Here is a 115,343-nt window from a genome sequence, read left to right as displayed (position 1 = left end):
CGAAGCGGTTGCGCGTATCGAACTCGCGCAGCACCCGCACGCTGGTCGCGACGGGGATTTTGCCAAGCTTGAATGTATAGCCGGCCGAGCCGCCGAGCGCCGTCACCCGTCCCTTGAAGGGACCAACCCGGTCGCCAGGTGCACTATCGCCGGTGAGCTGATCGTAGAAATAGCCGACGAAGCCGACCGTCAGCTCCTTGGTCAGGTACTTCGATACAGACCACTCCAGGTGAAACTCCGTGCCGGTTCGGTACCGGGTGGCTGGGTTGATCCAGTTGAAGGTTATGCCTGGGATCACCGACAGCTCGTAGCCGAGGACCGGATCGAGGTAGGTCAGGGCTCCGGAGAGATCGAGCGCCGGACGGTTGAGCGAGATATTGGACAGCTGGCCGGTCTCGTAGGAGCGGGACGGGATCACGCCGGTGAGGGTCACGTTCCAGTGCAAGTTGCCAGAGTGCCAGCCGACGAAGGACGAGGCGTAAATGTCACCGATGTTGAAGACGGCATCACTCTCGCGGCCGGCAACGACGCGGTCGAGACCTGGCGAGAACAGGACGGCGCCAGCATTCACGGCTGGCGTACCGTAGGGGATTAGAAGCTGGAAGCCGAGCGAGCCGCCGAATAGTTCTGCCGGCGTGATCCAAATCGGATTGGCGACGCCAAGGTATGTCTCGAGCTTGACCTGAGACGCGACGACACCGCCGCTCTGGAAGGCACGCCCTCCTTTAAGGCTGCCCTGGTAGAAATAGGCATCGTTCTCGAAGTAGAAACCCGGCGGCGGGGCCACCCCTGCGAGGGGGCCGCGAAAACCGAGCAGGTAGACGCCCTGGGCCGACTCCGCTGCCCGAGCAGCCGATCCGGCATGGAGCCCGGCGACGCAGAAGAACGTCGTCGAGAGCATCTGGCGGATACGCGTCATATTCCAGCTCTAGGATAGACTAGAATGGCTGCATGCTTTCGCGCAGTTCGATACTGTTCAAGTGACAAATAAGCGCAATAATTTATCGATGTTGTATCGTCGCGATTCGGCAACATACGCTTGCTGGTGCGACTTCTGGCTGAGTCGATTGATCCCAACCTGGCTTTGTAAAATCTGTTCCTGCCTAAAAATCTGCTTTACATCACTGCGGCGGATGAGAGCCTCCCGTTGCTAGGATCTAGGATCACGGTTGGTGAGCGCCATCGCGCTACATTTCATGTCACTCAGATCACGAAAGAAGATTATCGGTGCAAACGATATTATATATTGATGCCAGCACAGGACTGCTTCCTGCATTTTTCTGTCGAAGATGTCCACTAGCAACTTACCTTCCGTGGCTGCGCCGCGGATGTGTAAGTCTTGGAATTAAGAAAGACTTCGTTCTGGCGGTAAGGGGCGTGCTTGGAGGGGGCGCGGGAAGATCAGGGCTCCTGGAGTACCAGCCCCGGAGTGACATAGCGTGTCAGCGGCGCTTCTCTCCGCCGAGGTCGAATTCGTCGACATGGTAGGCCATCGCGGGTGCCAGCCGCGCGATATGCGGCTGCCATTGTGCCCTCAGCGCGAGGTAAGTCTCCGCCGCTGCCTCGTTGGGCATCGTCTCCACGCCAACTGCCGAAAGGCGTCTGAGAGCCTCTGCGAAGCGATTGCGCCAAGCCTCGCTCTCAACGTTGTTCACGTCGGCTGGAGCGGGCAGATCTCCGTGTAAGAACGTCGTTTCAAGCGTGACGACGAGCAGCATGGCAACGCGCCAGATTGCATCGACAGCGGCGGTTTCCTTCAGCCATGCCGCCTGCCGGTCTGCGATTCCACAGCGGATCAGTGACACCGTGTCTAGTGCGATGAACGTCTGAGCAGAGATCGAGTAGAAAGGCTGCCGGAAGCGGAAGTAGAACAGCACAGGATAGAAGTGGTGCGTCTCCTTCATTTCGGCCATGGACGCTGCGGCGTCGGCCAAGTGGCTGTAACCTGAGCTGAACTGCCCCTGTGGCCCGAGCCGCGCCAGAAGTTCGGCGGCATCCGCCGTTTCGCCCGCCAACAGATACAGCTTCAGTCCGAGCGCGTTGCGCTGCCGAAGTGCGCTGTAGACCTGCATGACGTAGGTAAGAACCAACGACGTCGCCGACATCCCAACGAGCGAGTTCACGAGATAGAGGATGCGGTAGGCGTCCGTGACCGGCTTGAAGTCGCTGGCTCCTACGATCGCCATGCTGCTACCGCCGGCATAGAGGGCGGTCATGAAGTCGGCCGGTGTCTCTCCGGTGCTCGCTCGAACGGCCGTCCCGAGCGCGGGGTGGATGATCAGGCCTGCTCCGAGGGTCAGTCCCAGTGCCCAGAGCAGGACGTAGACGATGAGGATGCCCGGGCCGCAGAAGGAGAGCACGGCGTCCCGCCTCTGCCTGAACCTATCGGCGGCACGCCGGAAGATTGCCCAGGTGAGATGGGCAACCCTGTCCGCAATCAGGCCCGTCCCGATGCGCGCGTAGAGGACCGTCAGGAAAATGTCGGCGAGGACGAGGCCCATGACGAGCGCGCCCAGCGCCTGTTCGAGGACAGGCAGCATCAGGCTCGCCATCCTTCCAGCCTCAGGCGTTGGTCAGTGTCCAGGGACGCATCGCCTCCGGGCCGATGATGTCAGGTGGCGGCTTGAAGTCGCGTGCCGCACCTCGCATCGCCTTCGAGGGACGGCGGAAGCCGCTGCGACGGCGGTAATCCTGCCGGATCTTCTGGGACGGGTTGAGAGGTGCCCCCGAAAGGTTTTGTGCGCAGATCACATCTATGGCTGTTACGCCGACCAAAGCCACAAGGGCGATCAGCACGTTGTCCTTGCGCGGATTATGGCCCTCAAGTCCTGGCAGGACGGTGGCGATATCGAGCGCGTCTCCCGCGACGCGCGCCGAGATCCACGGTGTCGGATCGCGCGAGCCCAAAATCCCGGCACCCTGTATGAGTTCGCGCACCCCATAGGCCTGGATGACCGGGGCGGCGCGCGGCATTCCGAGCCAGCGGGCAATGGCACTGCCAAACGCTACTTCAGTCAAACCGAGGCCGATCGAGAACCAGCCGAGGCCGTGGGCGAGCTCCCTCGTCGCGGGATCCGGTCTTCGGCGTGGGTCCGAGGTCAGGTGACTGGGCAGGGAATAGGGCACAGGCGCGTGCGCGCGGTCGGGTTGAGACATGGCATCGGACATGCTGACTTCCTCGGTGCCGCAATGAGGGAAGAGGGGCAGGCCCGCCGCACCGCGACGAGCTACGGAGCCAATCACGGCCGAAGCACAACCTTGATGCAGTTATCCTTCTTGTCGCGGAAGGTCTTGTACATCTCGGGCCCTTGATCGAGCCTGACCCGATGGGTGATGACGAAGGAGGGGTCGATCTGCCCGTCATCGATGCGTTTTACGAGGTCATCCGTCCACCGGTTCACGTGGGTCTGTCCAGTGCGGATGGTCAGCCCCTTGTTCATTAGGGCTCCCATCGGCATCTTGTCGACAAGCCCGCCGTAGACACCTGGGATCGAAATGATGCCAGCGGGACGACAGACATAGATCATCTCGCGCAGCACTGCGGCGCGGTCGCTCTCCAGCATCACAGCCTGCTTCAGTCGGTCGTAGGCGTGTTCGAGCGCGCGCGGCGAATGCGCCTCCATGCCGACGGCATCGATGCACTTCTCCGGACCTTTGCCATCGGTCAACTCATTGAGGCGCTCGACCACGCTCTCTTGTGCGTTGTCGACAGTTATGGCCCCTCCCGCGCGTGCCATCTCAAGGCGCTCGGGCACGCTGTCGATGCAGACCACCTGCTTGGCTCCGAGAAGGAGCGCGGAGCGCAACGTCATCTGGCCGACGGGACCGGCACCCCAGATCGCAACCGTATCGGTCGGCTGAATGTCGGCTTGCACAGCCGCCTGCCAGCCGGTCGGGAAGATGTCACCGAGGAACAGCACCTGCTCGTCGCTCAGGTGCTCCGGCACCTTGATGTGGGTCTTGTCGGCAAACGGCACGCGGACGTACTCGGCTTGTCCACCTTGGTAGCCGCCGGTGAGGTGGGTGTAGCCGAACAGGCCCGCAGTGGTGTGTCCGAAGACCTTGTCGGCGATATGTTTGTTGCGGTTCGAGCGTTTGCAGACGGAGAAGTAGCCGCGCTTGCACTGGTCGCACTCGCCACAGATGATCGTGAACGGCACAACGATGCGCTCACCTTTCCTGAGAGCGCCGTTGACCCCTTTCCCCGTCTCAACGACTTCACCCATGAATTCGTGGCCCATCACGTCGCCCTTCTCCATTCCGGGCATGACGTGGTCATAGAGGTGCAGGTCCGAACCGCAGATCGCGCAGATGGTCACCTTGATGATCGCGTCGCGCTCATCCTCGATCTTGGGGTCGGGGACCGTATCGCAACGAATGTCCTCAGTGCCGTGCCAAACTAGGGCCCTCATAGGAATTCTCCGCAGTAAATAGGAATTATTGGGAGAAACTTGTAAATCTGACACTGATCCTAAATTATATTCATCTCTATAACATAAGCCTGAACAAGAATGACCTTTTGTTGCATGTGTCACCTTGGCAGCAATCAAGTCCCAAACCAGGGCCGAGCATTTTCGGTAAGCTCCTCAAAACTTTCGGCGTTATATGTAACGAAATAATGTAACGCAAATTAACGCTTAAGTACGGTGCTGCGACCCCAGGGCTGCGCCTGTGCTTCACAGCCAACGTCTGCTTCCGATAGCGATGTGGTGCCTTGCGGCTACTTGGTCGTGTGCCCGCTCTCCACCCGCTGCGGACATCGGCTCGACCACCGACTGGACGCGAATCTTACGTCGGCGACCGGTAGCGGACGGGCGAACTCGGACTTGGCGTGCCGGCGCCGATCTGACGCCGCTCCCCATCACCACTGACATCGAGCCCCGCCCGGCGAGCCGGAGCGGGGTTTTTCGTGCGCGGGTCTATTGTTTTACACACGCAATCCACATTCCCCTCATGTACCGGTCGCCTCGTGTGTATCAAATACATACCGGAACGGAACGGAGACATGGACTCGAAAGAATTCATCCGTAGATTGAAAGACTGGGTTTGGCACTCGACAACCGGAAGCCGTCGCCACTTCAAGCATCCGGATAAACTGGGGAAGATCATGGTTCCCCACCCAAAAAAGGACATGCATCCCAAAACCGTCGCGTCCATCAAGAATGCGGCGGGACTTTAAGCCCCACCTACCCGTGTCTTTCGTTCCGCTTCATCTGATCAGTATTCTGTGGTGGTTCTCATGGGCTCCTACTTCACAATCCTTCACCTCCCCGAGAGCGACAGCTCTTGGGGCGTTACCTTTCCCGACCTGCCCAGCTGCGTGTCGGCAGGTGACAGCTTCGAGGATGCGGCGCTCGCGGCTCGCGAAGCCCTTCCCGGTCACCTTGCCGCCCTGCGCGCCGATGGCGATCCGGTCCCCCTCCCCGCACCTGGGCGAAATCTCGGCCGATCTCGAGGCCATACCGAAAGGCTCGCTTGCACAACTCATCACCCCCAGACGCGTCCCGGACGAGCGACTGCGCATCAACATCACGATCGACAAGGGACTGCTGCGCGTCGCCGATGAGGCCGCGGAGGCGGCCGGCCTTACTCGGTCCGGCTTCATTGAGCGGGCGTTGGAGGCGGCGACGGGAGAGTCTAACGGCTAGGCTGATACAGGTGCAGCCTAGCCATCCCAAATCTTCAGCAGCTACGCCGATGCTGCTTCAGCCACTGCCCTCCGTCGACTCGCCTCGGCATGAAGACCAGTTGGATCCCGGCTGAAGTTCGATTACGACAAAAGAGTCATCTTCGTCGATATAGCCACTCAGTGCTTCGCGCAGTTCGCCCGCCCCTAGGGTGTGAACCGAACCAAGGCATTGTGTAGCCTATGGTTTTGTGACTCAGGGCCGCCGTTTGCAGCGTCGAGGCGGCGATGGCGGACCTGTTCTGGCTCTCGGATGAGCAGCGGGCGGTGATTGCCCCGTTCATGCCCAAGGATCGGCCCTGACCGGAGCGGAAGGACGACCGGCAGATCATCTCCGGCATCCTGCACGTGCTCACCTCGGGCTGCCGCCGGCGTGACTGCCCCTCCGCGTATGGGCCTCGCACGACCGTCTACAACCGCTTCAACAGATGGTCCCGGCGTGGTTTCTGGAAGGCGATGTTGGCGGCCCTGGCAAGGCCGGCTGGTCGGGCGAGGCGGCTGCCCTCGACAGCACATACGTGCGAGCGCATCGCTCGGCGCACGGCGGGAAAGGGGGGCGACGGCACAGGCCATTAGTCCGTCGCGCGGTGGCCAGACGACCGAGGTCCACGCGCTCACTGATGTCCTCGTCCGGCCCGGCGTCCTCCTGCTGACCCCCGGCAACGCCAGCGATGTCACTGCCGCTCCGGCCGTCATGGCCGAGGCGCCCGGCCGGATTCGCCCCCTAAGCGCCGACAAGGGCTACGACGCCGATTGGCTGCGCGCTGACCTACGCAAAAGCGGCATCACGCCGGTCATCCCAGGCAAGCGCGGCCGGAAAAGAAGGATCCGCCACAACAAGCGGCGCTACCGTGAACGCTGGCGCATCGAGGCGACCTTCAACCGCCTCAAGGACTTCCGCCGCATCGCCACCCGATACGACAAACTCGCCCGCAACTACGCCTCAGCCGCCGCTCTGACTGCCATCGTCGCCTTCTGGTGCTGATCGAGTCCAAGCCCTAGCGGGCTGCCAGCCCTGCCTCGACGAGTTTACGGACCTCCGCCCAGGATGGGGCGGACGGCGTGACCAGGTCGAAGTGCCCGGCATCCGGCACGTCGACAAGTCGAGGCGCGACACCGGACCTGCCTCGCAGGGCAAGGGCGTAGTCGTACGCGACCCACGGTGGAACGAGCCGGTCGAGCACGCCGCTGACCATGACGATCGATTCGGCCGACGGCGTGAGGGCTGCCGGTGATACCTCCAAGAGCCGGTCGTTCGGAGCCAGCCGCTCGACGATGCCGGGCCCGCACAGCACGGGAACGAACCGGCCGAACGTCGAGAGATCGCCCACGCCGCCCAGGCTGATCACGGCGCGAGGTTTGAACCGCAGCCTTCCTTGCAGCGGACTCTCCGGCGGGAGTGAGCCGCGGGAGGCCGCCCATAAGGCGAGATGCCCGCCGGCGGAGTGGCCGATGAGCACGACGCGCGTGAGGTCAAAACGGTAGGCCGGCGCATCCTCTGCCAGCTTGTCCAGGGCGGCTCCTACATCCTGATAGGTGCCGGGATAGCCACCGCCAGCCTCGTTCGCACGGCGGTATCCGATGCTCCACATGGCGATGCCGCGCCGCGTCAGCTCCGGTCCGAGGTGGCGCAGCTGCTCGCGCCCGGCGGTTGTGGCACTCCAGCAGCCGCCGTGGATGAAAACCGCGACCGGGTGCGGGCCGGGGCCGTCTGGCAGGAAGACGTCGACGCCCTGGGAGGACGATGCGCCATAAGCGACCTGCAGGGTGGGCTCAGGTCGTGGTATGTCGCGGAAGGCCGACAGGGCCACCGGGTCGGCCGAGGCCGGCTCTATCATCAACGCCGTCGCCAGCACGAGGGCCGCGCATCGCTTCATGCCAACCTCCCGCCGGCCGTCCTTGGCCGGCACCGACAGGTCGCGTTCGTCCCCAGTATAGCAGATCGGCGCTCGATCCGCCTCACCCGGCTCGTGCGGTCGCTGGCTCTTCCCGAGCCGTAACGCCGACATGGCATGCAACCCGACTCTCTCCGAGTCGAGCGACACCCATCTTGAGGCAGGAGCGGGCCCGGACGGCGTTACCCGGCTCCAGGAAGTTGTGGTCACCTGAGTGGCCAATCCGCACTGATGGCGACTGTCGGGTGACGAGCGGCCATTCCGCTGGCTCGAAGCGGAGGCGCGCTCGTGGCGCCGAGCCGACATCTACGAGGCCTTCTCGAAACTCGCTGCCAGCCTCAGCACCCTCAATCAGACCAGACGGTTCTGTTAGGCGTTCTAAGACTGCGTCAGAACGAGATGACCAAGCTCCTTTCTGAGGGCGGCGCCCCGACACCGGCCGAGGTCCCACCCTCCACAAGGAGCCTCACGCGCCCGGCGTCCTGAAGAACAAAACTAGACCTTCGGGTCAGCTTCGATCGCTACTTCGAGGCCCAGGCCGGCGGTCGCTACGTCCGTAAAGCCTCGAAAGGGCCCGGCTCCGCCCGACTATAATGCGACGCCGCTTCAGGCCGCTGCGCCCACGACGTCCCGGAACGAAGTGAACCGGTCCTGGGCGTCGAGCGGTACGTCGATCATGCAGCACAGCCCCGCCGGGGCGAATGCCAGCCGGACCATGCCACCGAGTTCGTGCGTGATGGCGCCGGAGATCAGGCGCGTACCGTAGCCGCGCTGGCGCGGCTCCTCGACCGGTGGACCGCCGCTCTCCTGCCATTCCATCGCGAGCCTGCGGTCCCCGTCCTCGCCGGCGACGCGCCAGGTGATATTCACACGCCCACCCTCGGCGGAGAGCGCACCGTACTTGGCCGCGTTCGTGGTAAGTTCGTGCACAGTCATGCCGAGCGCCAGGACGTAGCGCGGCGCCAGGTCGAGGTCGGGCCCGTCGAGCTGGAAGCGGTCGGCCTGCCCCTCGCGGAACGGGGCGAGCTCATTCTCCAGAACCGCCCCGAGCGAGGCCCCAGCCCAGTCGTCGCGCGAGAGCAGGTCGTGCGTCTTCGAGAGGGCAAGGATGCGTCCCTCAAGCTGTTCGCCCGTGGCGTCGCGACGCGACTGACGAGCCAGGGATTGCACGGTGGTAAGCGTGTTGCGGACGCGGTGGTTGAGCTCGTGCAGCATCATCGTCTGCCGCTCCTGCAGCAGGCGACTGCGGGCGAGCTCGGCGCGCAACTCGCCCTCGTGCTTCTGCAGGGACGCCGCCATGGCGTCGAACGCCTCACCGAGTTGGCCGAACTCGCTCGGCCCGGAGATCCCAGTTCGCGCCCCGAGTTCTCCGGTCCGCCAAGCCGTTGCGGCTCGCAGCAGGCGTCGCACCGGCCGGCGGATGAAGGCGCGTCCAGCCAGCAGGGCCGCCGCAACAGCCAGGGCGGCACCTAGGCCGATCAGCACGAGCCCGCGCCAAGTCGCCGCGTCGATGTCCGCGAAGGCCGCAGCCGGCGATAGGCCGACTGCAACCGTGATGCCATCGAGGTCATCCGGGGTGGCACCTGCGACCCCGGTGATGCGCATACGGCCGCGCAGGCCTGGCATGTCGACAACCTGGCCGCGGTTCGCCGTCAGCGCCGACCAGAGGGCGGGCGGCAGGGGCTTACCGACCCATTCCGCGTGGTCGGGTACCCGGATGAGGATCACGCCAGCCTTGTCGGCGACCGTCAGCGTCGCCTCGTGCGGCAAGCCCGATCGGGCCTGCTGTCCGGCGAGATAGTCGAGATCGATGCTCGCCACCACCACGCCGTCCAGACGCCCATCCGGCCCCGCCAGCGCCTGCGCGAGCTGGATGGTCGGCTTGTTGGTAATGCGACCTCTGACGTGTTCGCCGACCACGAATCCACCGGTGCTCATCGCGTCTTGGAAGTAGCGACGGCTCGCCAGCGAGTAGGCGCCGCGCGCCGAGCCGAGGGTGTTGCAGACGACACTGCCGTCCGCATCGACCACGGCGAAGAAGAAGGCGCCGGGCACCTTGTCGAGCAGCGTCTTGAGGTAGGGCGTGCAGACCTGCGGGTTCTTGCCTCGGATCTCGGGCACCTCCACGAGGATGCCGAGGGATTGGCGAACGCCACGTCCGAACTGTCCGAGGTCGGCTGCGATGCTCCGGGCCGTACGTATCGCCTCGCCGCGCACGGCCTCGGCGCGCGCGGTGCGCAGCGCGTACTCGTTGTAGCCCTGGATGGCCAGCGCCGGCATGAGCGCCAGGGCCACCAGCCCCACGATCCGTTTGGTGAGCGACATCGAGGGACCGGCCCTACTCCACGGTTCCCTCGGCACTAAGACAGAAGGATTTTAACGAGAACATAGGCGGCGCTGCTGAACGGGCCAGGACATGCGGCGTCAGAGTCGCGGCAAGGGCGAAGCACAAGGACATCCAGCCGGAAGTGATCGTCACCCCTCGATAATCGAGCGAATCTTGTTCGCCAGTCCGTCGACCGCGAAGGGCTTGGTGATCATCTGCATGCCCGGTTCGAGGTGGCCGGCCCCGAAGGCGGCGTTCTCCGCGTACCCGGTCATGAACAGCACCTTGAGGCCTGGTCTCGTGGCCCGGGCTTGGTCGGCAAGCTGGCGCCCGTTGAGGCCAGGAAGACCGACGTCCGTGACCAGGAGGTCAATCCGCGCGTCCGATTGCAGGATGCGCAGGCCGGCCAGTCCGTCCGGCGCCTCCCACGTCCCGTATCCGAGCTCCCCCAGCACTTCGACGACCAAGGCGCGCACGGTGTCGTCGTCTTCAACAACCAGGACCCTCTCGCCGTGCTCGGCGCGTGGCGTCTCGCCCCTGACCGTACCGGTCTCCTCGACCGTGCCGTGATATCGGGGAAGGTAAAGCTTCACCGAGGTGCCCTTGCCGGTCTCGGAGTAGATCTTGACGTTGCCCTCGGATTGCTTGGCGAACCCGTAGATCATGGACAGTCCGAGCCCGGTGCCCTGTCCGATGGGCTTCGTCGTGAAGAACGGGTCGAAGGCCTTGGCGATGACGTCGGGCGGCATGCCGGTCCCCGTGTCGGTGACGCATACGCAGACGTACTGGCCGGCGCGCACCCCGATCTCGCGCGCGATGTAGGCGTCATCCAGGTACGAATTCGCCGTTTCGACAGTGAGCCTGCCCCCGTCCGGCATCGCGTCGCGCGCGTTGATGGCCAGGTTCAGGATGGCGTTCTCCAGCTGATTCGGATCGCAGAGCGTCAGCCATAGCCCGCCCGCCACGACCACCTCCAAGCGAACGCGCTCGCCCAGCGTGCGGCGCAGGAGGTCGTCCATCGAGCCCACCAGCCGGTTCACGTCGACTGGCTTCGCCTCCAACGGCTGACGGCGCGAGAAGGCGAGCAGGCGGTGCGTGAGGGCTGCCGCGCGCTGGGCCGAGGCCATGGCGAGCCCGGCATAGCGCGTGAGATTCTCGGTCCGCCCTTCGTTGATGCGAGTCTGCATCAGGTCGAGGGAGCCGACGATGCCTGTGAGCAGGTTGTTGAAGTCATGGGCGATGCCGCCGGTGAGCTGCCCGACGGCCTCCATCTTCTGTGACTGGCGCAGCTGCTCCTCGGCCTGCTCCCGCTCGGCGATGGCCTCGCGCACGCGGGCCTCAAGCGTGTCATTCAACTCGCGCAGGGCGACCTCGGACGCCTTGGTGGCCGTGACGTCGTAGACCACGCCGACATGCCGCTGCTCGGCCGAGGTGTCCTCGTGCATCACCTCCCCGCGGCGGGCGAGCCAGCGCATCTCTACGGTGTCCGCCATCCGGACGAGCATCTCCGCGTAGGGCAGCTCGCCGGCCTCGCACACGTTTGGGTCGAGCAACGGGCCACCCTCAGAGATGAGAGCGTTGACCGAGCTAACCGAAAGGGTTTCGGCAGGCACGACGCCGAGGAGATTGCAGAATTGGGGAGAGACCTGGACGGTGCCGAAACCAGGAACGTACTCGAACGTCCCGATGCGTCCGGCAGTCTGGGCTATGCGCAGCCGCTCCTCGACCCGCTTCTGTTCGGTAATGTCGACCAAGGCACCGGTGAAGCGCACCGGGTTGCCATCTGCTCCGTACGCACAGCGTCCGCGGGCATGAACCCAATAGATCGCGCCATCCGGCGCCTGAAGGCGGTACTCTCTGTCGAACACCTCGGCGCCGTTGAGGATGCCGCTGACCGCCAAGCGCACCCGCGGCCGATCCTGAGGGTGAACGCGGTTGAAGAAGGCGCTGGTGGCGACACCGCCCGCGGCCCGCTCGATGCCGTTGAGGAGAGCGAAGCGGTCGTCGACGTGGAGGCTCTTGCCTGGAATGTCCCAATCCCAGGTGCCTGCGATGCCAGTGGAGTTAAGGGTGATCTTCAGCTGCCGCTGCGCGTCCGCTAGACGCCGCTCAATGTAGGCTAGGCGTTCTCGCGTGACCTCTCCCTGACGCGAGGGCGTCACGTCGACCTGCGAGCCGAAGAAATTCACGAGCTCGCCGGCCTCGTCGAAGACAGGGCTGAGATAGAGCTCATTCCAGAACGTGCCGCCGTCCTTGCGGTAGTTCAGGATCTGGACCTTCACATCTCTCCGTCCGGCAACCGCGTCTCGAACGGTGGCCACGGCGGCTAGATCCGTGTCGGGACCCTGGAGGAAGCGGCAGTTGCGCCCGAGCACCTCGTCGGCGCTGTATCCCGTCAGCGCGAGGAAGGCAGGGTTCGCGAACACAATGGGATTGTCGGGGAGCCGCGGGTCGGTGACGATCATCGGCTGCCGGGTGCGCTCCAGGGCAGCGACGAAGGGTCCGGCACGACGCCGCATCTCCGCGCTCGACTGAGCTAGGGCGGTTGGCCTTCCGCCGGACACTGGGTCCATTCCGGCATCGCCCATCGGGTTCGTCACGACTCCGTTTCGCCGATCGCGCGCTCGATGAAAGCGTCGATGAGCACCTTCAGGCTCTCCAAGGACGGCAGGTCCATCAACATGGCGATGTAGCCGCGGATATCACGCTCGCGCACAGAGAAGTTGATGTAGAGGAACAAGACCAGGGCGTCCGCTCCACCATCGCCAACGGCCTGGAAGATCCGGGGACCGTCTCCCCTGATGACCTCAGGCAAGGACATGCTGAGCGTGCGCTGAAGCAAGTTCGCCATCGTGGCGAGGCAGCCGTTCAGGATGACATTGCCCGTTTCCGTGAGCGCCTCGTCCTCAAGCTCGGCAACCTCCTCGGCGGACAGCTCCTCTCCCGCAACCGCCCGGACCAGCTCGCGCCCGTTCTCTTGCGGAAAGATCAGGAGGGCGCGCCCGGAGAAGGCGCCGGTGAAGTCCTGCTGGACGACCACGAGCTGGGACGCCTCGCGCTCGCCGATCATGCGAGCGGCTTGGGACTGGGACACGATCTCTACCGCCGGCACCGAAAGGAGGACCTGGACGCCGATCATCTTGCGCAGGCTTGCTGCGGCTTTGCTGACACCGATGTTGACGAGCTCGGTGAAAGCGTCGCGCCGAAGTTCTGTGAGGTCGACGGCGTCCCCCGTCACGACGCCGCCCTGCGCAGCCGGAGCGCGGCACCTGACAGGAACCCAGCAAGTCCCTCCTCGGTCAGCGGCTTCGGCAGGAAGGTGGCGTCAACGCTGCGGGCGCGCGCGATGATCTCGTCCTGGATGTTTGCCGAGACAACGGCGATAGGCATGCTGGGCCTAGCGGCTCGAAGGTCGGCAGCCAGTTCGAGGCCGTCCTTGCCGGGCATGTTGAAGTCGATGAGTGCCACATCGACCTGACGCTCGCCGATCAAGGCCATCGCAGCGTCGGCATTAGCCGCCTCGGCGACCTCCCATCCCGGCTTGAGCTGGCGCAGGAGCTTGGCGGCGACGAGGCGCGCGAGCTTGCTATCGTCGACGATGAGGGCGGTAGTCGTCATGAAGGGCGATGTTGGTTTGATTGCTGCGCGCGATAGGCCGGATGCGAGACGATGACGGCCTTTATGCGACGGTGCCGCTGCAGGGCATAGCCTTCAGCGCAGCAGATTGCATTATCTTCGCCCGAGCGGGATTAGCCAAGCGTCAACGAACGGGTCGCCGCACGGACCCAAGACCGTAGGCTGCAGCCGCAGCAGTACCTGGTACACTGCGGTGTGCATGCGCGTGCAAGAAGTCCAGTCCACCGGCGTGTTCGGATTTTCGAGGATGAGCGAAGCGAGGGTCTCGGCGTCCTCTACCGGACAGACCCCTTCCAGGCGTATGGGCGCTCCTGGCTCCGCATCGCTTCGGTGAAAGACGGCCATCATCGTCCCTCCCCGGGCTGCTCGTCGACGGTCGGCGCGCTCGCAAGCATAGTCGCAGGATCGAGCACGAGCAGCACGCGGCCGTCACCGAGCGGCGTCGTTCCTGCCACCCCCGGCATGAACCCCACGAGGCCGGAAGGCGGCCGGACAACCGCGTCGATGCGTTCTTCGAAGCGGTCGACCTCCAGCGCGACGGTTTCCCCAGCCGCCTGGACGATCAGGAGCAATGCGTCCTGGGCCGCGGTGAAGCTGTCCCCGTGGCCGAGGAGGTCAGCGAGCCTGACGACCGGAACCGTTCGGCGACGCAGCACCGCCGCGTTTCCGCCGACGACGGCATGGATGCTTGTCCGGGGCTTGCGTACGACTTCGACGATGGCATCCATCGCGACGCCGTAAGATTCCCCACCCGCCCCGACCACCATGACGCGAATGAGCGAGACGGTCCGAGGCAGGTTCAGGCGCACCACGGTGCCGAGACCGATCCGGCTCTCGACCGAGACGCGGCCGCCCAGGCGCTCGGCCGCGGCACGAACCGCGTCCATGCCGACGCCCCTGCCGGAAAGGGCGCCGACCGCCTCCGCCGTCGAGAAGCCCGGCGCAAAGATCAGGTCGGTGACGGCGTCGTCGTCCATGGCCGCGGCAGCCTCGGTCGAGCGGAGGCCGCGTTCGACCGCCCGTCGGCGGATGAAGGCCGGGTCGATGCCGCGCCCGTCGTCGGAGACCGTCACGACGATGCTGTCTCCGTCCTGGCCGGCCTCGATGCGGATGTGCCCCGCTTGAGGCTTGCCGCATTGCCGCCGCGTCTCCTCGTCTTCCAGCCCGTGGTCGAGGGCATTTCGCACGACGTGCAGGAGAGGCTCGAACAGGTTCTCAACTATGCTTCTGTCGGCCTCCGTATCCTCGCCATCGAAGTCGAGAACGACGTCCTTGCCGAGGGTGCGCGCAGCCTCGCGAACGGGGCGCACGAAGCGACGAAACACCTTCGAGAGACGCGTGAGCCGGAGAGACACGACATTCCGGTGCAAAGTGGCCGACAGACGGCCGAGGTTTGCGTCGGCGTCGCGGATCGCGCGGGCCAGAGTGGCCGCGCTTTCGCCAGCCTCGGCCCTGGTGGCAAGATGTCCGAGGGCGTTGCGCGCGACGACAAGCTCGCCGGCGAGGGCGAGCAGGGCGTCGACCCGGGTGGCATCAACCCGCAGCGTGCGGGTCACGTCCGCTCCGAACGGCTCCGATGGAACTGGCGGCTCTCCCGCCTCCGGCAGGGAAGGCTTGGTCGGGCCGCCGAAAAGGATGGATTCGATTGCTTCTCGGAGAGCATCGGAACCATGTTCAAGCGCCCGCTTACAGCTCTCGGCGTCGCCGTCGTGTCCGGCTGAGAGCAGGGCATTCGCTGCCGCCCTCGCGCAGGCTTCCAGGCGGCCTGCATCCGCGTCGGAACCGCCCGCGGCGGCCAGGACCCCAACCTGTTCCGCGAGAATAGCGGCGACGACGGCATCCAAGGAGGGCGTGACAGCCGCCCTTGCCGAGGCGGTCGGCCTGTCGCGCGGCACCTCTACGGCTGTGACTTGGTCGCCAACGAGCCGGAAGACTGCCTCCACCTCTTCGCGTGGAGCACCCGTCAGCAGGGTGATGTCGAGGTTGCAGGCGTAGGCGTCGAACTCCGCGCCCGGTGGCCAGGGAGCGGCCGGTATGACGAAAACGGCCAGCAGTCCTGGCACCTTCCGAACCAGGCCGAGCGGGTCGTCCCCGGCGAAGAAGCAATCCTCCCGCGGACGATAGCGCACTGCGGTCAATGCCATCCCGCCGCATTCGGCCGAGGCATCGATGAGGTTGGCCGCCCATCCGGGGAGTGCCGCTACGTTCGCAAGCTGGGCCTTCGGTCCGCTCGTCAGGAGGGAACGGTATCGTGCTGCGAGGGCGTTGGCCTCGGCGGCGGTGGCGTCGGGCAGCCGCTTCGTCGTCTCGATGGCCTCGGCCCAGCGTGCGGTCGCATCAAGGGTCTCAAGGGAGACGTCGATCAAGTTTGCGTCGACCGAGAGGGTTCCGGCTCGTGCTGCGGAGAGGCCATCCTCCGCGGCGTGCAGGAGCGCGAACCAAGACGGGTAATCGAACAGCCCAACAGAGCCCTTGAGCGTGTGGAAGGCGCGGAACACGCGGTTCACCGCCTCTGCGTCGCCCGGGGCCGCCTCCAGGGCGAGCAGATCCTCCGTGGCGGATTGGACGAGTTCGCGCGTCTCGATGAGGAACTGTTCGAGAAGCTCGTTCACGGACGCCGTCCCGCCAGCGCCCGGGCATGCACGACCAGCACGTCCTCGGGAAGAGGCTTTACTAGGTAAAAGTTCGCGCCCGCGGCCCGCGCGGTTTCCCGGTCGCCGTCACCGGCTTCGGTGCTGGTCATCAGGGCAGGTATCGAGCGGACCGCAGGCTCGCGGCCCCGCAGGGTGCGCAGGAAGCTGAAGCCGTCCATCTTCGGCATGTTCACGTCCACGACGAGAAGGTCGTAGGTCGTCGTCAGTACCCGCTCCAGCCCCTCGATGCCGTTGAGCGCCTCGTCCACGATGAAACCCGCCCGTTCCAGGGCGCCGCGATAGTACATCCGCACCAGGCTCGCGTCGTCGATGACGAGGACCCGCAGCGCGTCGATGGGCTCGGATGCGGTCTCAGACATGCTCGCCCTCGCGCGGCCGCCGGTAGACGATGGCGTCGTCGTAGCGGCAGACCCTGAACAACGAGGAAATCCGGCTCATGCTCTCCGTGTGGCCCAGACAGACGACGCCGCCCGGTACGAGGACATCGTAGATGTTGTCTGCTGCGAGCCGCCGGGACGCGTCATCGAAGTAGATCAGTACGTTGCGGCAGAACACGATGTCGAAGCGGCCATGCGCCGCCATGCCCGCCGCATCGGTCAGGTTGCAGGGTGTGAAGCGAACCGAGCTGCGCAAGTCCGCGAGAATGCGCCACGCCGGACCGAGGCGCGTCTCCTCGCGGACAAAGTAGCGCCCAACGAGGTCCGTGCTGAGGCGCATCAGCGCTCGTTCCCCGTACAGGCCCTCCTCGGCGGCGGCGAGGGCCCTGGTATCGATGTCAGAGCCGACGATCTCGATGTCGTAGCGGTCGACCTCCGGCCAGTTCTCCAAGAGCCACATCGCCACCGAGTAAGGCTCCTCGCCGGTCGAGCACGGCACCGACCAGATCCGCAGGGTCGACCCTGGCGGTTTGGGGCCGACGAGCTCCGGCAACAGCGAGGCCGTCAGGCAGCGGAGCTGGTGGTCCTCGCGATAGAAGTAGGTCTCGTTGATGGTGAAGGCGTTGATGAGCTTCTCGACCTCGCCGTCCGTGTCGGAGCGCAGGCGGGCGAGATAGACCGCGAACGAGCGGGATGCCGTGGCCTTCATGCGCTCGGACAGGCGCCGGTCGACGAAGTAGCGCTTGGCCGGCGTGAACAGCATGCCGGTACGGCGGTACAGGAATTCGCAGAAGCGCGCGAAGTCGGCGTCGGAGACCGGCGACGGGGGTTCGGACACGCGGTCAGCGCCCCGGAGCGAGGCGCGTAAGGACAGTATCGATGGCCAGGGGCAGGAACGCCTCCGAGGCGAACCGGGTCCGGACCGCTCGCAGCGCCGGTATCGCGTCCGCCGTCCCGACCTCTGCCAGCACTTCCACCGCGGCGCCGCAGACGTTCGGGTGGGTCTCGACGTCGAGCAGGGCCGCCAGCAACCTGTTCGCTGTCTCGGTCGGCTGTGCCCGCACGATCTCGGTCGCGAGCAGCCGCACGTCCGGGTCCTGGTCGCACAGCAGGCCCGGTAGCACCGAGGCTGCCGCGGCAGGCATCGCCTGGAGCGTTTCCATACAGGCGTTGCGCAGCCCTGCCTCCTCCGAGCGCAGATGCCGGGCCAGCTCGGCGGCGGCGGAAGCGTCAGAGAGGGCCAGTAGCTTGGCGAGAAGTGCCTCGCGGCGGCGAAGATCCTTCTCTCCTTCGAGGGCGAGGCCGAGGTCGTGCGAGGCTTCAGGACAATCAGGTTCGGAGACGGACGCGTCTTCTGCCCGGTGAGGTGGATCGCGGCGGACGAGTGGCATCAGTGCACCATTTCGAGGAGCGCGTCGGCGATGCCTTCGAGCGGAGCGACGACGGTGGCGCCGCCGGCCCTGACGAGTTCGCCCGGCATGCCCCAAACCACCGCCGTCTCCTCGCTCTCGGCGATCGTTCGGCCCCCCCGCGCCCGCATCCCGGCCATCGTCGCCGCGCCGTCACGGCCCATGCCCGTCATCAGAACCCCGACGAGGCGCACGGGTTCGACCAGGTCGAGGGCACTGGCGACGAGGCGGTCGACGCTTGGGTGCCAGGGATAGTCAGCGTGGGCGGGCACCGGCTGCACGACCAGCCCGGAGGGGCGGCGCGCGAGCGTCACGTCCGCGTCGCCCTTGCCGACGTAGACGTTGCCGGGAGCCAGCTGCATCGGTCGTGAGGCTTCTTGCACCCTCAGGGCGCACAGGCCGTCGAGGCGACGCGCGAGAGGACCGGTGAAGCTACCGGGCATGTGCTGAGCGACCACGACGGGCCAAGGGAAATCGGAAGGCAACCGCGACAGCAGGGCGTCGAGCGCTGGCGGCCCTCCTGTCGAGGTCCCAACAAGCACGATGCCTTCGGCCGGCCCCGACGTGGGCGGATGAGCAGATAGCAGTTTGGGTGAGGCCGGATGCGCCGGTATCAGCGGCCGCCGAGACGAGTTGCCGGCCGCACCCACGGTCCCGGCACGGATTCGCTCGGCGAGGCGCAGGGTCGGTCGTAAGCGGGCACGAGCAGCAGCACGCACCTTCTGCACGATCAGCGGACCGAGGCGGTCCATCTCCAACGAGACCGCCCCGCCGGGCTTGGCGACGAAGTCCACGGCTCCACGCTCCATCGCGTCGAGGGTGACCTCGGCACCGTCCGCGGTCAGGGACGACACCATCACCACCGGGGTGGGCCGGACCAGCATGATGCGATCGAGGCAGGCGAGGCCGTCGAGGCCCGGCATGTTGACGTCGAGTGTGATCACGTCCGGGCGAAAGCGGGCGTGCTCGGCCAACGCCTCTTCGCCGTCGCGGGCGAAGGCGACCTCGAAATCCCGTTCCTGCACGAACACGCCGCCGAGGAGCTTGCGCATCAACGCGGAGTCATCGACGACCAAAAGGCGGATCATCCTGTGGGATCCGCCTTGGTCGTTCGCCCGGCCGCCCGTTTCATGGCCGCGCGCACGCTCCGCTCCGTGCCGGCGAGCAGGGCCGACGCGTCCACGACCGGCAGGAGGCTGTCGTCATCCAGGGTCGCGACCCTGTCGACCCCGTTCACGGCGTCGCCGGAGAAGTCGGGCGCCGGTCGGATGGTATCGGCATCGAGGCGCAACATGCGCGAGACTCCGTCGACGAGCAGGCCCGCTGTGCCGCCGCCGGCTTCAAGCACGACGATGCGCTGCCGCGCGTTGGCCTCACCCGGCGGCAAGCCGAACCGGCGGCGCTGGTCGACGACGGCCAGCACGGTGCCTCGCACGTCGATGGCGCCGACGACCAGGTCCGGCGAACGGGGCAGCCGCGTCATGATCCCCGGGACGCGCAGCACCTCCCGAACCGCACCGACCGGCACGCCGTAGCTCTCGCCCGCGATTTCGAAGACCACGACCTGTTCCGTTGCACCTGCCGTCTGACCGTTCGCGGATTTGGTGCCGTGGGAACGTGCGGACGAAGCGGTCACGGTGGTTCCTTCGAGCAAGCGGTCGGCGGACAGCACGGAGACAAGTGCACCGGCTTCGTCGACACGGCAAATCGCATCGACGGCGGTCATGCCGCCGCGGCTCAACGATGACGGCACCGGATCGACGGCATCCGGTGCGAGCCGCAGGATCGGCCCCAAGGCATCGACGACAAGGCCGGTCTCCGCTCCCCCGAGGCGCGCGACCACGACGCGCGCGTCCCGGCCCGCTGGGGGCGCGGCGAGACCGAGCAGGGTCGGCAGGCTCAGGAGCGGCAATACCCCACCGCGCAACGCGGCGACGCCTAACGCCGCGTTACCTGCACGCGGCACCGGCACCACGTCCGGCGGGAGTACCAGCACCTCCGCGACCCGCTCTAGCGGCAGCGCGTAGCACCTCCCGGCAGCCGTGAACGAGACCAGCGCGACGCGTTCCGCCTCCGCCTCGTCGACGGCTTCGACCCGTGTGGATCGGACGCTTGCAGCAGGCGCCTTGGCCCGGCGCGGAAACGCCCCAGCGACGAGAGCCGGCAGATCCAGCACACGAGCGCTCCCGGACCCGTTCGCAACGGAGCGCCGACGAGATCTTCCGGGTCCGTCCGATTCGACGGACTCTGTGCCGACGGAGAACGCGACGATGCGGTCTACGATGAGGCCGACCGGCTCGCCGGCTTCCGCGACGACGACCCGCGTCGGCTCCGTCGCTGGCTCTATGTCGGGGTGCACGATGCGGCGTAGGTCGAGCACGGGCAGGGCCATACCGCGGAGGTTCGCCAGACCAGCCAAGGTAGGCGGTGCGCCGGGCACGCGCGTCAGCCTGGGCGGACGAATGAGTTCGCGGACGACGCCCGCGTCGAGGGCGAAGTCGTCCGGACCCAGTGTGAGGACGAGGTAGCGCCTGTCGCCCGTACCGTCAGCTTCAGGCATCCGCGGCCTGCAGCTCGTCCGCGAGCGCGGCGATCTCCTCGATGCTCGCTGCGAGGTCTTCGGCGCCGCGCGACTGTTGGCGCGCGGCGGATGCGGCTTCGCTGGACGAGCGGTCGGCCTGCTCCGCCGCGGCGGCGATTTGCTGCGAGCCCTTGAGGGCCTCGCGGGCCGCGCTGACGATGGCTTCCGCGCCTGACAGAACGTCGGCGTTACTGGCCTCCAGTCGGCCGACGTCCTTCTCCACCGACGTAAGGGTGGCGAGCAGCCCCTGATTGCGCTGCGCCTCGGCCTCGGACGCGGCGGCGACCTGCTCCAGCGACCGGCGGACTGCGGCGACGCCGTCCTGGATGTCGCGCACGGTGTCGAGGATGCGGTCGGCATTGTCAGCCGAGTCGCGGGCCAACGCGCGTATGTCGTTCGATACGACGGCGAAACCGCGCCCGCCCTCGCCAGCGCGCGCCGCCTCAATGGCGCCGCTGACCGCGAGCATGTTCACCTGCACGGCGACGAGGGCGATGGAGCCGACGATCTTCTCGATGCGGCGATTGTTGCCTTCCAGCTCGCTGATGCGGGCGAGGCAGGCGCGGGTTTCGCCGAGCGAGCGTCCCACGCCGTCGGCAAGGGAGCCGACAGCCGAGCGCACCTCCCTGAGGGCCGCTCCGATGCCGGCGACGCTCTCTCCGGCAGTCGTTGAGTTCGAACTGAAAACCGCGGCGCTACGCTCGACCTGGGCCATCGCGGCGCTGGATTGCTGCGCTGCGGCGCTCTGGATGCCGGTTCCGCGGCTGATTTGGTCGATGGCAGCGAGGATCTCGGCCGCCGCCCCGGACAACTCTTGGACCGTGGCGGACAGCTCCTCGGCGGCCGAGGAGACCTCTTCGGCCTGCTCCTGGACCGAGCCGCTGCCCGTCAGGTCGTCGGCGAGGCCAGCGAGCGCCTGCGCCGTCATCTGGGACTGATCGAGGGATTGTACCTGCTGCGCCACAGCCTGCTGGGCCTGTCCCGCCGCGGCGGCCTGCTCCTCCGCCGCGGCGGCGATCTGCTCCGCGCCGCGCTGCGCCTCCCGGATGGCCGTCTCGGCCTCGACTGCGGCGGCGAGGATGGCCTGCGAGCCTTCCGCCAGTTTGCCGAGCTCCGACCTTGCTTGCTCCAACCTCTCGGTCACGCGTCCGCCGACCTCGGCATCGGCCGCCGCGGTCCGGGCCGCGGCACGGATGATCTCGCCGACGCCCCGCACCTCCGTCCGGATCGCCTCGGCCAGCATCCTGACCTCGGCCGCACTTGCCTCGGAGGTTTCGGCGAGCGCCCGCACCTCGTCGGCGACGACCGCAAAGCCGCGTCCGTGCTCGCCGGCGCGAGCCGCCTCAATGGCGGCATTCAACGCCAGCAGATTGGTCTGGTCGGAGACATGCTCGACCGTTCCGGTGATCTCGCCGATGCTCGCGGCGGCGCGGTCGAGCTCCTCGATTAGAGTGACCGATGCGGACTGCCGCTGAGAGTTTGCCTGCACTGCGGCGACCGACAAGGTGATCTGGACACCAGTCTCGGCCAGTAGCGTCTGGAACGCCGTGGTCGACTGGCGCGAAGCGTCGGCCCGCTCGCGGGCCTCGGTCAGGCGGCCGAGGATGCCAGCGATGGCGGCAAGGGACTCTTGCGCGGCGCCTGCGGCTTCCTCGGCGCCGGAGGCGATCTGCTCCATCGACCGGCGCAGTTCCTCGGCGGCTGACGACGCCTGGGTCACACCTGCAGCGAGTTCCTCGGTGGCTGCGGCGAGCCGTTCCGCAGCTTTCTGCCGTCGGGTGCGGGAACGCTCGCGCGAGCGGCTAGCCGCAATCGGGATAGTCGGCATAGGGTTGGGGCCAGCCAAGGCAGTATCCCTGGGCTCGTCCTGCGACGCGAGCCGCGTCCTCTTAATCAGCGCCATGGACGGATCACCCGCGTTGCACCGTCCTTCCTGCCGGACACAGGGGTGAGGATGGTTTGGAAGTCGGACCCGTGGTTCTAAGCAGGCCCGCGGCTTGGTCAAGGACGAGCCACAATCGAGCCTTGACCGTTAGCGACTCGAATGTCCGATTGGGGTCAGGATTTCGCGTGCCGTTTGTTCGGCTGCGCGCCATAAGTCGACCAATCGATCTGGTTCTGCGAAAGTCCGCCGTTGTGGATGTCGCTGACCTTCGCAACCAACTCACAATGACGCAACCTTATCTCATACCGGTCGCGTTTCCAGCTCGACCGGAGCGCTCGGCGCTGCAGCCCCAGGTAGGGCCCGCTGTGGTACAACGACTCTATCGTTGGCGAACCCCGGATCAATCGGTCAACATTCCTGCCGACAGCGACGACGTGGCGACCCTAGCCACGGTACGCACGAACTTCGCGGGCAGCGGCCGATCCTCAGGAGCGGGGCGTGTCTTGCACGACATGGTGGCGGAAGGCGTGGCCTGCGGCCTGCACCGCATCGAGCGGATCATGCGCGAGAACGCCAATGTGGGCACGTCCGCGAAGGCGCGGCGAGCTACAGATGGACGATGGCCTGCGGTCCGCGGCTACCACCAACCTCCTTGAACCGCAAAGCGCAGCCGACGGCCCGAACCAGAAATGGATCGCCGACTTCACCTATCATGTGGCCGACGGAAGGCTGACTCTACGTGGTCGCCGTGAGCGACCTGTTCCGGCGGCGCGTGGACGGCTGGTCGATGCTGGCGAGCAAGACGCTCAACTCGTGGCGGACGTGCCTGTTATGGCGATCTGGCGCGGGGGAAAACCCGACACGCTGCTGCACCACGCCGATCAGCGCGGTCAGTATACCTGGAGTTACTCAGCACACGCCGAAAGGCTGCCGCCCGACGATCGAAACCGGCCGGCGACGGTGGGCATCCTTTTCGTGCCGTGCTTGGGCCTGCTCCGGGGCTGTTCTCGATATGCTCGAGGCAATCCCACTGAACGCTGATGCAGTCGAGCCACCGGTAGCAGCAACTGGCGGAATCAGGGTCGCTCAGCGTTCATCATCGGGGCGAGGACCGCAAGTTCCGCGCGGCGAGCATAGGCGAGCCCGATGAGCAGGATCAGCAGTGCGAGAGCAGGGACTGCCGTCACGACAGGATCGCCTACGTGCCAGTGGCTGCCGACAGCGCCGACCATCAAGATGGCGAGCAGTGCCGCTCCGATACTGATCAAGCCGCGAACCCAGAGCAATGCGGCGCCGAGCAGTTGCAGTGCGCCGATGGCGTACATGAACCACAGCGGATAGCCGAAGCGCTCGAAGCCGGCGACTTCGAATGGCGTCGCGGCGAACTTCATACCGGCCGCGACCGTGAATATGATGGCGAGAACTGCGCGCACAATACAGCTGCCGACTCGCTGTCGCTTCCACGTCTGATCCATCATTATCCCTTTTCCTGGCAACTATGCCTCGCTCAGTCGAGCGCCGAGTCATGCTTCAAATCGATTGCGACGCGATTGCGTCATGCATTTCAATCGACAAGCTCGGTCTTCGCCACGGGTTGAGTCCGGCGCGCCAGTACCGGCTCCGTCACCACCGGGAGTGGTTGCACGACGGGGATTGTCTCTCAGCCGCCGCCGAACGTGCAGCGGCGGCCGTTCTTCTGCCGAAGATCTGAAGATCCCGCGGCTGGATTTCGATCAGCCGCAGACGCGTTCGTAGCCGCCAAGCAGAGGGCTGAAGATTGCGCGGCAATCACCGTAATAGGAGGAGGGATAGTAATTTCCGGCAGGATAGTTCCAGCCGAGGCCCCCGAAGCGCTGGCGGAAGCCACGGTGATGGAAGCGCCGATGGTGGCCGAACCCGCCAAACCCAAAGTGCCCGTGACCGAACCTCCGGTGGCCGAAGCCTCCATGGTGATCGAAGCCGCCGTGGAAGCCCCGTGTCTGAAACCGCCATGGCCGAATCCGCGGGCATCGGCACTGGCAACACCGCCGGTCATTGCTGCGAGCGCGAGACCTGCCACCATCATCATCTTCGTCGACGTCGTCTTCATCGTGCCTCTCCGTGTTGGGGTGAAAGCACTCTGCGCCTGACGATGATCGGTCACTGTGACCCCGGTCACAGATAGACGGGGCGCTCGACTTGACTTGAATCCTATTGCGGCAGACCCGGATCGTGCTTCAGCCAAACCTCGATTGGTTGGGACCGTCCGCGTAGGGCCGCCATCCGTCGCTCGTCGAAGATGTCGCCCGGCTGATCGATGCCGGCGGCCGTCAGGAGATCGGCGCTGGCGGCGAGGCGCGACTTGGCCTCCGAAGCAACGGCGAGCAGGCGGCTCGCGACATTGACCGTATCGCCCGTCGCCGTGACGTGCTGATTGGTGTCGCTGCCCAGACGCGAGAGGATGGCCGGTCCGTAATGTGCGCCGATCCGCACGTCCAGCACGCGTCCGGCGCCGGCCAGCTCGGGGTCGCGCGTGATCCACTGGCGGGTGCGCGCGATGAGTTCTCCGGCTGCGCTCACGGCGTTTTCTGCCCGCGCAGGATCGGGATCAAGTGCGCCGAACACGACCATCGCGCCGTCGCCCATGAAGTTGACGACGAGACCTCCATGTGAAGAGGCGATCTCGTCCACGAGATCGTGGAACGTCTTGAGGATGGCGCGGGTGCGCACCGGGCCGAGGCGCTCGCTCTGGCCTGTGAAGCCGGTGAGATCGATGAAGAGCACCGGGATCTCGCGCGTGACGGGCGCAGCCAGATAGGTCGGATCCCAGGCGAGCCGATCCGCGAGCGCGGCGGGCTGAAGCTGGCGCAGGGCCTGCTCCGATCGCGCGAGCTTCACGCTCTGGCGGCGATCCAGCGTCTGGCGTGCCACCGCGCACAAGAGCGTCGGCAGTCCAGCGGCTGCGAGCGGCAGGGCGGCGCTCAACCAGATGCCTCGGCTGAAGGCGACGGCGCCCACGGCAAACCATGCCGTCAGGAAAAGGAGCACGAGGATGGTCGCCGGAACAGGGGGAGCCAGCGCGATCAGAAGCACGGCAGCGGCCGCGAGAACCATGGCCGCGAAGGCGTCGAGCCGCCGCACGCGCGCATCGCGCACGAGACCGTCACCTGTGGTCAGGTGGCCGATGCCGGTTGCCAGGAGCTCGACACCTGGCATCACGGGATCGAACGCCGTCGCAAAGGTGTCGCTGCCGCCGAGAGCAGTCGCGCCGATCACGACGACACGATCGGTCAGAGCTGCGAGAGATGCCGTCCCATCGAGAACTGTGGCGGCGCCGAACGTCTGGATCGTCCGCCGCGGCCCATAGGGACGCAGGGGAAGATGATAGCCGAGATCGAGCGGAATGACGGCAGACCCGATCCGTACCTGTCCCTCGCCTAGGACAGGATCGCTCCGGGCTGCCAGGGCCGCCGTGCGCAGGACGAAAGCCGCGGCCACACCCCCATCCGACTTGGCAACGAGAGGAAGGTGCCGCGGCACGCCGGTGGCGTCCTCGGACAGGTTGACCAGCCCGGACAGCGCGGCCGCGCCGATCAGCGGTATGGGGCGATGCACGGCGGCGGCGACCGGGATGCCGTCCTCGTTCGCGGCATCTTCGAAAACGGCTGCCGCCGCCAATACGGCAGGCACCTTGGTGAGGGCGGTGGCAAGGGCACGATCCGCCTCCGGCTGGCGCCCGTCTTCCAAGAACAGGACATCGACCGCGAGGGCGCGTGGGCGGGCAGTGGCGATCCTTTCGATCAGCTGCGCCATCGTCGCGCGCGAGACGGGGAAGCCTCCTTCTCGGCGGACGATCTCGTCGTCGATGGCGACGATCACGACATCATCGGGCGGATTGCGCGGACCGGCCAGCCGCATGCGCAGGTCCGTCATGGCCGCCTCGAGGTAATCGAGCGGCGTTGCCCGTCCGGCCATGTGCAGGTGGGAGAGCCAGCCGCTCCAACCAAGCGCGGCTACCAACACGAGGACGGCGAAGCGTTGATTGATCTGACGGGATTTCGAGATCGTCTCAAACCCCGGCATCAAACCTGCGGCTTTCACCGCCCGAAGCGTTCGAGCAGACCTCTGACGCGTTCCTGCGGCCAACGCCGCACTTCCAGGGGGCCCTGATCCGCATCGACATCAACGCCCTCACCCGGGCCGAGCGTGACGGACACAGCCGGGACGTTCCGGCGCGCCACGGCGACGCGACCGCGAGCTACGAACACCGCTGTTTTGGCGGCGGTCACATCGACGGCGTAGACCGTGCCGCGGACGGAGGCAATCGCGTGGGGCGTGAGGATCTGGAAGCCGCCCCTGCGGGGACGCGAGCGCGGCGGCAGGGTCACGAGAACGGCGCGGCCGCCGATCTCGGCTCCCTCCAGTTGCCCGTCGCCGTCCCGGTCGACGGGCCGCAGCGTAGCCGCTTGCTCCGTTTCGAGCGAGAGACCATCCGTGCAGTGCAGGACCCGCAGAGGCGGGTCGAAGCGTGTCGTTTCCGTGCAGCGCGTCTGAGCGAGGGCGGTGCCCGGGACGACGCCGGCCACGAACGCAGTCGCGACGCGCACCAGACGTTTCATGCGGTGGATCCTCCTGCTGCCTCAGATCCGTGAGGGCCCGCCGAGAGCCGCCAGACGCTGCGCGATCTTCACACGGACGCGTGAGCGCCCGAGATCGATGATGCCGGATCGGCGCCAATCCTGAAGGACGCGGTTCACGCTTTCCCGCGCCGCGCCAACGTAAGCGGCGAGTTCCTGCTGCGTCACCTGGATTTCTGCACCGTAATCCTCGGACAGCATAACCAGACGTCGCGCCAGTCGGGTATCGAGTGGAAGGAGCGTTGCCTCCTCCATGCGCTCGCTCATCCAGCGCAGTCGTCGGCACAGGAAGCCGATGATCCCCGACGCTAGGGTCGCGTCGTGCGCGAGGAGCCCAAGGAAATCCCGCCGCTCGATGACGAAGAGCTCCGTCGCCTCAAGCGCGATGGCCTCTGCGGTGCGGGCGTGACCATCGAGGAGTGCGATCTCGCCGAAGACATCGCCCGGCCCGAGGAGGTTGAGTGTCACCGACCGGCCATCCTCGGTGCCGGTGGCGATGCGGATCTGCCCGCGACGGATCGCGTAGAGGGCATCACCCGGATCGCCCTTCTGGAAGAGGATCTCGTGCCGCGAAACGCTTCGCGTCCTGCAAAGGCCGGCGATAGCCAGGATGGCTTCCTGACCCAGTTCGGCGAAAAACGCGTTGGCGGCCAGGAGCCGGGCCAGCCTGTTCGGGGTGCTCACGAGATCATCTTTCGATTCCGCCGACCCGGGCTCGTGTGCAAGACGCAAGTCCCTCGGCAAGCGACGCCTTGACGGTCAAAGGGCGTGCCTGATCCGAAGGGTATGATCGACACGCAGTGTTGGACACTGAGCGCAGAAGCGACGGCATTCGAAGCTCGTTCGAGCAAGATGGGCGCCACCCACAGCGCTGGACATTCCTTCGAGGACGAAGAGGACGTCACGATGTGCGTCCTCGGAGGGACCGTGAAGCGAGCAGTGATGCTGCGCATGTCTCGATGCGAGCGATCGCAGTGAAGACACGATCCCTCCAACCGCGACGGGAATGAACGCGACCCAATCGCCCCTCTGATTTGATAGCGACGGCAAGAGCACCCATCCGAAGGGCATCCATCTGTATGGATGCTATCATCTGCCTCTTCTTACAGCCTCGTGTCAGCACGGTGCCGCAACGTGTCGCTTCTGACCGGCCGACGTGTCCGTGATGAAGATCACAGGCTGGCGCGGCCAAGACGTCACGTCAGGCTCGGCTGGTAGACGGTTCGACGCGGAGCGACGTCTCAGAGCCTCAGCTTCGCCCAATGCGAGCACTCCTGTCACCTTCCGCGCCTCTTAGCGTTGCGCTCTCGAACCGAGTTAGAGCCGGATCCTGCAACCCGGCATGCGCGCTTTCCTCACATGGTCGGTATCGTGCCTCCATCGATGACGTACTCGGTTCCCCTAATCGAGGACGCATTCCGCGATACGAGGAACAAGATAAGGCTTGCAACATCCTGTGGCTTCGCGGGACGACCGACAGGTATGCCGCCGATTCTCTTCATGATGATCTGCTTTCCCCCTTCGTAATCCGTCCCCACTTCGGCCACGAGGCGTTCCGCCAACCGGATCGATGCGTCGGTCTCGGCCCACCCTGGGGAGACGCGAACGACCCGGACACGCTTGGACGTGACCTCCCTGGACAATGCCTTGCCGTAGGTTGCGAGTTCCCCCTTCGCTACGGCGTAGGCGGTCGTCGATTCCGGCAGCGGGAGTTGGCGCTGAATTGACGTGACATGTACGACCACTCCGTGCCCTCGAACCACCATGGCGGAGACGAGTGCCCAGTCGAGGCGGACCGCCGCCATCAGGTTCAGCCGAAGCTCTCTGTCCCAGGTTTCGTCGTTGAGCGCCGAGAAGCCGCCCGGGGCACTCGAGTCACCAAGCACATGGACGATGACGTCGACGCCACCGAGCGTCGCAGGCGCCGCTTGAGCCAAGTTGAGTCCAAAAGCTCGTTAGGAGGAGCCTGCTTCTGCTAGCGAGCCCACCCTCGAATGGCGGTTGGCTGTTGCAAGAGCTGACATTGCGCTGGCGCGGCCTGAACCGCTTCTCCCGACCCTTCTCGGGCCTTCGCAACGTCTGCTTACCGGCAGCCCATCCCGGCCGATGCAATCGAGCTTGGGCTGAAGCAGTGTGTCGGCTTTGGAGCAGGTTGCTTGGGGTGGCCGGCGTTGGTGCGTTAATCGTCATTTGTCGCTCAGATGGCCGGAGCGGCAACGATGCGCGAACAACAGCTGCATCGCGCCCGCACCTGACAGAACGTAGTACTTTGAAGCGTAAGAGGCGGACGATTGACGCACAGGCGGGGTCTGCTCCGCGCGTCGAGCCGACGGCATCTTGAATCATAGTCCGGCGGTGAGGTGCCTCCGGACTATGTCTGTCGATCAGGATCTATATGATGTCCCAACCACGCTGAGGTGACGGAGACACTCGGCGACGGCCTGCCGACCGGAAGCTGCCAGGCATCAGAAGCGCGCCTGCAACCGGACGCTTCCAGTATGGGAGAAGAAGTGATCTCCAACCTGCGACTGATACTCTCCCAATAGCTCGACACCGGCGCCGAATTTGACCTGCACACCGAGGCCGGCATCTCCCACGAGGTCCGGGATGCGTGAGGCCGTCGAGAACAGTCCGAGGCCGTTGCTGCCCTGGAAGCTGGCACGCCCAACAAACTTGTCGTCGGAGAGCATCGTGATGCCGAGCTTGCCGTAGGGACGGATCCAGCTCTCCGCGTCGATGTCGTAGCGGCCGCCGATCTCGACGTTGGGGCTGAACGCGAACAGCGACTTGTGCAGTTCGCGGACATCGAGGTTCAGGGCCTGCGCGCCGGTTTCCGAATAGCCGGGACTATGGGTGTAGAGCACGTCGACCTCAGCGTAGGGCCTGATGTACCAGCCATCGAACAGGAACTGGTAGCTCGCTCTCAGCCGGCCGGCTGCCGTCAGCACTTCCGACTTGCTGCGGGCAAGCCAGCTGCTGTTGCCGATGTTGATCGACCGACGGTTGTCCGACCAAGCGTAACCGACGTTCGTCGAGGCGGCGAACAGCCAGGGGCCCACCTGATGCTTGAGGGCGATGGCGATGTCGGCCGCATCGGCCATCGACCCGCTGACCTGATCGGCATCGCGCAAATAGGCCCGGGTGTAGGCGCCCGTCAGCCCAAAGAACCAATCCCGCGCGAACTCGGTCTGCATGCCGCTCTGGTAGCTCAGAGAACTCTGTCGGAAGCCGCCGTCGTCCGGCGTGCCGAACATTGCGGTCTGGCCCGCGGCCACTCGGCCCCACACGCAGTCGCCTTCCTGTTGCAGGGTGCCGGTCCCCGTGAAGGCGGGGCAGCTGTTCGCCCGCTGCAGCCCGGCGCGGGCGTCGGACGCGCGGCCATGCAGCACGTTCTGAACGGATTCGGGATTGAGGTCGTCGAGAGCGGCGGCGTAGCTCGACTTGCTTCGGACCGAGAGGAAGTCGGCGAACACGGTGGCCTGGGGGCGCGAGCCCACGTTCCACAGCTCCTGCAACGCCCCGGCTGCTGCGCGCTGGTCGCTGGTCAGGGTCATGCCGAGGGGGGAAACGAAGTTCGCGGTTGGCCGGAGGGCCACATTTTCTCCGGTCCGCACGATCGCCCAAGACACCGGCACGGAGTCGGACTGGATCGCCGTGTTCGGTGCATCGGCGCTCAGCGACTGGATCGTGCGGGCGGTCAGGAAGGTGTAGTCGCCCGGAAGAAGGCTTCCCATCACGTTCGGCCGCACCGTTCCTCGCAGATCGACCGAGCCGCTCACTTTTAGATGGTCATTTTGTAATGTTTTGTCGGATGCCAGGGCATCGATATCAATGAGCAGTTGGCCGCTCTGCGATTGGATGAAGTTTCCGATCACATTCAGATCAGTGACTTTGCCGGCACCGCCGACGTCGATGACACCATGGTTGGTCAGACGGCCGGCTGAGCCGAGATCGATAATTCCGTGCAATCCCGTGAGGAGGAGTGCTCCGCTCTGGCCAGGAGCGCCGTTCACGAAGATGTCGCCCGCGCCTGGACCTGCGCCTCTCAGATCGATGTCACCCACGATGATGCCGCGGTTGGTCAGCGTGTCCTGTGCCACCGAGCCGATGATCGCGCGTCCCGATAGGGCGCTGACGTTGCCGTCCTCGGAGACGGTGATCGTGTTGTTCGCGCCGCCGTCGAGTCGGATGCCAGCACCACTGCCGCTGCCGCCGCTGACGATGCCGTCGACTGTAATCTTGATTGTGCCACCCGTCCGGTCGGGATCGATCGAGCCATCAGTGCGCTGCACTCCACTTTGCGCAACGATCGCGTAGGCGTCCGCCCCCAGGCTCGCGATCGTTCCCTTCGAGGCGACATCGATCGCTCCCCCCTTTCCGGAGACTTCGGCGCGGCTCGTTCCCATCGCGGTGAAGTCGGTCCGATCGGACAAGTCGGTGACCCACCCACCGCCCGCGCCGAGGCTTTGCGCGAAGATGCCATGAGCCTTCCGGCCGTGCGTCAGCACGGAAGCTCCCCGGTCGAGGGTGATCTCAACTATGCCGCCGTCGCCGGTCGTCTTGCCGGCCGTTACGAAGGCCGGCGTGTTCTGCGTAGTGCCGCCGTATCCGCCGCCGCCGCCGATCGATTGCGCGAAGATGCCGTAGGCGGCGGTGCCGGCGGTCTCGACCCGGGTGCCCCCCTCGAGGGCGACGCTCACCTTGCCGCCGTCGCCCTTGGCGCCGCCTGTCCCGCCAATGCGCCCAGCCATCGTGGCGAGATCCGCCTGACCGTTCGTCGAGAGACCGCCGCCGCCGCCGATCGACTGTGCGAAGATGCCGAAGGCCGCGACGCCGCCGGTCTCGATCGAGCCGGTGCCGCGGACCGTGACCACGCCACCGTCCTCGGTCGCTCCGGTGCCGCCGACGCGGGCGTCGATGGTCGCCTTCTTGTTGTTGTCCTTGGTCTTGTCCTTTGCCTTCTCCGACGCTTCGAGGGCGGAAATCTCCTTGTCCACGTCAATCCCGGATGCGTCGAAGATGGCCTTCTTCTCTGCCGCCGTGAGTGCGCCCTTCAAGCTGATCAGGTTGTAGGGATCGTTGACGTTCAGGACGGAGACGCCGCCACCGCCGCCGATCGACTGGGCCAGGATGCCGTGGGCTTCGAGCCCATGCGTGGTGATCGATCCGGTGTTTCTGACCGTGACTTCACCCCCGCGGCCCCTCGCGCCGTTCTGGCCGCCCGTCACTGTCTGATAACCGGCAAACTCGCTGATGGACGTCACCGGATCCCAGCCGGATTTGTCGGCACCGGTGGTGGCCGTTCCGCCGCCACCGCCGACTGACTGAGCCAGGATGCCGAAGGACGAGGCTCCATTGGTGACGATCAATTTGCTGTTGTCGACCTCGACTTTGCCGCCCTCTCCGTTGGCGCCGCCGTCACCGCCGGTCGCGCTCTTCAGGTTGATGATCTTGCCGCCTGAAATGTTTGCGTTGCCTGCATTGCCGCCGCCGCCGCCGATCGACTGTGCGAAGATGGCCGATGCAGAATTGCCATAGGTCGTCAGGTTTCCGGCATTGGTGACAGTGACGTCGCCACCCTTGCCGCCTGCTCCGCCCGCTCCGCCGAGCGCGGTGTTGTACGAGACGGAGAACGGAATCTCGGGCTTGTAGTCCCGCTCGCTGAGAAACTTCGGCATGATGGCGCCCCCGCCGACGGAGGAAGACGAGCGGAAGAGGTCGTCGAGTAACTTCCAGCCTAGCATCATCCCGGTTCCGATAAACTTGCCGGTATCCTTTGCGAGTTCGCTCTTGAAGGAATCGCCGGCCGAACTGGAGGCCGAGCCGCCGCTGCCACCGCCGCCGCCGACGGATTGCACCTGGATCGCGTAGGCGCCGTCACGGAACGTGTCGACTGCGCCGGTGTTGCGCACGATCAGGTCACCGCCATTGCCGGCCGTACCGCCCTTGCCGCCGACGACCTGGCTCAACTGCACCTTGTTCGATGGTTCGGCCATGCCGATGGGGGCCGCGCCGCCGCCGCCGCCGATGCTCTGGGCGAAGATGCCGCGGGCATCCGCCCCCCAGGTCCGGATGCTTCCGGCATTCGTGAGGTCGAGGCTGCCCGCATCGCTGCCCTTTCCGCCACTGCCGCCGACGACGCCGTTGATGGACATCGTCTTCGGCTTCACCGGGAGCAGGCCGATCACCGTGTCGCCGCCGCCGATCCCGAGATCGGCCGCCTTGATGCCGGTGATCGTCTTGACCTCGCCGGATCCGCCCGCGCCGCCGCCGCCGCCGACGCTCATCGCGTGGATGCCGTTCGCCGCGTAGCCCTGGGTCTCGATCGCACCGGTGTTGGTGAGCTCGACACGTCCGCCCTTGTTGCCGCTGCCGCCGGTCCCGCCGAGAACCCCGTTGATCGCCATCGCGTAGCCCTTGCCGACGGCCCGCTGCATCACGTCGGCGCTGCCGCCCACACCGCCGCCGCCGCCGATGCTGTAGGCGGCAATGCCGGCGGCCTGCGACCCGGTGGTGACGATCTCGCCGGAATTGGTGACCTTCACCGTGTCCGCGGTGCCGCCGGCCCCGCCGCTGCCTCCGAGCGCGGTGTTGACCGAAATCGACAGGACGTCGTCCTTGCCCTTCTCGCTGCCCGTCACCGACAGGCTGAAGGTGTCGGCGAGGCCGCCGGAGCCGCCGCCGCCACCGACGCTCAAGGCCAGGATGCCGGCGGCGTCGCCGCCGCCGGTCCGCACCGAGCCGGAATTCGTGACCTCGACCCGACCACCGGTGGCGCCCTCTCCGCCGACGCCGCCCTGCGCCGAGGCGACGACGATGTTGATGGGGCCGAGTTTGGGAACGGAAGCGCCGATGGCGGTAGCGATCGAGGCCCCGCCGACACCGCCGCCGCCTCCGATGCTCAGCGCTTCGATGCCGTAGGAACGGGACCCCTGAGTGGTGATGTCGGCGGCGTTGTCGACGTCGACCTTGCCGGCACTGTTGCCCTTTCCGCCGGATCCGCCGTTCGACGTCGCGACGGTGATGACGAGGCCGGCTGCACGTGACACGGCATCACCGCCGATTCCGCCGCCGCCGCCGATCGACTGGGCCAGGATGGCGGCAGCCTCATCACCCTTCGTCTCAATCGTCACGGGATCGCCGTTGGTCGTCCTCGCCTTCGTCGTGACGCTGACGTCCTGCCCCTTGCCGCCGATGCCGCCGTCACCGCCGAGCGCGACGTCGAAAAAGAAGCCGAACGCCTGGGCTTTTCCACCGCCACCACCGCCGCCGCCGATGCTCTGGGCCAGAACACCGTAGGCCTTGTTGCCAGCCGTCAGAATAGATCCGTCGTTCATGACATCAACTTTGCCGCCGATGCCGCCTTGCCCGCCGGCGCCGCCTGATCCGAAGAACAAGCCGGCGCCGAAACCGCCGGCTCCGCCGCCGGAGCGCTCCTTCACCGGAACGACTTGGAGTGCGTCGAGGGGTTTGCCGCCTCCGATGCTCTGCGCGATCACGCCGATTGCGCCGAGACCGCCGGTCTCGATCGTTCCATGGTTCGTGACTTTGACGGCGCCGCCGTTGCCGGCATCACCGCCGTCGCCCCCACTGAAGCTCGCGCCGCCGCCCTGGCCGCCCTTGCCGCCGACGGATTGAGCGAGCACGCCGAAGGCGTACTGGCCGGATGTCTTGATGCTGCCGTCGTTGGTGGCAGTCACGGAGGCGGCATCCCCACCCTTCTCGCCGGGTCGACCGCCTCCGGTCGTGTTCTGCTCACCGCCAGTTCCGCCGACGCTCTGCACGAGTGCGCCGATGGCGTGGTCGCCCGTCGTCTCGATGCGTCCGCCATTGGTGAGGGTAGCCCTGCCGGCCGATCCGCCCTTCGTCACGAAGGGATTGCTGTAGAAGGTCCCGCTGCCGCGGACGGAGCCCGCCCCGCCGAGGGACTCGACAATGACGGCCGTCGCCCCTTTTCCGGTCGTGGACACGCCGCCGGACGGCAGGATCTCCAGGGTCACATCGCCGCTTGCGCCGCCCTTCTTGGCCTCCGTTTTCGATGCGTCGGTTCCACCATTGCCCGCGTTTCCACCGATCGAGCTGACGCGAACCCCGAGGAACGAGGCTCCCTCCGTCGAAACGGTGGACGACAGCGTCAGGCCGACCGATCCGGCCGACCCGCCACCCCCGACATCCTTCTGCGCTCCACCGCCGTTGCCACCCTGCGAATAGACCCGGATGCGAGGCGCGGCGGATTTCTGATCGCCCCGGCCTGACACTTGATCGGCGAGCGAGACGGTAACGTTGCCAGCGGGGCCACCATCAGCTCCGGGCACCGAGGCGGTGCCGCTGGCATCGCCCGAGCCGCCGTCGCCACCTTTCGATCCCATCTCGATGGTGCTTGCGGGATCCTTCTGGGCGGCACTGACGTCGACATCGGCGAGATTGACGTTGCCACCCGGCTTGCCAGCGATCGCATCCCTTGCCCAGAAGCCGAAGATGCCAGCGCTTCCATTCGGCCCCTTCTCCCCCCGAGACACGGATGGGGTCGGCCGATCTGCCGCAACCGCCGGCAAGACGACGGCCATCGCAAGGATGCTGACACCAGCGAGCAATGCCAGACGCTTCTCGTGGAGGACCGGCGCGGCCTGCGACGAGGACGTCGAAGCGAAAACGGATGACATCTTTGCGACTCTTGAGACCGGCGACCGCGCGATTGCAGATCAGCCGACGAGCTAAGGAGAGGCTCGTTCCCAGGACTGGGTAACGTACCGACCTTCAGCTCTGACAAAACTGGTTAATGAATGATTAATCTGAAACACACCTATCGAAGAAGGTGCATGTTCTGTGTCCGCAAAAGCATAGTTGAGCGAAGCCGGCGCCTTATTTCTTATATTTGCAATATTCAGAAAATCGAGTGCAATGCGTGGGATATGGCCAGTTCAGGCAGGCCGATAGGAAAAAATGGCCGCGGCCGCTCCAAGCAATCACTTTTACGGCCAGATATTCCAGTCGCACGTCATCTGTGTTTTCAGAATGCAAAGTGATTTTTTGCTCCTCATCGTAGTAATTTCGATACTCTTTGACTAATAATTCATTCTAATTGAGATTTCAATAGTTCGTCTTCGCGAGTTTAGCAATATTTGCTGTATTTTCCTGCTGAATTTTATTGATTTGTCTCTTGCGCGCTCATGCGGCCATCCGAGTGACCAGAAGGGGCGCAAAACCCAGCGTCCGCGATGTGGTCAGGATTCGGCGATGGCTCTCCACCCCAATCGGACCTTCAGCGGCAGCACCTTGAATATCCACTTGGGATCAGGGAATTGCACGCCGTTTGTTCATCTGTGCGCCACTTCCGGAGCTTTGGCGACGGCCGCCATATTGGCCGGTCGCCTCCACACAGCAGGCCTTCCGCAAACTCAATTCGCTGGTTGCCGTCAGCGAACATTTCGATGCGCCGCCACAAGGGTGGCCAAGGTGCGCTCGGCTCCCGCGCCCGCAGGGGCCCAGCCAGTCTGTGAGGACGCCAGTTAGACGCAGACCGATGCGCTCACCTATCCGTTCGAAGTCACGCCTCGAAACGACCGGCAGCGTCGAGGAGTCCGCGCATGATCCGAGATGGCAGGCGCGTCATTGATCTCGAACTCAGCTCGGTCGGTCGCATAAGCCTACCCTTGTATGGCAACACAAGCGTACCATCTCAGGACCATCCAACGAGATGGTCTGAGGAGGGTATGAGGATGGCAGGCGATGTTCCCGACCTCAGGCTTAGAGCGCCGGAGAGCGAAAAGCTGACGATCAACCTCGGCTTTGTCGATCTCGGCCGTATCGATCTCTTGGTCCGCGACGGCTTCTACGCCAATCGCGCCGACTTCATCCGAACGGCCGTGCGCAACCAGCTTGACCGTCAGGGTGATGCCGTTACTCAGTCTGTGGTCCGTAAGAAACTCAGCCTGGGCCTCTCTCATTACACCCGGCAGGATCTGGAAGCGGCAAGAGATGCGGGCACTCCGCTCCACATCCAGGTTCTCGGCCTCGCCAGCATCGCCCCCGATGTGACGCCGGAACTCGCCCGCGCCGCCATCGCCTCCGTGCAGGTGCTCGGCGCCTTTCACGCCAGACCGGCGGTCAAGGAAGCCCTGGCCGACCGTACGGCCTGATCTCTCGCCTCACCCCTTCGAAGTGAAACCGGACCCTCGCTCCGGTCCGTCGACCTCATTCAGGATTGTGATCATGAACGCGTTCTCCAGCATCGACATGGGTGAGGTGACACGCCTCACCCGCGCCGGCCAGCTTACTCAAGCCATGGCACTCCTTCAGGGACGCTCGGCGTCCGCCAAGCCGCAAGCGGACAAGCACGAGGAAACGCCGCGCACGGACGAGAGCACCGCACGACCCTGGTCGACCATCGACATGGTAGCGCCTCGGAACCCTGGTGGAGCGTGGACCGCACCGAGCTTCGGAAAGGAAACAGCCGGTGAGGCACCCCATGGCAGGACCGGTGCCTCAGAACGGCAGGGGCTTGCAGAGACCCTGCGATCCCTGCGCGGGCGCTTTCCTAAAATGGGCTCGATCTCCGGCCTCCAGGAAGGCCTTGGGTCGCCTCAGAGATCTCCGATCGCGATACCCGATGGGGCCCGATACGAGGAGCGGACATTCTCCAATGCGGCGGGCAGCCGGACGTACAAGGTCTATGTCCCGAGCGGCTATACAGGCCAAGCCCTTCCTCTCGTCGTCATGCTGCACGGCTGCACCCAGTCGCCCGATGACTTCGCTTCCGGGACGCGGATGAACGAGCTCGCCGAAGAGTGCACCTTCTTAGTAGCCTACCCCGGTCAGCCTCAGTCGGCCAACATGCAGAAGTGCTGGAACTGGTTCAACGCTGCCGATCAGCAGCGCGATTCGGGCGAGCCATCGCTGATCGCCGGTATTGCCCGAGACGTCATCCGCGAATTTTCCGTCGATCCGAGGCGGGTCTACGCCGCGGGGCTGTCGGCCGGTGGAGCGGCTGCGGCGATTATGGCGGCGACCTACCCCGATCTGTTCGCGGCGATCGGCGTCCACTCAGGGCTTCCCTACGGTGCAGCCAAGGATATGCCCTCCGCCTTTGCTGCCATGAGCGGCGGCGGGACGGCCCAGCCGCTGGGAACGCGCGCTTCGGTCCCAACCATCGTCTTCCACGGTGATGCAGACCGCACCGTCAACTCAGCCAACGGCGACCGCATCATCGCACAGGCCAGGCCGGAGGAAGCCTTGGATAAGGTCGTCACCCGCGGTGAGAGCCCAGGTGGCATGACCTACACTCGTATCGTTCAGTCCGATTGTTCTGGCCGCGAGGTGTTGGAGCAGTGGGTTCTGCATGGCGCGGGCCATGCCTGGTCCGGCGGCAGCCCGAATGGCACCTACACGGATCCGCGCGGTCCTGACGCGAGCCGCGAGATGGTGCGCTTCTTCATGGCTCACGCAAGCGGACGTGATACGACACAACACTAAGTTTGAGCTCACGATCTGCCTTGTTAGGCAACGACGGTCGCTCGGCTGCGAGCCCGAACGGGCTCGCAGCCGAGCGATGAAACGTCCGTGAGCGCTAACGGCGGACCCTTGCTCACGAGCGGCGGATGGTCTCTTCTCGATTCAGAAATCTGCATGCTGCAAGTCAGCTGACGTTCCCAGCCCGACTTGTCGTGGCAGCGGGTGCGAGAAGCAGAGTGTCGCCTGATCCGAACGCACGCGGAATGCGCACCATGTTGCTGTGCGCTGGCCATGAGGCCAATGCCATGTCATGTGCAGGCTGGTGACCGATCATCCCGACCTCCTCCCACCTGTGCCGCTCGCGAGCCTGGGTTGGCTCGCCTTCTTCGAAGAGCAGCGTGAACCACACGAGATCGATCTCGCACCCATGCGGATCGCTACGGTTCATCGCTCACGCCTGACTGCCCTATCGGAGACCGGAGCGGTCAAGCTGACGCTTCCGGTTCATACCAACACCGGGGATTTCGCTGTGGGCGATTGGGTGCTGGTTCATCCCCGGACCCACATGCTTCACCGCCGTCTGAACCGTAGGACGGTACTGGAACGACGCCTCGAAGGCAGCAGAACCCTTCAGCCCGCCGCGGCCAATGTCGATACGCTGTTCATCGTCACCTCCTGCAATGCCGATTTCAATCAGGCCCGACTGGAGCGCTATCTGGCTCTGGCCAATCAGGGCGGCACAAATCCGGTGATCTTGCTCACCAAAGCCGACATGGCAGCCGATATTGACGCCTACCGTGACCAGGCCGTCGCGTTGCAGCGCGGGCTCGACGTCGTAACCGTCAATCCCCGCCTTCCAGCGGCGGCAAGCACCCTGGCCGCGTGGTGCGGGGTGGGACAGACCGTGGCGCTGGTCGGCTCTTCCGGTGTCGGCAAATCAACCCTGGTCAACACCCTGGCCGGTCCAGGGCAGGTGCATCCTCAGGAGACCGGAGGCATTCGCGAGCACGACGCCAAGGGACGTCACACCACAACGTCGCGTTCGCTGCACGCCATTGCGGGGGGCGGCTGGGTGATCGACACGCCGGGGATGCGAACGCTGCACGTCAGCGACGCTGAGGAGGGAATCGCAACCCTGTTTGCCGAGATCACCGAACTCGCGCCCTCGTGCCGCTTCCGCGACTGTACACACGCGCACGAACCCGGCTGCGCCGTGCAGGCCGCTGTCGCCGACGGCAGGGTCGACCTTGAGCGGCTGATACGTTGGCGGAAGCTTCTCACCGAAAACCGTGACAACACGCCGACCTCCCCTAGACCACGCGGCCGACGGAGCGCTGGCGGGTAGTCACCCCGACCACTTCCATGAGACCTCGGACGATCGTGCAGACGATTTGCCTGCTGCATTGGTTCTGACCTCTGCTGCGCGTCTACTCAGGATTCAATACGATTGAAGACGCACGCTCAGCCTGTTCAGCTACGCGCCACGATACGACATTCGCCCTCAAATGCTCAGATACCCGTCCTTCCGGCGGCAGGCATTCATCTGCGATTTCAACTCGAACGGCGGCAACGACACGCTCGTCGGCACGCTGCATCCTCAGGATATGATCGAACTGCCGGATGGTGCGACATCGGCCGAGTACGAGATCCGAACCGATGCGACGAGCGGCGTGACCACGATGATCAGGGGGAACAACAGCATCAGCTTTACCAGCCTGAGCGGCCTCCCACATTTCGGATCGAACCGGAACCGCGACGACGATCGCGTCGAGGCGGATCACGAAGACGATCATCATGTCGATCATCACGACGACGATGGGGCGGATGACGGTCCGCAAGTGCCGGTCGCGGGTCAGCCTTCGACGAACCCGCCGGGTACGGGCGGGTCTGGGACCAGTCAGCCGAACCCGGTCGGTCAAACCTTCATAGGCAGCGCGGAGGGCGACACGTTCACGGGCACGGCCAGAAACGACACCTTCAATGGCAGTGGCGGAACAGATCGGGCGATCCTCAACTTCGCCTTCGGCGCGGCTGTCGTCGGCATCGCGGCCGATGGCGCCACGGTGATCACCGGGCCCGACGGGAGCGATACCTTCCGCGGCATCGAAGTGTATCAATTCAGCGACCGCACCATCGACAACGCCGATGGCTCACCGCTGGTGGACGACCTGTTCTATCTCAGCCGCTACGGCGATGTGGCTGCGGCCGGCATTGATGCTGATACGCACTATGCCGAGTACGGCTTCCGCGAAGGGCGCGATCCCAACGCCTTCTTCTCTACAACGGGCTATCTCGCGGCAAATTCGGACGTTCGGAGTGCTGGGATCAACCCGCTGTCGCACTACGATCAGTACGGCTTCCGCGAGGGGCGTGATCCCGGCGTGAACTTCGACAACGAAGCCTATTATGTCGCCAATCCGGACGTGCAGGCGGCCGGCCTCAACCCGCTGCGTCACTACATGGAGTACGGTCAAGGCGAGGGCCGCAGCGCCGACGAAGCGGTCGGCCGTGTGGCGGATCTCAGCGCCGCGCAGGGCTTCGATGCAGCCTTCTACCTCCTGGGCAATCTGGACGTGGCCGAGGCGGCGAACGCGGCAGGTGGCGACAACTTCGCCTTCGCCCTCAACCACTACAACAGATATGGGATTGCCGAGGGCCGGGACCCGAACGCGGTGTTCGACACCGACGGGTATCGCGCCGCGTATCACGACGTGCAGGCGGCCGGCATCAATCCTCTGAAGCACTATGTCCAGTATGGCGCCCGTGAGGGCCGCGATCCGTCGATTGAGTTCGACACGACGGCGTATCTGGCAGCGAACCGGGACGTTCAAGCCGCCGGCCTCAATCCGATGCTACACTACGTGCAGTACGGTCTCTACGAGGACCGCTTACCACAGGGCGATGCCAGCTTCGGTGCTGGGGTCGTCGGATGACAGTGGAAGTTTTGAAGTAGCGTCGTCGGAAGGTGCTCCGGCTATCACCCTCAAAGGCGCGGGCATGTTGCCCGCGCCGTGGCTCTCGCAACCCGCTCAGATGACGAAGCTCGCATCGTCATCATGGGTGTAGAAGGCGATGCCTTCGTAGCGGAAGTCAGGCAGATTGGTCTTCACCTGATCGTGCTGGGCTTCCTTCCGAGACCGGGCAGCCCAAAAAGTGCGCTCAGTTTCCCCGGCGCAGATCCAGTCATGAGCTGCCAACCCGCCGCTTGTTCAGGCTGCCGCCCTCATACAAGATTCGGGGGTGGCCTTCGGCAAAACTAACGCCGAGGTCAAACTTGGCCGAGCCTGTCTTGCGAGTGCCGCGGTCCGGATTGCTGATCTCGAAGTCGATCGTCGAGCGAGCTGCGCATTTGCGCGCGGCTGCATTGCAGATCACCCGCAGAGTCCCGGGACGATGAACGTACCGACGGACAGGCCACTGCCGGATTGCGCGCCGCTTCTCCGCCATGAGTTGAGGCTGCGAATAGCGCTGCCCGTAGAACACGACGGACGAACCGTACATGTACGGCACCCCCGCGACTGGGCCGGCGTCGTTCGACGACCAGATCTGAAGATATCGCTCGGCAATGAAGACAGTGCGGTCCCTCATCTCCGCGGGGCTGAGCGCGAACGCCTCAAATGGAAGCATGCTGATAACGGCCGCGACCGGCCACGCGCGCCTGATTCGCTTCAACATCGACGTCCTCCGGCCAGAAATTATGACGCCTGATCGAGGTTGCCCAGCGGCGCCTCGTGGACACTGAGCTCACTGACGAGGCTTCCTTGGACATAGCGATCAGCTCGCGCGCTGCGCTCACCCATCAAAAGCGCTCGGCCGGTTTCATCAGCCACCCCATCACTCCACTTGTGTCCGCCGCAGAGTAGTGACGCTTCGGTTCGGCAGCATTGTTCTGAGGCCGGCGTCGACCCCACGGCGACGGGGTTGCACCTTCAGCCAGCTGCGCATCGGTCGGCTTGGTGACGCGAAGAGGGACGATGCGGCGCGCTTCCTTGATCGCCGCAAGACTCTGCCCGTCACTCGTTGTTTTCAAAGGCAGCTTAGCCTCTTGGCGGTGCGTATCCCGGCCAGATGTAACGAACCGTCTTGTCCTAGCCTCAGTCTGCTCAGTAGTGACCGGTGATCTCGGATTTGCAGGTGCAGCTCCGTTCGTGATTTCCGGCTGTTCTCTGGCTGCCTGAGGTACGATGACAGGCTTGTCTCGTGGTTTCTCCGAAAGGGCATTTTGGGCCCAGGGCCCCCTGCCGCTTGATAACGCGGAATGCTGTTTGATCGGTCTTAGCTGCGCAGTCTCAGTCCGGGAGGCTGCTCTGCCCTCTGACCCGTTCGCCTGTGAAACAGATGGCGGTGTCTCTTCCTGCCTCTCGGCACCAGCGGCCTGCGACCGCCCGCGTCCGCCGTGGTGACCGGAGTCCCCAGGCGTGAAAGTCATGGGTGGACGGCTCTCGTGAGGTGCTGAGGCAGTGGGGCTACTATGGGACCGAACGGGATCGGACCAAGCAGGCTTTTCTACATCCCGCGGATTGGGCTGGGTTGCGGATTGCACAACCTGCGACGAGACTGCGTGCTCGCCGCCTGAGAAGTTGACCACAGCGAGGGTTGCAACCACTCCTGCAGCAAATGTAGCTCCTGTGCCATAAAGCGTTCTTGCAGAGATAGCCATCTGCGCTCGACAAAGCGTGAGGGTGATCAGTCCAAACCGCTGGCCTTGAGACCGGGTTCCGTCAGGGCTGATCAAGGCGCCCCGTGGGTTGATCGGGCGAACCGATCAGACCTGAGAGCGAGCGGAGATCTGTCACTCGGCTCGCAGCGAGCAGTAAGCCACATCTGGACGGGTGCCGGCGCTTGTCTTGCAGGAGAACTGAGGCTCCGCGCCGTGACTGCTCTCCCACGCATCACGAGTTGCGGGACTGCTCGCCGGGGCCGCCTCAGCTCGGCGACCGGACGTTTGAGGCTTGATCGGCGAAGGCGGAGATTGGGTCATTCGGAACCCTGAATGAGAGCATCCATACTGACACACCGCGTCCACTTTGGCCGCGGCGCCCGATTCAGATCTCGGTCTGCTCCGACAGAATCGGCGCATCATCGACTTCAATGCCGAGGTAGCTCACTGTCCTCTCCAGCTTCGTATGGCAGAGCGGCAGTTGGCAGGCTCGGATGTTGCCGGTTCGCCTGCAGACCAGTGCGACCTGGGTGCGCCGCGGGCTGTGCGTGCCGAAGGCCGCCGGGTCCGAGCCGATCGAGGTGCTCCAGCGGTCGCGGCCACCTGCTTCGCAGTGGACTGGTCTTGTGCGTGTCCAGCCCACCCTGCGAGACCGGCAAGCTGGGACATCGTCGGCTGCTCGCAACGTGGGTTCGAGCAATTCGCCAAGGTCATGAGGGATCAAGCGGTCCGTTCGGTCGATGCCCTCCGCGCCGTCGCCGCTTTCAGCCACACGGCCGAGACTAGGTAGTAGAAGGCGCCGAACGCGGCGTAGGCGGCAATATCCGTGATGCCGGGGATCATGGAGCCATTCGCCTTCACGATGAAGAAGGTGCCCGCGAGAGCCGACTGGGCTCCGCTCAGCATCATCGCCCACTGGGCTCCTGCCCTCCAGCGCCGTACGCCGGTCGCTAGCTGCAGCAGACCCGAGAGGATTGCCCAGACGCCGAACACTGCCAGCACAGCGTGCAGGCTCCATCCGGATGCCAGGGCGACTGCGACGGCAACGACGGTGCTAACCGCCGCGTTGAGGGCCTGACTGGGATTGGCGGCTAGGCCGCCGCTGCGTCGCGCGTCGATGAGGTTGGCGGCGGCGTCCCAGGCAGGATAGGCGACCAAGAGGGCCGCTGCGACAGGCGGCAGGGTCTTTCCGATGGTGAGGGCGGCAGCGACCCAGCCAACGGAGACTCCGGCGCGGAGGAAGTAGTAAGAGCTCAGCCAGCGCGTGGTGTCACGGTCAGGCCGCTGGACGGTCGTCATCGACGTTCCCTTCGTGTGTGGCAAGAGCGGAAGATCGGGATAATGAGGGGTCACACGACAGGCTCGCCGACCGAACCGCTGCATCTTGTGAAAGTTGCTCTTTTCCAGAGACATACGCTTAACTTCGGAAGGCACCTTTACAGCCGGACACCGACAGCACCCATGACCGGAACGCTGGAAAACTTGACCGATCTTCCAGACGGCGGGCCGCGCGGCGTCGCCTCCGGTGATCTCCTCTCGCATGTGCTGGCGCAGATACGGCTGACTGGCGAGCACGTTCGGCCCCACGAGGTCGCGCCGTTGGAGAGCTTGGATCTGGTGGCCAGGGCGGCCCATGTTCTGGTGGTCACCGACGGCTCGCTTCTCGCCGAGGACAATGACGGCGAGCTCGACGTGATCGACACCGGCGATCTCGTGCTTCTGCCTCGCGGTCTCGGAGAGACGCGACTGGTGGCGTCTCAAGCGCGGGCGTCGGTAATTGTCTGCCGGTTCTGGTTCGATCCGCACAGCCTTCGCGGCATGATCTCAGCTCTGCCTGAGCGCATCCATATCCGGCGTGCCGACGGAGCAAGATGGCTGGAGGACATCGTGCCCTTCCTGATGGCCGAGGTGACCGATAACGAGCCGGGCGCGGCCCTGATGATCTCCCGGATCATCGACGTGATCGTCATCCGTACGCTGCGCACCTGGGTGCAGCTCGGGCACACGTCCGGATGGCTAAGAGGGCTGTCGGACCCCCGTATCGCCCGAGCGTTGAAGGTCGTGCACGAGAGGCCGCTTCGGCGCTGGAGTGTGGAAGCCCTGGCTGATGCGGCTGGCATGTCGCGTTCGAGCTTCTGCGAGCGGTTCACCGCGCTCATCGGACGCTCGCCCGTGCGCTACCAGAACGAGTGGCGGCTCACTCTTGCCCGTGACATGCTGGTCACGCGCGAGGCACGCGTCGGCGAGGTCGGGCTGCGTGTCGGTTACGAGTCAGAGGCAGCCTTCAGCCGTGCCTACAAGGCGATGTTCGGCTATCCGCCGAGGGACGAGCCTGCGCCACTGAGTGATGGCGCGCGCCAGTAAGGCGTCCGTTTGCAACGGCAGGCGCATGATGGGTTACGATATGCTGATGTGACGGCGGCTTCGGTGAGGTCCGCTTCTCCGTTCGGAGCGGACATCTCCTCCGGCCAACCGCTAAGTCTGCACGGGTTAGGAGTTCGCCACCCCACTGGTCAGCATTGTGCCATCCGGGGCGGAGAAAACAGGCGCGGTTTCGCCGTCGTCGCCGGTGAAGTGAAGAATTTATTGAACCAGGTGACGCAGGCAACGAGACGGATTGCACATGTAAACCATCATCTCTGCTCCGGTTTAGCCTCTGCGTGCTTTTCCGTTTCTGCCCTGCCGCGCCGGGCGGGGCATCGGATTGAAGCCGCATTCCTACAGCATCTGTGGCTGCAGATCGGCCATGCGGTCGTCATAGCTGGCACCAGCCGCCGCAGGTTCCCGTCTGACCGCGAGGTAGATGCCCCGCACAGTAGCTTCATCTGGGCCAGGGCCATGGGCGGTACTGGATCAGGTACCCTGCTCCTGCCCGAACCGAGCCACCCTGCGCACGATCGTCAGAACTTCACGGCGCACTTGATCATCCTCAAGCGCATTGAAGGCGCGCAGGAGATCGGTGGCACCGTGGACCCGCAGGAAGTCGAACACCTCTGCTTGCTCCTGCCCAGCGTCGCTTTCATCGCCATCGAAGAAGGCCGAGACTGGCATTTCGAGTACGCGAGCGATGTCGCTAAGGCGGCCGGCGCCGACGCGGTTCAAGCCGTTCTCGTATTTCTGGATCTGCTGGAACGTCACGCCGACGGCGCTGCCGAGCGCAGTCTGTGAGAACCCTTTGGATTTGCGCAGCGCCTGGATGCGCTCGCCGACGGTACGGTCTTGCTTGGTTACCCGCTTCGGCGGGGCGCTTGGAGTGTTCATGGCTTCAGGCCCTGTATGGGAGAACGGCAGGGCAGGTTTTTGCCGAGCCAGCCGGGAGGCCCCAGCAACTCCCACGTGACGATTTTCGTTGCGGCGACCAGCCGCGCCTCAGTGCCCGAGTCTGCTCTCCTCCCGCAGCCGCCGATAGTGCCCGGCCATGTCCCGGGCGACCTGAGCGCCTCCCTTGTCGCAAGCGACGTACCTTGCTTGCCGACCGAGCCGAAATCTCGTCATCCCTGGTGGTCGATCGAGGAGCTTCACCGCCGCATGGTGCCCGCACCGCCATGCAGGGCCGTCGTCGTCAGGCCCTCCGCGATCCAGTCGGAGACAGCGCGATCTTTCACATCTGCAGGCTATCGCGGAGAGGACGGCTCCGCGAGGACCGCTAGTGCTTCTCCAGAGAGCCCACGAACCGTTCTCGGGCCGCTTCAAGCCTGCCCTGCTGTTGCGTTGCGCCGAGGGTGAGCATCGACTCGGTAGGATACGCGTGCCGTGCCAGCTCCAGCATTCTTTCGACAGCCTCGGCCATCTCGACCAGCAACCAATCCCGGTTCCACTGGTGCTCTCGCTCGGCTTCAGTCATCGTTGGCTCCTGAAGATACAGACTCGGGCACTGAGCCCTCGTCAACGTGGAGCCGGACCAAAGCGTTCTGCGCGTTCTGCAACTGGCGGACTCTCTTCGCTACGTGCCTCAAAGCTATCGTGATGAGACAGGACTCAACCGATGATCTCGCCGCGATCTGACAGCGAGGAGGCGGGGCCGGTCTAAAAGATGTAGCGCCAGAACTCAGCGTCGGGGTGTCGTGCGCCCGGCCAGCATCGCTCGACACGGCGCAAGGTGCCGCAGGGCAGAGACGACGAAGCGGCACTCACCGCCGATCTCGGGACCTCGACCGAAAGGTCGGGTCGTTGTGGCTATCGGAAGATCAGTGCCTTGCTGAAGGCGGCAGGCTGGCTGGTCAACGAGAAGCGGGTCGAGCGGATCTGGCGGCGTGAAGGTCTGAAGGTGCCAGCGTGGCATCTGAAGAAGGGCGGCCGGTGGAAGGGGGACCGCTCGTGCCTGCGGCTGCGGGCGGGGCACCGCAATCATGTCTGGTCCTATACTTCGTCGAAGCCCGAACGCTTGAGGGACGCAAGTTCAGAATGGTTAGCGTGGTTGAGTTCACGTGCGAGTGCCTGGCGATCTGGATCGCGCGCAAGCTCAAGGCCATAAATGTCGTCGACGTGCTCGCCGAACTGTTCACTTGCGCGGCATGCCTGGCCATATCCGCTCGGACAACGACCCGGAGTTCATCGCCAAGTCGGTCCAGGCCTGGATCACCGGCGTCGTTGCCAGAACAGCCTACATCGCTGCTGGTTCGCCGTGGGAGAACAGCTAAATCGAGAGTTTCAACCCAAGACTACGGGACGAGCTATCGAACGGCGAGACCTTCTCCAAGAACAAGTTTCGAAGTTTGTAAGCACTAAACTTATAAAGAGCGGTTAGCGACATTCTACCGAAGTGCCTGACTTAGTCGGGTGACTCGTTAGCCAAATTATTATATCGCCATGTGTAAAGGCCACAATGGCAACCACGTTTCGAGTAATTCTGCGCCAATCAGCTCTTGATTACTGCTCGTGTATAAGAAAAATATTCGGATCTATTTCTGATTTTTTGCCGGATCTTTGTGATAATTTCATAATTTAGCGCTAAATATAAGTCTGTGACGAGTATCTTGTGAAGTAAATGCCTTCTATGCCGACGATTTTGTCAATTCAGTTTGGATAGCTGAGCATTTGTTGTCTGTATTCTGGTGCTCGCTGGTGAGGGCTCGCGCCGACTCCAACTCGGCCATTCTCTCGTCGATAGCTTCTCGGCAGGAGGCGTGTTCATGGGAACCCGTGACACGCCAGTGCGCCTCTGACACTGCGCAGAGCGTCAAGCCCTCCGGGTTGATGGTCATGCGCCAACTCCGAACGGATCTATCTCGAGCGGACATCGCGGCCACGCACCGGTCGAGGAAGTCGAGACGGGATGCATCCTCACTGGAGGCCGTCCTCAGAGCCGCACAGATCAAATCGGTTTCCTCGCGAGTGAGCCAGACGGTGGATGTCCCGAACCCCTGTCGCTCGGCCTCCGTCATCTCCCGGGATAGGCGCGTCGCCAGCGCCGTGCGGAACGACTCGGACGCAGTTGCGGGCGGTCGTCCATGCATCTAGCTCGCCCTTTCTCCTGCTGCCTGCCGCGGCGTGCCGATGGTCGCGACTACAAGTGGATGTTGGCTCATCACGTTCTCACCGGCATCCGCACGTTAACGCAAGCGGATCGTCGGAGATGCCATATCCGCGACAATCTGGTCAGTTCCGGCTCGTGCTTCATCATTTCACCTCTGGCTACCATCGATCTCATGGAACGGCGGTCGGTCACGGCCACTCACAGGGTGTAGCACTGAGACGTCGTGTGATCGGAGCGTCTCAAAAGCTCCTATTTCCGCCTGCAACGGATGCAACTCATGTGCACTCCTCGGGGCCGGACTTCGTGCCGTTCTCGACGCCAACAAAACGTTGCTCATGATGTTACCGATCGAGGCGGCGGCTGAGCTCTGCCCCGCGGCCGCCGCAGAGGCGCCATCGATTCCGATACCATGCACCCGGTTCGTCTCGCTCCAGCGCACAGCGCCCAACTGGTGACATCCTCGGCTCCGGCTCGGCCGGTGACGCATCGGCCATGCGTGTTGCACCATCGGCCGGCGGAGCCATGCGCGCGCTGAAGGATCTGCTGTCGAACGAGATCTATGCTGTGAATTCCGGCGTCGTGGCCGATGACGGCATCGATGATGGTCCCGCTCTGCGGAAAGCTCTGCGGTTCGCGCAGATTCGCGGCGCTCGTCTTCGCTTGCCGCCCGGCGTCATCGCGGTCAGTCCGGATCCCCTCGACGAAGCGGAAGCCCTTCTTCGCATCACCAGCCTCGTGGAGATCGCCGGAGCGTCACGTGGATCCCGCATCGAGCCGTGCGCAGCAGCCGGCGATCGTGCTGTCATCCAGGTCAAACCTTTAGCCGATTCCGGCGGGATTCGTGGCGCGGTCCAGCGAGACTTCTCCATCGGCAAGCTCGGTTCGAAACGGTTCGGTGGCGACGGCATCCACATCGACACTACGACCCGGAATGGCTTCGTCGCCAAGCTGCTCGTTGAGAACTTCAGTATCGCAGATACCGGACCCGGCAAGTGGTCCGTAGTGCACGTAACCGGCTCTTCTATCGTCAAAATTCCCTTTCCGATCCTGACTAATTTGTGATCTCTCGCCGTTCGGATCGCTCCCGCAACGCCACCATCTACTCCGGCTTAACCGATGGAGAGTTCGTCGCATCTAGGAGCGGCTCCACCCCCTGCCGGTGACGCTCGCCCTGGTTGTTCGCATCGGGCTCGCCTCAACTGATTTCTCAAATCCGATGGATCACGTGCACGGGCTGGCAAGCAGGGCTCCGTAGAACGAGGCTATGAGACTGCCTGACTCCGAATTCCGCCTGATCGGTGTGGCCGCCGCTCTGTGCGGCTTGTTGGTGATGATGTTCGCCAATCCGCCCTCAGTTGCATCGCTGAGTTGGGGATGCCTGGGGCTCGTCCTCTTCGGAGTTTCCAGGTTGACGCCGCGCCCGCGCCGCAAGCATGAGCCGAATCTCAGATTGGGTGTGGTAGCGTCCGCGGAGGCCGGGAGTGCAGCCGAAGGCAACGAGCCTGATGCACCGCTCGCCGCGAGACCCGCCAATGTCCACGCCGTGCTCCAACGCCAGGTGCGCGTGCATCGTTCTTCCAACCCGATGATCGTATCCTCGGTCCTTCCTCCATCCCGTGCTTCGCGATCGCCCTCGACACATTGAGAGCACGGCCGCGTTCGCTCCTCGTCCGGAACCGGTCGCGTTCGGCTGAAGGCCTCGCCTCGGGGCGGGTCGATCGGATCGCGGCCCTCTCGCGTTTTGGACCTCTGGCTTATCCGGGATCTCGGGTCGGAGCCGTGTTCCGGTTCGAGTCGCGGTCGAGCCGTAGAACCGAGAATCCGGCGAGGATCAAGACGACGGCGACCGCGGCCAATCCGTCGTCGAAGCGCCCGGTCGTGTCGCGGATCCAGCCCATGAGTGCCGGTCCGGCGAAGCCGCCGAGACTGCCGAGCGCATTGATCAGCGCGATACCGCCCGCGGCTGCGGTTCCGGTGAGCAGCCGCGTAGGCAGGGTCCAGAAGGTCGGCAGTGCCGCAAACACGCCCAGCGCAGCTGCGCTCAGCGCGACGATGGTGAGGGGCAGCGTGCCAACTTGGCTCGCGGCGAAGAGCGCGAGGCCGGCGGCCACGGTCGGAATCGCGACGTGACGGACGCGCTCTCCCGTGCGATCGGAGCGCCGCGTCCAGGCGACCATCCCCGCCGCCGAAACGATGTACGGGACGGCGGTCACGAACCCCGTCGCCGTCGTCGTGAAGCCGAAGCTGCTCACGATCTGCGGCAACCATAGGCCAACCGCGTAGAGGCCCGTGCTGAGCCCGAAATAGACGAGTCCGAGGCCGAGCACCCGCGGATCGAGGAGAGCGCTGCCGAGATGCGCTGTCCGGTCCGGCCGTAGACGATGATCGTCGGCCATCCGAGCAACCAGGCTCGCCCGTTCCTGGTCGGTCAGCCAGGTGGCGCACTCGGGACGGTCGGTCAGCACGAACAGGGTTGCGAGACCGAGAGCCAAGCAGGGCGCGGCCTCGAGGAGGTAGAGCCACTGCCATCCTGCGAGGCCGAGCCAGCCGTCGGTGACGCTCATGACGAGGGCGGATAGCGGCGCGCCGATGGCAGCCGAGAGCGGCACCGCCATCATGAAGGTGCCGACGATGCCCGCGCGTTGCGCGGCCGGAAACCAGTAGGTCAGATAGAGGATGATGCCGGGGAAGAAGCCGGCCTCGGCAAGCCCAAGGAGGACGCGGACGAGGTAGAACGACCATTCGCCCGTCACGAAGGCGGTCGAGGCGGAGATCAGCGACCATGTCACCATGATCCGTGCGATCCAGATCCGCGCTCCGACTCGTTCCAGAATGAGGTTGCTCGGAACTTCGAAGGCGACGTAGCCGAGGAAGAACAGACCCGCTCCGAACCCGTAGGCCGTAGCCGACAGGCCGATATCCCTGTTCATGGTGAGAGCGGCGAAGCCGACATTCACCCGGTCGAGATAGGCGAAGAAGTAGCACAGCATCAGGAAGGGCAGCAGGCGCCGCGCCACCTTGCGCGTGAGCGCATCCGCCATTCCGTGGTCCCGCCCCATTGCCTCGCCCGGCCTTCGTGGCCCTTTCGGCACGGTTCTGCATGCCTCATCAGGTCCTTGCCGGGCGCCATGCGCCCGGCTCTCGTAACGGAGTTGCCGGCAGTCGGATAGAAGGTCCTTCAGCGCGAGAGGCGCCGGGCTGAACATCATCCTCTCGATGGTGAGCGTCGCGACATCCAATACAATCGAGTGCTTGAAAAGGTGAGGCGAGGTTTCGAGGACGCGCTCGGCGTCGCGGTCGGTCACGCGGAACCGGCACCGTGCGGCCCGGCTTCTCTTGTCATGGGCGCTGTTGTCGTACAGCGCCAGAACCGTGACAGGAGGACGCCATGGGTCTGTTCACGAAGGACATCAAGTCGTTGGACGACCTCTTCGTGCACACGTTGCAGGACGTCTATTACGCCGAGAACCAGATCACCAAGGCTCTACCGACGATGATCGGGAAAGCGACGAACGCGCTGCTGCGCCAGGGCTTCGAGACGCATCTGCGTGAGACGGAAGGGCAGATCAAGCGCCTGGAGCAGGTGTTTGAGATGCATGGTCACAAGCCGAAAGCGGTCAATTGTCCGGCCATCGACGGCATCATTAAGGAGGCCAACGAGACGGCAGGCGAAGTCGCCGATAAGGAGGTGCTCGATGCGGCTCTGCTCGCGGCGGCGCAGGCCGTCGAGCATTACGAGATCGCCCGCTACGGCACCCTTGTCGCTTGGGCCAAACGACTTGGCCGGGACGACTGCGCCGCCCTGCTCCAGCAGACGCTCGACGAGGAAAAGGCGACCGACCAGAAGCTCACGGCGCTGGCCGAGAGCCGGGTGAACCAGAAGGCGGCTTGATCATGGTCGAAAGGAAGCTTCCCATTTCCGAAGATCGCCCCAAGCCCCCTGCGCAAGGCCCGATCTCCGGGATGGAGCGGCCGCGATCCGATCCTCAGCCCGGCCCGCATTCCCCGCCTCCGCCGACCGAGGATAGGGTGCGGCCCTCGAACAAGGCAGGGAGCGGCTGAGCCCCCGTCCCGGCGTTTTAGGTCGGCCGACACGATTTCCGAAGAACCGATGCCGGCTGACCGAAAAGTCCAGGCTCTTTCCTCTTGGACGAAGCCCTCATCGATCGTGCACCTGCCCGGTATTCCGGACGGAACACCGTCGGTAAGATCCGCATCGCCTCCGCCGGACTGACGAACGGGGGCGGCCCATGCTTCTTCCCTCAGCCTCTTGAAGGCAGGCGTTTCCGCCAGCCCGGTCGTGCCGGATGCATTTGCGGCGCTCGCGTCTCCATGGGGACGCCGCGAAACGACGGGCGTGGACCTTGCACCCGTCCCCACAGTTCCCTCTGAACTGTTTCGAGTCCTTCCGCGCCGGTACCGCCCATGACTGCCCTCTTTCCTTTCGACAACAGCTACGCGCGCCTGCCCGGCCGCTTCTTTGCGAAGGTTGCGCCTACGCCGGTCGAGGCGCCGAGACTGGTGCGGCTGAACCGTGCGCTCGCCGTCGAACTGGGCCTTGATCCCGAACGGCTCGAGACCCCCGAAGGTGTCGGAGCCCTGGCCGGGCAGCGCGTTCCGGAGGGAGCGGAGCCGCTCGCTGCTGCCTATGCCGGGCACCAGTTCGGACAGTTCGTACCGCAGCTCGGTGACGGGCGGGCTATCCTGCTCGGCGAAGTCGTCGATCGCCACGGGCTCCGCCGCGATGTTCAACTCAAAGGGTCGGGTCCAACGCCGTTTTCCCGGCGTGGCGACGGACGCGCCGCCCTCGGGCCGGTGCTGCGCGAGTACCTCGTCAGCGAGGCCATGCACGCACTCGGCATCCCGACCACCCGTGCGCTCGCCGCCGTCACAACGGGGGAGCAGGTCATCCGTGAGACGGTGCTGCCCGGCGCCGTCCTGACCCGGGTCGCATCGAGCCATATCCGGGTGGGCTCGTTCCAGTTCTTCGCTGCCCGCGGCGACGTCGAAGGCCTGCGTGCGCTCGCGGACCACGCCATCGCACGCCACGATCCGGCGGCGGCCGAGGCCGAAAACCCCTACCGTGCCTTGCTCGAAGGCGTGATCCGCCGCCAAGCCGAACTGGTCGCCCGCTGGCTCACCGTCGGCTTCATCCACGGCGTGATGAACACCGACAACATGTCGATTGCCGGCGAGACCATCGATTACGGTCCCTGCGCCTTCCTCGACGCCTACGATCCGGCGACCGCCTTCAGCTCCATCGACCGTCATGGGCGCTACGCCTACGGCAACCAGCCGCGCATCGCCCTGTGGAACCTCACCCGGCTCGCGGAAGCCCTGTTGCCGCTCCTGTCGGACGACGAGACGCGGGCCGTCGGTGAAGCCGAGGGTGCGCTGTCAGGGTTCGCCGGACTATTCGAGGCCGCCTATCACGGCGGACTGAACCGGAAGCTCGGGCTCGCCACGACGCGGGACGGCGATACCGCTCTCGCCGGGGACCTCCTGAAGGCCATGTCCGAGAACGAGGCCGACTTCACCCTCACTTTCCGGCGCCTCGGTGAGGCCGTGCCGGACGCCGCGAGCGATCCCGAGCCGGCAGCCGTCGAGGCCGTGCGGAGCCTCTTCATCGATCCGACCGCCTATGACCGCTGGGCCGAGCGCTGGCATCGGAGGCTTGCCGAAGAGCCGGGCGACGCCGCGGCACGGCGGCGGTTGATGCGGACGGCCAACCCCGCCTTCATTCCGCGCAACCATCAGGTTGAGGCGATGATCGAGGCCGCGGTCGAGCGACAGGATTTCGCGCCATTCGAAACGCTGCTGGCCGTCCTTGCCCGCCCCTACGACGCCCAGCCCGGCTTCGCGCGGTTCGCGGAGGCTCCGGAAGGCGGCGGACGCGGCTATCGTACCTTCTGCGGAACCTGAGAAGAGAATTCTTTCCTTGCATTATCCCGTCGTCGGCGAGACGCGAGGAATATAAATTCATTAGCGTATGTTCATTTTGTGTTGTGAGGCGGCACCGGCGCCGTGACCTCGACCATCGCCGGTGCGGCGCGGGCATCCGAAGAGACCGGGGCAGCTGCCCAGGTGCTCGCCTCGGCCTCCGTGCTGTCGCGGCAATCGGAGCATCTCAGCGCCGAGGTGGCCCGCTTCCTGGGCACGGTGCGGGTGGCATGATGCCAGAGCGCGGCGGATCCAGGTTCAAAAGCGAGCTTCGCCGCCGCAAATACGGGTGACGCGGATTGACGGAAGGGTGCGCATCGCTTAATCCGCGCCCCTTACTTGCTGAGAGTCACTCGCCCAAGGGCGGCGAGGAGGCGGCGAACGGATCGACGATGCGCACGGTTCTTATCGTAGTGGAAGCGCCACGGACGGGGCGGGCTTGAGATCAAGCCCGACAGGCCCGGTCGGTGGCGCATGCAGGGTCCCTCGGGGCCCTTTTTTATTGCGCGAAATCCAGCGGGCCGGCATGCGGATCGGAACACGAAGAACGGATTGATGGAGGAGTCGATGAGCGGCGAGGTCATGACCGGGGCCCAAATGGTCATCCGGGCGTTCCAGGATCAGGGCGTGGATACCCTGTTCGGCTATCCAGGCGGCGCCGTGCTGCCGATCTACGACGCGCTATTCGACGAGACCACGATCAAGCACGTGCTCGTGCGACATGAGCAGGGTGCGGTCCACGCCGCGGAAGGATATGCCCGCTCCTCCGGCAAGGTCGGCGTCGTCCTCGTCACCTCAGGCCCGGGCGCGACCAACATTGTCACCGGCCTGACCGACGCGATGCTGGATTCGATCCCGCTCGTTGCTGTCACGGGCCAGGTCCCGACGCATCTGATCGGCTCCGACGCGTTCCAGGAATGCGATACGGTCGGCATCACTCGGCACTGCACGAAGCACAACTACCTCGTGAAATCGATCGAGGATCTGCCGCGCATCCTGCACGAGGCGTTCTACGTCGCGAGCCATGGCCGCCCCGGCCCGGTCGTCATCGACCTGCCGAAGGACATCCAGTTCGCGACCGGCGTCTACAACCGTCCGACGCACAACGGGCACAAGACCTACAACCCGCCGGTCAAGGGCGACTCGGATAAGATCCGGGCGGCCGTCGAACTGATGGCAGGCGCGCGTCGGCCGATCTTCTACACCGGCGGCGGCGTCATCAATTCGGGGCCGGAAGCGTCCCGCCTGCTGCGCGAGCTGGTCGCCGAGACGGGCTTCCCCGTCACTTCGACGCTGATGGGTCTCGGTGCCTTCCCGGCTTCCGACGACAAGTTCCTCGGGATGCTGGGCATGCACGGCACCTACGAGGCCAACCTCGCGATGCACGACTGCGACGTGATGATCAACATCGGTGCGCGCTTCGACGACCGCATCACCGGTCGCCTCGATGCCTTCTCGCCGTACTCCAAGAAGATCCACGTCGATGTCGACGCCTCTTCGATCAACAAGGTCGTGAAGGTCGATGTCGGCATCCTCGGCGATTGCGCCGCGGTGCTGGAGGAGATGCTCGCCCAGTGGCGCGCCCTGCCGAAGCAGCCCGACAAGGCGCGGATGGAGGACTGGTTCAACAAGATCAGCCGCTGGAAGTCGCGCGACTGCCTCGCCTACTGGCCCTCGGGCACGATCATCAAGCCGCAATACGCCGTGCAGCGGCTCTACGAGGCGTGCAAGGACCGCAAGACCTTCGTCACCACGGAGGTCGGCCAGCATCAGATGTGGGCGGCGCAGTACTTCAAGTTCGATGAGCCGAACCGCTGGATGACATCGGGCGGCCTCGGCACCATGGGCTACGGCTTGCCGGCGGCGATCGGCACGCAGCTCGCCAACCCGGACGGGCTCGTCATCGACATCGCGGGCGAAGCCTCGATCCTGATGAACATGCAGGAGCTCTCGACGGCGGTTCAGTACCGGCTGCCGGTCAAGATCTTCATCCTGAACAACGAGTACATGGGCATGGTGCGCCAGTGGCAGGAGCTGCTGCACGGCTCGCGCTACTCGCAGAGCTACTCGGAGAGCCTGCCCGACTTCGTGAAGCTGGCCGAGGCCTACGGCGCCAAGGGCATCCGCTGCGAGAAGCCCGGCGAGCTCGACGCGGCGATCCAGGAGATGCTGGCCTATGACGGGCCGGTGATCTTCGATTGCGTCGTCGACAAGACCGAGAACTGCTTCCCGATGATCCCGTCGGGCAAGGCGCACAACGAGATGCTGCTGTCCGACTATCTCGGTGAGACCGGGGTGGAGCTCGGCGACGTCATCTCGGCCGAGGGCAAGATGCTGGTCTGATTGGACCGGCATCCTGTCTCGCGGCACGGAGCCATGGAGTGGACGCTTCGATCGGCGGCGTCGGACCTTCCCTTAGCGGAAGGCCCGGTGCCAGCGTCGCGGAAGTCGCAGGCCGATCCGCTGCGGCCATGTCGGCCGTGGCAGCGCGTCGTGGCGGCTCGGATCGAGGCGCGGCACGGTCGCGGCACGTTCCGCCGCCGCTCGGTCGGTGCATTTGCGAAGGAGTACGAAGAACTCGCTCTCCCGCGGGCGGGTCGGCTCCAGGGCCGCGCATTCGAAAGGCAGCAGGTCGAGGCCGATCAGCTCCGCGAGGATCCGGGCGAAGCTGCAGGGCGTGAACACCGCGCAGTGCACATCGACCGAGGCACCCGTCTCGGCGATGCCGGCAGCGATGGACAGGGCTTCGGTCGGACCGCCGCTGATCGGCTTGCACGTCACGGAGCTGCCCTTCCAAATCGCACCAGCGTCGACCGGGCTCGTGCGGGCGAAGTGCTCGTAGACGGTGGCGAGTGGCGGCTTGCGCAGGCCGGCGAGATGGGCGGCGACCAGCGCGCCGGCCGTCGTCGGTGTGCGGAAGTGGTCGAAGGTGAAGCGCTTGTCGGGCACGATGAGGCAGAACACGCCACCCTCGCGCAGGGCGTCACCCGCCTCGCGCAGCCAGCGGACGGGATTGGGGACGTGCTCGACGACGTGCGAGGCCACGATGTAATCGACCGGCCCGCGCGGACCGAGCGCGTCCGACAGGCCGCCCTCCCCCAGGACGATATCGACGGGATGGATGCCGTCGGTACCGGCCGGGCCGAGCGTCGGATGGCCGTTGTACTGGCGGCGCAGCTCGTCCGTCGGCAGGTGGTCGGCGTAGAGCACGTCGCCCTCCTCCTTGAGGATGAGAGGGTTCGTGAGGGGGCCGATCTCGACGCCGGTTCGGCCCTGCGGCAGGACGAGATTCAAGACACGCTGGCGCCGATCCATGGCGCGGCCGGTATCACGCCACCGGCAGGCGGGTCCAGCATTGCGGTGCTGACCTGAGGTGGCGAAAGCAGAATCACGCAGGGTTCAAGTTGAGGAACGCCAGACGATGAACGCGATGAACAGCCACTACTCCGAGCCAACGCGGATCGAGACCGTCAACCGCCACACCCTGGCGGTGATCGTGGACAACGAGCCCGGCGCGCTCGCCCGCATCGCCGGCCTGTTCTCCGGCCGCGGCTACAACATCGAGAGCCTGACGGTCTCCGAGACGGAAGAGGCACGTCACCTCTCGCGCATCACCATCGTCACCACCGGCACCAACGCCGTGATCGACCAGATCAAGGCGCAACTCGACCGCCTCGTCCCGGTCCACCGCGTCGTCGACCTGACGCTCCAGGGGCAGGCGCTTGAGCGCGAACTCTGCCTCGTGAAGGTGGCCGGCACCGGCGAGCACCGGAGCGAGGCCCTGCGCCTCGCCGCCGCCTTCGGCGCCCGCACCCTCGACGCCACGCTGAACTCCTTCGTGTTCGAGCTGACCGGTTCGACCGAGGAGATCGACCGCTTCATTCGCCTGCTTTCGGTGATCGGCCTCGTGGAGATCTCCCGCACCGGCATCGCCGCGATGGGGCGTGGCGCGGAGCCGCTGTAGCTGGGCATTGCCGCGGGCGGCGCTATTCTACGGAAGGCGTCGTCCGCAGCGATCAAGAAGGCCCATGACCACCCGCACCCTCTACTACGCGCCCGGCGCCTGCTCGCTCGCCTCTCACATCGTCCTGGAGGAGATCGGCGCGCCCTATGAGACGATCCGCCTCGACCTCGCCAAGGGCGATCAGCGGGCACCGGAATACCTCGCCGTCAATGAGCGTGGGCGCGTGCCGGCGCTCTACGAGGATGGCTGGGTGCTGACCGAGAACGCGGCGATCCTGCGTCACCTCGCCCGCTCGCATCCGGAGGCCGGATTGCTGCCCAAGGATCCGCGAGGGCAGGCGATCGCCGATGAATGGATGGCATGGCTCTCGACCGGGCACCACATTGCCTTCGCCCATGTCCGCCGGCCCGAGCGCTACAGCGCCGACGAAGCGGCCTTCCCCGAGATCCGGGCGAAGGGCGCCGACACCTTCGGCGATCTCTGCACCATGACCGAGGTGCGGCTCTCGAATGGAGGCTGGGCGCTCGGCGAGCGCTACAGCGTCGTCGATCCCTACCTGATGGTGTTCTGGATCTGGGCCCGCGGCCCCTCCATCGGCTTCGACATGCCGGCCCGCTTCCCGGCCTGGACGGCGCACGCCCGCCGGATGGCCGAGCGCCCTGCCGTCCGGGCGGTCTTCGCCCGCGAGGGGCTGACGTTGCCGGCCTGAGGCGCCGGCGCCGATCCATTCGACGATAGCTCGAAAATCGCTAGGCCAGAGCGAGCCGAGCGGCGCTGCCGTGCGGCATCGAACGAAGCTGAGGGTTTTGCGGGCGGAAGGGAACGCATCGGGCGCCGCCCGGTTCTGACGCTCAAGTTTGGGCACCCAGGACGAGACGAGGACGGCCGGCGGCGATGTGCGGGATCTGCGGAGAGATCAATTTCGGCGGTGCGGCCGATCCGAACGCCGTGCGGGCGATGATGGAGGTTCTGCGCTCCCGCGGCCCTGACGCCGGCGGGCTCCACGGCCAGGGTGGCGTCCTGTTCGGCCACTGCCGTCTGAAGATCATCGACCTGTCGGAAGCCGGCCAGCAGCCGATGATCGATGCCGAGCTCGGCCTCTCGATCGTCTTCAACGGCTGCATCTACAACTACAAGGACCTGCGCGAGGAGCTTGTCGCCAAGGGCTACCGCTTCTTCTCGACGAGCGACACCGAGGTCGTGCTCAAGGCGTTCCATGCCTGGGGCCGGGATTGCGTGAAGCGCTTCCTCGGTATGTTCGTCTTCGCGGTTCACGAGCGCGACTCGGGCCGCGTGACGCTCGCCCGGGACCGGCTCGGCATCAAGCCGCTCTACTACGGCGAGACCGGCAAGCGCTTCCGCTTCGCCTCCTCCCTGCCGGCTCTGCTCGCGGCGGGCGACGTCGATACGACGATCGATAAGGTGGCCCTTCACCACTACATGAGCTGGCACGCGGGCGTGCCGGCGCCGCTGACGATCCTCAAGGGTGTGCGGAAGGTCCATCCGGCCACGACCCTGACCTTCGAGCCCGACGGCTCCCGCCAGGAAGAAACCTACTGGACGCTGACCGTCGGTCCGCGTGACGAAGACCGCCACATGACGGAGGCGGACTGGCGCGCGGCGGTGTTGGATGCGCTCGGCATTGCGGTTGCCCGCCGCCAGATCGCCGACGTGCCGACCGGCGTTTTGCTCTCGGGTGGTCTCGATTCGTCGGTGATCGTCGCTCTGTTGGCGAAGAACGGCCAGAGCGGGTTGAAGACCTTCTCGGTCGGCTTCGATGCGGTGAACGGCGTCGAGGGTGACGAATTCAAGTACTCCGACATCATCGCCGAGCGGTTCGAGACCGATCACGCCAAGCTCGTCGTGGACGGTTCCCGCACGCTGGAGGCCCTGCCGGCGGCGATCCATGCCATGGCCGAGCCGCAGATGAGCCACGATGCGGTGGCGTTCCTGCTCCTGTCGGAGGAGGTCGCCAAGCACGTGAAGGTGATCCAGAGCGGTCAGGGCGCCGATGAGGTATTCGGCGGCTACCATTGGTACCCGAAGCTGATGGGCTCGACTGATCCGACAGCGGACTACGCGCGCGCCTATTTCGACCGGGACCACGCGGAGATGCGCGAGGCGCTCACCCCCGATTTCGTCGACGAGGATTACAGCCGCGACTTCATCGCCCGCTTTTTCGCCGATTCGAGGAGCGCGAGCGCCATCGACAAGACCCTCGACCTCGACCAGCGGATCATGCTCGTCGACGATCCGGTCAAGCGGGTCGACAACATGACGATGGCCTGCGGGCTCGAGGCGCGCGTTCCCTTCCTCGACCACGAACTCGTGGAACTCGCCGCCCGCATCCCCGCCGAGCTGAAGGTGCGCGACGGCGGCAAGTTCATCCTCAAGGAGGCCGCCCGCGCGGTGGTGCCGTCCGAGGTGATCGACCGGCCCAAAGGCTACTTCCCGGTCCCGGCCCTGAAGCACATCCGCGGGCCGTTCATGGACTTCGTGCGCGACGTGCTCGACCGTCCGGCGGCCCGCGAGCGCGGGATCTTCAACCGCCCTTACGTGGATCACCTGCTCGCCGATCCCGACGGGACGCTGACGCCGAAGGGCAATTCCAAGCTCTGGCAGGTCGCCCTGCTCGAAGCCTGGCTGCAATCGCACGGCATCTGATCGGCCGCTCCCGCGTTGCACCCATGACCCCTTGCGTCGAGCATCCGTCGGCGCGAGTGGCTGCGCTCAAGGTGACGCGGATTCTCCACGATCATCCCCGATGCGTGATGCGCTGGAACGCTGCGGGAGACCGGAAACGATGTGTCGCTGGATCGCTTATAGAGGCCGCACGATCCCGCTCGAGCATTACGTAACCGAGCCGGCGCATTCCCTGGTTTCGCAGAGCATCAAGGCACTCGAATCGACCGCGAGCACCAACGGCGACGGCTTCGGCCTCGGCTGGTACGGTGACCATCCCGAGCCCGGCCGCTTTCGCGAGGTACAGCCGGCATGGTCCGACGAGAACCTGCGCTACATCTGCCGCCACCTGCACTCGCACTTGTTCTTCGCCCATGTGCGCGCGGCGACGGGCACACCGATCACCCGGCCAAACTGCCATCCCTTCGCCTGTGGTCCGTGGCTGTTCATGCATAACGGCTATGTCGGCGATTGGGCGCGGCTGCGTCGGCCGATCGAGGCGCTGATCCCGGACGAACTCTATCCGTCGCGCAACGGCACAACGGATTCCGAGGCGCTGTTCCTGGCGATCCTCGGGCAGGGCCTGATGGCCTCGGAGGTGAAGCGCGACCCGATCACCGCGACGGCGCTGGCGCTCGCCAACGTCACGGAGATGGTCGGCGGCATCGAGGGCGGTCACCCGTTCCGCTTCACCGCAGCGCTTGCCGATGGGCGCGACCTTTACGCCTTCCGCTACGCAGCCAATGACGCGGCCAACAGCATGTATTACCGGCAGTCCGCGGACGGAGTCGTCGTGGTCTCGGAGCCCCTCGACAAGGAGCACGCGACCTGGACGCCGGTTCCGGACAACAGCGTCGTGATCGCCCGCAAGGACGCGCTGGTCGAGGTCGTGTCGCTGAAGGAGTTCGGTCTCGCCCGGACGTCCCGCCTGCCACAATTGCAATTGCAGATGAGCGCCTGACGGAACACGGCGCCGGGCCTCGCTCGGCGCCGATCAATCGTGGGCGGCTACGCCATCCAAGTCGAGCCGCCGACGGCGGACAGGGTCATGCCGTCCGACCCGACGTCGGCGGCGCTGTAGCCGAGGATCTGCGCGAGCTGCTCCCGGGCGCGCCAGACACGGCTCTTCACCGTGCCGATGCGGCAGTTCATCACGGTCGCCGCCTCCTCGTAGCTGAGGTTCTCGATCGCCACGAGGATAAGTGCTTGCCGCATCGGCAGCGGTAGCTTGGCGAGCGCGGTCTGCGCATCCATCAGATCGATATGGCCCGATTGCTCGGGCGCAGCGGCGAGGCGCTCGGCGTAGTCGCCGTCGCTGTCGGCGACCTCGCGCACCTCCTTACGGTGGCGCGAGTAGAAGGCGTTGCGCATGATCGTGAACAGCCACGCGCCGAGATTTGTGCCGACGGTGAAGCGCGAGCGGCTTCGCCAAGCCCGAAGAAACGTGTCCTGGACGAGATCGTCGGCGGCCGACGGGTTCTTCGTCAGCGACATGGCGAAGTTGTAGAGACGCGGCGTCATCTCGATGATGGCGGCCCGGAACGACTCCTCGTCCTTGCCCTCCTGGGCGACGAGCACAGTCTCCAAGCGCGCCAGCAGAGCATCGAAGTGGCCGGCTTCGGCGTTCGGACTGCCCGGCATACGTGCGTAGGCTTCGGCGAGAAGGGCCCCGAGGCGCTGCTGGACCTCAGGGGGCAGCGTCGGCACCTCGTCATCAAGCGGCGATGCAAGGTCGTCGAGGGCAGTCTGTGGCATCAAGGTCCTGTGGCAGATCACGGACTTGCGCAGGAGCCTCTGCCCCCGCGCCGGACTTGTCCCGCGATTTGCCTCCCCCCGCGCCAACATAGATTATCAGAGCTCAAAAGACCGTATCGCTATCCAGATGCACGTGAAGGGTTCGAAATCCGACCTGCGACGTTTGGGGCGCATCTAAGACGACCTCACCTACGTTCTTGCCTGTCGCACCCGACCTATGTCGATGGCCTAAGTGCGACTGCACCTTGTTTGACCTCATTGCCACGAGGAAAAAGCGCCCTAATGGCTCGCGCCTTTCGCCTTCTTCTGATCTCAACCATTGCGACCGGGGCTGTTCTCGCACTCAGCTCAGTCGCGCGCTTCAGCTATGCGCCGATGCCGAACGAGAGCGATCTGCTGAACCCCGAACGCTACCCGCTGAGAACTGCGTATGACATCCTCGGCCGGCGCGTCGCACGGGCTGAGGCTGAGCGGCTGAATGCCACGCCGGAGGGACGCGACGCTTTGTCCGCCGAGAAAGGCGCGGTCGCGATCGACGAAGCGCTGGTGAAGCGCGGCCGGGAAGCCTTCTATCGCGAGACCTTCGGCAACGAGGTGTTTCTCTCCGACGTGATGGGGATGCTCGACGGCGGACTGACACCCTATGAAGTCGCCCGTGCCATCCTCCTGCTTGGGGGCTCCGGCACGACCAATCTCCAGGTCCGCATGGCTCGCGACGTGACCGTGGGTGATAGGGTCTGGAAGAGGGGTGACCTCGTCCCGACCGGACTCGACGTGCAGCCAGGTTCGCCCTTCATCCTCGGCATCCGCACCTTCTACGACGGCGGACACTTGCGCATGGGGATCACCTGCGCCCTCTGTCACGCGGCGGTCGATCCGAGCTCGGGCAAGGTCGTGGAGGGCGCGCCCAACACGGATCTCAATGCCGGCCTGCTGATGGCGCTCGCGAGCAACGCGACCGCCTACTTCATGCATGGGAGCGCCGATCCAACCGTCCATCCGGGGAAACCGGCCCACGCGGTGACGACCGAGGATGGGGTGAAGGCCTCGCTACCCGACCGCGCCGGCTTCGAGGCCGCGGCCAAGATCGAGGTCGCAAGCTGGCCCGCCGGCAGCTTCGATTCCTCTGCCGACCGCGAGACGAACCCGACCTCGATCCCGTCGAGCTTCTCGGCTTACGCCGAGCCCTATAGCTGGAGCGGACGTGCCGGTATCGGACCGTTCAAGGGATTGTCTGCGCTCAACAACAATGTCCACGCCGCCAATTCCGACACGACGCAGCAGACGCGAGCCGCGAAGACCCTGTTCGGGCTCGATCCGCAGGTCTATCTCGGCACGGTCCTGCAAGGCGCGGCGGCGGCGCCCCTGCGCTACGATCCCGCCTCGCGAAAGCGCCCGACCGACGTGCTGAGGGCAGCCGATCCGACTCCGGGGACGCCGGGCCTCAACAGCTACGCTGTGCTTCCGAGCTTCCCGGCCACCAACTACCTGACCGACAATGGACTTCTGGCCTCGGCTCCGGGGGAGCCCGCCAACTACGCCAACAACGCGATGTCGGCCTTTCAGAACCTCCTCCGCGCGCCTGAGGCCTCCGCTGGCGCCGACACCGAGCGGGTGAAGCGAGGTCGCGCGGTCTTCGAGCGCATGGGCTGCGCCGGTTGTCATTCCGGGCCGGCACTCAGCAACCACAGGGTCATCCCCGTGGAGGAGATCGGCACACAGCCGAGTCGTGCGCGCTCGACGGTGCGGATGGAGGCGCACCTCGCACCCCCGGCCATCTTTGCCACGGACACCCCTTTCCCGCTCCCGCCCGAGCCGAAGATCGTGCCGATTCCCTTGGAAGGGGACGCCCTCAAGCAGGTGCAACTCGCCTGGGCGCATGCCGGCACCAAGGGCGGTTACAAGGTGCAGAATCTCGTCGGTCTCGCCTGGAGTGCGCCTTATCTTCACGATTCCGGTGTCGCCGTCGGACCCGATATCGAGAAGCAGCTCGGCGTTCCGGGCTCACTCGATGCGGGCGTTGCGCCCGATCCGACCAACAGCCTGAGGGCCCTGGTCGATCGTGACCTTCGTGCGAAGGTCGTCGCCGCGAATGCCGCCTCACAGAAGGCGCGGACCGCCCGCGTCACCGGCCAGGGCCACGCCTATTGGGCGGATTCGCAGGCTGGGGTGAGCGCTGAGGAGCAGACGGATCTCGTTGGCTATCTGCTCTCGATCGACGGGCTGACTGAGCCGGTGCCGGTACCTTGACGACCCCGCTCGCGACCCTCTCCTGCGACGCATCGCCATCGGTTTTTGCGGTGACCGGATGCGGTCACGGTGAGTTATTCTCGAGACGACTGGCCTTGGCGGCTCGCGTCGCCCCGCGAGAGAGTCCGAACCATGAGCGCCTTGGACCTGCTCCCGCTCCTGGCCTTCCTGGCACCCATGCCACCGATCCGCCCGGAGCCGCCCTCCTCCCGGCGGATGCCGGACTGGTTCCCCGCCTTCATCATGGGTATGACCGTCTTCATCATGGTCGCGCCGATGATCGCCATCTGGGGGTTTCACCGGTCCGAAAGGTCGTTCCGTTCGACCTGCGAGGCGGCGGGCGGACAGGTTGTGCCTACTTCACTCACCGACGAGGCGGTTCGGTGCCGACGGTTTTGAGCGCCTGTCCCTCAGCCGCTTGCGGGTTTGAGCTGCTGCCCCCTTAGAAACCGGCCGTCGCGTGCCGGAGCGATCGTCCGACCTCAGGTCTGGAAGGACAGCACGGCCCGCGTCCCGATCCGGCCGGGCGCGTAGGTCAGCACTGAGCGCAGGTTGGAAGCCATTGCCCGGATGATGCGCGACCCGAGACCGGTTCCCTTCACCTCGCCCTCGCCCGTCCAGCCGATGCCGTCATCCTCGACGGCGAGCGAGAGCGTGCGCGGCCCTTCGCGCCTGACCCGGACACGGATCTCCCCCTGCGTCTCGGACGGGTAGGCATATTTGTAGGCGCTGGTGACCAGTTCGGTGACGACGACCCCGAGGGACACCGCCTTGTCGGTGGCGAGCCGAATCGGCTCCGCCTGGAGACGGATGGCGTGGTCGCGTCCGGACGCCTTCATGGCAAGCTGCAACTCCTCGACGAGTCCCGTCAGGTAGGCGTCGAGTTCCACGGCCTCCACATCTTGCGAGGTGTAGAGCCGGCGATGGATGCCGGCGATGGCCGAGATGCGGGCCTGCATCTCCTCCAGAGCCTGCTTGGCAGCCGGGTCCGCGACCGCGTTCGTCTGCATGCGGGCGAGCGCAGCGACGAGGGTCAGGGAGTTCGCGACACGGTGATTCACCTCGCGCAGGAGAAGCTCCGCTCGGTCGCGCGCCTCACGAACCGCCGCTTCCGCCCGCTCCTTGTCACGCCGCAACGCCTCCTGGCGCAGGGCCGTGTCGACCGCCTCCCCGAGCAGCTCACGGAACTGTCCCTGAAGGTCCTTCCAGACATAATCGACCGCACCCGCCTTGAGGGCCGCAACCGCAACCCGGCTGTCTTCGGAGCCGGTGACGTAAATGACCGGCGGTGCGTCCGGCAGGCCACGGAGCAGCGGCAACAGGTCAAGCCCGGTCCGATCGGGCATGTGATGGTCGAGGGCGATGAGATCGACGCCGCCGGTCCGCGCTCGCGCCAGCCCGTCCTCGCCGCTCACGGCCAGCTCGACGTCGTATCCCCGCGCCCGGAGCGAGCGCTGAACGAGGCGCCCGAGACCGGGATCGTCGTCGATATAGAGGATGAGGGCCGAGGCCGGGCTCGCGTCGCTCATGAGATCTCGGGAACCTGGATGACCGAGAAGAACAGCCCGAGCTGACGGATCGCGTTCGAGAAGCCTTCGTAGTTGACCGGCTTGGTGATGTAGACGTTCGCCCCGAGATCGTAGCAGCGCTGGACTTCGCGACTATCGTCGGTTGTCGTCAGGACGACGACCGGTGAGCGCCTGGTGTGCGGATTGGCCTTGATCCGTTCCAGAATGTCGATGCCGGTCATGTCCGGCAGGTTGAGGTCGAGCAGGATCAGGAGGTGGCGCCGGCCGCTCACCTCGCCGGTCCCGTCCGAACCGAACCGAACAGGAATTCGAGCGCCGAGGTGCCGTCGCGGAAGGGCACGATCTCGTTGTTCACGCCCGCCCGGCGGATATTGCGCTCGATCAGCCGGGCATGACCCTCGTCATCCTCGATCATTACGATGCTGACGGCGTGGAAGGGCGGCTGCATGGTCACTCCGCGGCCAGGGACATCGTTTCGGGAGGATTCGACATCGCCGTCTCGCTTCGGCCTGTAACCGGCTCGCGGGGCAGCGTCACGATAAAGGTTGTGCCCGTGCCCGGCTGCGAGGACACCTCGATCTGGCCGCCGAGCGCGCGCACCAGCGCCTTCACGCTGGCGAGTCCGATCCCCTCCCCCGGCTGGTCCTGCGCGCCGGAGCGCCGGAACAGTTCGAAGATGCGGCCATGATCCTGGGGCGCTATGCCCCGGCCATTGTCGGACACGGCGTAATGAATGCGGTTGGCGGGTGCAGGCCTAGCCGTAATCTCGATCTTCCCTGGCCGGGCCGGATCGAGATACTTGAGGGCGTTGTCGATGAGGTTGCCGAATACCTGCTCGACGGCGAGGCGGTCGGCCACGATCTCGGGGAGTTCCTCCGCGACGTTTACCGTCGCACCCTTGCGGTCGGCCTGATGGCGCTGCGCGTCGGCGATGGCGCGGACGAGAAGCGTCATCGCGAGCGGCTCCGGATTGAATCGGCGTCGTCCCTCCCGCGACAGTTTCAGGATCGCTGCAATCAGCGGCTCCATCTTGATGATCGCCGCCTGGATGAAGCTCAGCGACTCGGCGATGTCGTCGTCGATCCGCGTGCCTTGCGGATGGTCGCGCAAAAGGATGCGCAATTCCTCGCGCACCGCCTCCAACTCGCTCGTGAAGCCCATCACGTTGACGAGCGGCGCGCGCAGGTCGTGACTGACGATGTAGGCGTAGCGCTGGATCTCCTCGTTCGACTCCCGCAACTCGGCCTCGGCCTCGCGCTGTTCCGTGATGTCCGTGTGGACGCCGACCCATTCGCGGATGGCCCCATCCACTTCGAGCACGGGGACGGCGCGGATGGAAAAGTGTCGCCACAGCCCGTCCCGGGCGCGCACCCGGTGCTCGTGGACGAAGGTGCTGCGGGTCGCGACCGTCGCGTTCCAGGCCTCGACCGTCGGCTGCCGGTCGTCCGGGTGAACGGCGTCGGCCCAGCCGTGCCCCTCGTACCCGGTGCGGGTCTGCCCGGTCAGTGCGGCCCAGCCGGGCTGCTCGCCGGTCATCCGCCCCTGCGGATCGTTGGTCCACAGCACGCCGCGCACGGCCTGCACGGCAGCGCGAAAACGTTCCTCGCTCGCTCGCAGCTCGCGCTGGATCCGCTGCTGGTCGAAAGCGGAGGCAAGCATGGCGAGGAACAGGATGACCAGGGTGACGCCCGCGACGGAGAGGGCGAGGTTCTGCTGATCGACGCCCGTCGCGGCCAGATGAGCGGAATGGACGCCCCCGTCCTCGGCGGTGATGGTCGCCGCCGCCATGCCGGTGTAATGCATCCCGGCCACCGCCACGCCCATGACCAGGGCGGCCACGAACCGCTGCCAGACGCCTGTCGGCCGGAAGGTCAGCCACAGGGCGACGGTCGCGGCCACGACGGCGATCCCGACGGACAAGGCCACAACGGGTAGGCTGTAGGCGAGATTACCGGGCATCCGCATCGCGGCCATCCCGGTATAATGCATCGCTGCGACTCCGATCCCCATGACCGGGCCGGCGACGAGGACATCCCAGCGGCGGGCCTTGCTGCGGCCGACCCACGCCAGAGCCGCCCCGGTCACCCCGATGGCGATCAGCAGCGACAGCAGCGTCCTGCCGAGATCGTAGGCAGCGGGCAGGCCCATTTCGAAGGCCAGCATCCCGACGAAGTGCATCGACCAGATGCCGCCCCCCATCGCGACGGCGGCGCCGAGGAGCCAAGCCCAGCGCAGGCGCGATCCGGCGCCGCGCATGCGCCCGCCGAGGTCGAGCGCCGTGTAGGAGGCGAGCACGGCGATGGCGAGGGACAGCGCCACGAGAGCCGGGTTGTAGCCGGTGTGAACCATCGTCGTGTCAAAACTCGGAGACATACGGGTCGCGCGCGTTGGGCATCGCTGAATCGGATCCAAGAACCGCAGCGATGCGAGCCGGGCGCGGCACAACCGCCCGAGAATAGCCTAAGTTACATTGCTCCGGCGTTTGACGCCATCGTGGGTCACAGCGATCCGGCGCGCTGGTGCCGCGGCGCAAGCAATCGCCGAGCAGCATGCGTCGCCGGCCCGTGCACAACCTCCCAATCGTGTGGGACTACCTAAGGTGAGTGCCGGATGCGGCAATGGACGACGGGCCGCATAGTCGGTAGCCTGTGCCATTGAGTATCAAAGTCGAATGCGGTCATTTCAACCGAATCGCCTCGTCACGACCCTTCTCACGCCAGCGTCGGTTCACGCGCCGCCCGATGAGAAGCAGGCTGTAGATTCTCATACGGCCGAAGACGGCTTGCTCCGGACCGAACCGGCCGAGTCCGACTCCGGCAATCCTTTGCGACGCAAGCTCGCGACATATGTCGAGCTGACATCCGGCGACATCCGCGAACTTGACGGCTTGGCGGCGAACGCTCGCCGCTATCCGGCGCAGACCCCGCTCCTGCATCAATCCGACATTCCGGAAAGCGCCATTCTGGTCCTCGACGGCTTCGCCTGCCGCTACAAGTTTCTCACGAACGGACGGCGCCAGATTACGGCCTATCTTCTGCCCGGCGACCTGTTCGAACTCGATCTCAATTTCCGGCTGCCCCTCGACTGCGCCCTTGGAACGCTGACCGCCTGTCGTCTCGCACTCGTTCCGCGCTCGGAATACGAGGACCTGATCCGCCGACGCCCACGGATCGGCCGCGCGCTGCAGATAGCCCGGCTGACAGAGGCTGCAACCTTACGAGAGTGGATCACCAATCTCGGCTCTCGGTCCGGTCCGGAGCGTTTGGCCCACTTTCTGTGCGAGATGCTGCTGCGCCTTCGCACGACCGGTCTCGCCTCGGAGAACCAGTACAGCTTCCCCATCACGCAGGCCGATCTCGCCGATACGCTCGGGATGTCATGCGTGCACGTCAACCGCGTTCTGCAGAAGCTGCGCCGTGATGGGCTTATCGAGCTTTCCGGTCGCAGGCTCACGATCCTGAGGCCCGATGGGCTCAAGGCGCTGGCCGAATACGACGCGTCCTATCTCAAACCCGCGGCGACGCCGCTTCGCCCCTCTGCCAGCGATCGCCCGGCCGCCTAGAGCGGTATCCGACCCGATTGCATCGGGCCGGCGTCTCTAGATCTTTCTTTTGACGCGCTTTTTTCGCCGGATCGGCATCCGCTTCGTCGGAAAGTGCTCCAGCAACTCCTCTCGAACAGACAGCCGGAAACGCCCGCGAGGGTGCGTCTGGCGAAGATTCGGACGAGGTCCGTCAGAGGCCTTCGGTCGGCTGCACCCCGGCTCTGGCTGCCATCAGCACCGCCTCCGGAAGGGTTTTGACGCCGAGCGCCTCCATGACGCGGGCTCGGTGGATCTCGACGGTGCGGGGACTGAGGCCGAGGGCTCGGCCGATCGACTTGTTCGTGCCGCCGGCCAGCAAGCCCTCCAGCACCTCCCGTTCCCGCGCCGACAAGGCGGCGATACGAAGCTTGGCGTCGTCGCGCGCTTGGCTTCGCTCCGTATCGGTGCGCAGTTCGGCCAAGGCGGCAGAAACTGCGGTGAGCAGCGCTGCGGGCTGCCATGGCTTCTCGAGATAATCAACGGCGCCGGCCTTCATGGCGCGAACGCCGAAGCCGACATCGCCGTGGCTGCGTCCGCTCACGAGCACGGGGAGCGCCAGTCCCCCGGCCTTGAGCGCCTTGGCGACCGTGAGACTTTCGGGTCCGGTGGCCTCGATATCGAGGATCACGCAGCCCGGCTGCAGAGATCCCGCGATCTCCGCCAGCGCGGCTGCGTTGGCGAAGACCTGAACCTCGTAGCCGGCCGGCTGCAGCAAGGTGAGCAGCGCTTGTCGCGATGCCGGGTCCTCGTCCACCACGTAGATCCGCGCGCCGGTACGGCCTGTCACATCCTCGGCGATGCCGCCCATGTGGCGGATTTGGCCATCCTCGCTCCGGATCGGAAAGAAAGTGTCGCGGATCCGCCGAACGGTGCCGTCGGAGGGGCGCAGGATGCGGTACTCCAACACGACGACATCGCCGCCCCTAACTTGCTCGATCGTGCGGTTCGCACTGTCTCGGTCATCAGGATGGAGCGTTGCAAGCCAGCTATCGATCGCGGTCATTCGCTCCGGCGCGACGCCCCATACGTGTCGGAGGGCACGGCTGAGATAGGTCAGGCGGCGGCTCTCGAGATTGGCGAGCCAGAGGACGTTGGTCGAATGTTCGGCGAACCGCCGGAAGCGCTCCTCGTTCTCGCGACGTGTGGTCTCGTCGCGTTTCCGCTCCGTAATCTCGAGCGCCACGCCGACGAATTCAGCGGGTCGGCCGTTCTCGAACGCGGTACGGCCGTGCGTGGCGACCCAGCGCTCGACACCGTCTTCGACCCCGATCACGCGGTGCTCGATGTTGTAGACGCCATCTCCCGCCGGGTCGCTGCACCGCGCAATCGCTTCCTCCACCCGCGGACGGTCCTCGAGGTGGACCGCTGAGAGCCAGACAGCTCGATCGACATGTGCATCGGGCGGCAGCCCCCAGATCGCTTTGAGGCGCGCGTCCCAGTTCAGCTCTCCCGTTGCCGGGTCCCAGCTGAAGGAGGACAGGCCGACCAAATCGACGGCGGCCTGCAGCCGAGCCTCGCTCTTACGAAGTGCCTCCTCCGTCCGCCGCGCTTCGTGCTCTTCCTCGACGATGAGGAGCACGGCCGGCTCCGACCCGCTCGGCGGCGACGTCCGTGCGGCACGGCTTCCGACGGGCAGTCCACTGATCCGTGTCCAGCTCTCGGATCCGTCGGCTGCTCGATACAGGAAGCGTGCGCACAGCGCGGCATCGCCGCGCAACGCTCTTGCGAACGGATAGTCGCGTGGATCGAGAACGGTGCCATCCGCCGCGTATCCCGTCCACCGTGTGTCGGCGCCGTTATCGGCGCCGGGTACACGGCCCTGCGGGAGGAAGCGACGCAGAACGGGGTTGTCGATGAGAGCGTGACCCTCCGGCCCGAACATTCCCACGCCGACCGGCAGGTGTTCGATCAAAGTGGCCAGTGGCTCGTCTTCCCCCGACGACGCCATGACGGCGTCCTTCCGCGGCTGGTCGGCGGGTCCCGACGATCGCTGCTGCAGATCGAGTTGAAGCCCGATGAGCTCGGAGAACTGCTCGAACACCTCGCGAATCTCCGGCTGATCCAGTCGGGCGGGCGTCGCGCCGATGGCGCAGAGTGTCCCGAACAGGCTCCCGTCCGGCATCGTGATCGGAAACGAGATGTAGCTGCGAAAGCCGAAGCGCTCCGAACTCGAAAGCCGGCGCACTGCTTGGCCAGGTCCCGCATCACTGATGACGATCGGCCGGCGATGCTGCCGCACCTCCCGGCATGGCACCGTGTCAGCGCGCAGAACGTCGCTCTCCCGAAGGCCGAAGCCGACATTGTCCCTGACGCTGCAGGCCTGCCACGCATCGTTGGTAATCCGCGCAACAGCGGCGAAGCCCAAACCGGTGATATGACATATGATGTCGAGCATGGCCGGCACGGCCGCGATGCTCTCTATTGCCGAAAGATCGGGCAAACAGCGCCGTGTCTTGCCCTGGCACATCGCTGAGGCGCTCATCGGCTGAACTCCCGCACCGGCCCTGCCGCGAAGCGCAGCATCGACCGAACCATGCGCAATTGAGGGATTCCTACATGGCCCGCAGCGACAACTCAGATCACGTTGAACCGCGACGATCCGATTCCGATCGAGCCAAGCTGAGGTCAGTCAGAAAATGGTCACTGGAAAAACCGAGCATCATCGTGCTAATTTAAGCGCTTAAAACTCAATTTCTCAGTATAGTTCGATCGGAAATAACGCAATTCCTTACCCTCCAAGCGCAACAACAGAGATAAAATCGTCGTGGGCTTGCCGCCGTGACGGAGGGAATTCTCGTCAAGGTGCAGCCATTTCCTCCACAACGCACCAGCGAAAATGTTGTGCCTTTCGAGAGGCCGATAATATGACCGTCAGCAAACCGGCGACAGGCAATATTTTGATCGAGGCACTACCACCTGCATACTCGGGGTAGGTACCGTCGGCCGCAGACGCTGCACTCTCGTTGCGGAACCCCGCTCTTAGTGAAGCACTGCGCGATTTTACAGCTTAGATGAAAATTAGATAATATTCTACGCATTACATATAGTAAATCGATCAATTGTTGCGAATTTAGTGAAATGTACTTTTAGTAACGGCTTGGAAAAGCTGGACTTGCTTCCGGATGGCCGCGCAAAGCATGCCGGTCGCAAGCCCGCGACAGAAGTCCCGAATTTCGTTGGACCCATCGACATGCAGTGCCAGACCGACCCCAAAGCTTGGATCGATCACGGAACAGTCAGAGATTAATGATGGGGAAGAATGGTGCTGCGAGAGAGGATTGAACTCTCGACCTCCTCATTACCAATGAGGTGCTCTACCACTGAGCTACCGCAGCGCGGTGTCGGGGGGCGCTGCCGCCGCCGAACTGAACGCGGCATTAGCCGATCGAATTCCGCTTGGCAACGCTCTTCCATCGAACAAAATGCACGAACGGTGAGAGAGCCGGCTGACGTGACGATTTGTTGACGGATCACGGGGGCATCGCTATAGAGCGGCCTCCACGTCCGGTCGCATTGCTGCGCCCGGTCGTTTCGCCTTTGCTTATCATCAGGCCGCGCTGACCGACACCGGTGCTTCCGGGCCGGGTTATTGCCGCCACGACCAGACGAGGATGCCCCATGGCCAACACCGTGTCGGCCAAGAAGATGACCCGCAAGATCGCCAAGCGTACGGCGATCAACCGCTCGCGCCGTTCCCGGATGCGCACCTTCGTCCGCAAGGTCGAGGAGGCGATCGCCACCGGTGATCAGGGCCAAGCCCTCTCCGCTCTCCGCGCCGCCGAGCCGGAGATCATGCGCGCTGCCCAGCACGGCATCGTTCACAAGAACAATGCGTCGCGGAAGGTCTCTCGCCTCGCCGCCCGCGTGAAGGCAATCGCCGCCTGATCGGCGTCTGACGGCTTCCTGTTCTTCCCGAGGGAAGGGCTTTGGGAACGTTCCGGCCGAGACAATGACGAATCGAGCCCGGCCTTTTTAGGCCGGGCTTTTTTTCGTGCCTGCCATCCCGCCGCGAGGCGGTTTACCACGGCTACGACAGCAGGCTGGTGAGCGTGATGGCGCTCGGTTCCACCCTTCCTGGCCGCGCGCCGCGAAGCTGTCGTGAGCCAGCGTCCGACGGATAGAGTGACCCGGCGCACGAACTGGCCAGCCCCGGTTGTTCACCGGCTCGCCGCTCTTCTCCACAGATCACGCCACGTTATCCCGAATCGCCTATTGCAACGGACCCGCCGACGCCTCGGCAGGGCATGGTTAACCATGCTTGAAATGGTCTCCGTTGCGCACGGCCACGCTGGCCGTGTAGCTTAATGAAACGTTGCTGGCCCGGCCGTTCGACAAGTTCATCGCCGGCAGCCCCAGAGTCGTCCCCAAGTTGCGGGCAGGCCTTCGACTCTTCGGCCCCAGGCTGACGACTCGGTGAGGGCGCAGATGTTTTCCCCGATCGTCCCGCTGTTAGGAGAACGATAGAGGATTGTTGATACACAGCCATCTTTAGCGGTGGTCCGCGGCGTCCCTCTTGACAGCGCCGTGGCCACTCTCGGCACCGCCCGCATCGGGCGTTGCCTTCTCTCGTGTGGCGTATGCGTACGCATCCACTCCGGTCAGCCGGCTCGGATGCGAGGAGACACGGTGATGCACCTCGACGGCAGCATGTCGGACGGCGATGGCGGAAACGGCAGGGGGAGCGTCGATCTTCCCGCTGCTTGGACGCGGGTGAAGCGGCGGCTGCGAGCCGAGCTTGGCGAAGACGTGTTCGCGAGCTGGTTCGCCCGCCTCGAACTGGAGGGTGTCGAGGGGGGCGTCGCCCGCCTCACCGTCCCGACCCGGTTCCTCAAGAGCTGGATCGAGTCGCACTATCTTGATCGCGTGCTGACGACCTTCCGGGCCGAGGCTGACGCGGTAAGCCGCATCGAGGTCGGCGTGCGCGGCCCGTCCGCTCCGGCCCGCCCGAATACCGGCGTCCATGCGAAGTCGAACCCGACGAGCGGGCCGCTGACCCGCCTTCATGCGAATGCGACGCCAGCCGCGCTCCAGGGGCCCGGCCCGCTGGTCGAGACCGAGATCGCCTCGTCCCGCGGCGATTCGGCCGCCGTCGATCTCAACGGCGCACCGCTCGATGCGCGGCTTACCTTCGCAAACTTCGTCGTGGGCCGCTCCAACGCGCTCGCCCATGCCGCGGCGGAGCGGATCGCCCGCAGTGACGGCGACGGCGCGCTCTACAATCCGCTCTATGTCCATGCCGGCGTGGGCCTCGGCAAGACGCACCTGCTTCACGCCGCCGGCCATGCCGCCCGCGAGGCCGGGCGCCGGGTGATCTACCTCACCGCCGACCGCTTCATGTACGGCTTCGTCAACGCCCTGAAGACGCAGAACGCTCTTGCCTTCAAGGAGCGCCTGCGGGCGATTGACCTGCTCATCCTCGACGACGTGCAGTTCATCCAGGGCAAGTCGATCCAGACCGAGTTCGGTCACACCCTCAACGCGCTGATCGATTCTGGGCGTCAGGTGGTGGTCGCCTCCGACCGGCCGCCGACGGAGCTGGAAGCGCTCGACGAGCGCGTGCGCTCGCGCCTCGCCGGTGGCCTCGTCGTCGAGATCGGCGGCCTGGATGAGGGGCTTCGTGCCTCAATCCTCTCCGCCCGGCTCGACGCCGTACGGCAGAGCCACCCGAACTTCGAAGTCTCGCCGGCCGTTTCGGCCTACGTGGCTCGGGCGATCACCGCCAATGGCCGCGACCTCGAAGGTGCGGTGAACCGGCTCCTGGCCCACGCCACGCTGACAGGGGCACCGGTCACCGTGGAGACCGCTGAGACCGCGATCCGCGATCTCGTGAAGAACCGCGAGCCAAAGCGGGTGAAGATCGAGGACATCCAGAAGCTGGTGGCCTCGCGCTACAACGTCTCGCGTTCCGACATCCTTTCCGAGCGTCGGACTGCCGCCGTTGTGAAGCCGCGCCAGATCGCGATGTATCTGTCGAAGGTGCTGACCCTGCGCTCCCTGCCTGAGATCGGCCGCCGCTTCGGCGGGCGCGATCACACCACCGTGCTGCACGCGGTGCGCAAGATCGAGAAGCAGATCGGCGAGGATGCAGTGCTCGGCGACGAGGTCGAGCTGCTGAAGCGCATGCTTCAGGATTGACGGCCGATCGAGGCGGGGCCGGGTTCGCTCCGGCCCTAGCCCACGACGGCCGGCCGCGTTCTCTCAGGTCGCGGCCGGGCCAGCGCGTCGCATCAAACACCCCCAGGCCTCACGTCACCGAGAAGCGGGACAGCGCGGGCGCCGCCCTTGCCTTCGCGGGGGCGCTTCGCCAAGCTGCCGAGCCCACTCCGCACTGGAGTGCCTCGCGAAACGTTCCGTCACCGACCAGCCCTCCGGCCGCGACGGCGGGGCGGCCGTTTCGGGGGAGACACTTCGTTTTCGGGCCTAACCGACGGCGGACGGGCCGATTGTTCAAGAGACGACGGGTTTTCCGATGAGAGTCACAGTCGAGCGCGCGGCCCTCCTGAAATCGCTCGGCCACGTCCACCGGGTGGTGGAGCGGCGCAACACGATTCCGATCCTCTCAAACGTCCTGCTGCGCACGGGCGAGAACGGTCTGCAGCTGAAGGCGACCGACCTCGACATCGAGGTGACCGAGACCGTTGCCGCCGATGTCCTCGATGCCGGTGCCACCACGGTGCCGGCCCACGTCATCTACGACATCGTGCGCAAGCTGCCCGAGGGCGCGCAGGTCTCGTTGGAGACTTCCGGCGAGACGGGCCAGATGACGATCCGTTCCGGCCGCTCGCGCTTCGCGCTGGGCGCCCTGCCCGAGGGCGATTTTCCCGATCTCGCGGCGGGCGAGCTGCCGCATTCGTTCGCCATTCCCGCGGCCGAGCTGAAGCAACTCATCGAGAAGACGCAGTTCGCGATCTCGACGGAGGAGACGCGCTACTACCTCAACGGCATCTACTTCCACACCCTCGAGGTCGAGGGAGCGCTGAAGCTGCGCGCCGTGGCGACCGATGGGCACCGGCTCGCCCGGGTCGAGACCGAGGCCCCCGAGGGCAGCCGCGGCATGCCGGGCATCATCGTGCCGCGCAAGGCCGTGGCCGAGATCCAGAAGCTCGTCGACGATGGCGGCGAGAGCGTGCAGGTCGAGCTGTCCCCGGCCAAGATCCGCCTGACTTTTGCCGGCGGAGTCACCCTGATCTCGAAGTTGATCGACGGCACCTTCCCCGACTACCAGCGCGTGATCCCCACCGGCAACGACAAGCGCCTGACCGTGGAGCGCGACGCCTTCGCCAAGGCGGTGGACCGCGTCTCGACCATCTCCTCCGAGCGCGGCCGCGCGGTCAAGCTCGCTATCGGCGAAGGCCGCCTCGCCCTTTCCGTGACCAACCCGGATGCCGGCTCGGCGACCGAGGAGCTGGACGTCGATTACGAGGCTTCCGCCCTCGATATCGGCTTCAACGCCCGCTATCTTCTCGACATCACCGCGCAGCTCCAGGGCGACACGGCCCTGTTCAAGCTCGCCGATCCGGGCTCGCCGACGCTGATCCAGGATCGGGATGGTGCCCCGGCCCTCTACGTTCTGATGCCGATGCGCGTGTGAGTCTGCTTCCGGCCACGGCCGGATCGGATATATCGCTCCGATGCACATGCTGACGGGAGGCACCCGCCTCACCCGCCTGATCGCCCGCGACTTCCGTAACCACGTCGATCTCGACCTCACCACGGCGCGCCGCTTCGTGGCTTTGGTCGGCGAGAACGGGGCGGGCAAGACCAATATCCTGGAAGCAGTCTCGCTGTTCTGTCCCGGCCGTGGCCTGCGCCGGGCTGATCTCGCCACGATGGCGCGCGTCGGCGGGCCCGGCGGTTTTGCTGTCTCAGCGACGCTCGAGACGGCGGAGGCCGAGCACCGTCTCGGCTCCGGCTACGAGCCGCCGGGCTATGACGGGCGCGGCAACCGGGTCTGTCGGATCGACGGAGCGCCCGCCCCCTCCCCCGTCGCCTTCTCGGAGTTCCTGCGGATCGTCTGGCTGACCCCGGATTTCGACGGCCTCTTTCGCGGCGCCGCAGGCGACCGGCGCCGCTTCCTCGACCGGCTCGTCCTCGCCGTCGATGCCGGCCACGGCGCCCGCGTCTCGGCGATGGAGCGGGCCCTGCGCTCACGCAACCGCCTGCTCGACGAGCGACCGGATGATGGCCGCTGGCTCGATGCGGTGGAACGCGAGGTGGCCGAACTCGGCGTCGCCGTAGCACTCGCCCGGCGCGAGACGGTGGAGCGCCTCGACCGGCTGATCGCGGAAACGCGGGACGATGCCGCGCCCTTTCCGTGGGCTTCCCTACGGCTAGAAGGTGATCTCGACGATCTTGTTGCGGTCTGGCCGGCCCTGGAGGCGGAGGATCGCTTCCGCCGCGCGCTGATGCAGGGCCGTCACCGCGACCGTGCGGCCGGCCGCACCCTGATCGGACCGCAAACCACCGACCTCGTCGTCCGCCATGGCCCCAAGGACGTGCCCGCCGCCACGGCCTCCACCGGCGAGCAGAAGGCGCTGCTGATCGGCCTCGTGCTGGCCCATGCCCGCCTCGTGCGGGCGATGAGCGGGCTGACGCCTCTCATCCTCCTCGACGAGGTCGCCGCTCATCTCGATCCGCGGCGGCGCGCCGGGCTGTTCGACGCGCTCGAAGCGCTGGAGGGCCAGGTCTGGATGACGGGCGCCGATCCGGCCCTGTTCGCCGAGTTGGAAGGCCGGGCCGACATGGTCAATATTGCGGACGGGCGCATCGTGGCGCCGGAAGCCGGTTGAAGCGCAAATGCCGCTGTCGAGCCTGGCGCTGTTCGCTGCCGTCTACGCGGTTGCGGACGCCTCACCGGGGCCGGGCGTTTTTTTCCTTTGTCGCCCGTGTGCTGGCGCGTGGTACCCACGGCGTTTCTGCCTTCATCGCGGGGTTCCTCGTTGGCGATTTGCTCTGGTTCTCGGTCGCAGCGACCGGCTTCGCGCTGCTCGCTCAGAGCTTTGCCGCCCTCTTCATCGACATCCGTTACCTCGGCGCAGCCTACCTCGCCTACCTGGCGTGGCGTGCCTGGACTGCGCCGGTCGAGTCCATCGCCGGTGAGTCGGTGCGCGGCGAGAACGGGCCGCGGATGTTCCTCGGTGGCTTGGCGTTGACGCTCGGCAACCCGGCGTAGGCGATACGGCGTCATCCGCAAGCGACGCCTCATAGAGGCGCAACACCTTGGCGAACGCCACACGCATGGTTTCGATCTTGCCAATCCGCTACCGAGCCGCCAACTGCTCCGCGATCCGGTCGGTCCTGAGGACGCTTGTCAGGGGCATGGTCGCAGGTCCCGGCTGCAGCCGTCGCGTTGCCGTTGTAGGCTCGGCGTCGTCCTGAACCGACACGCTTCGCCTAGCGGTCCCGTCCGAAATCCAGCCATCGAGACACCATGTCCAGACGCCTCGACGAGGCCCGTGCCGCGCTGAAAAAAACTTTCGGCTACGACGACTTCCGTCCCGGTCAGGACGAGGTGATCGGAGCCGTGCTCGACGGCGCCGATGTGTTCGCGGTGATGCCGACGGGCTCGGGCAAGTCGATGACCTATCAGTTGCCCGCGCTGGTCGATGCGGACCTCACGGTGGTGGTCTCGCCGCTGATCGCGCTGATGCACGATCAGGTCCAGCAGATGCGCGCCTTCGGCATCGAGGCCGCAACCCTCAATTCGACGGTCGCGGAGGCGACCTCGCGGGAGACGTGGCGCAAGATACGCTCCGGCGACCTGCGGCTGTTGTTCGTCTCGCCCGAACGCCTGCTGATGGACGGTTGCATGGAGGCCCTGTGCGGGGCCGGCGTGCGGCGGCTCGCAGTGGACGAGGCGCATTGCGTCTCGCAATGGGGCCACGACTTCCGTCCCGAGTACCGCGAGATCGCCCGCGCCCGCGAGGCGCTCGGCAACGTCCAGACCCTCGCACTCACCGCCACCGCCGACGCGGCGACCCGCGCTGAGATTGCCGAGCGGCTGTTCCCGGCCAGCCGGCCCCCGAAAACATTCGTCCATTCCTTCGACCGGCCGAACATCCGGCTGACCTTCCAGCCCAAAGACAATCCGACCCGCCAGTTGGAACGCTTCCTCCGCGACCGCCGCGCGGAGAGCGGCATCATCTACTGCTCGTCACGCAAGCGGGTGGAGCAGCTCGCCGACAGTCTGAAGGGAGACGGGTTCAACGCCCTGCCCTACCATGCTGGGCTCGATCAGGGCACGCGGGCGAAGAACCAGGACACCTTCCTGCAGGAGGACGGTGTCGTGATGACGGCCACGATCGCCTTCGGCATGGGCATCAACAAGCCGGACGTCCGCTTTGTCTGCCACGCCGACATGCCGACCAACATCGAGGGCTATTATCAAGAGATCGGCCGCGCCGGGCGCGACGGCCTGCCCTCCGACACCCTGACCCTCTACGGCCTCGACGACATGGCGCTGCGCCGCCGGCAGATTGACGAAAAGGAGATCTCTGAGGAGCGCCGCCGGGTCGAGCGGCGCAAGCTCGAGGCGATGATTGCGCTCTGCGAGGGTGCTGCCTGCCGCCGCCAGTCGCTGCTGGGCTATTTCGGCGAAGCGAGCGAGCGCTGTGGCCGGTGCGACCTGTGCCGCAGCGGCGTCTCGCTCATCGATGGGACCGTGGCGGCCCAGAAACTGCTGTCGGCGATCGTGCGCACCGGCCAGCGCTTCGGTGCCGCCTATGTCTGCGATGTCGTCCACGGCAAGGAGAGCGAGCCGATCCGCCGCAACGGGCACGCGGCGCTGAAAACCTTCGGCGTCGGCGCCGACAAGCCGGTGGCGGCGTGGCGCGCCCTGCTGCGCCAGCTCTTCGCCGCCGGAGCGGTCGCCGAGAACACCGACGGCTATGGCGGCCTTGTCATGACCGAGAAGGGTGAGGCGATCCTGTTCGGGCGCGAGACGATCGAGGTGCGGCCCGATCCCGAGCCGAAGAAGGCCGAACCGCGTAGCCGCCGTTCGGCGCCGCGTGACGACAACGCGAATGCGCTGAGCGAGCCGGACGAGGCGCTGTTCCAGCACCTGCGGGGCTTGCGGGCCACCATCGCCCGGGCCGAGGGCATCGCCGCCTTCATGGTGTTCCCAGACCGCACCCTGATCGAGATGGCGCGCGCGAAGCCCATCGATCTCTGGGCCCTGCGCACGGTCCACGGCGTCGGCGAGCGCAAGCGCGAGGCCTACGGCGAGCGGTTCACCGATGCGATCCGCGAGTTTCTGGACGACGCCAAAAAGGCTGGCTGAGGCGCCTCACTCGGCATCTGCCCCGGTGGCCTGGGCGCCTCTTCCCTCATTGCGAGGCGAAGCCGTGGCAATCCAGAGTGTGCCCTCCCCGCAGATGTCGCGCCCTGGATCGCTTCGCAGCCGCTCGCGATGACGGCGTACGGCGAGAGGTGGAGCATAATTCGGAAACGATCCAACACCGCCGTTTCACAGTCTGTCCGTCCTCTCGCCCACCGATCGGCGACTCGGCGGGGCGGCCCGCCGCAGTCGATCAGACTTGCCATGCAAGGGTTATCCACATATTGTCCACAGAAAGAACATAACGCGAACATCGGCCACCGATAGAGGTGGCTTGCTTCCGCTCACGGGCCCTGTCCACATCCTGAGGACGCACCATGAGAACCGCCGACAAGCAGATTGCCGACATCCTCGTGCGCTATGGCGAGCCCTTCGCGGGCAATGTCTGGCGTGTGCAGGGCACCGCCGTCATCTACCATAAGACCCTGGAGCGGATCGCCGCCCACACCAAGATCCGCTTCGACCCGCCGACCCTGCTGCGAAGTGAGCGCGACGAGGCGGTGATCCTCGTCACCGGGCATATGCCCGGCGAGAAGGCGGGCGAGGAACGGGTCGAGTGGTCGATCGGCGAGGCACTGGTGAACGTGAATTATCGCGTCTCCGGCCGGCAAGCGGCCTATGTCTACGCCATGGCCGAGAAGCGGGCGAAGGACCGGGTCATCCTCAAGCTGATCGAGTTGCATGGCCTCGTCTATTCCGAGGAGGAGGCCGACGAGTTCCGCCAGAACCAGCCGATGGCGATCCGCGCCGTAGACGAGGACTTCGATGCGCCGCCCGCCTTCGACGAGGTGACGGAGCAGGAGGCCGATCTCAAGCGCCTGATCGACGAGGCGGAGTCGATCAACGCCGTGACCGACCTGATGCTCGACGAGCGGACGCAAGGCATCCTCAACGCCATGCCGAACGGCACCCGCGAGGAGGTGCGCGACTACGCCAAGGCCCGCCTGCGCGCTCTCGGTTGGCCCCCGGCCAAGAAGGCCGGGCGCGGCAATCGCGCTGCGTAACGGGATTCCGAAGGGCGAGCCCTCCGGCAGGGTGCCGGGGCGGAGCCCCGGCGTATCCCAGGGCTCTGCCCTGGACCCGCGAAAGGACTTGTCCTTTCGAAACCATGATGGGGTGAGGGGATGAACGCGCCGGTTCGGCCACCCGATCTCGACGTGCTCGCCGGCTCGGTTGAGCGGGTCACCTTCCACAGCACCGAGACCGGTTTCTGCGTCCTCAAAGTCCATGCCCGCGGCCGGCGCGACCTTGTGCCGGTGGTAGGGCACGCCCCGGCCATCGCTGCGGGCGAGTGGCTGACGGCGTCGGGGCGATGGGTCACCGATCGCGAGCACGGCCTCCAATTCCGCGCCGACACGCTCCAAGTGACGCCGCCCACGGGGATCGAGGGCATCGAGCGCTACCTCGCCTCGGGCCAGATGCGCGGCATCGGCCCGATGATGGCCAAGCGCATCGTCGCCAGCTTTGGCGAGGCGGTGTTCGAGATCATCGAGTCTGAGCCCGGCCGACTCACCGAGGTCGAGGGTGTCGGCCGCAAGCGCGCCGCCCGCATCGTCAAGGGCTGGTCCGAGCAGAAGGCGGTGCGGGAGATCATGATCTTCCTGCACGCCCACGGCGTCGGCACCGCGCGGGCAACCCGCATCTTTCGCACTTACGGCGGCGACTCGCTGAAGGTGATGGCCGAAGATCCCTATCGGCTCGCCCGCGACATCCGCGGCATCGGCTTCCGCACGGCCGACGCCATCGCGCTGCGGCTCGGCCTCGCCCGCGATGCATCGCAGCGGCTCGCCGCCGGCGTGTCCTATGCGCTCCAGACGGCGATGGACGAGGGCCATTGCGGCCTGCCCATCGAGCGGCTGGTGAGTCTTGCCGCCGATCTCCTGGACGTGGCGCCCGATCTCGTGCGCGTCGCGGCGGCGCTTGCCCTGCGCGAGGGCCGCGAGGTGGTGGCTGATACGCTGCGCGGCAAGCCCTGCCTGTTCCTCAAGGGCCTGCACGGGGCCGAGCGCACCATCGCGATGCGGCTCGCCGACCGCGCCGCCGGCACCCCGCCCTGGCCCCCCATCGACCTTGCACTGGCCCGCCCCTGGGTCGAGACCAGGACCGAAAAAACCCTCTCCGCCTCGCAGGCCGAAGCGGTCGGGCTGGTGCTCCGCTCGAAGCTCTGCGTGCTCACCGGCGGTCCTGGTGTCGGCAAGACCAGTACGCTCGACGCGATCCTGCGCATTCTCACGGCGAAGGGGGTGCGGGTTCTGCTTGCCGCCCCCACCGGCCGCGCGGCCAAGCGCATGGCCGAACAGACGGGACTGGAGGCACGCACGCTCCACCGCCTGCTGGAGATCGACCCGCGCAACGGCGGCTTTCAGCGGGGCGAGGACAATCCCCTCGACTGCGATCTCATCGTCGTCGATGAGACCTCGATGGTCGACGTGCCGCTGATGCATGCCCTGCTCAAGGCGGTGCCGGACCATGCCGGCCTGGTCCTCGTCGGCGACGTCGATCAACTGCCCTCCGTCGGCCCCGGTCAGGTCCTCGCCGACGTGATCGCGTCCGGCCGCGTCCCGGTGGCGCGGCTCACCGAGATTTTCCGGCAGGCGGCGGAGAGCCGGATCGTCGTCAACGCCCACAGCATCAACACCGGCCGCATGCCGCTCGCTGCGCCGAAGGGTGAGCCCAGCGACTTCTACCTTGTCGAGATCGAGAACGCGGAAGAGGGCGTCGATCGGCTCGTCGAACTCGTGACTGAACGCATCCCGCGCCGCTTCGGCCTCGATCCGGCGCGCGACATCCAGGTGCTGACCCCGATGATCCGCGGCTCGCTCGGCAGCCGCAACCTCAACCACGCCCTGCAGCGGGTGCTGAATCCCTCGCCCCCGGCGCAGGTGGAGCGCTTCGGCTGGCGTTTTGCCCCCGGCGACCGGGTGATGGAGACCCGCAACGATTACGACCGTGACGTGTTCAACGGCGACCTTGGCACGGTCAGCGCCATCGACGCGGAGGAGGAGGCCCTCGTCGTCGATTTCGAGGGCCGCGCGGTGATCTATCCCTTCGGCGAGCTGGACACGTTGGTGCCGTCTTTCGCGACCACCATCCACAAGTCTCAGGGATCGGAGTATCCGGCGGTGGTGATCCCGGTGGTGACGCAGCACCGCACGATGCTCGCACGCAACCTGCTGTATACCGGCGTCACCCGCGGGCGCCGTCTCGTGGTGCTGGTCGGCCAGCGCCGGGCGATCGGGATGGCGATCCGCGAAGCGGCCTCGCGCCGGCGCTGGACGAAGCTGCGGGAATGGCTCGAGACCGCTTGAGGTAGGGCTCGGCCCGCGATTTACCCTCGCGCCGGCACCGCCGCATCGTGTAGGCACCGGGCGACGGAGCGCCTCACCGAGACGTTCAACCTTCCTGTTTTCGAGAGCGGCGGTTCGCCATTCCTGATCCCGACGACATGCAGCCGGTGCGGCAGGTCTTCTATCTGCCGGGTTTCGATCCCCGTGAGCCCGAGACTTATTGGGGCCTTTTCCGTCGTGAGAGCCGCCTGACGGCCGAGCGGCGCGGGATGGCGATCACGGTCGGCGAACCGGTCCGCTCGGCCGATGGAATCAGCCTCGATTGGGATGTGGAGAGCGTGGCCGACGGCGCGGCGACGCAGGTGCGCTACAGCCTCCTGCGCTGGGACGATATCGTCCGCGCCCGCTTTCCCCGCTCCAACCTGCGTCGGCTGACGAGCCTGCCCGGATTATGGTGGCGGCTGTGGCGCTCCGGCTATCTGCGGAAGTTCAAGCGCGAGGCGCGGCGCTTCTATCGGGTCATCGTCAGCGTCCACCAGTTCTACCTGGTCTTCGTGCTGGCGAGTCTCGCGCTCGCCGTCGCGGCGGTGACGCTGACACCGCTGGCGCAGTTGCCGCTGCTGGCCGGCGCGACCCTCGTCCCGGTGCTCGCCTACGCAATTCTGGCACTTGTGACGCATCTGACTCGCGGAAAACCGCTCTACGTCACCCATCTCGTTGACGACACCGCGTTCACCCACGATCACGCTTCTGGCCGCGAGACCGCGATGCGCGAGCGTCTCAAGCCTTGGGCTGAGCGCATCCGCGCGGCGGAGGGGCGGGCCTCCGAGATCGTGGTGATCGGGCATTCCTCGTCGAGCTTCCTCGCCTTCGAATGCCTCGACCGCATCCTGAGGGCCGACCCCGAATTCGGCCGGCGCGGCACGCCGGTGACGCTGGTGACCATCGGCAGCGTCATCCCCTGGATCACCCTCGATCCGCGGGCCGTTGAGACGCGGGCTTCATTGAGCCGGATTGGCAACGAAACGGCGATCGGTTGGCTCGACATCCGCGCCAACTGGGACTGGCTCTCGATTCACCTGCGCGATCCGGTCAGTGCCTCCGGACTGCCGGCACCGCCGCGCGACCGCTTTGCATTGCTGCGTGTCGAGATCGAGGATCTGATCGAGCCCGAGCTCGTGGCGAGGCGACGCTGGAACCTGTTCCGCATGCACTTCCAGCTCCTGATGTCGAGCCGGGCACGGGACGCCTTCGACTACGTCGCCTTCATCGCCGGGCCGGAGCAAGTCCATGAGGTGGTGGAACGCTGCCGGACGCAGCGCGTGGTGACGGCGAACCCGGAATTCACCTAGCAAAAAGGGCGAGCCGGCTTGTGCGCAACCCGACCGGTGAAGCACCTGCCCTTGGCAGCCGGTGCTGATCCGCTCTAGAGCGATGCGCAAAGTGAGTTTGCTTCGCAGCGGACCCGTCGGGTTCGCCACCGGCCGGCTTCGTGAGGGGCTGGATCGAGCTGCGACAGAGGTTTGGGACAGGGCCTTCGGATGTTTCGCAATGATGTTCCGATCACCCCCGAGTTGGTGCGCCAGCACGGCCTGACACCCGACGAGTACGAGCGCTTCCGCGCCCTCGTCGGCCGCGAGCCGACGCTGACCGAACTCGGCATCGTCTCGGCGATGTGGAACGAGCACTGCTCCTACAAGTCCTCGCGTAAGCACCTGCGCGGCTTGCCGACCTCAGGTCCCCACGTGATCCAGGGACCCGGTGAGAATGCGGGCGTCATCGATATCGGCGATGGGCTGGCCTGCGTCTTCAAGATGGAGAGCCACAACCACCCGAGCTTCATCGAGCCCTATCAGGGCGCGGCGACCGGCGTCGGCGGCATCCTCCGCGACGTGTTCACCATGGGCGCGCGTCCGATCGCGGCGCTCAATGCGCTCCGCTTCGGATCGCCGGACCATCCGCGCACCCGCCACCTCGTCTCAGGTGTCGTCGCCGGTGTGGGCGGCTACGGCAATTCCTTCGGCGTGCCGACGGTGGGCGGCCTCGTCGGTTTCCATCGGCGCTACGACGGCAACATCCTCGTCAACGCCATGGCGGTGGGACTCGCCCGCACCGACGCGATCTTCTACGCGGCTGCCACCGGCGTCGGAAACCCGATCGTCTATCTCGGCTCGAAGACCGGCCGCGACGGCATCCACGGCGCGACCATGGCCTCGGCCGAGTTCGACGAATCGAGCGAATCGAAGCGACCGACCGTGCAGGTCGGCGACCCCTTCGCCGAGAAACTCCTGCTCGAAGCCTGCCTCGAACTGATGGCCTCCGGCGCCGTCATCGCGATTCAGGACATGGGCGCAGCCGGCCTCACCTGCTCGGCGGTGGAGATGGGCGCCAAGGGCGATCTCGGCGTCGAGCTGCATCTCGAGAAGGTGCCGACCCGCGAGCCCGGCATGACCCCCTACGAGATGATGCTCTCGGAAAGCCAGGAGCGCATGCTCATGGTGCTCAAGCCTGGAATGGAGGCCGAAGCCGAGGCGATCTTCGTGAAGTGGGGGCTCGACTTCGCCGTCATCGGCCACACCACCGACACCCTGCGTTTCGTCATCAAGCACAACGGTGAGACCGTCGCCGATTTGCCGATCAAGGAACTCGGCGACGAGGCGCCGCTCTACGACCGGCCGCACATTGCCAACACCCATCAGCCGGTGATCGCCGCCTCGAGCGTCGAGGCGAGCGTGCCGAACGTGGACGCGCTCAAGCGCCTGATCGGCTCGCCCGAGCTCGCCTCGAAGCGTTGGGTCTACGAGCAGTACGACCACTTCATCCTTGGCAACACCGTGCAGAAGCCCGGCGGCGATGCGGCGATCGTGCGGGTCGAGGATGGGCCGAAGGGCCTTGCCATCACCACCGACGTGACGCCGCGCTACTGCGAGGCCGATCCAGTCGAGGGTGGTCGGCAGGCGGTGGCGGAAGCGTGGCGCAATATCACCGCCGTGGGCGGACGCCCGCTCGCGATCACCGACAACCTCAACTTCGGCAACCCGGAGAAGCCCGAGGTGATGGGCCAGCTCGTCGGCTGCCTGAAGGGCATCGGCGAGGCTTGCCTCGCCCTCGACTTCCCCGTCGTGTCCGGTAACGTCTCGCTCTACAATGAGACCAACGGCGTCGGCATCCTTCCGACCCCGACCATCGGCGGCGTCGGCGTCATGGACGACGTGGAGCGCCACGCGACGATCGCGCTCAAGCGCGAGGGCGACGTGCTGGTGCTGATCGGGCGGACCGAGGGCTGGCTTGGCCAGTCGCTCTACCTGTCGGAAGTTCTCGGCCGCGAGGAGGGCGCACCGCCGCCGGTCGATCTGGCGGTCGAGCGCCGCAACGGCGATTTCGTGCGCAGCCTGATCGTGTCCGGCATCGCCGACACCGTCCATGACCTCTCCGACGGCGGCCTCGCCGTCGCGCTCGCCGAGATGGCGATGGCCGGCGGCCTCGGCGCGGCCCTCCCCGCGGCGCCGGACGGCGTGCCGGCCCATGCTTATCTCTTCGGCGAGGACCAGGGTCGCTATCTGATCGCGGTACCGGCTGAGGCGGCGGCCGACCTCCTCTATAGCGCCTCGGCGCAGGGGATCGACGCAGCCACCGTTGGCATCGTCGGCGGCGACAGCTTGGTGCTGCCCGGCGAAGAGACCATATCCGTGGCCGAGCTGAAGGCCGCGCACGAGGGCTGGTTCCCCGCCTACATGGCGAGCCAGCCGGCCGCACCGGCGGCGTAACGAGACGAAAGCGAGCGGAGAGCCCCATGCCGATGGATGCGCGCGAGATCGAGTCGATGATCCGCGAGGCGCTGCCCGACGCGCACGTCGAGATCAAGGATCTGGCGGGCGACGGCGACCACTACGCCGCGACCGTCATCTCCTCCGCCTTCAAGGGCAAGACCCGCGTGGTGCAGCACCAGATGGTCTACGGTGCGCTCCAGGGACGGATGGGGGGCGTGCTCCACGCCCTTGCGCTGACCACGGGTGTCCCGCAGGATTGAACCGATCTTGAAATCGGACGGACAGGTCTGATTTCACACCTGACCGAGACGAAGAGACAACGAGGACCGTGCGATGACCGACGTCAACACCTCCATCAAGAACGAGATCGACTCGCAGGACGTGGTTGTCTTCATGAAAGGCACGCCGCAATTCCCGATGTGCGGCTTCTCAGGGCAGGTCGTCCAGATCCTCAACTACCTCGGCGTGCCGTTCAAGGGCGTGAACGTGCTCGACGACATGGCGGTCCGCGAGGGCATCAAGGCCTTTTCGAACTGGCCGACCATCCCGCAGATCTACGTGAAGGGCGAGTTCGTCGGCGGCTGCGACATCGCCCGCGAGATGTTCCAGTCGGGCGAGTTGCAGCAGTTCCTGTCCGAGAAGGGCGTACCGGTGAAGAGCGCCGCCTGACCGGCTGCCATTTCGGAAACCCTTCGCCATCGTAGGGCTTGTCTCCCGGCGAGTGCGCCGGGAGATCAGTATGCACGACGTCATCATTGTGGGCGGCGGCCCCGCCGGGCTCAATGCCGCCCTGATCCTCGGTCGGGCACGCCGCAAGGTCCTGCTCTGCGACGCGGGCGAGCCCCGCAACGCTGCGACCCCGCGCACCTGGGGCCTGTTCACCCGCGACGGAACCCCACCCTTTGATCTCCGGGCGCAGGGTCGGGCCGACCTCGAGCGCTACGAGACCGTCGAGTGTCGCGAGGTCTCTGTTTGGCAAGCTTCGCGCGACGGCGACGGCTTCACGATCGTCCAGGCCGACGGCCGCCGCGAGCGGGCGCGCCGCCTGATCCTCGCGACCGGCCTCGCGCAGGACATTCCTGCGATCGAGGGGTTCGACACCTACTGGGGTACGGGTGTCCATTCCTGCCCCTATTGCGACGCCTTCGAGGTCCGCGACCGTCCGCTTGTCGTTTACGGCCGCGGGCATGGCGGCTGTGGGCTCGCCCTCGAACTGACCGGCTGGAGCCGGCACGTCACGCTCTGCACCAATGGTGGCGACGCCGACCTCTCGGACAAGGACCGCGAGCGGCTCTCCCGCAACAATGTGCGGGTGATCGAGGCGGAGATCGCGCGGCTCGAGGGAGACGGGTCGCGTCCCACCTGTCTCCGCTTTCGCGACGGCAGCGAAACGCCGTGTGCGGCGCTCTTCCTGATGCCGTTCGCCTGCAGCCCCTCCCCGCTTATTTCCCAACTCGGCTGCGAACTCGACGAGACCCGCAGCGTCGTGCCGACCCGCGAATACGAGAAGACCAATGTGCCCGGCCTCTATGTGGCAGGCGATGCCTCGCGCAGGGTCCAGTTTGCGGTCGTGGCTGCGGCGGAGGGCGCGATGGCCGCGTTCGCCATCAACGCCGAGTTCGTGGCGGAGGCGACCCGGTAGCGCGGGCGCTTCCGGCTGCATCCGCTCCCTGCGTGACGGAAAAAGTGACGAGGCGGCGCGTTGCTCAAAGCGGGGGCGAACGCCACTCCGCTTTCAGCACTCCGGAGCCGTGATGACCCCACCCGTCCATCCCCACACGCCGCGCGTTGCCGTTGCTTGCGGCTGCGCCCTCGGCGAGGAGGTCGTATGGGATGCCCGCGACGGTTCGCTGCTCTGGGTCGACATCGAGAACCCGGCGGTCTGGCGCCACTGGCCGTCCACGAACGTGACGGTACGCCTGCCGCTCGATGAAAAGATCGGCTTCGCCCTGCTGACCAAGGATCCGGATCGCGTCGTTGCCGGCTTCAAATCGGGCGTTGCCGCCCTGCGGCTGTCGGACGGATCCCGCACGCCGCTGGTGCGCCCGGACGACTACCCTGAGGGCAATCGGCTGAACAGCGGACAGATCGGGCCGGACGGCCGGCTCTATTTCGGCAGCATGGATGACGGGGAGAAAGCGGAAACCGGCCGCTTCCATCGCTGGGACGGAGCGCACCTCGAAACGTTCGGTAGCGCGGCCGTCGTAACGAACGGCCCCGTCGTGAGTCCGGACGGCCGCCGTCTCTACACGACCGACACGGCCGACGGCATTGTACGGGTTCACGACCTCGACGAGGGTCGGATCGGTGAGGCTCGGCCTCTCCTTCAGTTCGAGGAAGGCTGGGGCAAGCCGGACGGCCTGACGATCGACGCCGAGGGCCATCTCTGGATATGCCATTACGGCGCCGGACGCATCACCCGTTTCGCCCCGGACGGGCGTGCCGAGTACGTCGTGCCGATGCCCACGCCGCTCGTCACGAAGTGTGCTTTCGGCGGAGTCGACCTTTCGACCCTCTACGTGACGACTTGCCGACGCGGCCGAGATCCGACGCTCGATCCGATGGCGGGCCATCTCTATCAGGTCGAGACGGACTTCTGCGGTGTCGCGGCAGATCTTCTGGATTTGCCGCAGACATGAGTTGTACAACTATTGCGGCAGTCGCGTGCGGCTTCGCACCGCAGTAGCCTCTGGTGCGGTGCAAATATGAAAGTGCGGTTAAAGCCGAAGAACTGGCGGAACTTATCCCCAACTCGCTGGTTCTTCACCAACGGTCGAGCTTTTGCTCGTAAACCGCGTGCCCTCGCCGAGGGCGGGAGCGGGTCATGCCAGTCTTCGACGCGAAGAGTCTGACAGAGCAGGGTAACGGCGAGGTGTTTCTCGCAATGGTCCTCCACGCTACGCCGAAGGCGCGAGACGAGGCGCGAGAGCGCGGCCGGATGCGCGTAGAGCGGGCAACCATGCTTGCCGAGTCGGCCCCGGTCGTGCCGGGTGCAACGCTCGCCGCGCTCACACCCGCCGAAGTCGTGCCGGTGACCTGAACCGATTCAGTCATCCGGTGCGGGCGTGTCCCTACCACGCCTGGGGCGTGATGATGCCCTGGCGCGTGACAACAACCCATTGCCGACCTCGACGCTCGATTGCCTCAACTCGGCCGATGCCGGGCACGGCATCGCCCCGTCCGACTTCGACGAGCCGACGGCGGCGATCTTCGAGGATGGCGACGCCGTCGTAGACGTCGCGCAGAGCCCAAGCGTCCAGGGTCTCGGTCTTCGGCTTGTCGGGGAGGCTGCCAGTCTGCGTCGGCTCCTGCTTCAGCTCGAGCTTTGGCTCAATCTTGGCCGGGACGGCAGCCATGACGGCCTGTGACTTCTTCTCCAATTGCGCGATCATGCCGGCGATGCGCTCGCTCTGCTCGCGCTCGCCGCGGGCCACCGTCTCGGACAAGTTCGTCAGCCGCTTATCGAGCGCCTGTTCGCTGCGTCCGATCCGGTCGCTGAGGCTAGTCGCGAGCGACTTGGTCTCACCGCGAGCGGCCTCACTCGCCTCGCGCAGGGCCATGGCGGTGCGCGCCAGCCGGTCGATCTCCTGCGCGAGCCGAGCCGATTCCGCCCGTCCCGCCGACAGCTCGGCTTGAACCTGCGTGAGCACCGCGCCGGAACGCTCCTGCGGCGCGGCCAGAAGGCCGAGGGAGAGGCCGCCGATCAGGGCGGCCACGCTCGCTGCGGCGAGGCGACCGTTGGCGCCGAGGCGGAAGGTCTTGCGAGCGAGCGGCGCGGCCGGCGCTGCGACCGGCTCGGCCTTTGCACCGGCGACCGCCTGCTTCAGCATCTCCTCGGGCGAGATCGTTCCAGCCGTCGTCTTCGCCGCGCTCTCGCCCGCTTGGACCGTCTCCGACATGGCAAAGCTTTCCGCTGACGAGGTCGGACGACCTCGAACGATGATCCAAGGACGTACCGGCCGGGAGGTGGTCGGCTTCGATCCGACGTCGCGGCCCACTTGATATGTTTCCGGTGAGACTGCGCTGTCCGATTGGGGTCGGTGCGGTGGCCGTCACCCGCAAGACATCTCGTCGGGCGTTCAAGCATTTCGTTAACGATGTTTGTTTACTGAAAGGTTACCGGCGCGGAGCGGACCCGCTGACGAGCGTCAGGCCGTGAAACCCCCGGCGGCTTTGTCCCGGAAGTTGGCTGCCGGATCATGCGGCGCGACGCGGGCGCTGAGTTGTTCTGTCCCGCGGACGGTGCCGTTCCGCGTAGCGATCAAGGCGCACGACAAGCGTGCCGGGCGTTCAGCCGCGCTTCCTGACGAACCCCTTCTTTGACCCGCCTCCATCCGCGCGCCGCAGGGCTGCGATTGATCTTTCCCGCACGCTGAAGGTTTGCCGTTCAAGTCAGCCTCCGTGCCTGCGCGGGAGCACCTGTGATGCCTTGGCGACAGCGCTGCGGTTTCGATCGCGCGCAACACCATGGGGTGGAACCGAGCGTGTTCTAAGACGTTGCCAGAGCTATTCCGCAATATATGATGTCTCTATAGTGCATATCTGTGCTTTTTGATGGTTTTTTCTGCCTGCGAGCGCGGACTCTAAAGAAATCTTGTAAGGCAATTTGAAACATATCGACGCCGCTGCTTGCAAAAGCAGCAGGACTGGATCAGTCTCGAACTGAAACGATGCCAAAGTGGGTGCGTGGAAGGCGTCTCGCGCGGGATGGTGCAGATCTTTCATCCGGGCGCGGACACCGTGGCTCGTGTCGTCCTCGCCTCGATCGGGGCCGCGCCGGTTCTGGCGGTGGGGCTCGCCTACACGCTGTGGCGCTCGCCCTACGCGACGGCCCAGGACGTGACCGTTGAGCAACCGGTGCCGTTCAGCCACGAGCATCATGTCGGCGGCCTCGGGATCGATTGCCGCTACTGCCACACCTCGGTGGAGAAGGCGGCCTTTGCCGGCATTCCGCCGACCGAGACCTGCATGAGCTGCCACTCGCAGGAATGGACCAACGCGCCGATGCTGGCGCCAGTGCGCCAGAGCCTCGCCGAGGGGCGCCCGCTGACGTGGAACCGGGTCCACAACCTGCCGGCCTATGTCTACTTCAATCACGCGGTGCACGTGGCCAAGGGCGTCGGCTGCTCGACCTGCCACGGCCCGGTCCAGACCATGAAGCTGATGCGGCCGTCGGCCCCGCTCACCATGGGCTGGTGCCTCGACTGCCATCGCGACCCGGCACCGAGCCTTCGCCCGCACGATGCGGTGTTCGACATGACCTGGAAGCCGCCGGCCGATCAGGCGGTGATCGGCGCCCGCTTTGCCGAGAAGCGCCACATCAAATCGCCCGAGCGGCTGAGCGAGTGCTCGATATGTCACCGCTGACGACGCCCTCGCGCCGCGAGGCGCTGCGCCTGCTCGGCGCCGGCATCACGCTCGCTGCGGGCGGCTGCTCCAAGCCGGTCGAGACCATCGTGCCGTATGTGCACTCGCCCGAGCAGCTCCTACCCGGCGTGCCCGTGCGCTACGCGACGGCCGTTTCCCTGAGCGGCTGGGCGCGCGGGGTCCATGCCATCGCGGTGGATGGACGGCCGATCAAGATCGAGGGCAATCCGTTGCATCCGGGAAGCCTCGGGGCGACCGACGTGTTCGCGGAGGCCGCGATCCTCGACCTCTACGATCCCGATCGCTCGCGCACGGTGACCGAGCGGGTCAACGGCATCGCCTCCTGGGAGATGTTCGAGCGGGCGCTGAGCGGACCGCTCGCGACGGTTCAGGCGGCCCGCGGGCGCGGCCTGCATCTCGTCACCGGCCGCGTCACCTCGCCGACCCTCGCCCGCCAGATCGATGTCCTGCTGCGCGCCCTGCCGGAAGCGACGTGGCAAGGGCATGAGCCGGCTGATGACGTGAATGCCGAACGCGGGGCCGAGCTCGCATTCGGCCGCCGTCTGCGCGCGCTGCCCCGGCTCGACCGGGCCGAAACGATCCTGTGCGTCGGCGCCGACCCGCTCGGGCCCGGGCCCGACCAGATCCGGTTTTCGAACGCGCTTATCAGCCGGCGGCGCGATACGGCGCGGTTCGGCCGCCTCTACGTGGCGGAGGCCGCGCTGACGCTGACCGGCGTGAAGGCGGATGCGCGCCGGGCCGTCCATCCCCTCGATCAGCCGGCGGTTCTGACGGTGGTCGCCAACACGCTCGGGGCCGGTTTGCCTGTCCCCGAACTGCCCGAGGCGGCGCGGCTATTCGCCCAGGCCGCCGCCGACGATCTCAAGAGGGAGGAGGGACGCGCGCTGGTGCTGGCCGGGCCCACCCTCGCGCCGGAATGCCACGCGCTCGCGCACTGGATCAACGCGCGCCTCCGCGCGCCGGTGGACTTCATCGAGCCGCCGGACGGGATCGAGGGACGCAAACCGGCAACGCTCTCCGATCTGGCGAGCGCGCTCGACCGCGGTGCCGTGACGTGCCTCGCGATCCTCGGGTGCAATCCGGTCGCGACGGCGCCCGCCGATCTCGACCTCGCCAAGCGCATCGGGCGTGCCCGCTTCAGCCTCCATGCCGGACTGCACGGCAACGAGACCGCGGGCGCGACCCACTGGCACCTGCCGCTGACGCATGAACTGGAAAGCTGGTCGGACCTGCGCGCGACCGATGGCACCGTAAGTTTGGTCCAGCCGCTGCTGCGCCCACTCTATGACGGGCGCTCGCTCCACCAGATCCTGCCGCTGTTTTCCGGCCGTGCCGCGACGGCCGGATATGCGCTTGTGCGCGAGACGTGGCGGGAGCGCGGCGGCGGAGACTTCGAGGGCTGGTGGCGCCGCTGCCTGCACGACGGCGTCATCGACGGCACGGCGGCACCGACCCTCGACCCCGGCGAGCCGCGCCTGATCGCCCTGCCCGAGACCCGTCGGGGCGCGGGCCTCACCGTCGAGCTTCGGCCGGACCCCTGCCTCTGGGACGGGCGCTTCGCCAACAATGCGTGGCTTCAGGAATGCCCGAAGCCGATCTCGAAGCAGGTCTGGGGCAACGCGCTCGCACTCTCCCGCGCGGACGCCGGGCGGCGCGGGCTCGAGGCCGGTGATGTCGTGCGCGCGAGCGCGGGTGGGCGCGCCATCGAGGTGCCGATCGTGATCGAGTCCGGCGTCGCCGAGGGCGTCGGCATGCTGACGCTCGGCTACGGTCGCGAGCGGGCCGGCGCCATCGGCAACGGCATCGGTGCGAACGCCTATGGGCTCGCGAGCGCGGCCTCGCCCTGGCTCGTGACCGGCGTCGATCTCGCGAAGTCCGACCGGACCGAGACGATCCTGCGCACGCAGAACTACGTCGAGATCGAGGGCGAGACCCGAAAACTGTGCCGGCAGATCGACCTTGCCGCACTGGCGAGCGCCGAGCCGAAGGGGATCGGGGCGGATCAGCCGTCCCTGCTCGATCCGTGGAAGGGCGACAAGGACGGCCATGCCTGGGCGATGGTGATCGACACCGATGCCTGCATCGGCTGCAATGCCTGCGTCGTCGCCTGCCAATCCGAGAACAACGTGCCCGTGGTCGGCCCGGAAGAGATCGCGCGCGGCCGGATGATGCACTGGCTGCGGATCGACATCTACGACGAGGGCGGCCCTGAGGCGCCGCGCGCCGGGTTCCAGCCCGTGCCCTGCATGCATTGCGAGCACGCGCCTTGCGAGCCGGTCTGCCCCGTCGCGGCCTCCGTCCATGACGGCGAGGGCCTGAACCTTCAGGTCTACAATCGCTGCGTCGGCACCCGCTTCTGCGAGGCGAACTGCCCCTACAAGGTCCGCCGCTTCAACTTCTTCGGCTACGCGGACGGCCAGCCCTACGCGAATCTCGGCGCGGAATCGGTGAAGGCACAGCGCAACCCGAACGTCACGGTCCGCGCCCGCGGCGTGATGGAGAAATGCACCTACTGCATCCAGCGCATCGCCACCGAGCGGCAGGCGGCCGAGCGAGACGGCCGCGCGATGGGCCCCGTCACCACAGCCTGCCAATCCGCCTGCCCGACGCGGGCGATCCAGTTCGGCGATCTCGCCAAGCCCGGCAACGCCATCACCGAACTGCGCAAGGATCCGCGCCACTACGCGCTGATGGAGGAACTGAACACCCGCCCACGTACGACCTACCTCGCGAACCTCCGCTCCCCGAACCCGGACCTGAAGGAGGAACATGCGTGAGCGGGAATGCCCAGCCCCATCGTTGGATCGCCCGCGAGCGCCTCGGCTATGGCGAGATCTGCGCCGCGGTCGCCGACCCGATCCAGCGGCGCGGACCGGGTCGTGCCTGGGTGATCGCCTTCCTCGGCGTGCTGCCGCTGGTGCTCGCCAGCGTGATCGCCATCGGCGCGGTGCTGACCATCGGCATCGGCCTGTCGGGCGTGAACACGACGGTGGTGTGGGGCTTCTCCATCGCCAACTACGTCTGGTGGATCGGCATCGGCAATGCCGGAACGCTGATCTCCTCGATGCTGCTGCTGACCCGCCAGCATTGGCGTGCCTCGATCAACCGCTTCGCCGAGGCGATGACGCTGTTTGCGGCTGCCATCGCCGGCATCTTCCCGATCATCCATCTCGGGCGGCCGCTCTATTCCTACTGGCTGGCGCCCTACCCCAACACCATGGATCTCTGGCCGCAATGGCGCTCGGCGCTGGTTTGGGATTTCTGGGCGATCCTCAGCTACCTTCTATTTTCGTTGATCTTCTGGTTCACAGGTCTGCTGCCCGACCTCGCGACGATGCGCGACCGGGCGCAGTCGCGCCTCGGCCGGAAGATCTACGGCGCGCTGGCACTCGGCTGGCGCGGCTCGGCCCGGCACTGGGCGGTCTACGAGACCTTCCACAAGACCATGGCGGCTTTGGCCGTCCCGCTGGTTTGCTCGGTTCACTCTATCGTCGGCCTCGACTTCGCCGCGAGCCTGATGCCCGGCTGGCAGGAATCGATCTTCCCGCCCTACTTCGTCGTCGGCGCAATGTATTCAGGCTTCGCCATGGTGGTGGTGCTGGCGATCATCATCCGCTGGGGCCTGAACCTCCAGGCATTGATCACCCCGGCCCATTTCGACGCCATGGCGAAGGTGATGCTGTTCGCCTCGATCGTCATGACCTTCTCCTACGCCACGGAGTGGTTCATGGGCTGGTACGGCGGCGATCACGCCGACCGCGCCGTGGTCAGCTACTTCTTCACCGGCGACTATCGTTGGCTCTACTACAGCCTCCTGTTTTGCAACTGCCTCATGCCGCAGGCGCTCTGGTTTGCCCAGGTACGCCTCAATCTGTGTGCGCTCGCGATCATCTCGATCGTGATCAACCTCGGCATGTGGCTGGAGCGCATCCTCATCGTCTGGAACACGCTGTCGCACGGCCACGCCGTCAGCCTTTGGCGGACCTACCATGTCAGCTTCTACGACGGGGTGATCCTGATCGCGCCGCTCGGGCTGTTTGCCTTCGGCTTCCTCGTGCTGGCGCGGATCTTCCCCATCGTCTCGATCCACGAGGTCAGCCAGCTCGCCCACGACCAGGGCGCGGCGCGAGGGCGGGCGTCATGAGCGCCCCGCTCCTCGCCGAGTTCGACAACCCCGAGGCGCTGGTGCGGGCGATGCGGCTGGCCGCCGCTGACGGCCACCGCGCGCTCGACGCCTTCACACCCTTCCCGGTGCCGGACCTCACGGATGCCTTCGCGCCGCCGCGCAACCGCGTGCGGCCGGCGATGGCTCTGGCCGGATTCGGCGCGGCGGCGGCGATGTACGCCCTGCAATGGTACGCGTCGGTGATCGATTATCCGCTGAACACAGGCGGGCGTCCGCTGCATTCCTGGCTGGTCTTCCTGCTGGTACCGTTCGAGTTCGGCGTGCTGATCGCGGCGATCACGGGCCTCGTCGTCCTGTTCTGGACCTGCGGATTGCCGCGCCTGCACCATCCGCTCTTCGCGATCCCGCAATTCGAGCGCGCGAGCCAGGACCGCTTCATGCTCCTTATCGCGTCGAAGGATGCCGACGCGACGGCGCTCCGCGAGAGCCTGGAGCGGGCCGGCGCCCTCCTCGTCGCGGAGATGCATCCGTGAGGCGCGCCCTCCCCCTGCTGCTGCCGCTACTGGCCATCCTGGCTGCCTGCGAGGACCAGTCGATGCGCCAGCAGGCGCGCTACGAGGTCTACGGCAATGCCCCGCTCTTTCCCGACCACGCGGAGGCGCGCCGCCCGCCGGAGGGCACGGTCGAGGTCGGCGCGCTCGCCCGCGAGACCGCCCTGCGCGAGCCGCCGTCCGTGGATGCCGCCCTGCTGGAGCGCGGGCGTCAGCGCTACGACGCGATCTGCACGCCCTGCCACGGCTATACCGGCCACGGCGACGGCATGGTGGTGCAGCGCGGCTTTCCCGCCCCGCCCTCCTATCACGAGGACCGCCTGCGGGCGGCACCGGCCGCCTACTTCGTCGATGTCGTCACCCGCGGCTACGGCGTGATGTACGCCTACGCCAACCGGGTCGAGCCGCGCGACCGTTGGGCGATCGCCGTCTATATCCGCGCGCTGCAGCTCTCGCAGGGCGCCCGCGTCGCTGACGCCTCCGATCTCGCGGAGAAGCTGCCGTGAGCGATGCCCTGTTCCGCGGCTGGCTCCTCGCCTGGATCGTGTGGAGCGCGGTGCCTTTCGGCGCCCTCGTCCTCGTCATGATCCATACGGTGACCGGCGGCCGCTGGGGCGAGACCCTGGCGCCCGCACTGCGGCCGGCAACCGCCCTCGTGCCGCTCGCCGCGCTGGCCTTCCTCGGCGTCGCCCTCGGGCTCGATCACGCCTTCCCCTGGGCCTCGGGCAAGGGCGCCAAACCCGATGTCCTGCGCCTCTACCTCGATCCGACGCTGTTCCTCGTCCGCGCGGCCGTGACCCTGCTCGGCTGGTCGGCGCTCTCGGCTCTGTGCCTCTCCGGCCGAGCCGGCACGCTCACTGCCGCCCTGGGCCTCACCTTCTACGGTCTGACCATCAGCCTCGTCTCCGTCGACTGGATTCTTTCGGTCGAGCCCGGTTTCAACGCCTCGGCCTTTCCCGCCGACGTCGCGCTCCACCAGATCCTCGCCGCACTCGCCTTCGCCGCGCTGGTGAGCCCGCCGAGCGTTGACGCCCGCAGCGCCTCCGACCTCGCCGGCCTGATGCTCGCGACGCTCCTCGGCGTGATCTACCTCGAGCTGATGTCCTACATCGTGGCGTGGTACGGCGACCTGCCGCCCAAGGCGGCGTGGTATCTGAAGCGTGGCGCGAGCCCTTGGGGCGGCGTCCTCGTCGCCGGCCTGATCCTCGGCGGGATCCTGCCCTTCCTCGCCCTTCTCTTCTCGGCCGTCCGAAGAAGCCCGTCGCTGCTGCGCGGCGTCGGCCTGCTCGTGCTGGTCGGCGTGGCCGTTCACTTCGCCTGGCTCGTTCTCCCGGCCTACGGGGATGAGGCCAGCTCCGCCGCCGCGGCGACCGTAGTCGCTCTCATTGCGCTGGTGCTCCTCTCGGGCTTCGCCTCCCGGCTCATCGTCCGGCGTGGCGGGAGGCTCCGTCATGTCTGACGCGGCACGCGGTCAACTCCACACGCGGGTCCACGACGACGTCGTCGGCCATGCCCCGCCCGGTACCGAGGCACCCGACATCCGGCTCAAGCCGCTGCTGCTGACCGGTCTGTTCATCGTCGTCTTCGCCGCCGTCACCATCGGAGGCTTGCGGTACTACTACAACCGCCAGGGTCTCGGCCCGCTCGTCCAGGAGGCGCGGGTCTTCCCGCCGCCGCGGCTTCAGCAGAGCCCGGAGGTCGACCTCGCGGCGATGCTCAAGGACCAGCGGGCCAAGCTCGACAATTACGCCTGGATCGACCGCGAGAAGAGAATTGCCCGCATGCCGATCGAGGAGGCGATGCGGCACCTCGCGGAGCGCGGCAACGCGGCCTACGCAGCGCCTCTCCAGCCGGAGCGGACGCCCACGCTCGGCAGCCGCGGCGGCGCGTCGAGCCGTGTTCTCTCCCCCGGCTCCGGGACGGGCACGGTCAATACGCCCGCGAGTTCCCAGCCGGGGGAAGGCACGCCCTGATGCTCGACGCCCTGATCCCCGCCTTCCTGCGGCCGGAATCGGCTTCCGTTCAGGCGGCGAAGGTCGATGCGATCTTCATCGGCCTCCTGCTGATCTCCTCGGCCATCGTCCTGCTCGTGGTCGGGCTGGTCCTGACCTTCGCGATCCGCTTTCGCCGCGGCTCGTCTGCCAAACGCGGTGAGATGCCAAGTCTCGTTTCGCGGGAGTTCGAAATCGGCTGGACCGCCGCGACGCTGTTCATCTTCGTCTTCATCTTCTGGTGGGCGGCCTCAGTCGAGATCGCCGCCTTCTCGCCGCCCAAGGACGCCATCGAGATCCACGTCGTCGGCAAGCAATGGATGTGGAAGACGCAAGGACCCAGCGGCACGCGCGAGATCAACGAACTGCACGTGCCCGTCGGCGCGCCGGTGCGCCTGCTCCTGACCTCGCAGGACGTGATCCACTCGTTCTACGTCCCCGCCTTCCGCCTGAAGCGCGATGCCCTGCCCTACCAGCAGACGGAAACGTGGTTCCAGGCCACCAGGACCGGCACCTATCACCTGCTCTGCACCGAGTATTGCGGCACCGACCACTCGCGCATGCTCGGCCGGGTCATCGTGATGGAGCCGCAGGATTACGCGCGGTGGCTCACCCGGCAGCCCGAGCGGGATGGCCTCGCCGAACTCGGCGAGCGGCTGTTCTCCGAGCGCGGCTGCTCCGGCTGCCATAACGCCGGCTCGAAGGTGCACGCGCCCGCGCTTGCCGGGATCTGGGGACAGTCGGTCCCGCTGGAGGGCGGACGCATGGCAAGCGTCGATGAAGCCTATATCCGCGACTCGATCCTCCAGCCGCAACGCGACGTGGTCGCCGGCTACGAGCCGATCATGCCGAGCTACGAGGGCAAGCTCTCGGACGGCGAGATCCAGGCGCTCACCGCCTATATCCGCCACGGCACCGATCGGTTCGACCTGATCGGCTCGCTCGACCTCGCGCCCGCGCAGAACATCTGCGCGCCCGGCCAGACCCCGCAGGACGCCGCCTCGAACCAGACCCTGCGCAGTCCCGCTATGGTGCCCGGCGCGCCCGCCTCGGGAGAGACGCCGCAATGATGCATCATCCCTCTTCCGCAGGAAGCCTCCGATGAGCGGCGCCTCTTCCGATGCCTCGACGCTGGCCAATCCGCGCGAGTTGGATCTCGGCCTGCCGGTCAGCTACCTCGGCGATGGCTATTCCGTCGCCTCCTGGCTGTTCACCACCGATCACAAACGCATCGCGATCCTCTACGCGCTGTCGATCACCTTCTTCTTCTTCATCGGCGGTGCGGCCGCGACCCTGGTGCGGCTGGAGCTGTTCACGCCGCAGGGCGACGTCGTCGGCGCCGACACCTACAACAAGCTGTTCTCGCTGCACGGCATCGTCATGGTGTGGTTCTTCCTCATCCCGTCGATCCCGACGACGATGGGGAATTTTTTGCTGCCGCTGATGATCGGCGCGCGCGACCTCGCCTTCCCCAAGCTCAACCTGATCTCGTGGTATCTCAACATGGCCGGCGGGCTGCTGACGCTCGCCGCCGTGCTGGCGGGCGGCATCGATACCGGCTGGACCTTCTACGTCCCCTACTCGACGGTGTTCTCGAACACCTTCGTCACCCTCGCCGTCCTCGGCGTGTTCGTCTCCGGCTTCTCGACCATCGCCACGGGCGTGAACTTCATCGCCACGGTGCATTTCCTGCGCGCGCCCGGCATGACGTGGTTCCGCCTGCCGCTGTTCGTATGGTCGATGTACACGACGAGCCTGATCTTCGTGCTCGCCACGCCCGTGCTGGCCCTGACGCTCGTCCTCGTCATCGCCGAGCGCACCTTCAACCTGCCGATCTTCGACCCGGCCCGCGGCGGCGACCCGATCCTGTTCCAGCACCTGTTCTGGTTCTACTCGCACCCGGCGGTCTACATCATGATCCTGCCGGCCATGGGTGTGATCTCGGAGGTCATCACCTGCTACGCCCGGCGGCGCATCTTCGGCTATTCCTTCATGGTCTACGCCCTGGTGGCGATCGCGGTGATCGGCTTCTTCACCTGGGGCCACCACATGTTCACCTCGGGCATGTCGCCGTTCGCCGCCCTGGTGTTCTCGTTCCTGTCGTTCATCGTGGCGGTGCCCTCCGCCATCAAGGTGTTCAACTGGACCGCCACGCTCTACCGCGGCCAGATCGGCTTCGAATCGCCGATGCTCTACGCACTCGGCTTCCTCGGCCTGTTCACCATGGGCGGTCTGACCGGCCTGTTCCTGGCCTCGGTGCCGATCGACGTGCACGTGCAGGACACCTACTTCGTCGTCGCCCACTTCCACTACATCATGGTCGGCGCCTCGGTGTCCGCCTACTTCGCCGGCCTGCACTTCTGGTGGCCGAAGGTGACGGGGCGGATGTATCCGGAGGGTTGGGCACGCTTCGCCGCCCTGCTGATGTTCTTCGGCTTCAACCTGACCTTCTTCCCGCAATTCATCGCCGGCTATCTCGGCATGCCGCGGCGCTACTACACCTATCCGCCGGAGTTCCAGGTCTGGAACGTGCTCTCTTCCTCCGGTGCGGCCGTGCTCGCCGCGGCCTATCTGATGCCGCTCGGCTACCTCACCTGGTCGCTGTTCTACGGTGCCCGCGCCCTCAACGATCCCTGGAACGCCTCGGGGCTCGAATGGCGCACCACCTCGCCGCCGCCGCGGCAGAACTTCTTCGGCAACCCGCAGGTTCTCGCACCGCCCTACGACTACCATCCGGAGGCGACGCCGCCGGGTGACGAGTCGCGCATCGCCGAGGAAGGGGCGCTGACGTGAGCACGGGCGGCGACGTCCTCGACAAGACCCCCGAGCGGCACCTGCGCGAGCCGTGGGACGAGCTCCGGCTTCCGGAAGGTCGGGCCTTCTCTTACCAGCGGGCCGGGGCGACCTTCGGCATCTGGGTCTTCATCGCCAGCGAGGTGCTGTTCTTCGGGGCGCTGTTCCTGCTCTACACGGCGATGCGGCTCGAGCACGCGGCGGATTTCGCTGTCGCCGCGCGCGAGACCAACATCGTCTACGGGACGCTCAACACCGCTCTCCTTCTCACCAGCGGGCTCTTCGCGGCAACCGCCTCGCAAGCCTCCGAGCAGGAGGGTTGCCGCCGCCTGACGCTTGGATGCCTCACAGCGACGGTCCTGCTCGGCCTCGCCTTCATGGTGGTGAAAGGGCTGGAGTATCGCGAGGACATCGAGCGGCACCTCGTGCCCGGTGCCGACTTCGCGTTGAAAGCGCCCGCGACGCAGCTCTTCTTCGGCTTCTACTGGCTCTCGACCGCGATCCACGCCATCCATCTCTCGATCGGCATCGGCCTCGTCGTCCGCCTGATCTGGAAGGAGTGGCGCGCGCCGGGCTTTCTGTTCGAGAATCCGCAGGTCGAGGTGGCGATGCTCTACTGGGGCTTCGTCGACATGATCTGGATCGTGCTCTACCCCATGCTCTACCTCGGCGGACGCGGCGGATGAGTGCAGTCACGCCAAAGCCAACCGTTGCGCTCTGGCTGCGCGGTCTGATCGTCTGGGCGCTGCTGCTCGCACTGCTGGGCCTGAGCCTGTTCTCGGCCTACGTCGCGCCCGCACCCTGGGCGACGGTCCTCACTTTCGGTATTGCCGCAACGCAGGCGAGCCTCGTGGCCCTGCTGTTCATGCGGCTCGACCAGGCCGACACTCTGGTGCGGCTGGCGGCCGCCTGCGGCCTGTTCTGGCTCGCCATCCTGTTCACGCTGACGCTCACCGACACGCTGAGCCGCCTCGCCAATAGCTGACCCGGCGCGCTCGTCATCTCAGGCGAACCGCATCGCCGTCTGCCCCAGGGCCGCGGCCAGGACCTTCCGCGTCCGGGGATGCCGAGCGGCTTCCATCGCCGCCATCAGCGCAGCCGCAGGAAATGCGCGTGGTCGATTCGCCCGGAAGGAATGGGCACAGGATCCAGCGCGGGCCGCAGGATCGGGAGCAGCTCCGCACGGCATAGCGTTCAGCCTTCGCGTCGAGCCGGTGGGGAATCTGACGTGTCGTCGTTTCCCGTATTTGCCTCAACCGTCTTCAGATTTGAGTCACCAAGCCACGGAACCGTTTCTTTATCCTCGTGGCAATCGAACAGAGGAGTCGACCAGCGGTTGTTGAGGCGCTTGTGGCTATACAAGATTTGTTAACGCGGGGAATTGATCCTTGAACAACGAAGAGGACTGATCCCAATGCGTAAAATTGTTTCGATCTTTGCTGTTTGCACTGCTCTGTCGCAGATGTTCGGAGCCGCCCAGGCGCAGGACCTTTCCGCCCTGATGGCTCGATTCAACACGACGATGCAGGATTTGGAGAACAGCGCCCTGCGAAACACGATGACCCGGGTCTCGGCCAGCACCGACAGCATGCCGAGCCCCGGTCAGGGCAATGCGTTCTACGGCGTGCAGGATGGTCAGTATAATCGCATCGATGCGACGCAATCCGGTATCGGCAACTTCATCCGCATCACGCAGGCCGGTGTCTCCAACACCGCGGTCATCGCGCAGTCCGGATCCTACAACCAGATCACCCTGAGGCAGGGCCGCTGACGCGGCAGGGCGACGCGCGGTCGGATCGGAAACGACACCGCGCCTTTTCTCGACGTCGCGACGAGGCGCTTGCCTCGGTCGCGTCAGAGATCAGTAACGATTGAAGCTGAGACATTGCGCGGCCGGGCTGAGCAGGGCCGCGCAGGGGCCGCTCGCCGCCGCTGAACGCGCAATCCCGCCGGCCGCGGCGCGAAGCTGAGCCGTCGTGAGCGGCGCGAGAGTTCCGTCCGCCGATTTCGTCGCTCGCTTCGCCGCCTCGGCCGCCGTCTCGCGGCGGTCCGATATCCGGACGGCGCTGAACACCGGCAAGGGCACCGCAAAGGACGCGATCGCGAGCGGCCAGCCGGAGCCGGCCGGACGATAGGCCGATGTCCAACTCGGTGTATCCACGCCGGAGATGTTGGCGACGTAGTCCGTCGTCTCCTTCGGCAGGTCCAGGCGGCCCGAGAGCCAGGCATCGACCCGACCGGGTCCTGCGTTGTAGGCGGCGGCGGCCAGAGTCCAGTTGCCGTAGCGCTGCCGCAGATCGCGCAGCAGCTCGGCCGCCTTCGGAATGGCCTGAACCGGGTCGAACGGATCGGCCAGACCGCGTTCGGCCGCCGTTCCCGGCATGAACTGGGCAATCCCGAGCGCGCCTTTCGGACTCACGGCCATCGGGTTCAGGCCGCTTTCGCGCTTCAGCAATTTCAGGAGAAAGTCGGACGGAACGCCGGTGCTGAGGGCCGCCTGGGCGATCAGCGCCGAGAGTGCCGAGACGGACATCTCCGGCGCGATCTTCTCGACGATCGCGACCAAGCCCGCGCTGGGCACTTCGCTCGACGCATCGGCCTGCCCCGTCGCAGTCAGGTCCAACACCGCAGAGCGCGCGCGAAGGTCGGCCCGCGAGGGAGATGCGATCAGGAGGGCTGCCAGCAGCGCCGCCGCCATCCAGGGGTGCTGGCCGCGCATCGTCTCAGTTCTTCGCGACCACGACGGCTTCCTGAACGATCTCGGCGTTCGCGCTCGTGGGCGGGAGCGCCTTGTCCTGCTCGATATATTCCTGAAGCAGGCGCTGCCCGACCGCCGGATCGCGGAACTTCCAGAGCCCTTTGCGCGCCCCTTCCATCAGAGTCGAGTAGACGGCCAGCTCGATCGATTCGCGCACGGCGAACTGGGTCGGCTCGTTGCGCGTCACGCCCGCATCGAACTCGAACAGCTTGTTCACCGCAACGTAGCGGAACGTGTTCGTGTTGAGGCCGATCGAGTAGATTGTTTTCGTCGTCGTGACACTGGTGAGCACCTCGCCCGATTGCACCGACACGATGCGCATGCCGACCGTCACCACGTCGCGCCGGTAGCGGATATCGCCGCCGATGCCGAGATAGCGGGCGCCGATCCCACCCGTCACGAAGTTCGCGTCGTAGGCGAGGATGCCGCCCTCGACCAGCAGGCCCGCGAAGCGAATCGGCGGCAGCGGCTTGGCCTGATCCTGGTCGAATTCCTGGCGGGTGGCGCGGATGAGCTGCCGCTCCTGCAGGATGTTGGCGAGGCTTCCGCGCTCGACCACCCGGAACCAGCGGCCTCCGCCGGTGCGGCGAAGGGCATCCACGAGGAAGGCGGCGCCGCCTTGCGTCACCGCTCGTGAGAACTCGGCGAAGTTGTCGCTGGGTTTGTTCTGTCCGGTGAGATCGGGGAAGCTGTAGACGGCGAGGTCCACGGCCTTCGCCGGCGGCGGCAACAGTTCGAGATTCAAGCCGGTCGGCGAAGTCTCGGTGACGGTCGGCGCCTCGTTGAGCGGCTCGCGCTCGCCGACAGCGACGCATCCACCGAGCCCGAGCGTTGCGAGCAGCAGAGCGCCAGCGGCCTTGCCCCGACGGAAAGAAGATTCAGCCCACATGAGATCAGCAATCCCGACCACGACCGGGCCGCTTGGCGCGACCTTCGAGCCGTTTGATTGCGAGTATGCGTGACGACCGTCGTCACGCATACTCGAAGAAGCCGCTTGCGCAGCCTGATGTCTTTGCGAAGACTTAAGTCTTTAAGGCGTTGACGCCGGAACGATCACCTCGGTGGACGTCTGGCCGTCATTGATCGTGACGCGCACGTCCGGCCCGACCTTGATGAATTGGATCGTTGTGCCTTGGAACTGGAATGTTCCGCTCGGGCGCGCATTCTCGCCGAAGATCGCCTGCGTGATCTGGTTTGCCAGTGAGCCGTAGAGTTGAGACTGCAGTTGTTGCGCGAAGATCTGCCCCGGCGTCAGGGTCGAGATCCCGCCCCGCGAGGTGCCCGTGCTGAACAACTGCTGCTGGCGCTGCTGCGCCGCCTGCGGGATGTTCTGAGCCTGAGCCTCGGATTGCAGCCAGCTCCCGTTGAGCGGGCTCCCGCCGAAGGCCGGATTCACGGCCTGGTACACGAGGTTTCCGGCCTGGACCGGTGCGGCTGAGAACAGGAGCGCGGCGCCAACCGCGAGGATGCGTGTCTTCATGATCTAGGCCCTGCCCCTCGATCGGCTTGAAGGCTCGTCACGAAACGATCCGGTGCGAACCGCTCCCGAAGGCGCGGTGCACCGGAGGTCCCGTGAGAAACATGGCAGCGATGTTCGGCTCATCGCGCCCGGATTTGGTTGATGATGATGCTTTTCGCGACGCCGCCCTGGCTGACGTCGACGGAGGCACCGTTGCCGATCTGGTTCACGGTCACGTCGCGGCTGCCCGGAATCGATCCGGTCGCGGTGTTGCCGTCGCCGCGCTGCAGCACCGTGAGGCTGCCGCCGCTCGGGCCGGTCACCCCCAGATCGGCGACGTTTCCGGCGCCGATCTGTTGCAGATCCATGCGCAGCCCGGTGCCGGTCAGGGTCCCGAGCCCGAAATTGTCGACACCCTTCTGACTGATGAGCCCGGTATTGCCGTTGCCGACCGCCGTGATTCCGGCGCGATTGCCCTGGCCGGCCTGCCTGATCTCGGTGATGTTGTCGGTACCGATCTGATTGTTCGAAGCGACCTGACCGTCTCTGCCGACCGTCGCGTTATCCGGCTGCAAAATTCTGATCGGGAGCTGCACGCCGCCGATCGTGGCGTACTCGATCGGGACGCCGGCCTGCTGAGCCCCGGCCGGGGAGTGGAGGCTCGTCAGGGAAAAGAGCGCGCAAGCGCAGCACAGGGCCCAACGGGGCGATACGACACGCGCCGGACTGGTCATATCCCCGCTCCTTCTTTCATGGATGACAGAATTGATTGTAAAGCGTCTTTATGAATCATCTATTTCCGAAACTCGTTACTCATATATCTGTTCAATGCGTGAGCTGAAGGCAGTGCTAGGCAAAATTCAGGTTTCGATCTCAACCTCAACTCATGAAAATCGTCGAGTCAAATGAAATCCTGCTTGGTATAGGACAACAAGCCGACTGAGAACGACAGGCGTGATCAAGCTGCAACAGCCCGGACCGGCGCTTGATACCAGACTTACAGGGTGTCGGACGACTCGGGCCCGGTTCGTTCACAGGTGGCGGTGATCTCATTGGCGTGGACCGAGAGGGTGGCACGGTAGGACGCCGACGGCTCCATCGACAGGCTCGGGCCATCGATGCGCACCGAGCGTCCGGCGTCGAGCGCGAACGCCGATTCCTGGTTGATCCGCGCCTGTCCCGAGCGGCCCTGCTTGATCACCTGCAGGCGATAGGTTCCGGTCTGGGCGCTCTCCGAACGGAGACGCACCTCGATCTGGACCTGCGCGCCCGCGCGATGCTCGATCAGCGCGCAGGAGATCGGCGGCGGAACGTCCCCGGCCCCGGTCATGACACGCCCCTTCCAAGGGTCCACGATCGCAGTGGACAGCATCGTTCAAGCCCGAAAAGGAAAACGTGGCCCCCTACCGGGGCAGGGAGCCACGCCGCACTCATTCCGTCTTCTTAGCGGGTCTGAGTGATGGTCGCGCGGTTGCCGGCGCCGTTCTGCATGCTGCTGATCGTGCTGCCGGCGTTGTAAGTCTGCGAAGCGGTGAGGATGTTGCCGCTGCCATACTGGTCGGCGGAGATGGTGGAGCCCGTCGACAGAACCTGTCCGAGGTTGGCCTCGTTGGATGTGCCGAACTGGTTCAGATAGATGCCGGAACCATACGAGTTGACCTGGTTGACGATCGCCTTGTTGTCGTTGCCGACCCCCTGGGTGACCGAAATGGTCGCTGCGCTGGAGCCGATCTGGTTGATGATCGCCTCGTTGCGGCTGGTATACTGCGTCAGATAGATGTCGCTGTTGTTCGATGCTGTCTGATAGACCGCGCCGGTGTTGTTATTGCCCACCTGCGTCACATACAGACCGCTATTGCTGCTGCCAGTCTGCTGGGCGACGGCTTTATTGTCATGCCCAAACTGGAATATGGCGCCGATCGAGCTGTTCGACGGGCCGGTCTGAAGCAACGCTGCGGCGTTGTCCTCGCCCTGCTGCAGCACTGAGCCGACCGTGTTGTCCCTCGTGCCGTTCTGGGTCACGGAGCCGGAGTTCGTGCGTCCATACTGGATGATGCTGGCCTGGGAGTTCCGGGTGTTGAACTGGCTGCCGTTGGCCACCTGGTCCGATCCGGTCTGCCAGATGTAGGTCAGCGAGTTATCCCGCGCGTTGGCTTGCGCGGCGACAGCGATCTGGCGCCGATCGGTCTGCGTGATCTCGATCGACGAGTCGGCTCCGCCCTCCTGCGACGTACCCGCGTTGTGATCGGTCTTGGTCACGCCGTTGAGGCCGCTCTGATCGACCGTCACAGCGTTGCGCGCGCCACCCGACTGGGTGAAGGCCGCGGTATTGTTATTATCTTTCTGCGTGAGGGAGATCTTGTTGCTGTCGCCGTCGCGCTGGAGCGCCTGGAAGGCGTTGCGATTCCCGTTCTGCTTCACGGTCAGGCTGTTGCCCGTTCCGCCGTCCTGATTCCCTTCGGCGCCGTAGCCTGTGCTCGCGCCGTTGAAGCTGCCAACCTGCTGAACGTCGATCACGCCGCCGGTGCCGGACTGCGTGAGGGTCACCTCGTTCTTGGTGCCAGTCTGCTTAAGGTCGGTTTTGTTCCTGCCCTGTGCAAGAACGGGCGAAGCAACGAGAATGGCCAGAACGCTGACCGTCGCAATCGAAAGATGCCGCATGACTGTTCCCCTGTTTCTTTAGTCTGTCACTCGGCATTCGGATCGGAGTTGTTAACCAGCTGTTGACCAGCTCAGCGGATCCGTCGATTGCCCCGTGATGTCGTTAACGAGGGCTTAAATACGGGAGCCGAACCAAAGCCGCACCATCCGTTCGGATGATAAGATGCAGTTTCGGATGGAAACGAACTGTTTAGGTTAATCGGCTGACAAATTTTGCGATGATTTCATGCTTCATTGTTGAAAAGCATTCGGTATTTTCGATGTGACTGCACAAAATTTCGGGATAGACGTTGCCCTGCGTCCTCAAGCGATTCCGAGAGCGGAGCCAGCAAAAGCGAGGCCTTAAGCTCAGGCCGGACGCATCGAGTTGTTTCCGGCCGGTCGCAAGGAGGTCGGATATTCTGACTTTGACTGCCGCGCTCGGCGTGCGGGATCGAGCAGAAGGGCATGATTTGGCAGGCTCAATGCGGCCAATTACCAATCCTCGATCCCTCTAAGCCCGCTCGTGCATAGCTTGCCGCTGTGAGAAAGTTCACATGACCGGTAGTCAGAGGTAGTGACCTGATAGCACCACTTAGGATACACCGTTGAGGCCGTGGGCAAGTCCGCTGGTCGATTCATGCTGAGACTGGAAATTCAGCACATGCGGCGGTGCCATGAGATATATTGCTTGGGAAATTAAAAGAATCCGTGATATGCCGGATAAACATGCTCTTCTCAATGTTTTAGATAAGGTCGGTTCTGCGGCTGTGTTGATAAACTACCGTGCAAGGACGGTTGATTTCAATAATCTCGCCAGAAGAATCGTCTGGGAGGACGCGGCCGACATGGGGCCTTCGGAGACCGAGCCGTTCACCAGCCGAATGATCAGCAACGCGCTGACGGAGCCGTTCGGCACCGTCGAGCTGGAGCGGCCGCGCAACGATCAGCGGCTGGTCTTTCAGGCGATGGACATCACCGCGATGGGAGAGGCCCATCGCCTACTGATCCTGATCGACCTCGCCGTCCGTACCCAGGTCTGCGCCCCGGCGCTGGAAAAAATCTTCGGCCTTACAGCGGCCGAAGGCCGTCTCGCGGCGGAACTCAGCAGGGGTATCCCGCTGGCCACCATCGCGCAGAGCCGCAACGTGAGTATTGCAACGCTGCGCACGCAGCTGGCCTCGATCTTCGGAAAGACGGGAACCTCGCGTCAGCCCGAACTGGTTGCGCTTCTCGCCCGCGTTTGTCAGTTCTCGCCGATGTCGGATGTGGCGCGTTGAGGTTGCGCCGTCCCGCCCCTGATGTGAGAGCGGGGCTGTTGGTCTGTGGCCCCCGGCATGCATTGGGTGGTCGCGGTCCTCGGCGTCTGTCGTGTAGCGGTGACGACCGGCGCTTGCCGTCTAGACGCGGCCGGATGCCAGTGATGGCTCATCGAACGCGAGCGATCGATTTACATTTCGGCAACGGGCACTGGAAATGTTCAGTCCGGTACCGAAAACGGGGTCGACTCAACCGATCGATAGTGGTTGAGGCGGAAAATGGCGTCTATCTGTCGGCACCTGTTGACGATGGCCCTGTCCGGGCGTCGGCGCGCTGACGCGGATCATGGAGAGTTCGTCGGATGACACGGAACGTGGCTGGACCGGGCGCGCGCTATGCCTTGCCTCTGGCTGGATTCTCCCGCGCCCTGGCCTGTCTCGGCTGGGTCGGTCTCGGCATCGTCGCGGCCTCCGCCCAGGATGCCAAGCCTGACGCCAAGCCGGCTCCGACCGAGGCCGCCAAGGCGGGATGCGACGCGGCCTGCGCGCGTCAGGCCATCCCTGCGGCCGTGCAGGCCTGCGTGCCGGGCGTCGAACGCCAGGCACCGACGGATTTCGAGTGGATGAGCCGGCCGACCGGATCCATCTTCCAGGAGGCCGAGCCGCCTGCCGGAGCGGACACTGTCGTGAAGTACCGCGGTGACTCGGTGCGGTTCCTCAATCCGCAGGGTCAGTGGGTTCGGATCACCTACGAATGCGATTACGATACGGCGGCGAAGACCGTTCGCGGCGTCAAGGTCCGCATCGGACGGATCGACGGCAAGGGCGCGAATACGGCTGCGGCCGCACTTCCTGCCGGCGCGGCCGGTGCGGCCCGCGGACAGGCTGCCACTGCACCGCCCCAAGTGCAGGTGTGAAGCGCCCGCGGCCGAGCGAGCCGAGTGAGGTCGAGATTCGTCAGGTCGCACCGTCGGCAGGCCGCTGAGTGCGGCCGGTCCACCGAGGCCGGGCATTTTGGAACGGGAGGCTGCCGATGCGATGGATGTTGCCTGCTCTCACCATCCTGGCCTCGGTCCTGCCCGAGACCAGCATGGCTCAAGCGATCACCAACGTGAACGAGTGCACGTTCATCACGGATCCGATCGCGGTCCGGCGCTGCATCGATGGGTTTCAGCAGCGCGGACCGGCGGCACAGTATCCGCAATCCGCTCCGATCCCGCCGATCGAGACACCGGCCCAGGCGGAGCGAGAGCAACTCAACAGCAAGACCCCGCCGAGCGCGAGCTTCAAGGACTCGCCCGAATGGTTGGGGAACCCCGACAAGACGCCGGATCGGCCCGCCGTCAAGCGCCGGGTGATCGATCTCAACCGGTGACGAAGCACGAAAGGCCTTCGAACGATTCAGGCTCTCTCGCCGCCGAGCACCAAGCGGAGCGACCGGGCGAGTTCGTCGCGGCGATAGGGCTTGTTGAGCACCGGAAGCTCGCCCTGGCCGATCACCTGCCCTTCGTCGAGATTGGCCACGTAGCCTGAGGTCAGCAGGATCTTGATGTCCGGCCGCACCCGCCGGGCCTCGAGCGCGAGTTGCGAGCCGTTCATCCCGCCGGGCATGACCACGTCCGAGAACAGGATATCGATGCGCTCGACGCCGTGCAGGTGCTCCAGCGCCTCGGCGGCGTTGCGGGTCACGATGACCCGGTAGCTCAACTCCTCCAGGCTCTCCACGGCCATGCCGAGCACCTGTTCGTCATCCTCGACGAGCAGCACCGTCTCGCCCTCGCCGGCGCGGCGCAGCGGAATCGCACCGATCGAGCCGGTCCCGATTTCCTCGCCGGCCGGGTCGGTCGAGCGCGGGAAGTACAGGCTGACCGTCGTGCCCCGGTCGAGTTCGGACTCGATCTGCGTGAAGCCCTTGGCGCTGCGGGTGAAGCCGTAGACCTGGCTCAGCCCGAGGCCCGTCCCCTTGCCGACCTCCTTCGTGGTGAAGAACGGCTCGAAGACGCGCTGGAGCTTGTCGGCGGGAATGCCGCTGCCGGTATCCGTCACGGAGATCGAGACGTAGGGACCCGGTGGCACGCCCTTGTCAGCCACCGCCGCCGTTCCGAGACGGACGTTGCGGCTCGTGACCGCGATGCGGGCATGTCCGTCGCGGCCCTCGAGAGCGTCGCGCGCGTTCACGATCAGGTTCAGCACCGCCGCCTCGAACTGCGCCGGATCGATACGGATCGGATCGAGCGCCGGATCGAGATCGAAGGTCAGCTCGACGGCGCCGGTGGCGGCGCGTTCGGCGAGCGGCCTGAAGTCCAGTAAAAGGCGGTTCGGGTTGAGTGTCTGCGGCCGTAGCATCTGGCGGCGGGAGAAGGCGAGGAGTTGCTGGGTCAGTTGCTCGCCACGCCGCGCCGCACCCATGGCCGCCTCCGCCAGCCGCTTCACGCGGTCGGTCTGCTCGGGGCGGCGCAGCATCATGTCGAGGCCGCCGACGATCACGGTGAGCAGGTTGTTGAAGTCGTGCGCCACGCCCCCGGTGAGCTGGCCGATGGCTTCCATCTTCTGCGCCTGCCGCAGCGCTTCCTCCGTGACGTGCTGGTCCGTCCGGTCCATGAGGATGCCGGCGATGCGCAACGGCTGACCGGCCTCGTCGCGCTTGACCTGCCCACGCATGGCGATCCAGCGCACCGCTCCGTCCACGCGCCGGATGCGGCATTCGAGGTCGAGCTTGCCCGTCTCGACGACGGAAGCGAATGCCTCATCGGCGATGCCGCGATCCTCTTCGAGGACGTGATTCAGGAAGGTTTCACGATCCCAGGCACGTCCCGCACCCTCGTAGCCGAACACGGCGTCGAAGCGGGGCGAATGGCGGTGGACACCGGTCATGGTGTCGATGTCCCATGAACTCATCCCGGCCGCGTCGAGGGCGAAGGCCAGGGTTTCGTGGGCCGCCTCGACCTCGCGCGTCCTCTCGGCCACGCGCCGCTCGAGTTCCTCATTGGCCAGCCGGAGCTGCTCCTGAGCCCGCTCCCGTTCGAGGAGATGCTCGCGGGCTTGATACTGGCGGCGGCGGGCGCGCAGAGACGAGACGACGGCGCTCGTCAGCGTTTCGGCGTTGATGGGGCGTTCCAGCAGGACCACGTTGCCGAGCCGCTTCAGCAGGTCGGCCGCGCCCTGGGTCCGCGGGCCGGCTTGGCGCGTGGCCAGCACGACGAAGGGAAAGTCCGACCACGGGGGCTGCGCGTCGAGCCAGGCCGACAAGGCCGCGATGTCACCATCGGCCAGGGCCTCCTCGGTGACGATCGCGGTTCCCGCGCCCGCGCGAAGGCACGCCACCCATTCGGTCACGTCCGCGCAGACGGCGCTGGCGATGCCCGAGCGATCCAGCACCTGCTCGACCACCGCCGCATCCCGCCCGCGCGGGGCCAGGATGAGGGCACGTTCCTCCGGCGATGCCCTCACGCCTCGTCCCCCGAGGCGTCCGGGTCTCTCAGCATCGCCACCCGTCCGCGGTAGGCCGGCAGGCCCGTGAGCACGCCCTCGAAGTCGTCGAGCGCCTCGCCGACACGGAGCCCTTCGCTCGAGAGCCGCAACTCGCGGATCGAGCGTTCATGCGCGTTCACGCGACTCTTCACCACCGAGA

The 115,343-nt window shown here is 65.9% G+C and carries 92 protein-coding genes, 1 tRNA gene and 7 pseudogenes (2 of these 100 cut by a window edge); 53 read left to right on the top strand and 47 right to left on the bottom strand.

What is annotated here, in order from left to right:
• From FHU13_RS07535 to FHU13_RS07520, 4 genes are all read right to left on the bottom strand, one after another.
• Nucleotides 1–919 carry the 5' portion of a transporter gene (locus tag FHU13_RS07535; protein WP_183435247.1) on the bottom strand. It extends 95 nt beyond the left edge of the window, so 919 of the gene's 1,014 nt are visible here — the first part of the coding sequence; it begins with the start codon at nucleotides 917–919; its stop codon lies off the left edge, out of view.
• A 523-nt stretch (nucleotides 920–1,442) separates the two neighbouring features.
• The gene (locus FHU13_RS07530) at nucleotides 1,443–2,540 is read right to left on the bottom strand and encodes a two pore domain potassium channel family protein (protein ID WP_183435412.1); all 1,098 of its coding nucleotides are present in this window, start codon (nucleotides 2,538–2,540) and stop codon (nucleotides 1,443–1,445) included.
• A gap of 22 nt (nucleotides 2,541–2,562) precedes the next feature.
• Nucleotides 2,563–3,168: a cyclase dehydrase gene (locus tag FHU13_RS07525; protein WP_183435246.1), complete on the bottom strand. Its 606-nt coding sequence runs from the start codon at nucleotides 3,166–3,168 to the stop codon at nucleotides 2,563–2,565.
• A gap of 71 nt (nucleotides 3,169–3,239) precedes the next feature.
• Nucleotides 3,240–4,412, bottom strand: a complete 1,173-nt coding sequence (locus tag FHU13_RS07520; RefSeq protein WP_183435245.1) for a zinc-dependent alcohol dehydrogenase — start codon at nucleotides 4,410–4,412, stop codon at nucleotides 3,240–3,242.
• A 593-nt stretch (nucleotides 4,413–5,005) separates the two neighbouring features.
• On the opposite strand from FHU13_RS07520, the gene FHU13_RS07515 reads away from it, so the two are divergent.
• The 4 genes from FHU13_RS07515 (at nucleotide 5,006) to FHU13_RS07505 (ending at nucleotide 6,671) form a co-directional block, all read left to right on the top strand.
• The gene (locus FHU13_RS07515) at nucleotides 5,006–5,179 is read left to right on the top strand and encodes a type II toxin-antitoxin system HicA family toxin (RefSeq protein ID WP_183435244.1); all 174 of its coding nucleotides are present in this window, start codon (nucleotides 5,006–5,008) and stop codon (nucleotides 5,177–5,179) included.
• Between the two features lie 60 nt (nucleotides 5,180–5,239).
• Nucleotides 5,240–5,566 (top strand): type II toxin-antitoxin system HicB family antitoxin, encoded by a 327-nt coding sequence (locus FHU13_RS07510; RefSeq protein ID WP_183435243.1) that lies wholly within the window; start codon nucleotides 5,240–5,242, stop codon nucleotides 5,564–5,566.
• A 468-nt stretch (nucleotides 5,567–6,034) separates the two neighbouring features.
• Nucleotides 6,035–6,262, top strand: a complete 228-nt coding sequence (locus tag FHU13_RS27610) for a transposase (RefSeq protein ID WP_312889568.1) — start codon at nucleotides 6,035–6,037, stop codon at nucleotides 6,260–6,262.
• A complete protein-coding gene (locus FHU13_RS07505; protein ID WP_246714553.1) occupies nucleotides 6,168–6,671 on the top strand; it encodes an IS5 family transposase in 504 nt (167 codons plus the stop codon). Before FHU13_RS27610 ends, FHU13_RS07505 begins: the two co-directional genes overlap by 95 nt.
• 13 nt (nucleotides 6,672–6,684) lie before the next feature.
• Here FHU13_RS07505 and FHU13_RS07500 read toward each other — a convergent pair whose 3' ends face one another.
• The 13 genes and pseudogenes from FHU13_RS07500 to FHU13_RS07445 form a co-directional block, all read right to left on the bottom strand.
• Entirely contained in the window at nucleotides 6,685–7,596 is a 912-nt protein-coding gene (locus FHU13_RS07500; protein WP_312889567.1) for an alpha/beta hydrolase, read from the bottom strand.
• 591 nt (nucleotides 7,597–8,187) lie between these two features.
• Entirely contained in the window at nucleotides 8,188–9,906 is a 1,719-nt protein-coding gene (locus FHU13_RS07495; RefSeq protein ID WP_183435242.1) for an HWE histidine kinase domain-containing protein, read from the bottom strand.
• Between the two features lie 150 nt (nucleotides 9,907–10,056).
• On the bottom strand, nucleotides 10,057–12,069 hold the full coding sequence (locus FHU13_RS07490) for an ATP-binding protein (protein ID WP_409518483.1): 2,013 nt from the start codon (nucleotides 12,067–12,069) through the stop codon (nucleotides 10,057–10,059).
• Nucleotides 12,067–12,426 (bottom strand): annotated as a pseudogene (locus tag FHU13_RS28530) (PAS domain-containing protein); the annotation flags it as partial. The gene FHU13_RS07490 and the pseudogene FHU13_RS28530, both read right to left, overlap by 3 nt.
• 77 nt (nucleotides 12,427–12,503) lie before the next feature.
• On the bottom strand, nucleotides 12,504–13,145 hold the full coding sequence (locus tag FHU13_RS07485) for a chemotaxis protein CheX (RefSeq protein ID WP_183435240.1): 642 nt from the start codon (nucleotides 13,143–13,145) through the stop codon (nucleotides 12,504–12,506).
• Nucleotides 13,142–13,525: a response regulator gene (locus FHU13_RS07480; RefSeq protein WP_183435239.1), complete on the bottom strand. Its 384-nt coding sequence runs from the start codon at nucleotides 13,523–13,525 to the stop codon at nucleotides 13,142–13,144. Before FHU13_RS07480 ends, FHU13_RS07485 begins: the two co-directional genes overlap by 4 nt.
• Before the next feature lie 362 nt (nucleotides 13,526–13,887).
• Complete coding sequence (locus FHU13_RS07475; protein ID WP_183435238.1) at nucleotides 13,888–16,155, bottom strand: chemotaxis protein CheA; 2,268 nt, start codon at nucleotides 16,153–16,155, stop codon at nucleotides 13,888–13,890.
• Nucleotides 16,152–16,556, bottom strand: a complete 405-nt coding sequence (locus tag FHU13_RS07470; RefSeq protein ID WP_183435237.1) for a response regulator — start codon at nucleotides 16,554–16,556, stop codon at nucleotides 16,152–16,154. The genes FHU13_RS07475 and FHU13_RS07470 overlap by 4 nt, the downstream gene beginning before the upstream one ends.
• Nucleotides 16,549–17,412 (bottom strand): protein-glutamate O-methyltransferase CheR, encoded by an 864-nt coding sequence (locus FHU13_RS07465; protein ID WP_312889566.1) that lies wholly within the window; start codon nucleotides 17,410–17,412, stop codon nucleotides 16,549–16,551. The genes FHU13_RS07470 and FHU13_RS07465 overlap by 8 nt, the downstream gene beginning before the upstream one ends.
• Nucleotides 17,413–17,416: 4 nt before the next feature.
• Nucleotides 17,417–17,965 (bottom strand): HEAT repeat domain-containing protein, encoded by a 549-nt coding sequence (locus FHU13_RS07460; protein ID WP_183435236.1) that lies wholly within the window; start codon nucleotides 17,963–17,965, stop codon nucleotides 17,417–17,419.
• Nucleotides 17,965–19,071, bottom strand: coding sequence for a chemotaxis-specific protein-glutamate methyltransferase CheB (gene cheB / locus FHU13_RS07455; protein ID WP_183435235.1), 1,107 nt, complete (start codon nucleotides 19,069–19,071; stop codon nucleotides 17,965–17,967). The genes FHU13_RS07460 and cheB overlap by 1 nt, the downstream gene beginning before the upstream one ends.
• Entirely contained in the window at nucleotides 19,068–20,543 is a 1,476-nt protein-coding gene (locus FHU13_RS07450; RefSeq protein ID WP_183435234.1) for a chemotaxis protein CheW, read from the bottom strand. Before FHU13_RS07450 ends, cheB begins: the two co-directional genes overlap by 4 nt.
• Nucleotides 20,536–22,569 (bottom strand): methyl-accepting chemotaxis protein, encoded by a 2,034-nt coding sequence (locus tag FHU13_RS07445; protein WP_246714538.1) that lies wholly within the window; start codon nucleotides 22,567–22,569, stop codon nucleotides 20,536–20,538. Before FHU13_RS07445 ends, FHU13_RS07450 begins: the two co-directional genes overlap by 8 nt.
• 308 nt (nucleotides 22,570–22,877) lie before the next feature.
• On the opposite strand from FHU13_RS07445, the pseudogene FHU13_RS27605 reads away from it, so the two are divergent.
• A pseudogene (locus FHU13_RS27605) lies at nucleotides 22,878–23,349 on the top strand (DDE-type integrase/transposase/recombinase); the annotation flags it as partial.
• Between the two features lie 176 nt (nucleotides 23,350–23,525).
• Here FHU13_RS27605 and FHU13_RS07435 read toward each other — a convergent pair.
• The 7 genes and pseudogenes from FHU13_RS07435 to FHU13_RS07405 all read right to left on the bottom strand — a co-directional run bounded on the left by FHU13_RS07435 (nucleotide 23,526) and on the right by FHU13_RS07405 (nucleotide 35,584).
• Nucleotides 23,526–23,927: a DoxX family protein gene (locus FHU13_RS07435; RefSeq protein WP_312889565.1), complete on the bottom strand. Its 402-nt coding sequence runs from the start codon at nucleotides 23,925–23,927 to the stop codon at nucleotides 23,526–23,528.
• A 182-nt stretch (nucleotides 23,928–24,109) separates the two neighbouring features.
• Complete coding sequence (locus FHU13_RS07430; protein ID WP_246714537.1) at nucleotides 24,110–24,538, bottom strand: hypothetical protein; 429 nt, start codon at nucleotides 24,536–24,538, stop codon at nucleotides 24,110–24,112.
• A gap of 101 nt (nucleotides 24,539–24,639) precedes the next feature.
• Nucleotides 24,640–26,511, bottom strand: coding sequence for a CHASE2 domain-containing protein (locus FHU13_RS07425; RefSeq protein WP_183435232.1), 1,872 nt, complete (start codon nucleotides 26,509–26,511; stop codon nucleotides 24,640–24,642).
• Nucleotides 26,512–26,525: 14 nt separating this feature from the next.
• The gene (locus FHU13_RS07420) at nucleotides 26,526–27,047 is read right to left on the bottom strand and encodes a FecR domain-containing protein (protein ID WP_183435231.1); all 522 of its coding nucleotides are present in this window, start codon (nucleotides 27,045–27,047) and stop codon (nucleotides 26,526–26,528) included.
• A 21-nt stretch (nucleotides 27,048–27,068) separates the two neighbouring features.
• Nucleotides 27,069–27,749, bottom strand: coding sequence for a Crp/Fnr family transcriptional regulator (locus FHU13_RS07415; protein ID WP_183435230.1), 681 nt, complete (start codon nucleotides 27,747–27,749; stop codon nucleotides 27,069–27,071).
• Between the two features lie 671 nt (nucleotides 27,750–28,420).
• Nucleotides 28,421–29,002: pseudogene (locus tag FHU13_RS07410) on the bottom strand (oxidoreductase); the annotation flags it as partial.
• A gap of 528 nt (nucleotides 29,003–29,530) precedes the next feature.
• A complete protein-coding gene (locus FHU13_RS07405; protein WP_183435228.1) occupies nucleotides 29,531–35,584 on the bottom strand; it encodes an autotransporter outer membrane beta-barrel domain-containing protein in 6,054 nt (2,017 codons plus the stop codon).
• 1,200 nt (nucleotides 35,585–36,784) lie between these two features.
• On the opposite strand from FHU13_RS07405, the gene FHU13_RS07400 reads away from it, so the two are divergent.
• The 4 genes and pseudogenes from FHU13_RS07400 to FHU13_RS07385 form a co-directional block, all read left to right on the top strand.
• Entirely contained in the window at nucleotides 36,785–37,204 is a 420-nt protein-coding gene (locus FHU13_RS07400; protein ID WP_183435227.1) for a CopG family transcriptional regulator, read from the top strand.
• 73 nt (nucleotides 37,205–37,277) lie between these two features.
• Nucleotides 37,278–38,537, top strand: a complete 1,260-nt coding sequence (locus tag FHU13_RS07395) for a PHB depolymerase family esterase (RefSeq protein ID WP_183435226.1) — start codon at nucleotides 37,278–37,280, stop codon at nucleotides 38,535–38,537.
• Nucleotides 38,538–38,826: 289 nt separating this feature from the next.
• Entirely contained in the window at nucleotides 38,827–39,861 is a 1,035-nt protein-coding gene (rsgA, locus tag FHU13_RS07390) for a ribosome small subunit-dependent GTPase A (protein WP_183435225.1), read from the top strand.
• Between the two features lie 205 nt (nucleotides 39,862–40,066).
• Nucleotides 40,067–41,449, top strand: a pseudogene (locus FHU13_RS07385) (heme peroxidase); the annotation flags it as partial.
• Nucleotides 41,450–41,545: 96 nt separating this feature from the next.
• Here FHU13_RS07385 and FHU13_RS07380 read toward each other — a convergent pair.
• The 4 genes from FHU13_RS07380 to FHU13_RS07365 form a co-directional block, all read right to left on the bottom strand.
• A complete protein-coding gene (locus tag FHU13_RS07380) occupies nucleotides 41,546–41,713 on the bottom strand; it encodes a hypothetical protein (RefSeq protein WP_183435224.1) in 168 nt (55 codons plus the stop codon).
• Nucleotides 41,700–42,191 (bottom strand): hypothetical protein, encoded by a 492-nt coding sequence (locus tag FHU13_RS07375; protein ID WP_183435223.1) that lies wholly within the window; start codon nucleotides 42,189–42,191, stop codon nucleotides 41,700–41,702. Before FHU13_RS07375 ends, FHU13_RS07380 begins: the two co-directional genes overlap by 14 nt.
• 1,370 nt (nucleotides 42,192–43,561) lie before the next feature.
• Entirely contained in the window at nucleotides 43,562–43,819 is a 258-nt protein-coding gene (locus tag FHU13_RS07370; protein ID WP_183435222.1) for a hypothetical protein, read from the bottom strand.
• 77 nt (nucleotides 43,820–43,896) lie between these two features.
• On the bottom strand, nucleotides 43,897–44,475 hold the full coding sequence (locus FHU13_RS07365; RefSeq protein ID WP_183435221.1) for a DUF308 domain-containing protein: 579 nt from the start codon (nucleotides 44,473–44,475) through the stop codon (nucleotides 43,897–43,899).
• A gap of 162 nt (nucleotides 44,476–44,637) precedes the next feature.
• Between FHU13_RS07365 and FHU13_RS07360 the strand changes: the two genes are divergently transcribed.
• Complete coding sequence (locus FHU13_RS07360; protein ID WP_183435220.1) at nucleotides 44,638–45,540, top strand: AraC family transcriptional regulator; 903 nt, start codon at nucleotides 44,638–44,640, stop codon at nucleotides 45,538–45,540.
• A 489-nt stretch (nucleotides 45,541–46,029) separates the two neighbouring features.
• Here FHU13_RS07360 and FHU13_RS07355 read toward each other — a convergent pair whose 3' ends face one another.
• Nucleotides 46,030–46,437: a helix-turn-helix domain-containing protein gene (locus tag FHU13_RS07355; RefSeq protein ID WP_183435219.1), complete on the bottom strand. Its 408-nt coding sequence runs from the start codon at nucleotides 46,435–46,437 to the stop codon at nucleotides 46,030–46,032.
• A 385-nt stretch (nucleotides 46,438–46,822) separates the two neighbouring features.
• Nucleotides 46,823–47,020, bottom strand: coding sequence for a hypothetical protein (locus FHU13_RS07350; RefSeq protein ID WP_183435218.1), 198 nt, complete (start codon nucleotides 47,018–47,020; stop codon nucleotides 46,823–46,825).
• 216 nt (nucleotides 47,021–47,236) lie between these two features.
• Here FHU13_RS07350 and FHU13_RS07345 point away from each other — a divergent pair.
• Together FHU13_RS07345 and FHU13_RS07340 are read left to right on the top strand one after the other, a co-directional pair.
• A pseudogene (locus FHU13_RS07345) lies at nucleotides 47,237–47,813 on the top strand (IS3 family transposase); the annotation flags it as partial.
• Nucleotides 47,814–49,174: 1,361 nt separating this feature from the next.
• On the top strand, nucleotides 49,175–49,714 hold the full coding sequence (locus tag FHU13_RS07340) for a hypothetical protein (protein WP_183435217.1): 540 nt from the start codon (nucleotides 49,175–49,177) through the stop codon (nucleotides 49,712–49,714).
• Between the two features lie 692 nt (nucleotides 49,715–50,406).
• Here FHU13_RS07340 and FHU13_RS07335 read toward each other — a convergent pair.
• Nucleotides 50,407–51,693, bottom strand: coding sequence for an MFS transporter (locus tag FHU13_RS07335; protein WP_183435216.1), 1,287 nt, complete (start codon nucleotides 51,691–51,693; stop codon nucleotides 50,407–50,409).
• A gap of 347 nt (nucleotides 51,694–52,040) precedes the next feature.
• Between FHU13_RS07335 and FHU13_RS07330 the strand changes: the two genes are divergently transcribed.
• The 4 genes and pseudogenes from FHU13_RS07330 (at nucleotide 52,041) to FHU13_RS07315 (ending at nucleotide 56,935) form a co-directional block, all read left to right on the top strand.
• Nucleotides 52,041–52,544: a ferritin-like domain-containing protein gene (locus FHU13_RS07330; RefSeq protein ID WP_183435215.1), complete on the top strand. Its 504-nt coding sequence runs from the start codon at nucleotides 52,041–52,043 to the stop codon at nucleotides 52,542–52,544.
• A gap of 533 nt (nucleotides 52,545–53,077) precedes the next feature.
• Nucleotides 53,078–54,574, top strand: coding sequence for a YdiU family protein (locus FHU13_RS07325; RefSeq protein WP_183435214.1), 1,497 nt, complete (start codon nucleotides 53,078–53,080; stop codon nucleotides 54,572–54,574).
• 90 nt (nucleotides 54,575–54,664) lie between these two features.
• A pseudogene (locus FHU13_RS07320) lies at nucleotides 54,665–54,826 on the top strand (methyl-accepting chemotaxis protein); the annotation flags it as partial.
• A gap of 333 nt (nucleotides 54,827–55,159) precedes the next feature.
• On the top strand, nucleotides 55,160–56,935 hold the full coding sequence (locus FHU13_RS07315) for an acetolactate synthase 3 large subunit (RefSeq protein WP_183435213.1): 1,776 nt from the start codon (nucleotides 55,160–55,162) through the stop codon (nucleotides 56,933–56,935).
• A gap of 72 nt (nucleotides 56,936–57,007) precedes the next feature.
• Here the strand turns inward: FHU13_RS07315 and FHU13_RS07310 are convergent, their stop codons facing one another.
• Nucleotides 57,008–57,886, bottom strand: a complete 879-nt coding sequence (locus tag FHU13_RS07310; protein ID WP_246714536.1) for a bifunctional 2-polyprenyl-6-hydroxyphenol methylase/3-demethylubiquinol 3-O-methyltransferase UbiG — start codon at nucleotides 57,884–57,886, stop codon at nucleotides 57,008–57,010.
• Nucleotides 57,887–58,013: 127 nt separating this feature from the next.
• On the opposite strand from FHU13_RS07310, the gene ilvN reads away from it, so the two are divergent.
• The 4 genes from ilvN (at nucleotide 58,014) to FHU13_RS07290 (ending at nucleotide 62,199) form a co-directional block, all read left to right on the top strand.
• The gene (ilvN, locus tag FHU13_RS07305) at nucleotides 58,014–58,556 is read left to right on the top strand and encodes an acetolactate synthase small subunit (RefSeq protein WP_183435211.1); all 543 of its coding nucleotides are present in this window, start codon (nucleotides 58,014–58,016) and stop codon (nucleotides 58,554–58,556) included.
• 64 nt (nucleotides 58,557–58,620) lie between these two features.
• A complete protein-coding gene (locus tag FHU13_RS07300; protein WP_183435210.1) occupies nucleotides 58,621–59,265 on the top strand; it encodes a glutathione S-transferase family protein in 645 nt (214 codons plus the stop codon).
• 185 nt (nucleotides 59,266–59,450) lie between these two features.
• Nucleotides 59,451–61,220, top strand: coding sequence for an N-acetylglutaminylglutamine amidotransferase (locus tag FHU13_RS07295; RefSeq protein ID WP_183435209.1), 1,770 nt, complete (start codon nucleotides 59,451–59,453; stop codon nucleotides 61,218–61,220).
• 139 nt (nucleotides 61,221–61,359) lie between these two features.
• Nucleotides 61,360–62,199, top strand: coding sequence for a class II glutamine amidotransferase (locus tag FHU13_RS07290; RefSeq protein ID WP_183435208.1), 840 nt, complete (start codon nucleotides 61,360–61,362; stop codon nucleotides 62,197–62,199).
• Between the two features lie 47 nt (nucleotides 62,200–62,246).
• Here the strand turns inward: FHU13_RS07290 and FHU13_RS07285 are convergent, their stop codons facing one another.
• On the bottom strand, nucleotides 62,247–62,993 hold the full coding sequence (locus tag FHU13_RS07285; RefSeq protein ID WP_183435207.1) for a sigma-70 family RNA polymerase sigma factor: 747 nt from the start codon (nucleotides 62,991–62,993) through the stop codon (nucleotides 62,247–62,249).
• Nucleotides 62,994–63,275: 282 nt separating this feature from the next.
• Here FHU13_RS07285 and FHU13_RS07280 point away from each other — a divergent pair, with 282 nt between their 5' ends.
• Together FHU13_RS07280 and FHU13_RS07275 are read left to right on the top strand one after the other, a co-directional pair.
• Nucleotides 63,276–65,243, top strand: a complete 1,968-nt coding sequence (locus tag FHU13_RS07280) for a cytochrome C oxidase Cbb3 (RefSeq protein WP_183435206.1) — start codon at nucleotides 63,276–63,278, stop codon at nucleotides 65,241–65,243.
• 132 nt (nucleotides 65,244–65,375) lie between these two features.
• The gene (locus tag FHU13_RS07275; RefSeq protein ID WP_183435205.1) at nucleotides 65,376–65,642 is read left to right on the top strand and encodes a hypothetical protein; all 267 of its coding nucleotides are present in this window, start codon (nucleotides 65,376–65,378) and stop codon (nucleotides 65,640–65,642) included.
• An 83-nt stretch (nucleotides 65,643–65,725) separates the two neighbouring features.
• Here FHU13_RS07275 and FHU13_RS07270 read toward each other — a convergent pair whose 3' ends face one another.
• From FHU13_RS07270 to FHU13_RS07260, 3 genes and pseudogenes are all read right to left on the bottom strand, one after another.
• Nucleotides 65,726–66,772 (bottom strand): sensor histidine kinase, encoded by a 1,047-nt coding sequence (locus tag FHU13_RS07270; RefSeq protein WP_183435204.1) that lies wholly within the window; start codon nucleotides 66,770–66,772, stop codon nucleotides 65,726–65,728.
• Nucleotides 66,769–67,220 (bottom strand): annotated as a pseudogene (locus FHU13_RS07265) (response regulator). Before FHU13_RS07265 ends, FHU13_RS07270 begins: the two are co-directional and overlap by 4 nt.
• Nucleotides 67,221–67,222: 2 nt before the next feature.
• Nucleotides 67,223–69,121 carry an MHYT domain-containing protein gene (locus FHU13_RS07260; RefSeq protein ID WP_183435203.1) on the bottom strand — a complete coding sequence of 633 codons (1,899 nt, stop codon included), beginning with the start codon at nucleotides 69,119–69,121 and terminating at the stop codon, nucleotides 67,223–67,225.
• Nucleotides 69,122–69,554: 433 nt separating this feature from the next.
• On the opposite strand from FHU13_RS07260, the gene FHU13_RS07255 reads away from it, so the two are divergent.
• Complete coding sequence (locus tag FHU13_RS07255) at nucleotides 69,555–70,334, top strand: Crp/Fnr family transcriptional regulator (RefSeq protein WP_246714534.1); 780 nt, start codon at nucleotides 69,555–69,557, stop codon at nucleotides 70,332–70,334.
• 172 nt (nucleotides 70,335–70,506) lie between these two features.
• Here FHU13_RS07255 and FHU13_RS07250 read toward each other — a convergent pair whose 3' ends face one another.
• Nucleotides 70,507–72,837 carry a PAS domain-containing protein gene (locus FHU13_RS07250; RefSeq protein ID WP_246714533.1) on the bottom strand — a complete coding sequence of 777 codons (2,331 nt, stop codon included), beginning with the start codon at nucleotides 72,835–72,837 and terminating at the stop codon, nucleotides 70,507–70,509.
• 778 nt (nucleotides 72,838–73,615) lie between these two features.
• A tRNA-Thr gene (locus FHU13_RS07245) sits at nucleotides 73,616–73,690 on the bottom strand.
• Between the two features lie 283 nt (nucleotides 73,691–73,973).
• Here FHU13_RS07245 and rpsT point away from each other — a divergent pair.
• The 15 genes from rpsT (at nucleotide 73,974) to FHU13_RS07170 (ending at nucleotide 91,787) form a co-directional block, all read left to right on the top strand.
• Nucleotides 73,974–74,240 (top strand): 30S ribosomal protein S20, encoded by a 267-nt coding sequence (rpsT, locus tag FHU13_RS07240; protein ID WP_183435201.1) that lies wholly within the window; start codon nucleotides 73,974–73,976, stop codon nucleotides 74,238–74,240.
• 744 nt (nucleotides 74,241–74,984) lie between these two features.
• On the top strand, nucleotides 74,985–76,490 hold the full coding sequence (dnaA, locus tag FHU13_RS07235; protein WP_183435406.1) for a chromosomal replication initiator protein DnaA: 1,506 nt from the start codon (nucleotides 74,985–74,987) through the stop codon (nucleotides 76,488–76,490).
• Between the two features lie 334 nt (nucleotides 76,491–76,824).
• A complete protein-coding gene (gene dnaN / locus FHU13_RS07230; protein ID WP_183435200.1) occupies nucleotides 76,825–77,946 on the top strand; it encodes a DNA polymerase III subunit beta in 1,122 nt (373 codons plus the stop codon).
• A 40-nt stretch (nucleotides 77,947–77,986) separates the two neighbouring features.
• Nucleotides 77,987–79,144, top strand: a complete 1,158-nt coding sequence (recF, locus tag FHU13_RS07225) for a DNA replication/repair protein RecF (RefSeq protein WP_183435199.1) — start codon at nucleotides 77,987–77,989, stop codon at nucleotides 79,142–79,144.
• 98 nt (nucleotides 79,145–79,242) lie between these two features.
• Nucleotides 79,243–79,527 carry a LysE family transporter gene (locus FHU13_RS07220; protein WP_312889563.1) on the top strand — a complete coding sequence of 95 codons (285 nt, stop codon included), beginning with the start codon at nucleotides 79,243–79,245 and terminating at the stop codon, nucleotides 79,525–79,527.
• Nucleotides 79,528–79,785: 258 nt separating this feature from the next.
• Nucleotides 79,786–81,633 (top strand): DNA helicase RecQ, encoded by a 1,848-nt coding sequence (recQ, locus tag FHU13_RS07215; protein ID WP_183435198.1) that lies wholly within the window; start codon nucleotides 79,786–79,788, stop codon nucleotides 81,631–81,633.
• A gap of 374 nt (nucleotides 81,634–82,007) precedes the next feature.
• The gene (locus FHU13_RS07210) at nucleotides 82,008–82,694 is read left to right on the top strand and encodes a trna delta -isopentenylpyrophosphate transferase (protein WP_183435197.1); all 687 of its coding nucleotides are present in this window, start codon (nucleotides 82,008–82,010) and stop codon (nucleotides 82,692–82,694) included.
• A 120-nt stretch (nucleotides 82,695–82,814) separates the two neighbouring features.
• Entirely contained in the window at nucleotides 82,815–84,998 is a 2,184-nt protein-coding gene (locus FHU13_RS07205; protein WP_183435196.1) for an ATP-dependent RecD-like DNA helicase, read from the top strand.
• Between the two features lie 146 nt (nucleotides 84,999–85,144).
• On the top strand, nucleotides 85,145–86,329 hold the full coding sequence (locus FHU13_RS07200; protein WP_183435195.1) for a hydrolase: 1,185 nt from the start codon (nucleotides 85,145–85,147) through the stop codon (nucleotides 86,327–86,329).
• Between the two features lie 189 nt (nucleotides 86,330–86,518).
• A complete protein-coding gene (gene purL, locus FHU13_RS07195; RefSeq protein WP_183435194.1) occupies nucleotides 86,519–88,744 on the top strand; it encodes a phosphoribosylformylglycinamidine synthase subunit PurL in 2,226 nt (741 codons plus the stop codon).
• Between the two features lie 26 nt (nucleotides 88,745–88,770).
• Entirely contained in the window at nucleotides 88,771–89,007 is a 237-nt protein-coding gene (locus FHU13_RS07190) for a BolA family protein (protein WP_183435193.1), read from the top strand.
• A gap of 73 nt (nucleotides 89,008–89,080) precedes the next feature.
• Nucleotides 89,081–89,416, top strand: coding sequence for a Grx4 family monothiol glutaredoxin (gene grxD / locus FHU13_RS07185; RefSeq protein WP_183435192.1), 336 nt, complete (start codon nucleotides 89,081–89,083; stop codon nucleotides 89,414–89,416).
• Nucleotides 89,417–89,486: 70 nt separating this feature from the next.
• On the top strand, nucleotides 89,487–90,389 hold the full coding sequence (locus FHU13_RS07180) for an NAD(P)/FAD-dependent oxidoreductase (protein ID WP_183435191.1): 903 nt from the start codon (nucleotides 89,487–89,489) through the stop codon (nucleotides 90,387–90,389).
• 112 nt (nucleotides 90,390–90,501) lie between these two features.
• Nucleotides 90,502–91,386 carry an SMP-30/gluconolactonase/LRE family protein gene (locus FHU13_RS07175; protein WP_183435190.1) on the top strand — a complete coding sequence of 295 codons (885 nt, stop codon included), beginning with the start codon at nucleotides 90,502–90,504 and terminating at the stop codon, nucleotides 91,384–91,386.
• A 185-nt stretch (nucleotides 91,387–91,571) separates the two neighbouring features.
• Entirely contained in the window at nucleotides 91,572–91,787 is a 216-nt protein-coding gene (locus FHU13_RS07170; RefSeq protein ID WP_183435189.1) for a hypothetical protein, read from the top strand.
• A 31-nt stretch (nucleotides 91,788–91,818) separates the two neighbouring features.
• Here FHU13_RS07170 and FHU13_RS07165 read toward each other — a convergent pair whose 3' ends face one another.
• Nucleotides 91,819–92,646 carry a hypothetical protein gene (locus FHU13_RS07165; RefSeq protein ID WP_183435188.1) on the bottom strand — a complete coding sequence of 276 codons (828 nt, stop codon included), beginning with the start codon at nucleotides 92,644–92,646 and terminating at the stop codon, nucleotides 91,819–91,821.
• Nucleotides 92,647–93,454: 808 nt separating this feature from the next.
• Here FHU13_RS07165 and FHU13_RS07160 point away from each other — a divergent pair.
• From FHU13_RS07160 to FHU13_RS07105, 12 genes are all read left to right on the top strand, one after another.
• A complete protein-coding gene (locus FHU13_RS07160; protein WP_183435187.1) occupies nucleotides 93,455–94,114 on the top strand; it encodes a cytochrome c3 family protein in 660 nt (219 codons plus the stop codon).
• The gene (locus tag FHU13_RS07155) at nucleotides 94,102–96,912 is read left to right on the top strand and encodes a 4Fe-4S dicluster domain-containing protein (protein WP_183435186.1); all 2,811 of its coding nucleotides are present in this window, start codon (nucleotides 94,102–94,104) and stop codon (nucleotides 96,910–96,912) included. Before FHU13_RS07160 ends, FHU13_RS07155 begins: the two co-directional genes overlap by 13 nt.
• Nucleotides 96,909–98,279, top strand: coding sequence for an NrfD/PsrC family molybdoenzyme membrane anchor subunit (gene nrfD / locus FHU13_RS07150; RefSeq protein ID WP_183435185.1), 1,371 nt, complete (start codon nucleotides 96,909–96,911; stop codon nucleotides 98,277–98,279). Before FHU13_RS07155 ends, nrfD begins: the two co-directional genes overlap by 4 nt.
• Entirely contained in the window at nucleotides 98,276–98,794 is a 519-nt protein-coding gene (locus FHU13_RS07145; RefSeq protein WP_183435184.1) for a DUF3341 domain-containing protein, read from the top strand. The genes nrfD and FHU13_RS07145 overlap by 4 nt, the downstream gene beginning before the upstream one ends.
• Nucleotides 98,791–99,318, top strand: a complete 528-nt coding sequence (locus tag FHU13_RS07140; protein WP_183435183.1) for a cytochrome c — start codon at nucleotides 98,791–98,793, stop codon at nucleotides 99,316–99,318. Before FHU13_RS07145 ends, FHU13_RS07140 begins: the two co-directional genes overlap by 4 nt.
• Nucleotides 99,315–100,271, top strand: a complete 957-nt coding sequence (locus tag FHU13_RS07135) for a hypothetical protein (protein ID WP_183435182.1) — start codon at nucleotides 99,315–99,317, stop codon at nucleotides 100,269–100,271. The genes FHU13_RS07140 and FHU13_RS07135 overlap by 4 nt, the downstream gene beginning before the upstream one ends.
• Nucleotides 100,264–100,785 (top strand): hypothetical protein, encoded by a 522-nt coding sequence (locus tag FHU13_RS07130; protein ID WP_183435181.1) that lies wholly within the window; start codon nucleotides 100,264–100,266, stop codon nucleotides 100,783–100,785. The genes FHU13_RS07135 and FHU13_RS07130 overlap by 8 nt, the downstream gene beginning before the upstream one ends.
• On the top strand, nucleotides 100,785–101,873 hold the full coding sequence (gene coxB / locus FHU13_RS07125; protein WP_183435180.1) for a cytochrome c oxidase subunit II: 1,089 nt from the start codon (nucleotides 100,785–100,787) through the stop codon (nucleotides 101,871–101,873). The genes FHU13_RS07130 and coxB overlap by 1 nt, the downstream gene beginning before the upstream one ends.
• Before the next feature lie 31 nt (nucleotides 101,874–101,904).
• Complete coding sequence (gene ctaD / locus FHU13_RS07120; protein WP_183435179.1) at nucleotides 101,905–103,596, top strand: cytochrome c oxidase subunit I; 1,692 nt, start codon at nucleotides 101,905–101,907, stop codon at nucleotides 103,594–103,596.
• Nucleotides 103,593–104,282, top strand: coding sequence for a cytochrome c oxidase subunit 3 (locus tag FHU13_RS07115; protein WP_183435178.1), 690 nt, complete (start codon nucleotides 103,593–103,595; stop codon nucleotides 104,280–104,282). Before ctaD ends, FHU13_RS07115 begins: the two co-directional genes overlap by 4 nt.
• The gene (locus tag FHU13_RS07110; RefSeq protein WP_183435177.1) at nucleotides 104,279–104,581 is read left to right on the top strand and encodes a cytochrome C oxidase subunit IV family protein; all 303 of its coding nucleotides are present in this window, start codon (nucleotides 104,279–104,281) and stop codon (nucleotides 104,579–104,581) included. The genes FHU13_RS07115 and FHU13_RS07110 overlap by 4 nt, the downstream gene beginning before the upstream one ends.
• A 396-nt stretch (nucleotides 104,582–104,977) precedes the next feature.
• A complete protein-coding gene (locus FHU13_RS07105; RefSeq protein ID WP_183435176.1) occupies nucleotides 104,978–105,367 on the top strand; it encodes a curlin repeat-containing protein in 390 nt (129 codons plus the stop codon).
• Between the two features lie 90 nt (nucleotides 105,368–105,457).
• Here the strand turns inward: FHU13_RS07105 and FHU13_RS07100 are convergent, their stop codons facing one another.
• From FHU13_RS07100 to FHU13_RS07075, 6 genes are all read right to left on the bottom strand, one after another.
• Nucleotides 105,458–106,315, bottom strand: a complete 858-nt coding sequence (locus tag FHU13_RS07100; RefSeq protein ID WP_183435175.1) for a lytic transglycosylase domain-containing protein — start codon at nucleotides 106,313–106,315, stop codon at nucleotides 105,458–105,460.
• Nucleotides 106,316–106,319: 4 nt separating this feature from the next.
• A complete protein-coding gene (locus FHU13_RS07095) occupies nucleotides 106,320–107,243 on the bottom strand; it encodes a CsgG/HfaB family protein (protein ID WP_183435174.1) in 924 nt (307 codons plus the stop codon).
• A 141-nt stretch (nucleotides 107,244–107,384) separates the two neighbouring features.
• Entirely contained in the window at nucleotides 107,385–107,834 is a 450-nt protein-coding gene (locus FHU13_RS07090) for a curli production assembly/transport component CsgF (RefSeq protein WP_183435173.1), read from the bottom strand.
• 119 nt (nucleotides 107,835–107,953) lie between these two features.
• Complete coding sequence (locus tag FHU13_RS07085; RefSeq protein ID WP_183435172.1) at nucleotides 107,954–108,547, bottom strand: hypothetical protein; 594 nt, start codon at nucleotides 108,545–108,547, stop codon at nucleotides 107,954–107,956.
• A gap of 263 nt (nucleotides 108,548–108,810) precedes the next feature.
• Nucleotides 108,811–109,143: a curli-like amyloid fiber formation chaperone CsgH gene (gene csgH, locus FHU13_RS07080; protein WP_183435171.1), complete on the bottom strand. Its 333-nt coding sequence runs from the start codon at nucleotides 109,141–109,143 to the stop codon at nucleotides 108,811–108,813.
• Between the two features lie 113 nt (nucleotides 109,144–109,256).
• Nucleotides 109,257–110,474 carry a hypothetical protein gene (locus FHU13_RS07075; protein ID WP_183435170.1) on the bottom strand — a complete coding sequence of 406 codons (1,218 nt, stop codon included), beginning with the start codon at nucleotides 110,472–110,474 and terminating at the stop codon, nucleotides 109,257–109,259.
• 695 nt (nucleotides 110,475–111,169) lie between these two features.
• On the opposite strand from FHU13_RS07075, the gene FHU13_RS07070 reads away from it, so the two are divergent.
• The 3 genes from FHU13_RS07070 (at nucleotide 111,170) to FHU13_RS07060 (ending at nucleotide 113,087) form a co-directional block, all read left to right on the top strand.
• The gene (locus tag FHU13_RS07070) at nucleotides 111,170–111,733 is read left to right on the top strand and encodes a helix-turn-helix transcriptional regulator (RefSeq protein ID WP_183435169.1); all 564 of its coding nucleotides are present in this window, start codon (nucleotides 111,170–111,172) and stop codon (nucleotides 111,731–111,733) included.
• A 341-nt stretch (nucleotides 111,734–112,074) separates the two neighbouring features.
• Nucleotides 112,075–112,629, top strand: a complete 555-nt coding sequence (locus tag FHU13_RS07065) for a hypothetical protein (protein WP_183435168.1) — start codon at nucleotides 112,075–112,077, stop codon at nucleotides 112,627–112,629.
• 125 nt (nucleotides 112,630–112,754) lie between these two features.
• A complete protein-coding gene (locus FHU13_RS07060; RefSeq protein ID WP_183435167.1) occupies nucleotides 112,755–113,087 on the top strand; it encodes a hypothetical protein in 333 nt (110 codons plus the stop codon).
• Nucleotides 113,088–113,113: 26 nt separating this feature from the next.
• Here the strand turns inward: FHU13_RS07060 and FHU13_RS07055 are convergent, their stop codons facing one another.
• Both FHU13_RS07055 and FHU13_RS07050 read right to left on the bottom strand, forming a co-directional pair.
• Nucleotides 113,114–115,162, bottom strand: coding sequence for an ATP-binding protein (locus tag FHU13_RS07055; protein WP_183435166.1), 2,049 nt, complete (start codon nucleotides 115,160–115,162; stop codon nucleotides 113,114–113,116).
• Nucleotides 115,159–115,343, bottom strand: the 3' end of a protein-coding gene (locus tag FHU13_RS07050; RefSeq protein WP_183435165.1) for an ATPase domain-containing protein. It continues 1,342 nt past the right edge of the window; 185 of the gene's 1,527 nt are visible here — the last part of the coding sequence; the start codon falls outside the window, past its right edge — the gene reads right to left on this strand; the stop codon is at nucleotides 115,159–115,161. Before FHU13_RS07050 ends, FHU13_RS07055 begins: the two co-directional genes overlap by 4 nt.

The sequence above is a fragment of the Methylobacterium sp. R2-1 genome, assembly GCF_014191355.1.
GTDB lineage: Bacteria > Pseudomonadota > Alphaproteobacteria > Rhizobiales > Beijerinckiaceae > Methylobacterium.
Note: the sequence above shows the minus strand (reverse complement) of the source record. Positions and strands in the feature narration are given on the sequence as shown.

What these genes read in the sequence shown, in the direction of transcription:
- FHU13_RS07530 (WP_183435412.1), bottom strand. Translation starts at nt 2,540, where the DNA reads ATGCTGCCTGTCCTCGAACAGGCGCTGGGCGCGCTCGTCATGGGCCTC.
- FHU13_RS07525 (WP_183435246.1), bottom strand. Translation starts at nt 3,168, where the DNA reads ATGTCCGATGCCATGTCTCAACCCGACCGCGCGCACGCGCCTGTGCCC.
- FHU13_RS07520 (WP_183435245.1), bottom strand. Translation starts at nt 4,412, where the DNA reads ATGAGGGCCCTAGTTTGGCACGGCACTGAGGACATTCGTTGCGATACG.
- FHU13_RS07515 (WP_183435244.1), top strand. Translation starts at nt 5,006, where the DNA reads ATGGACTCGAAAGAATTCATCCGTAGATTGAAAGACTGGGTTTGGCAC.
- FHU13_RS07510 (WP_183435243.1), top strand. Translation starts at nt 5,240, where the DNA reads ATGGGCTCCTACTTCACAATCCTTCACCTCCCCGAGAGCGACAGCTCT.
- FHU13_RS07495 (WP_183435242.1), bottom strand. Translation starts at nt 9,906, where the DNA reads ATGTCGCTCACCAAACGGATCGTGGGGCTGGTGGCCCTGGCGCTCATG.
- FHU13_RS07480 (WP_183435239.1), bottom strand. Translation starts at nt 13,525, where the DNA reads ATGACGACTACCGCCCTCATCGTCGACGATAGCAAGCTCGCGCGCCTC.
- FHU13_RS07470 (WP_183435237.1), bottom strand. Translation starts at nt 16,556, where the DNA reads ATGTCTGAGACCGCATCCGAGCCCATCGACGCGCTGCGGGTCCTCGTC.
- FHU13_RS07460 (WP_183435236.1), bottom strand. Translation starts at nt 17,965, where the DNA reads ATGCCACTCGTCCGCCGCGATCCACCTCACCGGGCAGAAGACGCGTCC.
- cheB (WP_183435235.1), bottom strand. Translation starts at nt 19,071, where the DNA reads ATGATCCGCCTTTTGGTCGTCGATGACTCCGCGTTGATGCGCAAGCTC.
- FHU13_RS07450 (WP_183435234.1), bottom strand. Translation starts at nt 20,543, where the DNA reads ATGCCTGAAGCTGACGGTACGGGCGACAGGCGCTACCTCGTCCTCACA.
- FHU13_RS07435 (WP_312889565.1), bottom strand. Translation starts at nt 23,927, where the DNA reads ATGATGGATCAGACGTGGAAGCGACAGCGAGTCGGCAGCTGTATTGTG.
- FHU13_RS07430 (WP_246714537.1), bottom strand. Translation starts at nt 24,538, where the DNA reads ATGAAGACGACGTCGACGAAGATGATGATGGTGGCAGGTCTCGCGCTC.
- FHU13_RS07425 (WP_183435232.1), bottom strand. Translation starts at nt 26,511, where the DNA reads ATGCCGGGGTTTGAGACGATCTCGAAATCCCGTCAGATCAATCAACGC.
- FHU13_RS07420 (WP_183435231.1), bottom strand. Translation starts at nt 27,047, where the DNA reads ATGAAACGTCTGGTGCGCGTCGCGACTGCGTTCGTGGCCGGCGTCGTC.
- FHU13_RS07400 (WP_183435227.1), top strand. Translation starts at nt 36,785, where the DNA reads ATGGCAGGCGATGTTCCCGACCTCAGGCTTAGAGCGCCGGAGAGCGAA.
- FHU13_RS07395 (WP_183435226.1), top strand. Translation starts at nt 37,278, where the DNA reads ATGAACGCGTTCTCCAGCATCGACATGGGTGAGGTGACACGCCTCACC.
- rsgA (WP_183435225.1), top strand. Translation starts at nt 38,827, where the DNA reads ATGTGCAGGCTGGTGACCGATCATCCCGACCTCCTCCCACCTGTGCCG.
- FHU13_RS07375 (WP_183435223.1), bottom strand. Translation starts at nt 42,191, where the DNA reads ATGTTGAAGCGAATCAGGCGCGCGTGGCCGGTCGCGGCCGTTATCAGC.
- FHU13_RS07365 (WP_183435221.1), bottom strand. Translation starts at nt 44,475, where the DNA reads ATGACGACCGTCCAGCGGCCTGACCGTGACACCACGCGCTGGCTGAGC.
- FHU13_RS07360 (WP_183435220.1), top strand. Translation starts at nt 44,638, where the DNA reads ATGACCGGAACGCTGGAAAACTTGACCGATCTTCCAGACGGCGGGCCG.
- FHU13_RS07355 (WP_183435219.1), bottom strand. Translation starts at nt 46,437, where the DNA reads ATGAACACTCCAAGCGCCCCGCCGAAGCGGGTAACCAAGCAAGACCGT.
- FHU13_RS07350 (WP_183435218.1), bottom strand. Translation starts at nt 47,020, where the DNA reads ATGACTGAAGCCGAGCGAGAGCACCAGTGGAACCGGGATTGGTTGCTG.
- FHU13_RS07340 (WP_183435217.1), top strand. Translation starts at nt 49,175, where the DNA reads ATGCGCGCGCTGAAGGATCTGCTGTCGAACGAGATCTATGCTGTGAAT.
- FHU13_RS07335 (WP_183435216.1), bottom strand. Translation starts at nt 51,693, where the DNA reads ATGGCGGATGCGCTCACGCGCAAGGTGGCGCGGCGCCTGCTGCCCTTC.
- FHU13_RS07330 (WP_183435215.1), top strand. Translation starts at nt 52,041, where the DNA reads ATGGGTCTGTTCACGAAGGACATCAAGTCGTTGGACGACCTCTTCGTG.
- FHU13_RS07325 (WP_183435214.1), top strand. Translation starts at nt 53,078, where the DNA reads ATGACTGCCCTCTTTCCTTTCGACAACAGCTACGCGCGCCTGCCCGGC.
- FHU13_RS07315 (WP_183435213.1), top strand. Translation starts at nt 55,160, where the DNA reads ATGAGCGGCGAGGTCATGACCGGGGCCCAAATGGTCATCCGGGCGTTC.
- ilvN (WP_183435211.1), top strand. Translation starts at nt 58,014, where the DNA reads ATGAACGCGATGAACAGCCACTACTCCGAGCCAACGCGGATCGAGACC.
- FHU13_RS07300 (WP_183435210.1), top strand. Translation starts at nt 58,621, where the DNA reads ATGACCACCCGCACCCTCTACTACGCGCCCGGCGCCTGCTCGCTCGCC.
- FHU13_RS07295 (WP_183435209.1), top strand. Translation starts at nt 59,451, where the DNA reads ATGTGCGGGATCTGCGGAGAGATCAATTTCGGCGGTGCGGCCGATCCG.
- FHU13_RS07290 (WP_183435208.1), top strand. Translation starts at nt 61,360, where the DNA reads ATGTGTCGCTGGATCGCTTATAGAGGCCGCACGATCCCGCTCGAGCAT.
- FHU13_RS07285 (WP_183435207.1), bottom strand. Translation starts at nt 62,993, where the DNA reads ATGCCACAGACTGCCCTCGACGACCTTGCATCGCCGCTTGATGACGAG.
- FHU13_RS07280 (WP_183435206.1), top strand. Translation starts at nt 63,276, where the DNA reads ATGGCTCGCGCCTTTCGCCTTCTTCTGATCTCAACCATTGCGACCGGG.
- FHU13_RS07275 (WP_183435205.1), top strand. Translation starts at nt 65,376, where the DNA reads ATGAGCGCCTTGGACCTGCTCCCGCTCCTGGCCTTCCTGGCACCCATG.
- FHU13_RS07270 (WP_183435204.1), bottom strand. Translation starts at nt 66,772, where the DNA reads ATGAGCGACGCGAGCCCGGCCTCGGCCCTCATCCTCTATATCGACGAC.
- FHU13_RS07260 (WP_183435203.1), bottom strand. Translation starts at nt 69,121, where the DNA reads ATGGTTCACACCGGCTACAACCCGGCTCTCGTGGCGCTGTCCCTCGCC.
- FHU13_RS07250 (WP_246714533.1), bottom strand. Translation starts at nt 72,837, where the DNA reads ATGAGCGCCTCAGCGATGTGCCAGGGCAAGACACGGCGCTGTTTGCCC.
- rpsT (WP_183435201.1), top strand. Translation starts at nt 73,974, where the DNA reads ATGGCCAACACCGTGTCGGCCAAGAAGATGACCCGCAAGATCGCCAAG.
- dnaA (WP_183435406.1), top strand. Translation starts at nt 74,985, where the DNA reads ATGCACCTCGACGGCAGCATGTCGGACGGCGATGGCGGAAACGGCAGG.
- dnaN (WP_183435200.1), top strand. Translation starts at nt 76,825, where the DNA reads ATGAGAGTCACAGTCGAGCGCGCGGCCCTCCTGAAATCGCTCGGCCAC.
- recF (WP_183435199.1), top strand. Translation starts at nt 77,987, where the DNA reads ATGCACATGCTGACGGGAGGCACCCGCCTCACCCGCCTGATCGCCCGC.
- recQ (WP_183435198.1), top strand. Translation starts at nt 79,786, where the DNA reads ATGTCCAGACGCCTCGACGAGGCCCGTGCCGCGCTGAAAAAAACTTTC.
- FHU13_RS07210 (WP_183435197.1), top strand. Translation starts at nt 82,008, where the DNA reads ATGAGAACCGCCGACAAGCAGATTGCCGACATCCTCGTGCGCTATGGC.
- FHU13_RS07205 (WP_183435196.1), top strand. Translation starts at nt 82,815, where the DNA reads ATGAACGCGCCGGTTCGGCCACCCGATCTCGACGTGCTCGCCGGCTCG.
- purL (WP_183435194.1), top strand. Translation starts at nt 86,519, where the DNA reads ATGTTTCGCAATGATGTTCCGATCACCCCCGAGTTGGTGCGCCAGCAC.
- FHU13_RS07190 (WP_183435193.1), top strand. Translation starts at nt 88,771, where the DNA reads ATGCCGATGGATGCGCGCGAGATCGAGTCGATGATCCGCGAGGCGCTG.
- grxD (WP_183435192.1), top strand. Translation starts at nt 89,081, where the DNA reads ATGACCGACGTCAACACCTCCATCAAGAACGAGATCGACTCGCAGGAC.
- FHU13_RS07180 (WP_183435191.1), top strand. Translation starts at nt 89,487, where the DNA reads ATGCACGACGTCATCATTGTGGGCGGCGGCCCCGCCGGGCTCAATGCC.
- FHU13_RS07175 (WP_183435190.1), top strand. Translation starts at nt 90,502, where the DNA reads ATGACCCCACCCGTCCATCCCCACACGCCGCGCGTTGCCGTTGCTTGC.
- FHU13_RS07170 (WP_183435189.1), top strand. Translation starts at nt 91,572, where the DNA reads ATGCCAGTCTTCGACGCGAAGAGTCTGACAGAGCAGGGTAACGGCGAG.
- FHU13_RS07165 (WP_183435188.1), bottom strand. Translation starts at nt 92,646, where the DNA reads ATGTCGGAGACGGTCCAAGCGGGCGAGAGCGCGGCGAAGACGACGGCT.
- FHU13_RS07160 (WP_183435187.1), top strand. Translation starts at nt 93,455, where the DNA reads ATGGTGCAGATCTTTCATCCGGGCGCGGACACCGTGGCTCGTGTCGTC.
- FHU13_RS07155 (WP_183435186.1), top strand. Translation starts at nt 94,102, where the DNA reads ATGTCACCGCTGACGACGCCCTCGCGCCGCGAGGCGCTGCGCCTGCTC.
- FHU13_RS07145 (WP_183435184.1), top strand. Translation starts at nt 98,276, where the DNA reads ATGAGCGCCCCGCTCCTCGCCGAGTTCGACAACCCCGAGGCGCTGGTG.
- FHU13_RS07130 (WP_183435181.1), top strand. Translation starts at nt 100,264, where the DNA reads ATGTCTGACGCGGCACGCGGTCAACTCCACACGCGGGTCCACGACGAC.
- coxB (WP_183435180.1), top strand. Translation starts at nt 100,785, where the DNA reads ATGCTCGACGCCCTGATCCCCGCCTTCCTGCGGCCGGAATCGGCTTCC.
- ctaD (WP_183435179.1), top strand. Translation starts at nt 101,905, where the DNA reads ATGAGCGGCGCCTCTTCCGATGCCTCGACGCTGGCCAATCCGCGCGAG.
- FHU13_RS07110 (WP_183435177.1), top strand. Translation starts at nt 104,279, where the DNA reads ATGAGTGCAGTCACGCCAAAGCCAACCGTTGCGCTCTGGCTGCGCGGT.
- FHU13_RS07100 (WP_183435175.1), bottom strand. Translation starts at nt 106,315, where the DNA reads ATGCGCGGCCAGCACCCCTGGATGGCGGCGGCGCTGCTGGCAGCCCTC.
- FHU13_RS07095 (WP_183435174.1), bottom strand. Translation starts at nt 107,243, where the DNA reads ATGTGGGCTGAATCTTCTTTCCGTCGGGGCAAGGCCGCTGGCGCTCTG.
- FHU13_RS07090 (WP_183435173.1), bottom strand. Translation starts at nt 107,834, where the DNA reads ATGAAGACACGCATCCTCGCGGTTGGCGCCGCGCTCCTGTTCTCAGCC.
- FHU13_RS07085 (WP_183435172.1), bottom strand. Translation starts at nt 108,547, where the DNA reads ATGACCAGTCCGGCGCGTGTCGTATCGCCCCGTTGGGCCCTGTGCTGC.
- csgH (WP_183435171.1), bottom strand. Translation starts at nt 109,143, where the DNA reads ATGACCGGGGCCGGGGACGTTCCGCCGCCGATCTCCTGCGCGCTGATC.
- FHU13_RS07075 (WP_183435170.1), bottom strand. Translation starts at nt 110,474, where the DNA reads ATGCGGCATCTTTCGATTGCGACGGTCAGCGTTCTGGCCATTCTCGTT.
- FHU13_RS07070 (WP_183435169.1), top strand. Translation starts at nt 111,170, where the DNA reads ATGCCGGATAAACATGCTCTTCTCAATGTTTTAGATAAGGTCGGTTCT.
- FHU13_RS07065 (WP_183435168.1), top strand. Translation starts at nt 112,075, where the DNA reads ATGACACGGAACGTGGCTGGACCGGGCGCGCGCTATGCCTTGCCTCTG.
- FHU13_RS07060 (WP_183435167.1), top strand. Translation starts at nt 112,755, where the DNA reads ATGTTGCCTGCTCTCACCATCCTGGCCTCGGTCCTGCCCGAGACCAGC.